The organism is Nocardiopsis sp. iso_25, assembly GCF_056173305.1.
Window position 1 is genome coordinate 3,365,893 of sequence record NZ_CM149667.1, and the last position, 115,343, is coordinate 3,481,235.

Sequence of the window (115,343 nt, forward strand, 5' to 3'; positions counted from 1 at the left end):
AGGTCGCCGCCCGCACCCCGGGGCCGCTGGTGGTGGTGCCCGCGTTCCTGGCCTCGGGCTACCACGTGCGCACCGACATCCCCCACCAGCTCGCCCGCGCCGGACGCGCCGACGCCGTCATCACCCCAGCCCTGGGCGGGCACCCCGCGGTCCTGGACACCGCCGTGCGCCGCCTGGTCGGGGCCGGGTACCGGCCCGGGGACGCCGTCGTGCTGGCCTGCGCCGGAACCTCCGACCCCTTCGCGGGCGCCGAACTGGAACAGGCGGCCCAGCGCATGTCCCAACGCCTGGGCACCCCCGTGGAACCGGGGTTCATCGCCACCGGCCAACCCACCGTGGCCGAACAGGTGGCCCGCCTGCGCGAGCGGGGGCACCGCAGGGTGGCCGTGGCCAGCTGGCTGCTGGCGCCCGGGCTCTTCCACGACCGCTTGGCCGGGGCGGGCGCGGACGTGGTGGCGCGCCCGCTGTGCCCGGATCCGGCCCTGGCCCACGCCGTGGCCGCGCGCTACGAACAGGCCGCCATCGCCCAGCCCGTCTGACCCGGGGGCGTGGCACCGGCGCGGGGGAGCGGCGCCCCCGGCACCAGCTCGGCCCGGCCCGCCCATGCGCTGCCCGGGCATGGCCACAACCGGCCGCGGGGTGCGCCGGGCCACCGGAGGGGGAAGACCACCCGTGGGTTCCCCACCCATCCCGGTCCGCACCGCCCCGAGGACGGCCATGCCCGCAGTACCCGCCCCCCTGCTCGACTTCCACCACCCCGCCAGCGACCGGGCCGTCGGCGCCCTGCTCGGCGCCCCGGCCGCCGCCGCCCTGGTCGGCACCTCACCCACCCTGACCGCGCACACCACCGGCCCCGGCACCGCCCACGCACGCCTGGTCCGCGCCGGGCTCACCGACCTGGCCGGGCCCGACCAGCCGCCCCGGCCCCCCGAGAACCCCGTCGAGCGCGCCTGGGCCGCGGCGCTGCGCACCGCCGCCCGCACCGGCGCCCTGCCCTCCTGCGCCCCCGCCCTGGAGCGCACCACCGCCGACGACCCCCTGGGCGCCTCCTGGCGTGCCCTCACACGCACCCTCCGCCCCGCCGAGGACCCCGCCCGCGGCTCCTTCGCCTGCACCCACCTGGTCGACTCCGTCTGGTCGGCCTACGCCGCCGCCGGGGACCGGGCCGCCCTGTACACCGGCACCCTGGCCACCGCCCTGTGGGGCGCCTCGGCCCTGCCCCTGCACGCCCTGCGCCGCCTGTCCGAGACCACCGACCCCCACACCCTGACCACCACCGCCCTGACCACCGCCCGCGGCCCCCACCCCACCCTGTGGCCCGAGCACCCCGTCCTGGTCGCCGAACCCCGCCGCCTGCCGCCCTTCGCCGTCCCCCACCCCCTGGACCCGGGCGTCCTGCTGGGCAACCTCGACCATCTGCGCGCCCACCCCGACACCGTGGACGCCGCGGTCTCGCTGTGCCGCACCCACCCCAGCGACGCACCCCACCTGCCCCCGGCCGACTGGGTACGGGTGTGGCTGCACGACCGCAGGGGCGCCAACTCCCACCCGCACTTCACCCTGGACGAGGCCGCCGCCGCGGTCGCGGCCCTGCGCGCGGAGGGCAAACGCGTCCTGCTGCACTGCTGGGCGGGCGCCTCGCGCACCCCGGCCGTGGCCACCCGCTACGCCGTCACCGCCCTGGGCGCCCCCGTCCTGCCCACCCTGGCCGCCATGATCCGCACCGTGGGCGGGCACCTGGACAACCCCAGCCTGTCCAGAGCCGTCGCCCGGCTCAGCGGCGTGGACCTGCCCGACCCGGCCGCCACCCTCTTCCCCGAGGGCGTGCCGCCCCGGCGCCCCGAACTGCCCGAGCCCCACATCACCGGGTGACCGACACCACCGTCCCCTGAGGTGACAAGTTCCACAAACCCTTCCTTTCCGGTACCGTTACCCTCGCGTTACCCCTAGGATCTGCGCCCAGAACCCCGCGCACCACCCGGCGGCCCGCTCCAGGCGCCGCGCCCTCCCGCGACCCGGGGCGCCGCACCACCCGCGCACCCTGCCACGGCAACCGCGCGCCCCACTCCGGAGCACCCGCGCCGCCACGCCCTGTTCCCGTTCGAAGGACTATCCGTCGTGGGCACACACCAGCCCCAGAACCCGCCGGCCGAAGAAGAGGCCACCCGCGCCGACGCGCCCGTGGGCCCCCGCGTGGCCGCCAAGCGCTCCCGCCGCAAGCGCACCCTGATCCTGGCCTCGGCCACCGGGGCCGCACTGCTGGTGGGCGGCACCGCCGCCGCGGCCGTCATCGCCACCGGCGCCGACCCGGGCAGCGCCACCAACGCCGCGGGCGTCCCCCAGGCCGACCCGGACCCGCTGGTCGCCGACGACGCCACACCCAACGCCGGGCAGGAGCAACAGCAGCTCGCCGAGGAGGCCGTCGGCTCCGCCACCCAGCGCTCCAGCACCGACGCCTCCGACATCCTCGAAGAGCCCGAGGAGGAGGAGACCGAGGAGGCCGAGGAACCCGCCGCCGACACCGGCTCCGACTCCGAGTCCACCGGCCAGGGCGGCTCCTGCCAGGCCTCCTACTACGGGGCCGACTTCGCCGGACGCACCACCGCCAACGGCGAGACGTTCGATCCCAACGCCATGACCGCCGCGCACAAGACCCTGCCCTTCGGCACCCAGGTCCAGGTCACCAACCCCAGCAGCGGCGAGTCCGTGACCGTGCGCATCAACGACCGCGGCCCCTACGTCGACGGACGCTGCCTGGACCTGTCCACCGCGGCCTTCGACCAGATCATCGGCACCGGAGCCGGTGTGGGCCAGGTCGACTGGCAGGTCGTGGGCTAACACCCCTGCACCCGCACGCGTGCGCGCCGCGGCGGCCCTTGGACGGGCCGCCGCAGCGTCGTCGTTCGCGGCCCGCTTACCAGCGCGAAGACGGACAGCCCCCGCCGCCTTCGGGGGCGCACCGGCCACCGCCCTGCGCGAAGCACACCACACCCCGGCCGAGGCAGCGCCACCGAAGCCCACCGGCCACCGCCCGCTACGACGCACGCTCCCGGCGCGGGCCCGCACGAACCGGCCCCTCGCACCGCATCCGCCGCGCGTGTGAGCCCCCACACGTCACCGCTTCATGGCACAATCCCCAGCACCCACACCAACACCACACAGGGGAGCAGGGGCGTGTTCCGCACCACCACCGGTTGGGTCGTCTCACCCACCGACCTCGTCGACACCCTGGAGTGCGACCACCGCAGCGCCCTGAAGACCGCCCTGGCCGCCCGCGTCGAAGGCGCACCCGCCCCCACCGACATCGACCCGCTCGTGGCCCAGCACGGCCTGGCCCACGAACAGGCCGAACTCGAACGCCTCAGCGCCCTGGTCGAGGTCGCCCGCATGCCCGACCCCCGCCCCGAGGACGCCTCCCTGGCCGCGGCCGCCCAAGCCACCGCCGACGCCATGGCCGCCGGAGTCCCCGTCATCTACCAGGGCAGCTTCCACCACCGCCTCACCGAACCCGACCCCGACGGGCGCACGGTGTCCTTCCACGGCCGCGCCGACTTCCTCATCCGCTCCGACCTGGACCCCGCCACCGGCCGCACCCGCACCCCCGCACCCCCAAACTGGACCTACGAACCCTGGGACACCAAGCTCGCCCGCCGCCCCGGCCCCGGCGCCGTCGTCCAGCTCGCCGCCTACGCCCACGCCGTCAGCGTCGCCACCGGCCACACCCCCCAGCACATGCACCTGCTCACCGGCGACAACCACACCCACACCCTGCCCACCGCCGACTTCACCCCCATCCTGAGCACCGTCACCACCCGACTGCTCACCCTCCTGGCCAGCGAACCCGCCCTGCCCGCCCCCACCTGGGGCCAGCCCCGCCCCGCATGCGAGGGCTGCGGCTACCAGGCCTGGTGCTCCCAAGGGCGCACCGCCGCCCGCCACCTGTCCCTGGTCGCCGGACTGCGCACCGACCAGGCCGCCAAACTCACCGACTCCGGCCTGGACACCATCGACGCCCTCGCCCGGGCCGACGACGACCAGCGCCCCACCACCCTGCCCCGCCGCTCCTTCGACCAACTGCGCGCCCAGGCCGCCCTCCAGGTCCGCCAGGACCGCACCCGCACCCCCGACAACCCCCAGGGCACCGTCACCGCCGAGGTCTTCGCCCCCGACGGCCTGGCCGGCCTGCCCGCCCCCAGCCCCGGCGACGTCTTCTTCGACATGGAGGGCTACCCCTACCACTCCCGCGAGGGCGAACGCGGCCTGGAGTACCTCTTCGGCGCCACCACCGAGGACGCCCACGGCGCCGAGACCTTCCACGCCTTCTGGGCCCACGACCGCGCCCAGGAGAAGAAGGCCCTGGAGGACTTCGTCGACTTCGCCACCGCCCGCGTGGACGCCGACCCCGGCGCCCACGTCTACCACTACGCCTCCTACGAGGTGGACCGCCTCAAACACCTGAGCTCGGAGTTCGCCACCCGCGAGGAGGAGGTCAACCGGCTCCTGCGCGAGAACCGCCTGGTGGACCTGTACACCGTCGTGCGCAAGAGCCTGCGCGTGTCCCAGCGCTCCTACTCCATCAAGTACCTCGAACCCCTCTACCTGCCCGCCGCCCGCTCCGGCGGCGTCACCACCGCCACCTCCAGCATCGACGCCTACGCCGCCTACCTGGCCGCCACCGAGGCCGACGACCACGACCGTGCCGCGCGGGTCCTGGCCGACATCGCCGCCTACAACCGCGACGACTGCCACTCCACCGCGCGCCTGCGCGACTGGCTGGAGGACCACCGCACCCACCAGGGCATCACCGACCGTCCCCTGGTCCAGCTCGAACTCACCGAGGCCGAGGCCGAACGCGCCCGCAAACGCCAGGAGAAGGCCGCCCGCCACGCCGCCCTCACCGAACCCCTCCTGGACCAGGTCCCCGACCAGGCCCAGGACCGCGAACCCGACCACCACACCCGCGCCCGACTGGCCGCCCTGGTCGGCTACTACCAGCGCGAGAACCTGCCCCCCTGGCGCGAGCACTACCGGCGCACCAGCGCCCCCCTGACCGACCTGGAGTCCGACACCGACTGCGCCGTTCCCTGGCAGGTGCGCGCGGGGGAGTGGATCGAACCCACCGGCCGCCAGCGCAAGTCCCGCCGCGAACTCTCCCTGCGCCTGGACACCGCCCACCCCCACCCCTTCACCTCCGGCCAGGACGTGCACCTGCTCTACCCCGGCGCCCCCGGCCAGCCCGCCACCACCACCCAGGCCAAGGTCGCCGAAGCCGACGCCGACACCCTGGCCATCACCGAGACCTGCGACCCCGACTCCACCTACTCCCGGCCCCCCGTCGCCGTCCTGCCCGGCTCCCCGGTCAACCCCGCCCCCAAGGACGGCGCCCTGGAGACGGTGGCCCGCACCGCCCTGGACACCCTGCCCCAGTGGCCCCACCACCCCGGCCTGGACGTGCTGCGCCGCATCCCGCCGCGCCTGAGCACCCCCGGCCCGCTGCCCGACCCCGCCGACCACGACGGCGACCTCATCCACGCCACCATCGCCGCCGTGGACCGCCTGGAGGGCTCCTACCTCGCCGTGCAGGGCCCGCCCGGCGCGGGCAAGACCTACCTGGCCGCCCAGCTCATCACCCACCTGGCCCGCCAGGGCAGGAGCGTGGGCGTGTGCTCCACCGGCCACAAGGCCGTGGAGAACGTCATGACCGCCGCCCTGCGCGCCGCCGAGGCCGCCGGGGTGGAGGTGGCCGCCGCCAAACGCGCCAAGGGACGCGGCAAGGACACCGACCAGGACCTGCCCTGGGAACAGCCCTCCAGCCCCCAGGCCCTGGCCAGCTGGCGCGACAAGCACACCGCCCAGGGCCACCCCGTCCTCATCGGCGGCACCGCCTGGGCCATGTCCAACGCCGCCATGCTCGCCGACCCCCTGGACGTGCTCATCATCGACGAGGCCGGACAGTTCGCCCTGGCCGACACCCTCGCCGTCTCCGCCGCCGCACGCAACCTCGTCCTGCTGGGCGACCCCCAACAGCTGCCCCAGGTCGTCCAGGGCACCCACGGCGAAGGCGCCGACGCCTCCGCCCTGCAACACCTCATGGCCGGCCGCCAGATCATCGACCCCTCACGCGGCTACTTCCTCGACCAGACCCGCCGCATGCACCCGAACGTGTGCGCCACCGTCTCCGCCCTGTCCTACCAGGGCCGCCTGCACGCCCACCCCAGCACCGCCGACCGCGCCCTGGCCACCCTCGCACCGGGCGTGTACACCCTGCCCACCCCCCATCAGGGCCGCACCACCCACAGCCCCGAGGAGGTCCAGGCGGTGGTGGAGGTGGCCACCCACCTGGTCACCGACAAGGTCGTCGGCCCCGACCAGGCGCACCCGCGCCCCCTGACCGGCCACGACATCCTCGTGGTGGCCCCCTACAACCTCCAGGTGCGCGCCCTGCGCCGCGCCCTGGCCCAGGCCGAGCACACCCACCCCGCCCTGGAGGGCGTGCGCGTGGGCACCGTCGACAAGTTCCAGGGCCAGGAGGCCGCCGCCGTCATCTGCTCGATGACCACCTCCAACGCCGCCGAAGCCAGCCGCGGCACCGCCTTCGTCCTGGACCGCAACCGCCTCAACGTGGCCCTGTCGCGCGCCCAGCTGGTCGCGGCGGTGGTCTTCTCACCCGACCTGCTCACCACCGCCCCACGCAGCATCGACGAACTGCGCCTGCTCTCCTCCTTCACCCGCCTGACCGAGGGCGCCCGCCCCTGGCCCGCCCAGCACTGACCGCCCCGCCCTGCGGTTTCGGAGCTGCCCGAGTCAGTGCTAGCTTGGTGAGCGTCGATCCGGATGAGAACCAAGTCCGAATCGGCCTACCGCCCGGCTGGCGGGGAGTGCGGTCGAGCCCCCGCTGTGTGATCCTGGCGAAGCCCACACAGTAGGGGCGGGAGCTGGTGTAAGACCGATGGGCGGTGCTCCGCCCTCCGACAGTTCGGTTCGGCAACCAGCAACGAAGCAGAAAGCTCGACCCGCGAGGGAAGAATCCCCCCGCTTCGGATGGGAGAGAGGTCAAACAGCACCGCACGCGCCCCGGGCCCCACACGCCGGGAGCGGTGCCCTGCGTCTTCTGACGGCAAGAACCACCACCCGCACCCCCGGTGCGGGCGTGCCCCCGCCCGCCCTGGACCGCCACCCGTTCTCGAAAGGCACCACGGCCCCCGTGTCTGACCGTCCCTCCGCCCCCGGCAACGGCCGCAACACCCGCCACCCCACCGGTATCCGCGTCGTCATCGCCCTGTTGGCCCTGATGTGCCTGGTGCTGGGGCCGGCCGGCTACCTCCGGGGACTCAGCGTCCAGGCCCACGCCGGCTCCGCGGCCGAGTGGTTCACCCTGGCCTTCGGCGCCGCCGTGGGCATCCCCCTGCTGGCCGCCGCCGTGGCCACCGTCGCCGGGGACCGCAGAGCCGCCCTGTGGTCGCTGGCCCTGCTGGTCTGGCCGGTAGTCTTCGTCGTGGCCATCCACCTGGCCCAGGCGCTGTGAACCCCGCCCGTCCGGCGGGGCCCGGCCCCCGTCCGAACCGGCGGTAGGCTACCCACGTGTCACCCAAGAAACGCAAGCGCCGCAAGGCCCAGCGCCCCGACACCGCCCCGCACCCGCAGGAGAGCACCGCGGAGCCCGGCCCGCTCCCGCCCGCAGCCAGCGTCAGCCGCACCCCGGTGGTCGTCGCCGAACCGCCCGACCGCAGGATCACCGCCCTATGGGTGGTGCTGACCCTGGTGTGGCTGCTGGGCACCCCGCTGGCCCTGGCCAACCTGCTGTTCGTGTTCATGGACCTGCAGGAATCGGTCATCCACGCCGCCCCCGACACCCCGGTGCCCCCCGAGAGCCTGGACCCGGTGGGCAACGCCCTGGTCTGGGTCCTGATCCTGGCCCTGGCCGTCCCGGCGGCCTCGGCCGTGGCCGCCCTGGTCCTGCGGCGCAGGATCGCCGCGATCGGGTTCACCGCCGCCCTGGCCGTCTCGGCCCTGCCCCTGCTGTGGGTCATGCCCCTGGCCGAACTCTGGGACGCCCTGACCACCCACCTGTTCGGCTGACACCCCGCCCCGCCCGCTCCGCCGCCCCCGGGCACCCGCGCCGCCTCACGCCTTCGCACGGGCCCCTGGGCCATCATGGATGACCGTGAACACACCCCAGCCCACCCCCGACCCCGAACCCGCCCACGAGATCGCCCTGCCCGGAGCCGTACGCGCCCGCCTGGAGCAGGCCACCCCCAGCGTCCTGGTCGACACCCGCGCCCTGGCCCGGGTGCGCGAGCGCTTCGACACCGAACAGGCCCAGACCCTGGGCCGCTACCTGGCCAGCGCCCAGTCGCCCAACACCCTGCGCGCCTACCGCGCCGACTGGACCTCCTTCACCGCCTGGTGCCTGGCCCAGGAACGCCAGTCCCTGCCCGCCGACCCGGTGGACGCGGCCGTGTACCTGGCCGCCTGCGCCCAGGAGCGCACCCCCGACGACACCGGCTGGGCCCTGGCCCCCTCCAGCATCGAACGGCGCGCCGCCGCCATCGCCGCCGTGCACGGCGCCCACGGCCTGGAATCGCCCACCCGCGCCGAGGTCGTGCGCATGACCCTGCGCGGCATCCGCCGCACCCGCCGGGCCCGTCCGCGCCGCAAGGAACCGGTCGTCCTGCCCGTCCTGGAGGCGCTGCTGTCGGTGCGCCCGGGCCCCGAACACCCCCACGGGGTGGCCCGCAGGCGCGACACCCTGCTGCTGCTGACCGGGTTCGGCGGGGCCCTGCGCCGCAGCGAACTGGCCGCGCTGACCTTCGACGACCTGACCCTGCACACCGACCCCGCCACCGGAGCCCCCGCCCTGGTGGTGGCGCTGGGCGCGACCAAGACCGACCAGGAGGGCCGCCACGGCCACAGGGTCGCCCTGCCCCGGGGCAGGCACCGCCAGACCTGCCCGGTGTGCGCCTACGCCGACTGGGCCGCCCTGGTCCGGGCCCACCGCGCGGGCGGTGAGGAGGCGGTGGCCGCCCTGCTGGAGCACCCCCGTCCCGAGGGGGCCCTGGCCCACCTGTGCCAGGGCTGGCCGGGCACGGACCTGGCCGACGGCTCCGAGCGCCCCCTGCTGCCCACCGTGGACCGCCACGGCCACCTCGGGACGCGCCCGATGTCGGGCCGGGCCGTGGGGGAGCTGGTCAAACGCTACGCCCGCCGCGCCGGGCTGGACCCCGACGACTTCGGCGGGCACTCCCTGCGGGCGGGGTTCGCCACCCAGGCCGCCCTGGGCGGGGCCAGCGACCGCGAGATCATGCGCCAGGGCCGCTGGACCAACCCGCGCACGGTCCACGACTACATCCGCACCGCCAACCCCTTGGAGGACAACGCCGTCACCCGGCTGGGCCTGTGACCCCGCACCCTGTGGCCCCTTGGGCATCTCAGCTTGCCAACAAACACACCAGTAGTACTCGAAATCACCAATTAAAGTGCGATCCTTCCCTGATGAGACATTAGGTTGGTTCCGTGAGAAAGGGGACGGGCCCATGGTCGACGAGTTTCGCGCGGCGTTCCAAGAACTGATCGACGCCTCCGTCGCCACCGACCCCCAACACTTCCCCCCAGCCGTCCACAAGGTCTACGTGCTGGCCTCCCAGATCCCCGCCTCCGAACGCGAACTCGCCCTGGAGGCACTGGCCCCCCTGCTCTCGGGAGACCACGCCGCCCCCGGCATCATCGCCGACCTGTCCCTGGTCGCCGGAGCCCTGGTCGAGATGGGCACCGACCCCGGCCCCACCGGCGTCGAGGTCCTGCGCCGCCTGCGCACCATGGGCCGGGGCGCCATCGTCTTCGTCCGCGCCTGGGAACGCACCGGCACCGACGCCCCACCCGACCCCGACGCCGTCACCGCCGACGCCGAGGCCCGCGTGACCGCCGACCTGGGCAACGACGCCCCCGGCGCCACCATGTGCTGGTGGACCATCCGCCGCCACGGCCTGGCCGCCAGGACCATGCTCAGCGAGGCCCCGGTCCGCGCCCACATGCGCCGCGACCCCGCCCTGCACGCCGAACTCCTGGCCATCGCCAACCAGCTCTCCGAACTGCTCACCGAGTTCGGCCAGGTCCGCGACCTGCTGCGCATGGCCGAGACCACCGGCACCCTGGTCCTGGACCGCGCCTCCCAGCGCGCCTTCCGCGTCCGCTTCGAGGGCGTGGGCGACAACGCCCAACTGCACACCCTGCTCGCCGACGCCCTCATCGGCCCCCACCGCCAGGGCCTGCCCGGCGACCCGCCCGACCCGCGCTGGGTCGCCGCCTTCCGCGACAGCGCGCCCGACCCCGCCGCCCAGACCGTGCGCGGCTGGTGGAACCTGGTCGCCCACGACGGCACCTGGGTGTGGAACGAGGGCCTGCCCGCCGAGATCCCCACCCTGGAGGGCGAACACCTGCTGGTCCTGGACGAGCAGCCCTACCCCCGCTCCTGGAACGCCGCCAGGCGCCACCCCCAGGTACGCGGCTGGCTGGAGGTGGAGGCCGAACTTCCCCCCGAGGAGGCGGCGCTGTGGTGGAAGCGCGTCGCCCCGGCGGAACCGGCCATCCCCAGCGCCGACGAGGACCAGCACCCGCCGCTGCCCGAACCGGTCGTGCTCGGCACCGAGGAGGCCGAACCCCTGCGCGTACGCGGCTTCCTGCCCGAGGAACCCCCCGCCCCCGAACCGGCGGCCCCACCGGAGCCGCAGAGCGCACCCCGCCCCGAACCCGTCCGACCCCCGGCCCAAACCGCCCCCGCGCAGCCCTCCGCCCCCGCGCAGCCGCCCCACGCGCCCCGGCCCCCCGCCGAGCACACCGGCGGCAACGGCATCCTGCCGCCCCTGCCGCCCGGGGTGTCCAACAGCTCGGGCTGGGGGCCCGCCTGGCGCTGACGGCCCGCGCCGCACCTCCCACGACCCGACACGACACCGGCGGCCCGGGACCCCGCAAAGGGGCCCCGAGACGCTTTGCCTCAGGCCCGGTGCCGGGGGGTGTGGGGCACCGACTCGGTCGCACTGCGCGTGCGCCGGGGGTCCCGCTCGTCCTCGTACAGGCCCTCGAAGTACTCCTCCTCGCTGGGGCCCTCATCGTCCTCACGGCGCCAGCGCTGCCCCACGAACACCGGGGCCACCAGCACCACCACCAAGGGCACGAACACCCCCAGCGGCAGCAGCACCAGAGCGCCCTCGGTCCCGGGCAGCTGCGGCAACCGCTCCAGCAGGTACATCCGCCACACCGACAGAGCGCTCAGCGAACCCACGGCCAGCGCCGCGCCCAGGGGCAGCATCGGCGTCAGCCGCGGCGGCACCGCCACCATCGCCACCAACAGCCCCGCACCCACCAACCCGGCCACCGCCAGGGGACCCGAGCCCTGCAGGGCGCCCAGACCGACCGCGTGCAAGCCGCGCAGGTGGGTGAACGCCCACCCCGCCAGCAGGACCAGCAACGGACCCAGGATCAGACCGGACAGCAAGCCGATGAAGTGACGCACGGGGGTGCTCCTCTCAGAGGTTGCGCAGCACCCTAGCGACAAAAACCAGAAACAGCATCACTTCACCTCAAGACGGGCACCCGTTCCGGGGGAGGGGACCGTATCCACGGCGACGGGGCCCCGCCCCTACCGGGAGCGGAGCCCCGCCAAGCCCGCCGCGCCACGACGACCACCGACCAAGGGACACCGCACACCGCTCCCCGCAGCGCGGCACACCCCGCGCTACTCGACGCCCGGACGACGGCGCAGCGCCTCCGCGTCGGGCCGGTCCGGCACCGCCAGCACCCGGTCCGTGGGCGGCGTACGCCCCCACCGGCGCCGGAACTCATAGGCCACCAAGGCCACCACCACCGACCCCACCGACGCCAACAGCGCCTGACGCTGGTCGGGAATGACCACCATCGCCACGAAGATCGTCACCAGACCCCCCAACACCACCCACGTCAGGTACGGAAACGCCCACATCCGCAGCGTCAACCGCTGCGGCTCACGCCGACGCACCCGCGCCCCCACCACCAACTGCGAGGCGCAGATGGTCAGGAACAGCACCAGCAGGATCGCGCCGATCGAGGCCACCAGGAACGGGAACACCCGATCGGGCCACAGGTAGTCGGCCACCGCCGCCCCGTACCCCACCACGGTGCCGAGCAGGATCGCCCGCACCGGCACACCCCGCCGGCTGGTCCCGCGCAGCACCCGCGGGGCGTCCCCCTGCCGGGTCAGCGTGAACAGCATCCGCGAGGAGGTGTACATCGCCGCGTTCAACACGCTCAGCACCGCGATGAAGACCACGATCTCCATGATCAGCGCCGCCCCGGGCACACCCACGAGCTCCATCACCGCCACGAACGGGCTGCGCCCCGGATCCACGCTGTTCCACGGCAGCACCATCACCACGACCAGGATCGAGGCCACGTAGAACAGCCCGATCCGCCAGAGCACGTTGGTCACCGCCGAGGCCACACCGCGCTCGGGCTCGGAGCTCTCACCCGCGGCCACGGTGATGATCTCCACCCCGCCGAAGGCGAACAGCACCACCACCGTGGCCGCCAGCACCGCCACCCACCCGTTGGGCGCCACCCCGCCGTGCTCCCACAGGTTGGCCACACTGGAGCCGCCCGCACCGCTCCACAGACCCAGCGCCCACAGGCCGCCGATCAACAGGAACGCCACGATCGTGGCCACCTTGACCAACGAGAAGAACGACTCGGTCTCGGCGAACACGCGCACCGAGACCAGGTTGGCCACCGTCATCGACAACAGCACCAGCAGCGCCAGCGCCCACCCGGGCACACCCGGCACCCACTGGCCCAGGATCGCCGCACCGGCCACCGACTCCGCGGCCACCAGCACCGCGTACATCCACCAGTACACCCACCCGATGGTGAAACCGGCGCGGGGACCGAAGGCCAGCCGGGCGTAGTCGGAGAAGGAACCCCCGGCCGGAACCGCCACCACCATCTCGCCCAGGGCGCGCAGAGTGAAGAACACCAGCGCGCCCGCCAGGACGTAGGAGAGCACCGCCGCCGGGCCCGCCATCTGGATGACCGACCCGGAACCGATGAAGAGCCCGGCGCCCACCGAACCGCCGATCGCGATCAGCGCCATGTGGCGGCGCCGGAGCGAATGGGCCAGTCCGGCACCGGAGGTCTGCGTTTGGTTGGCCGCACTCGGAGGCGGCGTCGCACTGCTTGTCACCTGGCCAACCTTAGGGAGCATCCCATTCCTTGGACAGTCCCGAACCCACCGAAAACAGCGGATGACTCCATCATGTGCAATATGTAACAAACCCCGACCGGCCATCACCCCCGCACGGGCCCGACCCACCACCCGCCCAACGCGCACTGCAGCCCGGCCCCGCACACGACGACACACCCACCCCCAGATGAACACACGGCGACAACACTGCTACTTTCAGCAACCACACCGTGTCCACGCCACACCCGGGGAAACCACATGCCCACCACCATCGACCTCGACCACATCCGCCACCTCTACCGCACCCACCGCGACGACCTGGCCCGCGTCCGCGACCAGATGCGCCACCACCACACCGCCGACCCCCGCCTGCGCCCCTGCACCGACGACATCGAAGCCGAGATCACCTACCTCCTCCTCCGCGAGAACACCCCCGCCCACACCGTCCAGATCGGCACCGACCACGGCTGGTCCACCACCTGGATCCTGTCCGCCCTGCGCGACAACGGCACCGGCCACCTGCACTCCTTCGACACCCGCGACCACGCGCCCCGCCACGTCCCCACCGACCTGACCCACGACCGCTGGACCTTCACCCACGGCGACATCCGCACCAGCACCGCCCACCTGCCCCCGCGCACCGACCACCTGCACATCAACGCCACCCACCAGGGCTGGTTCGCCCGCTGGTACCTGCACCACCTGCTGCCCACCCTGCCCCCGCACACCACCGTCACCGTCCACGACGTCTTCCGGCGCCACTCCACCCCGCCCTTCACCGAAGGCGCCCACGTCATGGCCTGGCTCACCGCCCACACCACCGCCTTCTTCACCGCCTCCGCCGCCCGCGCACCCCACACCCACCGCGCCCTACGCGAACTCAAGGAAGAACTCGGCCTGACCGCGCCCCTGCACCCCGGCCACCACAACCCCGCCATCTACTTCCGCCTGCCAGCACCCACCCCCTGACACACCGAAGGGGGGCGAAGGCACACCAACCCCCGCCCCCCGCAACCGCCGCGGCTTCAGCCCTCCCCGGACTCCAGCGCACGCCGCGCACGCTCACGACCCGACACCACATCAGCCGCGTCCGCGACGATCCGCGAAAAATTCACCGGCTGATCCAAACTCACCATGTGCCCCGCCCGCGGCACGTTCACCAACCGACCATCCGCACACGCGTCGAAGAAACGCTTCTCATGGATCCGGAAGTGGTCCCGCGCCCCGTTGATCAACCACACCGGACCCTCGTACGCCGACAACGCCGCCAACACGTCCATCTCCGAGACCGCGTCGATCACCGCCGTGGCCGCCTCCACCGCCAAACCACCACCCAACACCGCCTCCGCCGCACCATCACGCAACGTCAACCGGTGGAACCGCTCGTTGACCGCCGCACCCTTGTCCGGCAACCGGTCCATCAACACCGCCGGAATCCGGTACACCTGCGCCAACAACTGCGCCGGCTTGGCCGTACACCCGGCCGCCACCAACCCCGCCACCCTCCCCGGAGCCGCGGCCGCCGTCGCGATCGAGACGAACCCGCCCAGGCTCAACCCCACCACCAGCGCCCGACCGCCCACACTGTCGACCGCGTCCAACACGGCGTCCACCGCACGCCCCAGCGAGAACTCCTCACCCCGACGCGACCCGTGCCCCGGAAGGTCGGGAACCACCACCGTGCGCCCCTCGCTCTCCAACAACTCCACCTGCGGGCGCCACATACTCCCCGACACCCGCAACCCGTGCACCAGAACGATCGGCACACCCATGACCGCCTCCTCCTACCGCACCCGGTAGCACACCGTCACCGGAGCATGATCCGACCAACGCCCGGCGTGCTCAGCGGCACGCTCCACCCGCGCCTCCACCGCACGCCCCGCCAACCCCGGCGTGGCCACCTGGAGATCGATCCGCCACCCCGCGTCGTTGTCGAAGGCACGACCACGGTAGGACCACCACGTGTAGGGCCCCTCCTGATCCGGATGCAACGACCGCACCACGTCCACGAACCCCGCCTCACCCAGGACCCGCGACAACCACTCCCGCTCCTCGGGCAGGAACCCCGCGTTCTTGCGGTTGCCCCGCCAGTTCTTCAGATCCACCTCGGCATGGGCGATGTTCCAGTCCCCGCACACCACCAGCTCACGACCGCGCTCCTCCACCTCGGCCCGCCGCTTGACCAGATACGGCAGGAACGCCTCCATGAAGCGCTCCTTCTCCTCCTGGCGCTCGGTGCCCACCTCACCCGAGGGCAGGTACAGGCTCGCCACCGTCACCCCACCCAGGTCCACCTCCACATACCGGCCCGCGTCCTCGAACTCGGCATGGCCGAACCCCACCCGCACCCCGTCGGGCTCACGCCGCGAGTACACCGCGACCCCCGCACGCCCCCGCGCCGCCGCCGGAGCCAACACCACGTGCCACCCCTCAGGCGCCACCACACCCGTCGGCAACTGCTCGGCCTCGGCCCGCGTCTCCTGAAGGCACACCACATCGGCGTCGGTGTCCGCCAACCACCCCACGAACCCCGGATCCTTCTTCGCCGCGGCCCGCAACCCGTTCACGTTCACCGATGACACAGTCAAGTAAGTCGTATCCACAGGCAAAGCCTAGCCACCCCCCGGCTCAGCCGCCCCCGCCCTCGGCCACCAGACGCCGCAGCACCCCGTACGTACGGTTCGACGACGCCGCCTCCCGCTGCGCCCGCGCCGTCACCTCGATGTAGGCCTGCGACGACGCCACCGACGCGTGCCCCAGCAGATGCATGATCTCCGACACCGACGCCCCGTCCTCCGCCAACCGCGTCGCGAAGGTGTGCCGCAACGCGTGCACCAGCGTCCCCCGCGCCACCCGGTCGTGCACACCCGCGTGCTTGTAGCACTGCTGCACCAGGTACTGCAGCCCGCCCCGGCGCAACCCCTCACCCCGGTTGTCCACCAACAACGGATCCGACCCCCGCACCACCCCGAACCGCTCACGCCGCGAGACCAGATAGGCCTCCAACAACGCCTCCAACGGCACCTCGATCGGCAGGACCCGCTCACCCCCGCCCTTGCCCACCACCCGGATACGACGCTCACCCGAACGCCCGCCCACCGACTCCACCCGCAGCGACAACATCTCCGCCGACCGCATCCCCGTCAACAGCGCCAACGCCAGCACCGCCAGATCCCGCTCCGGCCACGGATCACGCGCCTTGCGCGCACCCCGCGCCAACGCCTCCAACAACCGCTCCGGCGTGTCCTCACCCATCAACGGCTTGGGCCCCGAAGGACGCACCCGCGGCCGCGGCACCGCCGACATGGGATTGCCCGCCACCACCCCCTCCGCCACCCAGAACCCGAAGAACCCGTTCCACGTCGACCACGCCCGCACCACACTGGAGGCCGCCCGCTCCCCGGCGAACTCCGCGAACGCCGCCCGCAGCACCCCCGCCTCCAGGTCCTGCCACCCCACCCGCTCAGGCTCCACACCCACCACCTGCGCCACACACCCCAACACCCCGCGCAGATCACGCCGGTAGGCGGCCACCGTGTGCGGGGAGGGCTTGGCCGCCCGACGCGCCACCAGGTACTGCTCCACAGCCTCGGCCACAGGCCCCGTCTGAGCACTCATGCCCCCAGCATCCCCGATTCCGCGGGCGCTTCCACCGCCTCCCTCCACCGTGTTCGAACGCGTTCGACACGGGGCGGCGGGGGAGGGGCCCTGACCATGACGGCACGGCCGCGCCCCGTCGGCAGAGGTCCACGCGTCGCCCTCCGGCCTCACGGGAGGACGCTCCCGCCCGAAGGGGGAGCGGCGTCCGGGGGAGTCCGCGCACGATCCAGGTTCGGTGACTTTTCGTTACTGATATGTCACTCCATGCGTTCCACGGGGTCGTCCACCCCGGGGCAGGGGAGGGGGGACTCCGGGCGACGCCGGACTCGAAGGCTTGGGCGGGGGAGCAGGGGGGGCGAGCGGCGTGGAGCGGTCGCAGGCCGGTGGAGGGGTTCGGCGGGGCGCGGGCCCGGGGTCGAGCGCGCGGGGGAAGGGTCACCGGTGAGTGACTCGGCGGCCGACCAGCCGCCACGAAACTTCGCATATAAGTATAAAACCCTACAAAATCATGCATAACACGGTTTATGCATGAAACATGCAGGAATCGGGAGAGGGGCGCGTTCGCAGGGGACACCCCGCCGCCCACCAGCACCTTCTTCTTGGAGCCGACCTGCCGCACCGGGGCGTCACGCCCCGCCCGGGTGACCAGCACGGCGCAAAAACACCCAGGTCACGGTTGACCGCGGGTGAGGCCTCCGGGGCGCCCACACACCGGCCCCGGCGACGAGGCCGGTCCGGACGGGGCGAACCGGTCAGCGCGTTCGAAGAGATGGAGCGTTCAGCGGACCAGGCCGCAGCCGCGCCGAGGACAGCTGGTCGATCGGTCCTGCGTCAGCCTTCAGGCCCCGGGGCTCGGTCGCCACGCACTCCGGGCAGGCAGACGCTCCGGGGTTCCAGGCATCCGGCCGCGCACGCGACGACCGTGCGGCGGCGTTCTCAGCGCCGGACCCGGGCCGGCGCGCGCCGCCACCCGGCAGCTCGGCCGCCCAACCACGCCGACGTCCACACGTCCCGGGCGTGCACCTCCCACAGGCCCGGGAACCCCTTCCCCGCAGGCCCTCCCATATCGCCGATAATGCACATTATGTAAAGTCGAGGTGGTCGGCCCCTCCTCTGCCCGTCCTCTCATGCCCCGGGGCTGAACGGCGCCTCTCAGCCGGACGAAGGCCTTTCCTTGGCCCGCCCGCCCCGGCCGAGCCCGACGAACCCTGTCCCGCCGCCCCGCACTCCCGGCACCCGCGAGCCCGCGTCCCCCGGGGCCCGCGCGCCGCCGAACCCCGGGGAACCCGCACACGAGCCCTACCCGGGCAGCCGCAACCACCCCGTGCGCACCTGCCACGCACCCCCCGACTCCAACCGCTCCACCACCGCACGCTCCAACCGCGTACGCCGCCCGGCCGCGGCCACGTCCACCACCGGCATCCCGAACACGAACCGGAACACGTCCGACTCCCCCGGCTGCCCGCGCCCCACCAGCGTGAACCGCCGCTGGAACCCCACGATGTTGGAGCCCTCCCCCAACACCTCCTCCCACTGCGGGTCCAGCAACCACGACGTACACGTGGCCACCACCGGGTCGAACCCCAGGTGCGAGCGCGCGAACCCCCGCGCCCGCGCCAGCGCGTCATCCACCGACGCCGGGTCCAGGCCCCCCGAAGGGATGTGCAACCGCAGCGCCAGATCCCCGCGCCCCATACCCGGACCCAACCGCGCCGCCTCCTGCTCGGCGTACCACTCCACACCGCCCTGGTCGGTCAGCACCCCCGGCTCCAGCTGCAACCCGCCCACCCAGTACAGGCGCCCCCGGAACTGCGCCGCCACCCACGACGCCGTCTCCACGCTCAACCGGCCGAACATCCGCCGCGACCGCGCCACCTGCACGCCCACGTCGGCCAGCGTCGCCGCCGTCACCGCCGGGTCCACGCCCAGCTCCGCGTGCGCCTCGAACTGCGCGGGCACCCGCGCCGCGAACGCCCACAGCGACGCCGCGCGCACCCGCGCGTCCTCGGCCTCCACCAGCGACGGCCAGTCCCGCCACTCCCCCAGCGCCAGGTCCGCGTCCGCGCACAGGCGCCGGTACATGCACTCCACCAGGTACCACAGCTCCGGCGGCCACTCCCCCGGCTCAGAGCCCGAACCCGGCCAGAGCGCCGCCACCTCGGCCCGGTCCGCCGCCTCCAGCGCGAACAGGTCCAACACCCGCTCCGCCTCAGCACCCACCGGAACCTCCAGAGCCCTCGCCGGCTCCGGCAGCCGCTCCGCCTCCTCCAGCCACAGGCGCACATCCGCACCCAGACCGAAACGTTCCACCACCGCGACGCTATCCATCCCCACATCATGTCCCAGCGCCCACGCGGCGCGCGAGTGAGGCCAGCCTCACAGGTGGGCATAGTGTTGACGTAACCCGCGAAAACCCCACACCAACCGAAAAAGAGGACCGTCACCGATGCCCGTGCCCGACCCGGAGCACCACGTCCGCGACTGGCTCGCCACTTACGACACACCCACCACATCGGTGGCACATCTCCTCTGCGACCGCCACGACCCCCACGCCACCGCCACCACCGAGATCGGCCCCACCCTGGAGGCCACCACCCTCACCTTCGGCGACCTCGCCCAGCGCTCCCGCGACCTGGCCACCGGTCTGGCCGACCTGGGCGTCACCAGCGGGGACCGCGTCGCCACCCTCATCCCCAAGGGCGTCGACCTGACCGTCACCGCCCTGGCCGTGTGGCGTCTGGGAGCCGTGCTGGTCCCCCTGCTCTCCTCCTTCGCGCCCTCGGCCATCAACGAACGCCTCACCGACTCCGGCGCCCGCCTGGTGGTGTGCGACGCCGAGTACCGCGCCAAGCTCGTCACCGGCGCCGACCGCCCCTGGCACATCGTCACCACCGCCGCCGAGCCCGCCCACGAGGGCGACCACACCCTCACCGGGCTGGCCGCCCGCACCGCCGCGGCGCCGTCCGCGCCCGAGGCCGCCGTGGGCGGGGACGGCCTGCTGGCCGTCGTCTACGTCTCGGGGGTCATCGGCCCGCCCCGGGGTGTGCGGGTGCCCGTGCGCGCCCTGGCCGCCATGCACGCCTACCACCACTACGGCCTGGGCGTGCGCGACGACGACGTCTACTGGAACACCGCCGACCCGGGTTCGGCCTACGGCCTCTACCACGGGCTCGTCTCGCCGCTGCTGGCCGGGCACAACTCCCTGGCGCTGCGGGCCGGGTTCTTCGACCCGGAGCTGACCCTGGACGTGCTGGGCGTGCACGGCGTGACCAACCTGGCGGCCGATCCGACCACCTACCGGACGCTGCGCGCGGCCACCAAGACCCTGCCGCCCGAGGTGATGGTGCAGAGCCTGGCCAGTGCGGGCGAGCCGCTGGCCCCCGACGTCATCGACTGGGTCACCGACGTGTTCGGCGTCCCGGTGCGCGACCACTACGGGCAGACCGAGCTGGGCTGGTGTGTGGGCGTGCCCAACGGCGAGACCGGTCAGGGGTCGGCCGATCTGCCGCCGGGGGCGATCGGTCCCGCCCTGCCGGGCTGGCGGGTGCAGATCCTGGAGGCGATCTCCGACGACCCCGCTCCCCTGGGCGCCTACGGGCGTGTGGCGGTGGACCTGGCGCACAGTCCGCTGGCCTGGTTCGAGGGCTACGTCGGCCAGGAGGGGGCCTCGCAGGTGCGGTTCACCCCCGACCGCGCCTACTACCTGACCGGGGACACCGGTATCCAGGACCGTCAGGGGTCGTTGTTCTTCTCCACCCGTGACGACGGGGCCATCTTGACCTACGGGTACCGGATCGGTCCGAGCGAGGTGGAGTCGGTGCTCAACGCCCACCCCGCGGTGCAGGAGTGCGGGGTGTACTCCATCCCCGACGAGCTGGCGGGGCAGGTGATCGGTGCGCGGGTGGTCCTGGGCGCCGACCGTGAGGCCACTCCGGAGCTGGCCGAGGAGCTCAAGGTGTGGGTGCGCGAGCGGTTCGCCGCGCACGCCGCGCCGCGGGTGGTGGACTTCGTGGAGGAGCTGCCGCGCACGGCCTCGGGCAAGATGCGCCGGGCGCGGCTGCGCTGACGGTGGGCTGCGCCCCTGTGGCCCGGGGTGGTGGGGGCGCGTCGGCGCCGCCCCGTGCGCCGCTCCCCCGGGGCCGGGGCCGGGGCCTCGGGGTCAGGGGACGAGTTCGTCCACGCGGGCGGCCAGGGACATGTCCTTGTCGGTGACGGCTCCCTCGGAGCGGGTGCTCAGCGCCAGGTGCAGGGTGTCGTAGCGGATGTCGATGTCGGGGTGGTGGTCGACCTGTTCGGCGGCCTGGGCGATCTCGTTGACCAAGGCGATGGCGGCCGGGAAGTCGGGCAGGCGCACGGTGCGGCGGATGGCGGGTGCGGCGGGGTCCAGTTCCCAGTCGGTGAGGCGGGTCAGGCCGTCGCGGATCTGTTCCTCGGTGAGTCTCATGGCGGGTCCTCTCCCCCGGTGGCGGTCGCGCGCGCCGGTGCGCGCGCGGGTGGTCGCTGGGGGCTACGTACCCGTGTGCGGGGCGGGGGTCACATGCGGCGGGTGTGTCCCCCGAGGAGGGAGCCTGTGGTGGTCGGTGCGGCGGAGCCGCGCCTTTTTTGTTTTTCTGGTTTAGTGGAAACTGAAGGCCGGGCTGTACGACGTAGATTTTAAAGTACTTAGTAGCTTCGTAGTCCGCGTTACCAAGCTGAGGCCAGACCTTTCACCTGCACCGATCCTGCCCGTATGGGCCGCGGTGTCCCCCTCAGGCTTGCGCAATCCCCCGTTGAGCGGTTCACTCTGGGGAACTCCGGCCCCTCCCCCACACCGGTGGACGCCCCCGCAGGTAGCGTCCACCGCCCTCCCCCAAAAGCGAGCCCATGCCCCACAACAAGCGCCGTTCGCTTCGCGCCCGCATGATCACGCTGGTCCTGTTCCCCAGCACCGTGCTACTGGCCCTGTGGGCCGCCTTCACCGCCCTGCTCGTCGGCGACATCGGAGAACTGCGCACCACCGCCACCTTCACCGAACAGGTCGGCGTCCCCGTCGAGGAGACCATCGGCGCGCTCCAGCGCGAACGCCGCGCCACCATGGACGCGGCCTGGGGCACCGAGCGCACCGCCCTGTACCTGACCTACTCGCGACAGCAGACCGACGAGGCCGTGGACGCCCTGAGCCGGAGCCTGGACGCCTTCGACGTCCAGGACCTGCCCGAACAGGCCCTGGCCTTCCGCGCCGCCGTCAACCGCCTCGACACCCTGCGCGCCCGGGTGGACGCCTCCTCCCCCACCGAGATCGACCTGGAGGAGACCTCCACCGTCTACGACGAGGTCATCGAACAGGGCCTGCGCGTGTGGGACGGCCAGGTCGAGCGCGCCGACCCCGCCCAGGCCCCGCACCTGCGCTCCCTGACCTCGCTGATGCGCACCCGCGAACTCCTCAACCAGCAGGACACCGTCCTGGCCCACGCCGTGGCCACCAACTCCTTCCCCGTCCAGGCCCACGCCCAGTTCGCCGCCGCGGCCGGAGCCCAGCACTACACCTGGGAACGGGTCGTGGTCGAGATGAGCGAGGAGGACAGCCAGGACTACATCGAACTGGAGTCCTACACCGAGCTGCAGCGCATCTACCAGCTCCAGGAGAGCATCATCTCCATGCCCGTACGGGGCGGGGCCACCGTGCCGGTCAACGCCACCGCCTGGCAGGGCGCCGCCGAGGCCGTGGACGCGCGCATGCGCGACGTCGAACAGGGGCAGATCGACCGCGTCATCGCCTTCAGCCGCTCGCAGTCGGCCGAACTGCGCACCAGCGTCCTGCTGGTGAGCGTGCCCGCCCTGGTGGCCGCCCTGGTCTCCTCCGCGGTCGCGGTGGGCGCCACCCAGCGCCTGGGCAGGCGCCTGCAGGACCTGCGCACCGCCACCCTGGAGCACGCCCGGGTACGCCTGCCCGAGGTGACCGCACGGCTGCGCGCGGGCGGCAGCGTGGACGTGGACGCCGAGGTGCCGCGGCTGCGGGTGGAGAGCACCGACGAGGTCGGACAGGTGGCCGAGGCCTTCAACGACGCCCAGCGCGCGGCCGTGGCTGCGGCGGTGGAGGAGGCGCAGGTGCGCGCGGGCGTGCGCAACATGTTCCGCAACATCGCCCGGCGCACGCAGGCGCTGGTGCACCGCCAACTGGGGCTGTTGGACGCGCTGGAGCGCGCCGAGACCGACCCCAAGGTGCTGGAGTCGCTCTTTCGCATCGACCACTTCAGCACCCAGATGCGGCGCAACGCCGAGAACCTGATGCTGCTCAGCGGGGACGCCCCGGTACGGCGGGGGCTGGCTCCGGTGCGCCTGCACGAGGCGGTGCGGGCCGCGGCCAGCGAGATCGAGGACTACGTGCGGGTGCGGGTGCTGGCGGTGCCGGGGGTGGCGCTGCGCGGCGAGGTGGGCGCGGACACCGTGCGGCTGCTGGCGGAGCTGTTGGAGAACGCCACGTCCTTCTCGCCCCCGGGCACGGAGGTGACGGTGCACGGCCGCGACGGCGAGGCCGGCGGGTGCGTGCTGGAGGTGCGCGACCGGGGGCTGGGGATGACGCGGGAACAGGTGGAGGCGGCCAACGCGCTGCTGCGCGACCCGCCGCGCTTCGACCTGGCCCGGATGCGCGAGGACTCCCAACTGGGGTTGTTCGTGGTGGCCACCATCGCCGCGCGCCACGGCCTGGAGGTGACGCTGAGCGCCGGGCCGGACCACGGCACGTGCGCGGTCGTGGCCGTCCCCGCCGACGCGCTGGCAGGCCAGGACACGGCCGCCGAGGGGCCCGATCCGGCCGCTGGCCCGGAGGCCGCGCCCGCGCAGGAGAGCGCGCGCTCGCAGCGGCTGGTCCTGGCGGGCGGCTCCCCGGCCGCACCGGGCGGCGACGGGGAACGGGCCGCGGGCGAGAGCGGCACCGAGCCCTCGCAAGGGGCGGCGGACCAGGAGACGGGCGACACCTACAAGGGTCTGCCCCGGCGGCGGCGCAAAGGCGTGCAGCCCTCCCCCGCGCCCGCCCCGGCCGCGCCCGGGGAACCCGGGGAGTCCGGGAGTCGGGAGGCGGCGGCCGAGAGGTCGCTGACCGAGATCCGGTCGATGATGAGTGCTTTCCAGTCCGGGAGCCTGCGCGGGCGCGCACAGCCCCCGGACGGGGATGGAGACGGCGTGCGCGGTGCGCGCCCCGGTGAGAGCTCGGAAGGGTGATGTCGATGACGGCGGACGCTGCGGCGGGAGGCCGGACGGCCGAAGCGGCGGAGGAGCAGTCCCCGGCCAGGACGCTGGACTGGCTGCTGGGCGACCTGGTGCGGCGGGTGGCGGGGGCGCGGCACGCGCTGTTGCTGTCGGCGGACGGGCTGCTGTTGTCGTGCTCGGCCGACCTGGGGCGTGAGCAGGGTGAGCGGCTGGCCGCGATCGCGTCCGGGTTCGCGAGCCTGGCCCGTGGCGCGCGGGGGCAACTGGGCGCCGCGGAGGTGCGTCAGACGGTGGTGGAGATGGACAACGTGTTCTTCTTCGTGCTGGCCGCCGGTCAGGGCGCGTCGCTGGCGCTGGTGGCCGAGTCCACGTGCGACATGGGCCAGGCGGCGTTCGAGGTGAACCGTCTGGTGCGCCAGGTGGGTCCGCACCTGTCGGCGCTGCCGCGGCGCGGGAGCGTGAGGAGGTGAGGGTGTGGACGCTGAGCCGTCCAGCGGGGAGTCGGGACGGGAGTGGTCGTTCGAGTCGAGTCTGATCCGGCCGTACTCGTTGACGGGTGGGCGCACGCGTCCTTCGCGTACGGACTTTTCGATGACCTCGCAGGTGGTCGCGGTGGCCTCGGCCTCCGGGGCGCGGTTGGACCCGGAGTTGGAGCTGATCCTGTCGCTGTGCGCGCAGCCGGTGTCGGTGGCCGAGGTGGCCTCGCGGTCGGGGTTTCCGCTGGGGGTGACGCGGATCCTGCTGGCGGACCTGTTGGACCAGGGCCGTGTGGTGGTGCGCACCTCCGACTGGGAGCGGCACCGGCCCGACGCCGGGACGCTGCGTTCGGTGCTGGAGCGCATCCGTCAGCTGTGAGGGGCAAGGTGGTGTCGAGGTGGAGTGGATGTGTCGTTGGTCGTGATGGACGCCGAGGGTGCGGGGCCGGTTCCCGACACCCTCAAGATCGTGGTCGCGGGGGGCTTCGGGGCGGGTAAGACCACCCTGGTCTCGGCGGTGAGCGAGGTGGAGTCGCTGCACACCGAGGAGGTCATGACCTCCGAGAGTGTGGGCGTGGACGATCTGGACGGGGTGGAGGCCAAGGCGACCACGACGGTGGCCCTGGACTTCGGCCGGATCACGCTGGACGGGTCGACGGTGGTGTACCTGTTCGGTACGCCGGGTCAGCGGCGGTTCTCGTTCATGTGGGAGGAGTTGACCGAGGGCGCTCTGGGGGCGGTGGTGTTGGCCGACACCCGGCGGTTGGCGGACTCCTTCGACGCGATCGACTTCTTCGAGTCGCGCGGGGTGCCGTTCGTGGTGGCGGTGAACTGCTTCGACGGGCAGCGCACGCACCGGGCGGACGACGTGCGGGTGGCGCTGGACCTGGAGGAGCGGGTGCCTTTGTTGCTGTGCGACGCCCGGGACCGGGAGTCGGTCAAGGAGGTGTTGGTGGAGCTGGTGGCTCTGGTGTTGCGCCTGGAGCTGTCGGGCGCCTGAGAGGGGACGCCCCGAGGGAGGGGCGCGGTGGGGCCCGGGGCGCGTGGTGCGCCCCGGGCCCCACCGTGTGGCCCGGCGGCCCCGGGGGTCGGACCGGTGACGGGCGGCCCGGGTACCCGTCGGGCGAAGGACCGGCGGGGGCCGCTCCCCCGCCCTTGGGCCCCTCCCCCGTCGGCTCCGGCACCAAGGACGTGTTCGTGACCTGCCCGCGCGCCGCGCAGCGGAGGTTGCGTCCGGCGGGGCCTGGCGTGCCCCTCCCCCGCCTGGGCGTGCCGTGGCCGGGCCCGTCTGCGGCGGTCGCGGGGTCAGCGGGTGGCGCCGCGGCGGTCGACGGGCACGATCATCGGGGTGTCGGTCTCGGGGTCGGGGATGATGCGCACGGGCAGGCCGAAGACCTCCTCGACCAGGGTCGCGGTCACCACGGTGGAGGGGTCGCCCTCGGCGACGATGGCGCCCTCCTTCATCACGATCAGGTGGGTGGCGTAGCGGCAGGCGTGGTTGAGGTCGTGCAGGACCGCGACCAGGGTGTAGTCGCGTTCGGCGTGCAGCTGGGCGCACAGGTCGAGCATGTCCATCTGGTGGGCGATGTCGAGGTAGGTGGTGGGCTCGTCCAGCAGCAGCAGGGGGGTCTGCTGGGCCAGGACCATGGCCAGCCACACGCGCTGGCGCTGCCCGCCGGAGAGCTCGTCCACCGACCGCTCGGCCAGTTCGGCCACGCCGGTGGAGGCCATGGCCTCGGCCACGACCGCCTCGTCCTGCTTGGACCACTGGCGCAGGAACCCCTGGTGGGGGAAGCGGCCGCGGGCCACCAGGTCGGCCACGCCGATGCCGTCGGGGGCGATGGAGGTCTGCGGCAGCAGCCCCAGGCGGCGGGCGACCTCCTTGGCGGGGTAGGAGCTGATGGCCTTGCCGTCCAGGTGCACGTGGCCGTGCGCGGGCTTGAGGGTGCGCGACAGGGCCCGCAGCAGGGTGGACTTGCCGCAGGCGTTGGGGCCCACGATCACCGTGAAGGAGTTGTCGGGGATGGTGACGGCCAGGTCCCGGGAGATGACGCGCTGCTCGTAGGCCAGGGTGAGGTCGCGTCCTTGGAGGCGGGAGGCGGAGTGGTCGGCGATGGTCATCGTTCTTCCTCGGTTCGGGTCAGGCACGTCCGCCGCGCCATTCGGTGTAGAGCAACCAGATCAGGTAGCTGCCGCCGATGACGGCGGTGACCACGCCCACGGGCAGCTGGGTGGGGGCCAGGGCGCGCAGCGCGACCAGGTCGGCCACCGCCAGCAGGGCGGCGCCCATGAGCGCGGATCCGGCCAGGGTGGTGCCGCCGGTGCGCATCAGGCGCCGGGCCAGCTGGGGTGCGGCCAGGGCGACGAAGCCGATGGGGCCCGAGACGGCGATGGCGGCGCCGGTCAGGGCGCTGGCGGCGGCCAGGGCGATCAGCTGGGTGGAGCGGGTGGGCACGCCCAGGCCGCGGGCGGTGTCCTCCCCCAGTTCCATGAAGCGCAGGCGCTGGCCCAGGGCGAGCAGGACCGGTCCCAGCAGGGCCAGGCAGATCCACACGGCCGCGACCTCGGCCCAGCCGCGGCCGTTGAGGCTGCCGATCATCCAGATCTGGGCGCTGAGGGCGTCGGTGAGTTCGGCGCGGGTGAGCAGGTAGTCGCGGACGGCGCCGAGCATGGCGGCCATGCCGATGCCGACCAGGACCAGCCGGTAGCCCTGGACGCCGTTCTTGGTGGAGAGCAGGTAGACGGCGGCGGCGGTGAGCATGCCCCCGGCGATGGCGCCCAGGGACACGCCCAGGCGTCCGGCGCCGAAGAGCAGGATGACGGTGACGGCTCCGGTGGCGGCGCCGCCGGTGAAGCCGATGATGTCGGGGCTGCCCAGGGGGTTGCGCGACAGGCTCTGGAAGACGGCTCCGGCGAGCCCCAAGGCGGCGCCCACGCCGATGGCGGTCAGGGCGCGGGGTAGGCGCACCCCTTGGACGAATAACACGTCCAGGCGTTCGCCGTAGCCCCAGATGGCGGCGGGCACGGCGCCCAGGGGGATCTCGTAGTCGCCCACGGCCACCGAGACGGTGAGGGCGGCGGCGCTGAGGGCGGTCAGGACCGCGGCGACGACGAGGGTGCGCGGGCGCACCAGCAGGGACAGGCGTTCGCCGAACAGGCGCAGGGCGAAGGAGCCGCGGGGTCTGGTGCGGGCGCGCTCGCGCGGGCGGTGCGGTGTCAGGGTGCGGCTCAAAGTTGGGCCATTCTCGTGCTGCGGACCAGGGCGATGAACAGGGGGGCGCCGACGAAGGCGGTGATGATGCCGACCTCCAGTTCGGCGCCCGGCACGATGACGCGGCCCAGGGTGTCGGCGGCGGTGAGCAGGACGGCGCCCAGGACCGCGGAGTAGGGCAGCAGCCAGCGCTGGTCGGGTCCGGTGACCAGGCGTGCGGCGTGGGGGATGATGAGGCCGACGAACCAGATGGGGCCCGCGGCGGCGGTGGCGGCGCCGCACAGCAGGATGACGCCCACGGCGGTGGCGGCGCGGATGAGGGGGATGTTGGCGCCCAGGGTGGCGGCCAGGTCGTCGCCCAGGGCGACGGCGTTGAGGGAGGGGCCCAGGCACAGGGTGAGGACGATGCCCGCGATCAGGAAGGGCGCCACCTGCCAGAAGACGTCCAGGTCGCGTCCGACCAGGGAGCCGACCTGCCAGAAGCGGATGCGGTCGAAGACGAACTCGTTGAGGACGAACACGCCGTGGACGAGGCCCTGCAGGACGACGGCGACGGCGGTTCCGGCCAGGGCCAGGCGTACGGGGGTGGCGCTGGAGCGTCCGCGTGAGCCCAGGGCGTAGACGGCGACGGCGGCCAGGGCGGCGCCGAGGAAGGCGGGCCAGACGTAGCCGGTGCCGGTGGCGCCGAAGGCGATGACGGCGATGACCACGGCCGCGGCGGCGCCGGAGTTGACGCCGAGGATGCCGGGTTCGGCCAGGGGGTTGCGGGTCAGGGCCTGCATGAGGGCTCCGGCCAGGCCCAGGGCGGCGCCGACGAAGACGCCGATGACGGTGCGGGGTACGCGCAGACTGCGGATGACGTCGTGGTCGTAGGAGCCGTCGTAGGCGGTCAGTGCGGCCCACACGTCGGCGGCGGGGATGGGTTTGGTGCCGATGGTGACGCTGAGCAGGGCGCACAGGGTGAGCAGGCCCAGGGCGGCGACCAGCCCGAGGGGGCGGATGATGCGCCTGGTGAGGGTGGGGCGCGTGAGGGTGGGGGCGCGCAGGGCCACGGCTTCCCCGTTCGTTGTGGCGTGGGTGGTGGACGCGGCTGCCCTGGTGGGGTGCAGCCCGGGGCGGCACCGGTGCACCGCGCGCCGCCCCGGACAGGTTAGCCTTACCTTCATCCCGTTCGCACGGAAGGGTGCCCGTTATGCCCGAGTTGTCGCGTCCTGTGTGTGCCCTGGCCACACTAACCGCCCTAGCGGCACTGACCCTGTCCGGCTGCGCCGCACCACCCGACCCCCGAGCCGACCAGGACGGGCCCACCCGCACCGTACAGGCCGCCAACGGCAGCGTGGAGATCCCCGCCACACCCCAGCGCGTCGCCGTCCTGTGGCGCCCGACCCTGGCCGCCGCGACCCTGCTGGGACACGACGTGGCCGCCACCATGGGCACCCCCGGCGCACCCGAACAGGGCCTGGCCCCCTTCCTGCCCCCGGGCGCCGACGGCGACGCCCTGACCCTGGCGACCAACTCCCCCGCCGAGGACGATGTCAACGTCGAGGAACTGGCCAACGCCGCCCCGGACCTGATCATCGGCGTCCACACCCAGTCCGGCGCCCAGGCCCAGATGCTGGCGAACCTGGAGGCCATAGCGCCCACGGTGCTGCTGGAGTGGGAGGGCACCGGCTCCTGGCGCGAGCACCTGCACCAGGTCGCCGAGGTCCTGGACACCCCCGAACAGGCCGAGCAGGCCGTGGCCGAGTACGAGACGGCCCTGGAGCAAGCGCGCCAGCAGATCACCGGGGCCGGGGTGGACCCGGCCGCCACCGAGGTCTCGCTCGTGCGGCTGCAGAGCCAGAGCGAGATACGCCTGGAGACGCCCGCTTCCTTCCCCGGACAGATCGTCCAGGACCTGGGCCTGCCCCGCCCCCAAGGCCAGACCCAGGCCCAGGGCGAGACCGACTTCATCGCCCTGGGCTATGAGCACCTGGAGCGCGCCGACGGCGACGCGGTCTTCGTCCTGGCCGGATCGGGCTACCCCGACGCGCCCCGCACCTTCTCCGCGGGGGTGTGGTCCAACCTGCGCGCGGTGCGCGACGAGCGCATCTACCGCATGGACCACGACGTGTGGGGCGCGGCCAACCACCACGCCGCCCACCGCATCATCCAGGACGTGACCCGGGCCCTGACCGGACAGACCGCACCCGCGGTGTGAGAACCCGGGTCACGAAACGGGCGAACCCGCCGGTAACCCGGGGCGGGCCCGCCATCGTGGGGAGCGCACGCCACGCGCTGACCCCCGCCACCGCGGCCACGGCCCGCCCGCCCCGGGGCGGGGCACAGCGCCCACCGGGCCCGCACCGGGCCCCACCCGCCGAAGGGGACTGATGGGGGACCGCACCGCGTCGATCGAGTCGATGCAACAGCTCACCCGGGTCTGGCGCTCCCTGGTGCTGGACCGCGACCCGCGCGCCGACGTGCGCGACCTGCCGGGCCTGGCCGTGCGCTGGGCCGACTGCCGCTTCGCCTTCTGGAACTGCCTGACGCTGACCGGCCCCGACGTGGACGCGGCGGGCCTGGAACGCGACCTGCACCGGGCCGCGCGGGTGATGCGCACCAAGAGGCACCCCGGGTTCCTGTGGCTCTTTGCGGACCTGCTCGACCAGGGCGCGCGCGAGCACCTGCACGAGACCGCCCACCGGGCGGGCCTGGAGCGCGCCTTCGGCGGCGTCGGCATGGCCGCGGACCTGGCCCACCTGCCCGAGCCCTCCCACCCCGACCTGACGTTCGTGCGCGTGAGCACCGACGCACACCTTGGCTCCTACGCCGACCTGAACTCACGCGCCTACGGCTTCGCGCTGGAGGAGGGCCGCGACGGACTGGCGGGGTCCACCCTGTGGAAGGACGGCGTCCACGCCTACCTGGGCATGCGCCGGGGCGAGGCGGTCACGTGCGCCGCGACCGTGCCCGCCCGGGACTGCCTGTTCGTCGTGCTCGTGGCCACCGCACCGCACTGGCAGCGCAGGGGCTACGCCGAGGCCGTCACCCGCAAGGCCCTGTACGAGGGCGCGCGGGCCAGCGGACTCGGGCGCGCCGTACTGCAGGCCACCGAGGCCGGAGCCCCCGTCTACCCGCGTATCGGCTTCACACCCAACTCACCCCTCCACTTCTACCGGCTGCGCGGCTGAACGCGCCGCGCACTCGTCCGCCCGTGGGGCGGCCTCAGGTGAAGATGTCCCAGCCCATGCGCACCAGCAGGGCGATGACCACCACCAGCAGCACGGCGCGCACGAACCCCGAACCGCGCCGCAGGGCCATCCGGGCGCCGATCTGGGCGCCGATGATGGTGCACACCGCCAGCCCCAGGCCCAGCAGCCAGTCGATGTGGCCGCCCAGACCGAAGACGACCAGCGCCCCCAGGTTGGTGCACACGTTGACGATCTTGGCCGAGGCCGAGGCCTCGACGAAGTCCATGCCGACCACGGCGGTGAAGGCGATGATGAGGAAGACACCGGTGCCCGGGCCGATGAGGCCGTCGTAGAAGCTCACGCCCAGGCCCGCCAGGGCCACCACCGCCAGGGCCCGGTTGCGGGTGCGCAGAGCCCGGTCGGAGGCCACACCCATGGCGGGGCGGAAGTAGACCATGAGGGCCACCCCGGCCAGGACCACCATGATGACGGGTTTGAGCACGTCGGCGGTGAGCGCGGCGGCCATGGCCGCGCCCAGACCCGAGCCCAGCAGGGCCAGGCCGGCGGTGGGCACGACCACGCGGCGGTCGATCCCGACCTTGCGGGCGTAGGCCAGGGCGGCGGAGGTCGTGCCGAAGACGGCGCCGAGCTTGTTGGTGCCCAGCAGGGTGGCCAGGGGTGTGGTGGGCGCGGCGACCAGCAGGGCGGGCAGCAGGAGCAGGCCGCCTCCGCCGACGACGGCGTCGACCCAGCCCGCTGCGACGCCGACCAGCAGGAGCAGGCCGAGGATCTCGGGGTCCATCTACCGCGCGCGCCCGAGGGAAGAGGTGATCATGGGTTCTTTTCGTGGCGGGGATGGCTGACCCACGAAGCCTACTCTTCACCCGCCGGGGGTTTCGTCCCAGGGTGTCCCTGGCCCGCGCGCGAGCGGCGGCTCCGCTCCGACGGGCGCAAGGCCCGGGGCGGGTTCACGAGGGAAGGGGTGAACCCGCCGTACACGGTCGCGCCCGCTGGGCCCCGCTCCTCGCACGTGCGCCCAAGGGAGGGACGACGCCGTGGGCGTGCGATGAGGGCACCGGTCAGACCCGCGGGGTCAGCGCTCAGACGGTGATGGTGATGTTGTCGATGATGTCGTCGAGGAAGCCCTCGTCACTGAAGAAGTGCAGGGAACGGGAGAACCCGGTGGCCACGGAGTCCGCCGAGGCCGGGGCGGCGCCGACCAACAGGACGGTGGCCAGGACGACACCGGCGGCGGTACCAGCCAGGAAACGTTGCATCAAGCACACGAAAACCACTCCATGTCACTTTGGGTGTGCATTTCGCTGCTGATGGTATCCATGTTGGTGAGTGTCGCGCTGGCTTTTTCGCGATGAACAGGAGTACACGGCCCACGACGTGCGAAGCGGCGACGCCCAGGGTCAGGGGGCGCCGCCGCAGCCTGAGGAAAAGCCCAGGTCAGAACCGGGACCGGGCGAACCAGTCGCGGGCCTGCTCCAGCACCTGGGGCGCCACCTGGTGCCCGCCGGGGTGCTCCTGGGCCTGGACCCGGGCCCCGCGTTCACGCAGCTGGTCGGCCAGCAGGCGCGCCTGGTCCACGGTGGTGATCGGGTCGGCGGCGCCGGAGCCCAGGAACACCCGCACCCCCGACAGGTCCACCGGATCGGGCCGGCGCCCCTGCAGCGGCGCCCCGGCCGCGAACAGGGCGGCGCCCCGCAGCAGGTGCGGGTGGAGCAGCAGCAGGGCGGCCCCGGTGTTGGCGCCGTTGGAGAACCCGCTGACCACGACGCGCTCCGGGTCCAGGTCGTAGGCGCGCACGGCCTCGGTGACGAAGGCCGCCAGCGCGGCGGTGCGCTCGATGAGGTCCTCGACGTCGAAGACGCCCTCGCGCAGGCGGCGGAACCACCGGTTCATCCCGTTCTCGTCCACCGTGCCGCGCGGTGAGAGCAGGGCCGCGCCCGGGGCCAGGGCCCGCCCCAGCGGCAGGAGGTCGTGCTCGTCGGCGCCGGTGCCGTGGAGCAGCAGCACGGTGGGCGCGTCCGGGGCGGTGGCCGGGGTGAAGACGTGGACGAGGTCGTCGACGCCGCTCACCGGTCGGTCTCCAGGGCGGGCAGGTGCGCGGCGATCTGGGCGCGGTCGGGCTCCAGCCACGGCGGGAGCCTGAGCGAGCGGCCCAGTTCCAGCAGCGGCTCGTCGTAGTCGAACCCGGGGCCGTCGGTGGCGATCTCCAGCAGCACCCCGCCGGGCTCGCGGAAGTAGATGGAGGTGAAGTAGCGGCGGTCGCGGACCTCGGTCACGCCCACGCCGTCGGCCTCCAGGCGCTGACGCCAGGCCTCCTGGACGGGGCCGTCGGGGGCGCGGTAGGCCACGTGGTGGACGGTTCCGGCGGCGACCAGTCCGCGCGGCGCGCGGGGGTCGGCCACCACGTCGACGATGGTGCCCACGCCCCGGCCGGAGGCGTTGGTGTGAAAGCGCGTGCGCTCCCCGCTCTCACCCGCCAGGTGGAAGCCGAGCTGGTCGCCCAGCATCTGGACGGTGCCCTCCACGTCCTGCTCGGTCAGGGTCACCGCGCGGATGCCGCGGATGGCGTGTTCGGGCGGTACCGCTCCCCCGTCCCAGGGGTCGGTGTCGTGGTGGTCGGCGCTGGCGGCCAGTTCGATGACCAGGCCGTCGGGGTCGCGCAGGCTCAGCACGTCCTCCTCACCCCGCTCGGCGGGGCGGGTGGCCTCCACGTCCAGGGAGGCCAGGTGCCGGGCCCACCAGCCCAGGGAGCCCTCGGGCACGGAGAAGGTCGTGGTGGTGGCCTGACCCGCGCCCACGCGCCCGCGGGGCGCGCCGGGCCAGGGGAAGAAGGTCATGATGGTGCCGGGGTTGCCCGCCCGGTCGCCGTAGTAGAGGTGGTAGGTCTGGGGCGAGTCGAAGTTGACCGTGCGCTTGACCATGCGCATGCCCAGGGCGCGCAGGTAGAAGTCGGCGTTGGCCTGCGGATCGCTGGCGATCGCGGTCACGTGGTGGATTCCCGCGGGGCGCACGTCCATGTCCCTCACCCTTCGTCGAGTTCGCCGGGGCGCCTGCCAATGTAGTTTAAATTTAAACTACCACGGTGGTGTGCTCCCTTCCCACACTCCCCCCAACACGACCCCGCGAACCAGCACGCCCCCGGGCGGTCACCACCCCTACCGCAGACGGCGCAGACGCAGACCCGCCGCGGCGGCCGCCGCGCACAACCCCAACGCGAACACCACCGACCCGCCCCAGCCCACACCGTCGTAGACCAGACCGCCCACCCAGCCGAACAGACTCGACCCCAGGTAGTAGGCCAGGGTGTACACCGCCATGGCCTGGGCCCGCCCCCGCACCGCCCGGGTACCCACCCACGCCGAGGCCGTGGCGTGCGCGCAGAAGAAACCGAAGGTCATCACCAACAGGGCCGCCAACAGACCCGGCAGAGCCGTGGCGAACATCCCGCCCAACCCGACCGCCATCGCCGCGGTCGCCGCGGTGAGCACCGCGTACCCGCCCCAGCGCGCGACCGCACCCCCCGCCACCGCCGAACCCACCATCCCGGCGGTGTAGGACAGGAAGAGCAGCGAGGCCGCGGCCTGGGACAACCCGAAGGGCTCGGCCATCAGACGAAAACCCAACAGGTTGTAGACCGTCATGAAAGCGCCCATGAGCAACAGGGCCTGGGTGTACAGGGCGATGAGCCCGGGCGTGGTCACCGCCGCGCGCACACGCCCGCCCATCCCGGCCCCACCCGCCCCCGCCGACGGCGACGCGGCGCGCGAAACGCCCGCCCCCCGGGGCAGGACCAGCGCGAACACGGCCAGCGCGACCAGGGCCAACAGCGTGTTCGCGGCGATCCCCCACTGCCAGCCGCCCAGGTCCGCAGCCAACCCGGCCAGCAGACGCCCGCCCATCCCGCCCAACGGGTTGCCCGCGATGTACAGACCCGTGGCACGCGGGGCGTCAGCCGGATGGATCTCCTCCGACAGGTAGGCCACGGCCGCCGCGGGCACCCCGCCCAAAGCCGCGCCCTGCAGCGCGCGCAGCACCAGCAGCACCCACAGATCGGCGACGAAGGGAATCGCACACCCCACCAGGGTCGCGGCCAGCAGGGAGACACCGATGACGCGCGCGCGACCGAAACGGTCGGCCGCCCCGCTCCAGACCAGGGTGAACCCCGCCAGGCCGCCGGTGGCCAGCGACACCGCGAGCGCGGCCTGGGAGGCCGAGGCGCCGAACCCCTCGGCGATCGCCGGCAGGATCGGCTGGACCGACCACAACTGGGCGAAGGTCGCCACCGCGGCGGCCACCAACGCGACGACCGTGCGCCGGTAGGCGCCGCTACCCGCACGGGGACGCATGTCATGGTCGGACGGTGAGCCGCTGGTCAGGGTCATACCGCCCACGCTAGAAAGACCGCTTTCATACGTCCAATGCATACGTTGGCGTTCATCCATACTGGAACGCATGGAACACCGTGAGCACGGCGAGAACCTCGACGCCGACACCCTGGCCCAGGTACTGGCGCCGCGGCTGCGGATGGTGGCCGCGGTGGCCGCCACCGAGCACATCACCCAGGCCGCCGAAGCACTGGGAACCCCCCAACCCACCCTGAGCCGGGCACTGGCCCGCACACAGCAGGAACTGGGAATGGCCCTGGTCGAACGCACCGGACGCGGGGTCCGGCTGACCCGCGCCGGAAAACTGCTGCTGCCGCACGTGGAACGGGCCCTGGCGGACCTGCGCCAGGGCATGGCGGAACTCACCGGCGCCGAGGAGGGCCGCGTGGCACTGACCTTCCTGCCCACACTGGGTGTGGAGGTGGTCCCGGCGCTGCTGCGCGGCTTCCGCGCCCAGCACCCGGGGGTGCGCTTCTCCCTGACCCAGGAACCGTGGTCGGAGTCGCTGCACAGGCTCACCGCGGGCGGCGCCGACCTGGCGCTGACCTCACCACTGCCCTCGGGACAGGGACTGGCGGCGGCCACCTTGCACACCCAGGTGCTGCGCCTGGTGGTACCCGAGCAGCACGCGCTGGCACGCGGACACCAGAGCCCGCACAGCGGGACGACGGGCCGAACCCGGAACGCGGCGGTGGCGGTGACCGCCGCAGCCCACGAGGAGTTCATCCTGCTCAAACCGGGACGGGGCGTGCGCCACCTGACCGACCGCATCGTGGAACAAGCGGGCTTCACCCCCCGGGTGGCCTTCGAAGCCGACGACATCGCCACCGCGCGCGGCCTGGTCGCGGCCGGGCTGGGGGTCTCGGTGCTCCCCGCCCGCCCCAAGGGAGCGCTGAGCGGAACGGTGGAGCTGGACATCGAGGGCGTGGACGCCCGCCGCCCCATCGCAGTGGTCTGGCCCCGACAGGGATCGGGCGGCGGCTACGAACCCCCCGCGGTGACACTGTTCCGCGACCACGTGCGACGGGTGGGCCCACGCGTGATCCCCGACCTGACCGGTTGAGCGCCACCCGCCCCCGACGAAAACCACTGGTGTGCGGGGCGAGGACCGCGCGACCATCACCCCATGACGCACACACCGCCCTCCCGCCCCCTGGCCCTGGTCACCGGCGTCGGCCGCACCACCGGTATCGGCTCCGCCATCGCCCTCCGCCTGGCCGCCTCGGGCTGGGACGTGGCCTTCACCCACTGGAGCGCCTACGACGCCCGCATGAACTGGGGCGCCGAACCGGGCGCCACCCGCACCATCCTGGACGCCCTGACCGGGCACGGCGCCCGCGCCACGGCGGTCGAGGCCGACCTGGCCGACACCGCCACCGCCGCACACGTATTCGACACCGTCCAGGAGCGGTTGGGCCCGGTGAACGCACTCATCATGTGCCACTGCGAGTCGGTCGACTCCGGACTGCTGGAGACCACCGTGGACAGCTTCGACCGGCACTTCGCGGTCAACGCGCGCGCCACCTGGCAGCTGGCCCGCGAGTTCGGACTGCGCTTCACCGCAGAGCACGGCACCGGAAGGATCATAGCCCTGACCAGCGACGACACCGTCGGCAACCTGCCCTACGGCGCGAGCAAGGCCGCCCTGGACCGCATCGTGCTCTCCTGCGCGCGCGAGCTGGCCCACCTGGGAGTGAGCGCCAACGTCATCAACCCCGGACCCGTCGACACCGGCTGGATGTCACAGCACACCAGGGACGAGTGCCTCCAGCACACCCCGCTGGGGCGCCTGGGCACCCCCCAGGACACCGCGGACCTGGTGGAGTTCCTGTGCTCACCCCGCGGCCGGTGGATCAACGGCCAACTCCTGACCAGCGACGGCGGCATCTCCGCCTGACCCGCCCCCGCGGCGAGGACGGGACCCCGGCCCGGACCAGGACGGAACCCGGACCACGGGCCCCGCCCTCGGCGCCTCACCCTGGGACAGGTCTCCCGCGCCTGTCAACAGCGCGAAACCGCAGCCAACACGCCCGCCAGCCCCGGCACCCACACCCCCCAGCCAGGGATCAGCCCCAAAAACCGAAGCTGTACAACAGACCGTTGGTCGCCGCGATCGCACCCAACGCCAACACCGCACCCGTGACGAACGACGTCCGCAACGACCTGACCAGGTACTCCAACGACACCAGGTTGTTCAACAGGAAGTACCCCAGCATCATCGCGTGCCAGAAGGACTCCCACCGGAACGGCTCGAACGCGTACGGCGCCCCCGTCCACACATCGGTCTCGGTCGTGAACCACGCCCACGCCAACGCCGCCCCGTACCCCAACGGCACCTGGATCAGCGGAATGACCAACAACGGCAACAGCTTGACGAAACCCCACAACCCCGGCTGGTCCGCATGGCGCGCCTGGCTCTGGGCACGACGCGCGGCCTCCTGCTCGGCCCGCACCCGCTCACGGTGGGCCCGCTCGGCCTCCTGACGGCGCCGGTGCTCCAACCGCTGCTCCTCCACCCGCCTGCGCTGCTCCTCCTGCTGGCGCTGCTGCTCCTGCATCCGGCGCTGGCGCTGCTCCTCCTGCTGACGCAACTGCTCCTGCTGCTGGCGGCGCACGTCCGCGCCCGGATCACGCCGCTCGCCGTACAGGTCGGCGTAGGCGTCCTCCTGACTGGGCCGCTCCGACTGCCGGTACCCCGAAGCCTCCTCCCGCCCGTAGGAGGCAGCGCCCTGACCGTACTGCGCGGTCGGCGGAACCTGCTGCCCCGACGGAAAACGCGCCGTGGCCCCGTACCCCTGCTGCTCACCCAGCACCGAGGTCGCACCGCCCTCGTGCCCCGGCACCGGCGGCGTGACCCGGGTGGCCGCCTCATCACCGAACACACCCGCACCAGCCGCCCCGGCCGCAGCTCCCGCCGCACCCCCCACAGCAGCGGCACCACCCTGTCCCAACACCTCCGTGCGCTGGTGCTGACCGGTAACGCGCCCGTCCCCGGCAGCGGCCGCCAACGCCCCGTTGACCTTGGCCACCTGCTCCTGAACCCCGCGCATCACCTCCGCGGGCAACCAGGTCGGCCCCGTGGCCACATCACCCAGATAGTCCAGGATCTCCCCCGGCCCCGGACGGCCCTGCGGGTCCTTGGACAAACACGCCGCCACCAGATGACGCAACGACTCGGGCACACCCGACAGATCCGGCTCACGACTGATGATGCGCATGACCATGGTGGGCATACTGCCCTCACCGAAAGGCCCCGTCCCCGCCGCCGCGTAGGCCAGCACCGCACCGTAGGCGAACAGGTCACTGGCCGGAGTCAGCGCCTCCCCCTGCACCTGCTCCGGACTCATGAACCCCGGCGTACCGATCACCGACTGCGTGGCCGCCGTACCGTCGGTCGCACGGGCGATACCGAAATCGATCACCCGCGGCCCGTCCTCGGCCAACAGCACGTTGCCGGGCTTGAGGTCACGGTGGATCAACCCCACCCGGTGGATGTCGGCCAACGCCTCGGCCAGACCCGCCGCGAGCACCCGCACACTCGCCTCCGGCAGCGGCCCGTGATCGTGCACCGCCGTGTCCAACGGCAACGAGGGAACATACGAGGTGACCAGCCAGGGCACCTCGTCATCGGGACCCGCGTCGATCACCGGCGCGGTGAACGCACCGCTCACCTGACGGGCCGCGTTGACCTCACGGGCGAAACGCTCCCGGAAGGAGGCGTCGGCGGCCATGTGCGGATGGATGCGCTTGACCGCCACCGCACGCCCCCCGGCCGAACGGCCGAAGAACACCTGGCCCATGCCGCCAGAGCCCAAGCGGCCGATCAGCCGGTACCGGCCGATACGTTCCGGGTCACTGGGATCGAGCCTAAGGGACACTACAGCCTCCACACACGACGTTCCGCCACCCCCGGGTGCCAGAGGATGACCGCCGCCTCCCCCGGTGCCCGAGCACCCGCCGGAAAGACGCCTGCCCCCAACCTATCGGCGGGCGCACCCCCCAGACTCCCCCGCAAACACCGGCGTGTGCACCACCGCGGGCCCCCACACCCCCGACACGGCCCCCACCAGGCACCCACCCGCACCCGCCACGCCACCGGGTCCACCCCACCCCGAACCACCCCACACCCACACAACCCCCCACAACCCCAACCACCTGCGACAACCCCACCACCACACCCCACCCGCCAACGCCGCACCCCAACGACGAACCACCCCGCAAAGTTCCCCCCTGACCGCACACGGCCAAGTCACCAACCCGCATGACCAGGCACCCCCCACCCGCCTAGGGTCGAAAAAGCACGCGACCAGGAGGACACACCATGCACATCCCCGACACCCTGCGCATCGACGCCCGCCTACGCCTGGCCAACGCCGCCTCCTGGACCGCCGCACAGACCGCAGACCACCCCAGCAGACTCCTGCACCACCCCTGGCGCCACAACCCCTACCCCACCTACCAACGCCTGCGCGACCAAGGCCACTTCGCCACCAGCAAACTCGGCTTCCGCACCGCCAACACCTACCAAGCCGTCAGCGCCCTCCTACGCGGACGCGAATTCGGCGTCCAACCCCCCGACGGCACCACCCCACCCCAACAGTTCGACATCATGGACCTGTCCTTCCTCATGAAGGACCCACCCGAACACACCCGCCTGCGCCAACTCGCCCGCCCCGCCTTCAGCCCCCGCCGCATGAGCGAGTACGAAACCCAGATCACCCAAACCACCCACGAACTCCTGGACAAAGCCGCCGCCAAAGGCCGCTTCGACCTCATGCGCGACTTCGCCCAACCCCTGCCCATCGCCGTCATCAGCCGCCTCCTCGGCGTCCCCGCCTCCCAAGACACCGAATTCGTCCGCATCGGCCACGCCCTGGGCAGCGCCCTGGACGGCGCCCGCTCGGCGAGTCACGTGCGCCGCATCCACCAGGCCACGGCACAATTGGACCTGCTGTTCACCCGGCTCATGCGACAGCGCCGCGCCGACCCCCGCGACGACGTGGTCTCCACCCTGGTCACCCAGGTCGACGACGGCCACCTCACCGCGACCGAACTCAGCACCATGTGCCGCCTGCTGCTCATCGCCGGATTCGAGACCACCGTGAACCTGATCGGGAACGGGGTGATGGCCCTGCTGCGCCACCGCCACCAGTGGGAACGCCTCATCGCCGACCCCGACCTGGCCCCGGGCGCCGTGGAAGAGATCCTGCGCTTCGACTCACCCGTCCAGATGACCAGCCGCTGGGTCCACACCGACACCACCGTCCAACACCAACCCCTGCGCCGCGGCGGCTACGCCATGTGCCTCATCGGCTCCGCCAACCGCGACCCCGCACGCTTCACCGACCCCGACCGCTTCGACATCACCCGCCCCGACGCCGCCGACCACCTCTCCTTCTCCAGCGGCGTCCACTACTGCCTGGGCGCACCCCTGGCCCGCCTCGAAGGCCGCATCGCCCTACGCGCCCTCGCCGAACGCCTCCCCCACCTACGACCCACCGCCCCACCCACCCGCCGACCCACCACCGTCGTACGCTCCCTGTCCGCCTTCCCCGTCACCACGGGCACCCGATAGAAGGCGAGAGGCGACCAGATGCGCAGCACGGCCCCCTCCCCATGGCGCTCGCTCACCCGCGGACGCGGAGCCCTGCTGACCGCCGCCGCCCTGTGCGCCGTCATCCTCCTGGTCACCGCGGTCCTCACCCTCACCCTGCCCGCACAACCAGAACCCTCCGGCCCCGGCCGACTCCCCCAACTCGCCCACCAGAGCGACATCGACCTCGGCGTCGCCGTGGCCGTCAACCCCCTCGTCCACGACAGCGAGTACCGCTCCGTGGTCACCGAGCACTACACCTCCCTGACCGCCGAGAACACCATGAAATGGGAGTACGTCCAACCCCAACGCCACACCTTCGACTGGAGCGGCCCCGACACCGTCGTCGACTTCGCCGAACGCAACAACCTCACCGTCCACGGCCACACCCTGCTCTGGCACAACCAACAACCCGCCTGGCTCGCACAAGGCACCTGGACCCCCGACGAACTACGCCAGATCATCCGCGAACACATGCAGGCACTCATGGGCCGCTACCAAGGACGCGTCACCTCCTGGGACATCATCAACGAACCCTTCGAGGACAGCGGCCCCCGCCTACGCGACAACCTCTGGCACCAGGTCCTGGGCGAGGACTACATCGCCGAGGCCCTCACCACGGCCCACGAGATCGACCCCCAGGCCCGCCTCTACATCAACGAATTCGGCATCGAGGGCGGCGGCCCCAAGACCGACGCCCTCTACGAACTCGTCACCACCCTGCTCGACCGCGGCGTCCCCCTGCACGGCATCGGCTTCCAGAGCCACTTCATCCACGGCCACGTCCCCGACGACCTCAGCCGACAACTACGCCGCTTCACCGACCTGGGACTGGAAGTCAGCATCAGCGAACTGGACGTACGCATCCCCGAACCCGTCCCCAACGGCGCCCTCCAGGACCAGGCCCGCGAATACGCACAGGTCGTCCAAGCCTGCCTCGACGTACCCCGCTGCGTACGCGTATCCGTCTGGGGAGTCAGCGACCAGCACTCCTGGATCCCCGAATGGTTCCCCGGCTACACCGCCGCACTGCCCTTCGACGACTCCTACACACCCAAACCGGCACTCAACGCCATGGTCCAGACCCTCTCCCGCAGACCCCCGCACACCCCGACGCGATAGGCACCCGCGCCCACACAGCAACGCGCGCCCGGCACGGACGGCACCAGTGACACCACGTCACAGCCGAAAGATGACGTGACCGCACTGCCACACAGCGCAGCGCCCTGGTGGAATCAGAACACGACCTCGACGACCGCGACCGGCACCCACAACCCGGCAGACGGCACCGAGGCCACGAAGTCGCCGACCCGCGACACCACAACGCCACCCATCGCATCGGAGGCCGAGATGACCACCGCCGAGCGCACCCGCACCGACCTTCCCCCCACCCCCCAGCACAACACCACGCCCGGCAACGAGCACACCGGCACCCCCGACAACACCCACCCCGAACAGCCCGTCGACCTCAAACAGGCCCTCATCGACGGCGTCGGCGGCCCCTGGGGCATGCTCTACTCCACCCTGCCCGTGGTCGGCTTCGCCGCCGCCGTACCCTTCGTCTCCCTGCCCACGGCCATCGGAGTCGCCATCGCCGCCGCCCTGGCACTGGGCGCCTTCCGCATGTGGCGCGGCGAAGCCTTCATGAGCGCCATGGGCGGCGTCTTCGGCGTCGCCGTCGCCGGAGGCGTCTCCGCCTGGACCGGATCAGCCAACGACTTCTTCCTCATCGGCATCTGGGCCTCCCTGGCCGGCGCGATCCTCACCCTCCTCACACTGCTCACGCGCCGCCCGATCACCGGACTCATCTGGAACGCCCTGCACGGCAACACCCACCCCTGGCGCGACGACGCCCCCACCCGCTTCGCCCACGACCTGGCCACCCTCGCCATCACCGCCGTCTTCGCCGCCCGCTTCACCGTGCGCCAGTGGCTCTACCTCGCCGACTCCACCACCGGACTCGCCATCGCCGACACCGTCACCGGCTTCCCCCTGACCGCCGCGGCCGCCGTAGCCGTCATCTGGGCCTTCCGCCGCTCCACCAAACGCCTCATCAAGAACACCCCCCACACCTGACAAACCACCCCTCGACCCCGCCGCGGCGCCCCGACCACACCGGTCGGGGCGCCGCCGCACACGACCGCCCGACGACACACCCCACACCACATGCGCCACACCCACCCCACCCGCTACCGTCGAACCCCAACACCGACAACGAACGAGGTGTTCGGTATGCGTTAGACCCGTGGTCCCCCAGGCGCCCTTCGTCACCAGCCATCACAAGACGACGAAGGACACACCACATGCACGACGACACTCCCCCCATCCGCGTCCCCCACACCCTCGCACCCCTACTGGACCGCTTCTTCGGACCCCAGTGGACCCAAGGGCTGCCCGCACTCACCCAACGCCAACTCCGACACTGGAACCTCCAGCCCACCGGAACACCCATGCACGGCATGGTCGCCCTCGTCGTCCCCGTACGACTCCCCCACGGCGACCCCGCCGTGCTCAAGATCCAACCCGTGGACGCCGAGAGCGAAGGCGAACCCGACGCCCTGCGCACCTGGAACGGCGACGGCGCCGTACGCCTCCTCCGACACGACCCCGACACCGGCGCCATGCTCCTCGAACCCCTCGACCCCGCACGCACACTCGACACCGTCCCCATCGACCAGGCCCTCACCACCATCGGCACCCTCCTGGCCCGCCTCACCGCACACCCGGCACCACAGGGCATACGCACCCTGCAGGAGGCCACACACACCATGGCCGCCCGAGCCCAACACCTGGCACCACGCCTGCGCACCTCACACGAACGCCACCGCATCAACACACTCGCCGCCCGCGCCCGCGAAATGGCACCCCACGCCGGAGACCGCCTCCTGCACTGGGACCTGCACTTCCAGAACGTGCTCGCCCCCCTGCCCGGCACCGACCGCGAACCCTGGCTCGCCATCGACCCCAAACCCCTCGCCGGAGACCCCGGCTTCGACCTCTTCCCCGCCCTGCACAACCGCTGGAACGAAGCCCTCGCCACCGGAGACCCACGCAAGGAGACCCGCCGCCGCCTGGACCTGCTCTCCGAGGCAGCCCACATCCCCCGCGACCGCGCACGCGCCTGGACCCTCATCCGCGTCCTCCAGGAATGCGTCTGGGCCCTCGAGGACGGCGAACCCGCCCTGCCCCGCGTACCGGTGACCATCGCCGAAGCCCTGGGCGCATGACCACCGCCGCCCCCGACCGCCCCACACCCCGGGACGGCCGGGGGCGGACCCAAGACCCCACCAGAGCACACCCCGCCGTACGGCGGCACACACCCGCCACACGGCACTGCCCCGCACCCACACCCGCCCCCGACAATGGTGACGCACCACACACCACCAACGGAGGCACCCGTGACCACACCACCCCGCCCCGCACTCGACCCCGAACTCGCCGCCGCCCTCACCCTCCTCGGCGACGAGATCACTCCCTCCATCACCCCCGACATGATCCCCGCCCTACGCCGACGACGAGCCCGCCTCCTGCCCACCGACACCACCCTCCACCCCGCCTACACCGAAACCCCACACCACGCCCCCAGCCACGACCACACCCCCATCCCCCTCATCCACTGGCACCCCACCCACACCACCACCCCCGTCGGCGCCCTCTACTGGATCCACGGGGGCGGCATGATCATGGGCTCCCACCGCGGCACCGAGATCCCCGGCCTCCTCCAAACCGCACACGAACTCGACCTCGCCCTCATCTCGGTCGACTACCGCCTCGCCCCCGAACACCCCCACCCCACCCCCGTCGAGGACTGCTACGCCGGCCTGACCTGGATCACCGACAACGCCACCGACCTCGGCCTGGACCCCACCCGCATCGTCATCGGCGGAGGCAGCGCCGGCGGCGGGCTCGCCGCCGCCACCACCCTCCTCGCCCGCGACCGCGGCGGCCCCGCCCTCCAGGGACAGCTGCTCCTGTGCCCCATGCTCGACGACCGCAACGACACCGCCTCCTCCCACCAGATGGCCGGAACCGGCGTATGGGACCGCACCTCCAACGCCACCGGCTGGACCGCCCTGATCGGCCCCCGCGCCGGCGGCCCCGACGTCTCCCCCTACGCCGCACCAGCCCGCGCCGAGGACCTGTCCGGCCTGCCTCCCGCCTTCCTGGACGTGGGCTCCGCCGAGACCTTCCGCGACGAGGTCGTCGACTACGCCTCCCGCATCTGGCAGGCGGGCGGATCAGCCGAACTGCACGTGTGGCCCGGCGGCTTCCACGGCTTCGACGGCATCGCCCCCCACGCCGCCCTCAGCCGCAGCGCCCACGCCCAACGCCTGCCCTGGCTGCGCCGGATCACCGGAGCCTGAACCCGGGGCACCATGAAGGCATGAGAGAGCTCCTGGGCAGGATCTCCGCACTGGACCCCGAAGCGGGCGCCGCCGTCAAGGTGATCGCCTACTTCGACGAACTCACCGGAGCCGGAATCGAACCCGTCATCCGCGGCGCCGCCGTCCTCACCGGCGTCCCCGCCGGGTTCACCCGCCCCGGACGCGGCCCCGCACTGAGGGCCGACCCCGCCGGACAGGTCAGGCGCACCGCCGCCGGCCCCGACCCCTCCTGGTGCTCGACCCGGGTCGGTGACGGCGTGCTGTGGCTGGAACGCGCCACTGCCACCCCCGGCCCGGTGGAGGCGATGGTCCTCGAACGCGCGGCCGCCGCCCTGCGCACCCGGCTCGAACCCGCCCCGGACGCGGCCAGCGGTCGCACCGCGCTGGCCCGGGCCCTGGTCGACGCCGACCTGTCCGAGGAACAGCGCGTCCTGGCCGCCCGCCGATACGGGCTCGCCCCGGGGACCCGGGCCCGCGCGGTGGCCGACCACGGCGGCGGTGTACGCGTCCTGGCCCCCGACGATCCCCCGGGCGCGCGACAGGCGGGGGTGGGACCGGTAGTGGAGGCGCTGGCCCTGCCCTCCTCCTGGCACGACGCCCGCCGGGCGCTGCGCTTCACCGCCCGGGGCACCGGCGCCGACCCGGGCCCGCGCGTGGTGTTCGCCGAGGAGCTGGGCGGGCTGCTTCTCCTGGCCGACACCGTGCGGCCCGGCGGCGAACCGGTGCCGGACGTCGCGGCACTGGAACGGGTGGCACGCGAGGCGCCGCCGCTGCTGGCGGCCCTGGACGCGGTGGCCTCCTCCCCCAGCCTGCGGGCGGCGGCCCGGGCGCAGGGTCAGCACCATTCCACCCTCCAGGAGAGCGTGGGGCGGGCCGAACGCCTGCTGGGCTGGCCCGTGCACGAGGTGTCGGGCCGGCTGCGCCTCCAGGTGGCGCTGGCCCTGCGCAGGTTGTACTGCAATCTCTGATTGTCGTTCTTGTTTTCTCCCCCTTGGGAGAAAACTGTTAAGGACAAACACCTTTACGACGTAGATTCAAAGAAGTGGATCCACGCAGACGGCGTCTACTCCATGACGGTGATGCCCAGGGCGGCCAGGATGGCGCCCGCCTGCACCGGGCTGATGCTGGCCCCCCGCAGGTACCCGGCCTGCTCCAGGGCGGGCTCCCCCAGATCGGCCCCGCGCAGGTCGGCCCCCGCCAGCTTCACGTTGACCAGGTTGGCGCCCCGCAGCCGCGAGTCCGTCCACACCGTCTCGCGCAGGTCCGCGCTGGCCAGGTCGGCCTCGTCCATGCGCAGCCCCTCCAGGGTCTGCCCGCGCAGCACCAGGCCCTTGCAGCGGGCCAGCATGAGGTTGCAGTGCGCGAAGGTGTAGCCGATCCCCCGCAGCGAGTTCAGCGCGGCCCCGGTCATCCGGCAGCCGGTGAAGGCGGTGTCGGTGAGCAGGGCGCCCTGCCAGCGGGTGTTGGCCAGGTCCACCCGCTCGAACCTGGTCTCGGTGCACTCGGCGTGCGAGAACACCGCCCCCGAGGCGCTGCCGCCGGTGAACACCGCGCCCTCCAGGACGGCCCGCTCCAGGCGGGCCCCGTCCAGGCGGCAGTCGAGGAAGACGGCGTCGACCAGGTCGGCGTCGCGCAGGTCCGCCTCGGTCAGGTCGCAGCGGGTGAACACGCGCGGCGCGTCCAGGGGCCGGGACAGCTGGTCGCGCAGGTCGGCGCCGTTCAGATCGGCGTCGGTGGTCTCGGGGAGAAGGAGGTCGGTACTCATCGCCAGCACCCTAGCGGTGACCGGCGACACGCGTGCTCCGGCGCGCCCGCCCCACGACGCGAGCCGCCCGGCGCGACCGTTCCCCCGCCCCGCGGCCCCTCTCCCCCACCTGCGCCCCCTCCCCCGGCCGGGTCAGTCCCGGAGCTTGAGTGCCAGGAACAGGTCCACCCGGTGCTCCAGGCTGCTCAGGTCCCGCCCGGTCAGCTCCTCCACGCGGCCGATCCGGTACCGCAGCGTGTTGACGTGCACGTGCATCGTGGCGGCGCAGCGCTGCCAGGAACCCGAGTGGGCCAGGAACTGCTCCAGGGTCCGCACCAGCTCCGAGCGGTGGTCGCGGTCGTAGGCCAGCAGCGGGCCCAGCAGCCGCTCGCGGTAGGAGGACTGCACCTCTTCCGGAACCGAGGCCAGCAGCAGTTCGTGGGAGTCGATCTCGGCCCCGGCGATCACCCGGGACCGGCCCCCGCGCAGCTCGGCCAGGCGGCGGGCGTGGCGGGCCTCCACGGCGGCGCCGCGCAGGTCGGGCACGCCCCGCACGGCCGAACTGAGGCCGATGGCCAGCCGGTGGTCGAGCAGGCCGCCCTCCAGGACACGGGCGCGGTGCAGCAGCGCGGCGCGGACCTCCTCGGCACGGGCGCGGACCTCGGTCCCGGCCACCGGGACGACGGCCAGGGCGTCCTCGTCGCCGGTGACGACGGCGCCGGGACGGTCGGCGACCAGTTCGGAGAGCACGCGCCGGGCCAGGTCGGGCACGCGGGGCTCGGGCAGCATGACGGCGCTGACCACGACGTGGCTGCCCCGGCCGCCGGTCGGGTCGGTGCCGCGCAGGAGTTCGGTGACCTCGTCGAAGCGCTGGGCGGCCAGCAGCCGGGGCAGCCCCTCCAGGTGGCGGGCGTCGGTCAGGGCGCGCTCCTCGGCGCGACTGCGGGCGAGCCCGGCGATGGAGACGAGTTCGGCCACCGACTCGTGCTCCTCCTCGGTCCAGGAGGTGTGGTCGCCCTCGCAGACCACCAGCCAGGCGGCCAGGGGATGGGACTCGCGGGCCTGGACGGGCAGGAACGTGAGGGCGCGGTCCTCCCGCCCGGGGGTGCGGACGGTGTGCGGCAGGGTGGGGCCGGCCAGGGCGCGGGCGGCGATCCACTCGCGCTCGTCCTCGGGCAGGGGCCCGCCGGAGGCGGCGATGTGGCGGCCGGTGCAGGACAGGACCCAGGCGGCCCGCCCGGTCTGCGCGGCGGCCTCGGCGAAGGCCCGGGGGAAGTCGGCCCCGGCGGCGACGTCGGCCATGAGGCGGCGGTGGCGGTCGCGGGTCTCGGCGATGGTGGTGAAGCGGTGCCGGGTCAGGGAGCGCAGCACCTCCTCGGTGACCGCGCCGAAGGAGGTCTCCGGGGGCACCTCCACCAGGGGCAGGTCGTGGTCGCGGCAGGCCTCGACCAGGTCGGCGGGGACCTCGCCCAGGGCGGTCCCGGCGCCGACGGCGACCGCCCCGGCCCCCGCGACGGAGGCCACGAAGGTGCGCGAGTCCTCGGGGCGGGTGCGCCACATCATCCCGGTGAGGACGAACTCGCCGCCGCGCAGGTAGCGGGCGGGTTCGAGCAGGTCGGTGGTGTAGGCCCACCGCAGGGTGCGGTGCGCGTGCTCGGCCCCCGACAGGAATCTCAGGTGCAGCCGTGTGACCGCGAGCAGCTCGCTGATCCGCATGAACGTCCCTCTGTCGCTCGTGTGGGCGGCGGGCGCCCCGGGTGGTGAGGCGGTGGATGTTACTCCGGTGACGCCACTTGTAGGAAACGCCCAACGATAACCGTTCGTTCCGCGGACACTTCATGTCATCACTTGCTGGTAGTGGCCGCGCTCCCAGTGGTGTACTTCACAGCATCGGCGAGACCCACCAGGGAAGACGCGACCGACAGACCGCGCCGGGCCGCGAGCGAGCGGCGGCACGACCATGGCGACAAGAGGACCGAGCATGGAGTTCCTGAGCCCCTCCACACTGGAGGAGGCCCTTGAGGCGAAGAGCGCCCAGCCCGAGGCGGTGCCCATCATGGGCGGCACCGACGTGATGGTGGAGCTCAACTTCGACAAGAGGCGCCCGCCCGCCCTGATCGACCTGACCCGGATCCCGGAACTGGCCGAGTTCGGACCGGACGGGGGGCACACCCGCCTGGGCGCGGGCGTGCCCTACACCAAGGTGATCGAGCACCTGTCGGAGCGGGCCCCGGCCCTGGCCAGGGCCTCGCGCTCGGTGGCCTCCCCGCAGATCCGCAACCGCGGCACCGTGGGCGGCAACCTGGGCGGCGCCTCCCCGGCCGGGGAGGCCCACCCGCCCCTGCTGGCCACCGACGCGGTCATCGAACTGGCGTCGGTGCGGGGCAGGCGCCGGGTGCCCGCCCGCGAGTTCTACCTGTCGCTGCGCACCACCGCGCGGCAGGCCGACGAACTGATCACGGCGGTGCTGCTGCCCGAGCCGACCGGCCCGCAGCAGTTCGCCAAGATCGGCACGCGCAACGCGATGGTCATCGCGGTGACCTCCTTCTCCCTGGCCCTGGACACCGGGCGCAGGGCCGTGGGGACGGGTGTGGGCTCGGCCGGCCCCACGCCGCTGCGCGCGGAGGCCGCCGAGAAGTTCCTGGCGGCGGAGTTCGACTGGGAGGACGGCCGCCCGCTCGCGGAGCCGGTCGTGCGCGAGTTCGGCGCGCTGGTGGCCGCGGCCGCCCGCCCCATCGACGACCAGCGGGGCAGCGCCGAGTACCGCAGGCACGCGCTGTCGGTGATGGCGCGCCGCGCACTGAGCTGGTCGGTCACCGACTACCGGAAGGGAGCCACGCGATGCGCGTGAGTTTCAGGGTCAACGGCGAGGACGTCACCGCCGACGACGTGTGGGCGGGCGAGAGCCTGCTGTACGTACTACGCGAGCGGCTGGGGCTGCCGGGCAGCAAGAACGCCTGCGAGCAGGGCGAGTGCGGCTCGTGCACGGTCTACTTCGACGGTGTGACGGCGTGTTCGTGCATGATCGCCGCCGGGCAGGCGCAGGGGCGCGAGGTGCGCACCGTGGAGGGCCTGTCCGAGGGCGAGGGGGCCGAGCGCGAACTGGGCTCGGTGCAGGACGCCTTCGTGGAGGCGGGCGCGGTGCAGTGCGGGTTCTGCACGCCGGGCCTGCTGGTGCAGACCGACGACCTGCTGGAGCGCACGGTGGGCGCGGGGCTGCCCGCGCCGGAGGACGCCGAGATCCGTGAGGCGCTGGCGGGCAACCTGTGCCGGTGCACCGGGTACGAGAAGATCCTCGACGCGGTGCGCCTGGCCGCCTCGCGGCGGGTCGGGAGCGGTTCGTGAACGCGGCGGAGGGCTTCGTCATCGAGGGCGCCCACGTGGTGACCGTGGACGGCGCGGAGTACGCCGACGGCCACGTGGTGGTGCGCGCGGGTCGTATCTCGGCGGTGGGCGCGGGACCGGCCCCCGGGGCCGAGGGGCTTCAGCGCGTGGACGGGCGCGGGTGCCTGGTCACGCCGGGCCTGGTCAACACGCACAACCACCTCTACCAGTGGGCGACGCAGGGGTTGTTCGCCGACGGCACGCTCTTCGAGTGGCTGGTGGGCTCCTACGAGATCTGGGGCCGCTTGGACGCCGACGTGGTGTCGGGGACGACCTCGGCCGGTCTGGCCCACCTGGCGCTGTCGGGGTGCACGACCGCCTCCGACCACCACTACGTCCACCCCTCGGGCCGCGGCGACATCGTGGCCGCCGAGGTGGAGGCCGCCCGCGAGGTGGGCGTGCGCCTGGACCTGGCCCGCGGGTCGATGGACCGGGGGCAGAGCCAGGGCGGGCTGCCGCCGGACGCCGTGGTGGAGTCGCTGGAGCAGGCCCTGGCGGGCACCGCCGAGGCCGTCGACACCTACCACGACACCGCGCCCGACGCGATGACGCGGGTGGCGGTGGCCCCGTGCTCGCCGTTCTCGGTCTCGCGCGCGCTGATGGTGGAGAGCGCGGAGCTGGCCCGGGACCGGGGGGTACGGCTGCACACCCACCTGGCCGAGACGCTCGACGAGGAGCAGCAGTGCCTGGAGGAGTTCGGGTGCACCCCCGTGGAGTACGCCGAGAAGCTCGGCTGGCTGGGCCCGGACGTGTGGTTCGCGCACGCCGTGCACCTGTCGGACGCGGCGATCAAGCGGATGGCGTCCACGGGCACCGGGGTGGCGCACTGCCCCACCTCCAACGCCCGCCTGGGCGCAGGGATCTGCCGGGTCCCCGAACTGCTGGAGGCGGGCGTGCCCGTGGGCCTGGGCGTGGACGGCCCGGCCTCCAGCGAGCTGACGCCGCTGGCAGGTGAGATGCACCAGGCGCTGCTGATGGCCCGCGCCCGCAGGGGCCCCACGGCGCTCAGCGCCCGCCAGGCGCTGGAGATGGCCACCCTGGGCGGCGCCCGGGTGCTGGGCCGCGACGCCGAACTGGGCTCCCTGGCGGTGGGCAAACTGGCCGACATCGCCCTGTGGCGGGTGGACGGGTTCGGCTACGACGTGATCGGGGACCCGGTGGTGGCGGCCGTCTTCGGTCCCACCCCGCCCCTGGAGCGGCTCTGGGTCGGCGGGAACACCGTCGTCGACCGCGGTGAGCTGCGCACCCTGTCCGCCGAGACCGCCGCCGCGCGCGGCCGTGCGGCGCACCGCGCCCTGACACAGGAGGTGAGCCGCTGATGGCGGCGACGACCCGTACCGTGACGGACCTGAGCAGCACGACCAGGGACGGGGTGGGCTCCAGCCCGCGCCGCCCCGACGGAACCCTGAAGGTCACCGGCGAGTTCGCCTACTCCTCGGACATGTGGATGGAGGACATGCTGTGGGGGGCGACCCTGCGCAGCCCCCACCCGCACGCCGAGATCCGCGGCATCGACGTCACCGAGGCGCTGAAGGTGCCCGGGGTGCACGCGGTGCTCACCCACGAGGACGTGCCCGGGAACAAGCGCTACGGGCTGGAGTACCAGGACCAGCCGGTGCTGGCCTTCGGCAAGGTGCGCTACAAGGGCGAGGCGGTGGCGATCGTGGCCGCCGACCACCCCGAGACCGCCCGGCGGGCGATGGAGCGCGTCCGCGTGGACTACGCGGTGCTGGAGCCGATCAGCGACTCCAGGCGGGCCGCGCTGGACCCCGACTGCCCGCCGGTGCACGAGCCGGGCACGGTCCCCGACCACCCCGAGTACAACCCGCGCGGCAACCGGCTGCGCTACCAGCCGGTGCGCACGGGCGCGTTCGCCGCGGTGGCGGGCTCGGTCGGGCGCGAGGGCGAGGTTCTGGAGCGGCTGCGCGCCGAGGCCCACGCGGTGGTGTCCTCCGAGTACGAGGTCGGCATGCAGGACCAGGCCTTCCTGGGCCCGGAGTCGGGCATGGCCGTCCCGGCCGAGGACGGCGGGGTGGATCTGTACGTGGCCACGCAGTGGCTGCACGTGGACCAGCGCCAGATCGCCCCGGCGCTGGGGCTGCCCGAGGACAAGGTGCGCCTGACCCTGGCCGGGGTGGGCGGGGCCTTCGGCGCCCGCGAGGACCTGTCGATGCAGATCCACGCGGCCCTGCTGGCGCTGCGCACGGGCAGGCCGGTCAAGTTCGTGTACAACCGCGAGGAGTCCTTCTACGGGCACGTGCACCGGCACCCGGCCAGGATGCGCTACGAGCACGGGGCGCGCGCGGACGGCACGCTGCTCTACGCCACGGCGGAGATCATCGTGGACGGCGGCGCGTACGCGTCGGCGACCCCCGCGGTGGTGGGCGTGGCCTCCTCCCTGGGCATCGGCCCCTATGAGGTGGAGAACGTGCTGGTGGACGCCTACGGGGTGTACACCAACAACCCGCCGTGCGGCGCGATGCGCGGGTTCGGCGCGGTGCAGGCCTGCTTCGCCTACGAGTCGCAGATGGACCGGCTCGCCGAGGAGCTGGGCATGCACCCGGTGGACCTGCGGATCAGGAACGCCATGTCGCAGGGCTCGCGGATCATCACGGGCCAGGAGATCGACATGCCGCTGCCGATGGCGGAGATGCTGGAGCGCTGCCGCGCCCTGCCGATGCCGCCCGAACGCGACGCGCTGGCCGACCCCGCCGACCAGCGCACCCTGCCGGGCGGGGTGGCGGGCACCACGCGCGGCGAGGGCGTGGTGCGCGGTGTGGGCTACGGCCTGGGGCTGAAGAACCTGTGCTTCTCGGAGGGGTTCGACGACTACTCCACCGCGCGGGTGCGGCTGGAGGTCGTGGGCGGTGAGCCGGTGGTGCTGGTGCACACGGCGGCGGCCGAGGTCGGCCAGGGTCTGGTGACGGTCAAGGGGCAGATCGCCCGGACCGAGCTGGGCGTGGAGAAGGTGGTCATCGCCCCCGCCGACACCCAGGTCGGTTCGGCCGGCTCCTCCTCGGCCTCGCGGCAGTCGTACATGACCGGCGGCGCGGTGATGACCGCGTGCGTGTCGGTGCGCGCCGAGGTGTTCGCGCTGGCCCGCGAGCGCGGGATCGTGCCCGAGGCGCTGCCCGACACCGATTTGTCCCTGGACGGGGGCAAGCTGGTGTCGGCCACGGTCGGGGCGCTGGTGTCCCTGGCGGACCTGCTGGGGGAGTCGGCGCGCGGTGGCACGGTGGTCGAGCACACCCGCGAGTACCACCACCGGCCCACCGAGATGCTCGACCCCAAGCTGGGCCAGGGCTCCTCGCACAACCAGTTCGGGATGTGCGTGCACCGGGCCGTGGTGGACGTGGACGTGGAGCTGGGCTTGGTGAAGGTGGTCGCGCTCGACGCGGTGCAGGACGTGGGCCGGGTGCTGCACCCCCAGCAGCTGGCCGGGCAGATCCAGGGCGGCTCCACGCAGGGTCTGGGCCTGGCGCTGATGGAGGAGGTGCAGGTCAGGGACGGGAAGATCCTCAACCCCTCGTTCACCGACTACCTCATCCCCACCATCCTGGACACGCCGCCGATGCGGATCGACGTGCTGGAGCGCCCCGATCCGCACGCGCCCTACGGGCTGCGCGGCGCCGGTGAGCCGCCGACGCTGTCCTCGACCCCGGCCGTGGTGGCCGCGGTGCGCGCGGCCACCGGCAGGGCCCTGACCCACGCTCCGGTGCGTCCGGAGGACATCGTGGGCATCGACCTGTAGCCGCGACCGGCGCGCGGTCCCCCGCCGCGCCGCCCCCCCATGAACCGCCCGCCCCGGCCTCGTCGGCGCCCCGACACCGGGGCGGGTGCCCAACAGCGGGACAGTGCCGTCCTGCACACACCCTCAGTTGAACACTAATAGTGACAACCCCCCTACACATGGCAATGACCGCCATGCTCATCTCCCTCCAGGAGGGGACATGACCCGACTCAAGGACTCCGGCCCGCATTCGGGGGCCCGGAAGCCCACGGCTCGATCCTGGCTCGACCGCTTCTTCTTCGTCAGCGAGCGCGGATCCACCTTCGGGCGCGAGGTCCGCGGCGGACTGACCACCTTCATGGCGATGGCCTACATCATCGTCCTGAACCCGATCATCCTCAGCGGCGTCTCCGACGTGAACGGCGAAGTCCTGTCCGCGGGCCAGCTGACCACCATGACCGCCCTGTCCGCCGGGCTGGTCACGATCATGATGGGGGTGGTCGGCCGGGCGCCGATCGCCTGCGCCGCGGCCCTGGGGGTGATGGCGGTCGTGGCCTACCAGGCCGCGCCCGTGATGGCCTGGCCCGAGGTGATGGGCCTGGTCGTGTGGCAGGGCGTCGCCATCATCCTCATGGTGGTGACCGGTGTGCGGACCGCGGTGATGAACGCGCTGCCGCACGACCTCAAGATGGCCATCGGCGTGGGCATCGGCCTGTTCGTGGCCCTCATCGGGCTGGACAACGCGGGCTTCGTCAGCGCTGGGGAGGGCGGCGGCCTGCTCCAGATCGGCGCGGCCGGGGCCGGGGGCCACCTCGACGGGTGGCCGATCCTGGTCTTCGTGTGCGGCCTGGTGCTGGCCAGCGTCCTGCTGGTGCGCGGGGTGCCCGGCGCGATCTTCTACGGCATCGTCGGCGCGACGGTCCTGGCGATCGTCGTGCACTACGCGGCGGGCCTGGAGGCCGGGGACTGGGGCCGGGCCAGCCCCGAGCTGCCCGGCAACCCGTTCGCGGTCCCCGACTTCGGCCTGCTGTTCCGGGTGGACATGTTCGGCGCGTGGACCTCGGCCGGTGCGACCACGGCGGGCGTCATCCTGTTCACCCTGGTGCTGGCCGGGTTCTTCGACGCCCTGGGCACCATCCTGGCCATCGGCACCAAGGCCGACATCGCCGATGCGGGCGGGCACATGCCCCGGGTCAACCAGATCCTGGTGACGGACGGCGCGGGCGCCGTGGCCGGAGGGCTGACCAGCTCCTCGGCGACGCTGGTGTTCGTGGAGTCCACGGCTGGGGTGAGCGAGGGGGCCCGGACCGGTCTGGCGAGCGTGGTGACGGGGCTGTTCTTCCTCGCGGCGATCTTCCTGGCCCCGGTGTTCGGTGTGGTCCCGGCGCAGGCCGCGGCGGTGGCGATGGTGCTGGTGGGAGCCATGATGATGATGCACATCAGGGAGATCGACTGGTCGGACATCGCCGTGGCGATCCCGGCCTTCCTGACCATCGCGATGATGCCGTTCACCTTCGACATCGCCAGCGGGATCGGCATCGGGATCATCTCCTACACGCTGGTCAGGTCGGCCCAGGGGCGCGTGCGCGACGTGGGCTGGCTGATGTGGGTGCTCTCGGCCGTGTTCGCGTTCCACTTCTCCATGCACGCGTTGGGGCTTTGAGCCGGATCCCCTCAGGAGGGAGGCCGGGCCGTTGAGAGGGCGGCCCGGCCTCCCCCCTTTTTCGCCGCGGACCGGTCGGGGCCGCGCGTGCCCGGAGCAGCCACGGAGCCGTTCGGGGCGGAAGTGGCGGGTGTAGGGGGCGCGGCACCTCGTTGACAGCGGTCGGCGGCGCCCCTAAGTTGACAATGTCAACTTCGTATCGAGGGAAGCCACCCCATGAACGTTCGAGTCAACGGCGTCTCCTCTCCCGCCCCCGACTCCCCCGACACCACGGCGGCCGAGCACATCCGCGACCGCCTCGGCCTGACCGGCACCAAGATCGCCTGCGGCACCGGGGTCTGCGGCGCCTGCACCGTCCTGGTGGAGGGCGCGCCCACCGCCTCGTGCCTGCTGCCCGCCGACCTTCTGGAGGACCGCGAGGTCACCACCGTGGAGGGCTTGGGCGGCGACCACCCCGTCCAGCGCGCCTTCGCCGCCCACGACGGTATGCAGTGCGGCTACTGCACGCCCGGGTTCGTGGTGGAGGCCTCCGCCTTCGTCGACTCCTGGCGCGCCGAGCACGGCGACGTCCGCCCCGGCCGCGACCGCGTGGCCGACGCCCTGGCCGGGCACCTGTGCCGCTGCGGCGCCTACGAGGGGATCTTCGCCGCCGTGGACGCCGCCTGCGCGGGCGAGTTCGACACCGAGCCCGAGCAGGCGCCGCCGCGCGCGGACGCCCTGGCCAAGGTCACCGGTCGGGCCCGCTTCAGCGCCGACCTGGCCCCCGAGGGCACCTGGGAGGGGGTGATCGTGCGCTCGGCCCACGCCCACGCGCGGGTGCGCGCCGTCGACCCCGGCGGGGCGCGGAGCGCGGCCGCCCGCCGCCCCGGGCCCGGACAGACCGCGGACCCGCACCCGGTCTTCGTCGACCTGCTGGGCGGGGAGCGCACGGTGCGCTACGTGGGACAGCCCGTCGCCGCGGTGGCCGCGCCGACCGCGGCCCTGGCCCGCGCCGCCGCCCGGGCCGTGCGGGTGGACTACGAACCCCTGCCCGCCGTGCTCGGTGTCGAGGAGGCGCGCGCGGAGGACGCCCCGCGGGTCTACCCCACGCGCGCCGAGCGCCAGGCCGCCCCCTCCAGCGCCGAGGGCCCCAGTCTCCCGGGCCGCTGGGACGGCAACACGCGCGGACCCACCACCGTGGGCTGGCGAGGCGCCACCGCGGTGCGGCGCCTGCGCACGGCCGCCGAACGCCGGGATCCGCGCCTGGTGGCCCAGGAGTACACCACCGCCGTGCAGGTGCACAGCCCGCTGGAACCCCACGTGTGCGTGGCCTCCTGGGACCGCGACGGCTCGCTGACCCTGCGCGCGTCCACCCAGGCGGTGTCCAAGATCGCCCAGAAGGCCGCCGAGCGCTGGGAGCTGGCGCCGGAGAGGGTGCACGTGCTCAGCGAGTACGTCGGCGGCGGCTTCGGCGCCAAGGCCGGCCTGTCGGTCGACATGGTCACCGCGACCGAACTGGCCCGGCTGGCCCACGCTCCGGTGCGCGTGTCCTTCGACCGCGCCGAGGAGCTCACCGACGCCGGGCACCGCCCCGGAACCCGCACCCGGGTGGCGCTGCTGGCCGACGACTCCGGGGACCTGGCGGCGCTGACCGTGGACTCCCACGGCGACGGCGGCGTCTCGGTGGGCTCCACCACCGCCGTCTTCGGGCTGTTGATGTACGGGCGCTCGCCGCGCCGGGCCCGCGACTTCGACGTGGTCACCCACCGCCCGCCGGGCCTGCCCATGCGCGCCCCCGGCGGCGCCCCGATGTCCTGGGCCATGGAGCAGGCCGTGGACACGATGGCCCACCGGCTGGGCGAGGACCCCCTGGCCCTGCGCCGCCGCTGGGACGGCAACCCCAAGCGCCGGGCGCTGTACGACCGGGCCGCCGCCCTGGACCTGTGGCGCGGGCGCCCGCGCGGACCGCGCACCGGCCGGTTCCGGCGCGGGGTCGGCGTCGCCGCCTCCAACTGGCTCTACCTCATGGGCCCGAGCGCGAAGGTCGAGCTGTCGGTCCGCGACGGCGCGGTGGTGGTGCGCTCTGCCACCCAGGACATCGGCACCGGTATCCGCACGGTCCTGGGCGAGGTGGTCGCCGAGCGGCTGGGGATGTCCGCCGCCGACGTGCGCGTGGAGATCGGCGACAGTTCCTCGGTGCACGGCACCGGTTCCTTCGGCAGCCGCACCACCACCTCGATGGGCCCCGCCGCGGCCGACGCCGCCGACCGGCTCCGCGCCGAGCTGCGTGAACGCGAGCCGGGGGTTCCCGCCTCGGGGCCGATCCCCGAGCACACCCTCAAGGACGCCCTGGCCGCCGCCGAGGGGGTGCGGGTGGTCGGTGAGCGCGGCCGGGACCGCCGGGGCGCGCTCACCCCGAACATGGACGACCTGGCCGTGGGCCGGGGCATGACCGGCGCCGTGCACGTGATGGAGGTGGAGGTGGACACCCTGCTGGGCCGGGTGCGCCCCACCCGCTGCTGGGCGGGTCTGGCCGTGGGCCGCGTGTACGCCGAGCGGCTGGCCCGCAACCAGGCCGAGGGCGCCGTGGCGCAGGGCGTGGGGTACGCGCTCTTCGAGGAGCGCCGCCACGACCCGGTCACCGGGGTGGTGCTCACCGACAACCTGGAGGACTACCGGCTCCCGGGGCTGGGTGACGTCCCCGAGACCGAGGTGCACTTCCACCAGGAGGGCTTCGAGCACGCCGCGGGCGCGGGGGTCGGCTTGGGCGAGATCTCGCTGGTGGGCGTGGCCGCATCCGTGGCCAACGCCGTGCACGACGCCACCGGCTGGCGCCCCCTGGACCTGCCCATCCGCCCGGACCGACTGCTGGAGGGACTGCGATGACCGCGACCACACGCCCCGCGGGGCTGGAGGAGGCCCTGACCCGGCTGGAGGGCACGGGCGCCCGCCCGCGCGCCGGGGGCACCGACCTGACGGCGTGCCTGGCCTCGGGGGTCCTGGAGCCCGCGCCCGTGGTCGACCTGACCGGGGTGCGCGAGCTGCGCGGCGTGGAGTGGCGCCCCGACGGGTCGGCCCGGGTGGGCGCGCTGACCGGCGTCGCCGAGCTGTCCGCGGACCCCGCGCTGGCCGCGGCCTATCCGGCGCTGGCGGCCACGGCGCGGGCGCTGGCCACGCCGCAGGTGCGCAACGCCGCGACGCTGGGCGGCAACCTGCTCCAGCGCAACCGGTGCTGGTACCTGCGCAACCCGGCCTTCGACTGCTTCCAGACGGGCGGGGACTCCTGCCCGGCGCGCGGGGGCGACCACCTGTACGGGGTGGTCGTGGACCGGGGCCCGTGCGCGGCCCCGCACCCGTCCTCGCTGGCGGTGGCGCTGCTGGCCCACGACGCGTCGGTGCTCGTGGCGGGCGGGGAGCGGACCGAGATGGCGGTGGCCGACCTCTACGACGCCGCCGACCCGACCCGCGACCACGTGCTGGAACCGGGCCGGGTGCTGGTGTCGGTCGGGCTGCCGGTCCCGACCCCGGGTGAACGGTACGCCTACCGCCGTGCCACCGGGCGCTCGCGCGCGGAGTGGCCGCTGGTGGAGGCGGTGGTGCGCCTGGCCCTGACGGACGGGGGCGCGGTGACCTCGGCGGCGGTGGCCGTGGGCGGGGTGGCCCGCACACCGCTGCGGCTGCCGGAGGTGGAGGCCGCCCTGGTGGGCGCGCGTGCGGGCCTGGCACTGGACGGGGGCGTGGCCGAGGCCCTGGAGGGCCTGGCCGACCTGTGCTCGCCGCTGCCCGCTACCGGGTACAAGGTGGAGCTGCTGGGCGCCACCGTGCGCGACGTCCTGGAGCGCGCCCTGGACACCCCGGACGACTGAGGCCCCGGTCGGACCCTGCGGCCCCGTCCCCGCGCGACGCGGGGGCGGGGCCGACGCCGTGTCCGGAACACGCACTTCCCGGATACGGACCCCGCCGAGGAGATTCGTTCTCACCGCGCACTTCGCACACAAGGGGACAACGAGGAAATACGCAATCCCCATTCACACAGAACACACATGGGCGCACACGCCTGACGGCGGCACGACCGCCGAGGGAAATCGTTCTCCCCGACGCCCCGACCTCCCCGGCTTCGCCGAGACCCGGATATCTCCCCTTTTCCCTCACAACCCAGAAGGGAGAAAGGGGACAAATATCTATTTTGGCGCCGCGTTCCACACCAGCACCAACAGAAGTCAACAGCACCCGCAAAACGCTGTGAGCAGCACCGACGCACACTCTCCCGCCTCCCACGACCCTCGCGTGCGCACGTGTTCGCGCCTCCCCCATGGGATTCTTTTCCGACCTTCTTGACACGGAACGGAACGGATGCCAAATTGATGCAGTCGGACCACGGAACACGGACCACAGCCCTCCCGCGGAAACACCACGCCATTCCCCCAGCGCCCGGTCGGCGGGAAAAGAGAACGCCCTCCCATCCCCGCGCCCCCGAAACGGGACCGGCACGGCGATCCCCACGACGATCCGGCAGTCGTCCACCACCGAAGCGCGAATCAGGGGTGACACTTTGACGCATGCGTTGTCCCAGGACGTGTCCGCGGCCGAGCGACGAGAGCGCTTCGCCGAGTCGGGATACCTCGTCCTCCCCGGCCTGCTGCCCGAGAACCTCCTCCACCGGCTCCTTCCCGAGGTGGACCGCTGGGTGGACGAGGGGCTACGCGACCGCTCGATAGCCGCCTGCCTCGACCCGGACGGGGGCGACCCCCGCCCGGCCCTGGAGCTGGAGCTGCCCGCCCACGGCGAACTCCTCGCCCACGGCCCGCTGCTGGAGGTGATCTCGGAGCTGCTGGGGGCGCCCTTCGTCTTCCACCACCTGCACAGCGCCAGGCACGATCCGGACACCGGGGGCAAGCCCTGGCACCACGACAACGAGCCCAACGACCGCGGGGACACGGACCTGGTCATGGTGCACGCCCTGCACTACCCCGTGGGTCTGGACGAGAGCATGGGCAGCCTGGCCGTCCTGCCCGGGTCCCACCGCGAGGAGGCGGACAAGACCGCCCGCGCCCACCTGGGCACCTCGGAGCTGCCGGGCGAGGCCGTCCTGGACCGTCTCCCGCCCGGCTCGACCGTCCTGCTCAACTCGGCGCTGTTCCACGCGCGCAGGCCCGCCCGGCGGACGACCGGCCGCCCCCGCTACTTCGTCGACGCCTCCTACTGCCAGACCGGCGCCCGGTGGCGCCCGGTCAAGCCCTACTGGCGGCACATGCTCACCCGCGCCCGCGAACTCGGCCTGGACCGGGGCGGATGGCCGGAGCTGTTCTCACCGCGGCACTTCACCGACTACACCCCGGTATGAGGCTCCGGAGCCGGTCCCCCGGCCGGACCCGGCGGTGACGGACGCCCCGCCACGGGGCCGCGCGAACCAGACAGCGGAGACGGAGCGGAGACGATGACGCACGTGTTGCGACCCACCCCCACACTGTCCGACATGCTCACGGAGGGGAGTCAGGCGCACCCGCTCCGTACGGCGCTGACCGACGGCGTGCGCTCCCTCAGCTACCGCGACCTCGACGCCGCCGCCGACCGGATCGCCGCCGCTCTGGCCGCACGGGGTCTGGGCCGCGGCGACCGGGTGGCCCTGCTCGGGCCGCGCGACGCACGGCTGTGCGCGCTCCTGCACGGGGTCCTGCGCTCGGGCGCGGCCGCGGTCGTGGTCGACGCGGAGTGGAGCGCCGCCGACGTCGCCGCGCGGCTGGACGAGGTCGGGGTAGCCCACGCGCTCACCGCCGACCCGGACACGCGTGCTCCCGGTGAGCGCGGCACCGAGGTGCTGGACCCCGGGGCCCCGGCCGCCCCCGCACCCCGCCGCGCCCCGGCCCGGACCCGCGACCCGGCCTACCTCTCCTTCACCTCGGGTTCGAGCGGGCGGCCCAAGGCCGTCACGGTCACCCACGCCAACGCGGCGCACTACGCGCTGGCGCTGCGCGACCGCCTCGGCCTCACCCGCGCCGACGCGCCGGTGTTCGCGCACGTGACCACCCTGGCGGCGGACCTGGGCCACACCTCCTGGCTGCTCGCCCTGGCCACCGGGGGCCGGGTGCACGTCGTCCCCGACCGCGCCGCCCGCGACCCGCGGGCCCTGTGGGACTCCCTGCGCGGGGCCCGGGTCTCGGTGCTCAAGACGACCCCGTCCCACATGGCGGCCCTGATGGAGGAGCGTCCCCCCGCTCAGGAGCCGCTGCACACCCTGCTCCTGGGAGGCGAGGCGCTGCCCCGGTCCCTGGCCTCGGACCTGCTGGAGGGCGGTGTCGCGCACCGCGTGGTCAACCACTACGGGCCGACCGAGACGACCATCGGCGCCACCTGCCTCGTCGCCCGCTCACGCGCCGACCTGCCCGGCGACGAGCCGACGGTCCCCATCGGCACCCCGATCGGCGGGACGCGGCTGCGCCTGCTGGACTCCGCCGGACAGCAGGTCCCCGACGGGGCCGAGGGCGAACTCCTCATCGGCGGCCCCGGGGTCACGGCGGGCTACTTCGGCCGCCCCGAGGAGACCGCGCGCCGCTTCGTCCGCCGGGGCGGGGAACGGATGTACCGGACCGGCGACGTGTGCCGCCGCCGCCCGGACGGCGACCTGGTCTTCGTCGGCCGCACCGACCGCGAGGTCAAGGTGCGGGGGTACCGGGTGGACCCGGTGGGGGTCGAGCGGGTCATCGAGGGCTTCCCGGGGGTGGGGCGCTCCGCCGTGCTGACGCGGGAGACGCCCGCGGGCACCGCCCTGGTGGCCGCCGTGCGCCCGGACGGCGCCCGTGAGGAGGCGGAGCTGCTCGACGCGCTGCGCGCCCACCTGCGCGAGCGGCTGCCCGGGTACGCCGTGCCCCAGCCCGTGGTCGCCCTGGACGCGTTCCCCACCGGGCCCAACGGCAAGCTCGACCGCGCGCGCCTGGCCGAGGCCGTGGACGCGGCCCTGGAGGAGCGGGCCCGCCGCGCGGCCCCCGACGGGCCGGGCCCGGACGCGGGGCCACTGGTCCGGGCCATCGCCGAACTGTGGGCGGGCGCGCTCGGACTGGCCTCCGTCGGCCCGGGCGCCGACGTGCTCGAACTCGGCGGGGACTCCCTCCTGGCCATGCGCACGGTGGCGTTCCTGCGCCGGGCGGGGCTGCGCGTGGCCTTCGAGGACTTCTACCGCCACCCCACACCCGAACTCCTGGCCTCGGCCGTCCGCCCCGGCGCGGGGGACCCGGCCGAACGCGCACCGCACCGGGAGCACGCCCGGGCGCTGGCCCCCGCCCAGCGCTGGCTGCTGCGGCAGCCCGTGTCCGACACGCGCCACTGGAACCAGTCCGTCCTGCTGCGCTGCGCGGCGCCCGTGGACGCCCCGGCCCTGTCCGCGGCCGTGCGGGCCGTCCTGGAGCGGCACCCGGCCCTGCGCACCCCCGTGGGCCCGGGCGGCCCCGGGCGGCCCCGGCCCGCGAAGGACCTGCCCGCGGTGTCCTTCTCACGGCTGCCCGGGGAGCCCGGCCGCGCCGCGGGGGTGGTCGGCGGCGTGTGCACCGAACTGCACCGGGGCCTGGACCCGGCCTCCGGGCTCCTGCTGCGCGCGCACCTGTTCACCGGCCACCCCGACGGCGGGGACCGGCTCGCGGTGATCGCCCACCACCTGACCGTGGACGGCCTCTCCTGGCGGATCCTGCTGGACGACCTCGCGCACGCCTACCGGGCGGCGCTCTCCGGGGAGGAGGAGGCCCTTCCCCCCACGGCCGACTTCTACCGGTGGGCGGCCCTGGCCCCGCGCGCGCCCGGGGCCGCCGACCACCCGTCCCCGGGCGGGGCAGCGCCCGATCCGGCACGGCCGACGGCCCTGGTCTGGAGCCTGGACGCGGCGGCCACGGACCGGCTCGCGCACCGCCACGGGCACGGTCAGGACCTGGAGGCGTTCCTGCTGGCGGCCTTCGCCGACGCCGTCCTGGACCGCGGCGGGCGCACCCGGCTGGAGGTGGAGGTGGAGACGCACGGGCGCGACACCAGTGACGCGGGGCACGCCTACATGGACACCGTCGGCTGGTTCACCGCCGCGAAGCGGGTCGGGCTCGACCGCGCCGACGGCGACCCGGCCCGGCGGGCGCGTGCGGTCCGGCACCTCCTGCGCGAGGCGCCCGAGCTGCCGATGGACGCCCCCGGCCCCAGGCCCGGGGCGGGGTTCAACTTCCTGGGGGCGTTCCGGCCGCCCGGGGACCCCTCCCTGGGCTGGACCGTTGCCCCCGAACAGGCCGGGAACGCACGCTGCGCCGGGGGCGACCCGCTCCAGCTCCTCCGGCTCACCGCCCGCGTCGTCGAGGGCAGGCTGGTGGCCGACCTGGTGTACGCCTGGCCCGACCTGGCCCACGAGGACGCGGCGGGCGTCCTCTCCGGCTTCGGCCGCCGCGTCGCGGCAGAGGCCCGGGCCCGGCCCCCGGCGCACACCAGGTCGCCGGTGTCGACCTCGGGGCAGCCGATGCTCCACGGGGCTCCCCGCGACGGCGCGGCCGTGCGGGTGCTCCGCGAGCCCGTGCGGGTCCTGCTCACCGGGGCCACCGGCTACCTGGGCACGCACCTGCTCGGCGCGCTCCTGGAGCGGGGGGCGCAGGTCACCTGCCTGGTGCGCGCCGACGGCGACGCCGACGCCGCCCGGCGGGTCGGCGCCGGGACGGGCGGCGTCGAGGCCGTGGCCGGAGACGTCACCCGGGAGGGCCTGGGCCTGTCCGGGGAGGGGCTCCGCCGTGTCAGAGGGGTCCACGCCGTCGTCCACGCGGCGGCGGACGTGCGCCTGGTGGCCCCGCCGGACGAACTCGAACGCGTCAACGCGGCCGCGGTCCGCACCCTGGTGTCCTGGATCGACGCCGAGGTCCCCGGGGCGCGCCTGCACCACCTGTCGACCCTGGCCGTGTGCGGCGGCGTCGAGGGGCCCGCGCGCCGCTTCAGCGAGGCCGACCTGCACATCGGGCAGAGCTTTCGCACCCCCTACGAGAGGACCAAGTTCGCGGCCGAGGAGATCGTCCGCTCCTGGGCCGCCTCGGGCCGCCAGTGCTACGTCCACCGCAGCGGCCACATCGCCGCGCACAGCCGCACCGGGGCGTTCCAGAGCAACGTCTCGGACAACCGGGTCTACCAGCTCGTGCGCGGCTACGTCCTGGCCGGGGCGGCGCCCAGGCGCCCGTCCACCTCCTTCGTCTTCTCCCACGTGGACACGGTGGCGGCGGGGATCGCGGCGATCGCCACGCACCCGTGCGCCGCGCCCGGCGCCTACCACGTCGAGTCGCCCCACCAGGTCCCCCACGACGAACTCGTGGCGTGGCTCGCCCGGCACGGCTACCCGGTCGCGCTGACCGGTGACGAGGCGTTCGCCGCCGCGCTGGCCCGCGCCGAGCCCGACCACCCGACCGAGATCCGTCTGGCGTCGGCGTGGTCGCAGCTGGAGGAGCGCAACGTCGTCGTGGACAGCTCGCGCACCGTGTCCGTGCTCGACCGCGCCGGTGTACGCTTCGCGGCCCCCACCCCCCGGTGGTGGTCCGCGGCCCTGGGGTGGGCGGCCCGGTCCGGTTTCCTGCCCCCGGTCGCCGTCCACGACGGCGCCACCGCCCGCTGAACGCTTCGCGGCACACCCCGCGAACCCGCCTGACGAAGGGAACGACCCATGTCCGATGACACCGTGACCGACCTGGGATGGAACACCGAGGTCCTGGAGGAGCGGCGCTCGCTCTGGTCGCTGCCGCTGGAGAAGGAGGACACGCGGCTGCTGGCGGAGGCCGCGGCGGCCGACAGCTGGGAGGGCGCCGAGGAGGTGCGCGACAGGCTCCGCGCCTTCGCCGTCGAGAGCGTGCGCTCGGTGGGGTTCGCGCACGTGCGCGGCCTGGTCTCCCCCGACGCGCCCTACGCCGTGAGCGAGGCGGTCATGCGGTTCGTGCTGCGCGAGCTGGGCGAGGTCATCCCGCAGAACGCCAAGGGCGACCTGACCCACGTGCTCCGCGACCAGGACGGCGACGGGGCCACCGAGCTGGGCTTCCACTGCGACACCTGCGACGTGCTCGTCCTGCTCTGCCTACAGCCCGCGGTGGACGGCGGGGGCGACACCAAGCTCGCCAGCGCACGGACGGTGCGCGACACCGTGGCGGGCGAGCGCCCCGGCGTGCTCGCCACGCTGGAGCGGGAGTGGACCTTCGACCGGACCGGCCGCGCCGGGCAGCAGGTCGTCGTCTCCCCGATCCTCTTCGTCCAGGAGGACGGCTCCGTGGGCTGCTACTACCAGCCCCGCACGGTGCGGACCTCGCCCGAACGGGGCGGGCCGCCCCTGAGCGAGGACCAGTGGGAGGCCCTGGGCTTTTTGGACGAGGTCCTCTACCGCCCCGAGATCGCCTTCCGCCTGCGCCTGGAGGCGGGCGAGCTGCTACTCATCCGCAACAACCGGGTCATGCACGGGCGCTCGCCCTACGTGGACGCGCCCGGTCCGCGGGCCCGCCGCGTGCTCAGGGCCTGGATGAGCACGGAGGTGCTGTGACCCCCCGCCCGCGCGGCGGCGGGGTCGCCGTGGTCACCGGCGGCGGGAGCGGGCTGGGCCGGGCGGGCGCCCTGGCCCTGCTCGCGGACGGGTGGTCGGTCGCGGTGGCCGGGCGGCGCGCGGACGCCCTCGACGGGACCCTGGCCCTGGCGGGGGCGGACGCGGACCGGATGGCGGCCTTCCCGACCGACATCAGGGACCCCGGCGGGGTCGCGTCGCTCTTCGCGGCCGTGCGCGAGCGCTTCGGCCGGGTGGACCTGCTGTTCAACAACGCGGGCGCGGCCGTGCCGCGCAGGCCGGTCGAGGACATGCCCCTGGACGACTGGGACAGGGTGGTGGGCACCGTCGCCACCGGCGCCTTCCTGTGCTCGCGCGAGGCCTTCCGGGTGATGCGGGACCAGTCGCCGCGGGGTGGGCGCATCATCAACAACGGCGCCCCCTCGGCCCACGTGCCGCGGCCGTACACCATCGCCTACACCGCGGCCAAGCACGCGCTTCTGGGGATGACGCGCGCACTGGCGCTGGACGGGCGCAGGTACGGGATCGCCTGCGGGCAGATCGACGTGGGCAACGTGGCCCCGGTGGACGGGGGGCCGCAGCCCGCGGCGCTCCAGGCCGACGGGACGAGTGCAGTGGAGCCGGTGATCCCGGTGGAGCGGTTCACCGAGTCGCTGACGCTGATGGCGTCGATGCCCCTGGACGCCAACGTCCAGTTCCTCACCGTCCTGCCGACCGCGATGCCCTTCGTCGGGCGGGGGTGAGGGGCCGGTGTTCGTCAGCTCCCGCTCCTTCGAGGAGTACCGGGCGATGTTCGCGCTCTCGGAACGGGACCTGTCGCTGCGCGTCCTGGACTGCCCCGGCGGGGCGGCGGGGTTCGTGGCCGGGGCGCGCGGGGCGGACGCCGTCGCCGTGGACCCCGAGTACGCCGGTGACAGGGAGGCGCTGGGATCGCTGGCCCTGCGCGAGGCCGAGCACCGGCACTCCCTCGTCGCGCGGGAGGCGGCGGACTTCGCGTGGACGTGGTTCGGCTCCCCCGAGCGGTACACGCGGATGCGGACCCGGGCCGCCCGCGCCTTCGCCGCCGACCTCGCGGCGCGGCCGGAGCGCTACGTCGCGGGCGCCCTGCCCGACCTGCCCTTCGCCGACCGCTCCTTCGACCTGGTGCTCAGCTCGCACCTGCTGTTCTCCTACGGGGCGCGGCTGGACGAGGACTTCCACCGGTGCGCCCTGCTCGAACTGGTGCGCGTGGCCCGGTGGCAGGTGCGCCTGTTCCCCGTGGTGCTGCACACCAGCGGGGAGAGGTACGGCGCGCTCGACCGGCTGCGGGAGTGGCTGGAGGGGCGGGGCGTGCGCACCCGGCTGGAGCGGGTCGGCTACGAGTTCCAGCCCGGGGGCAACGAGATGCTCCTCCTCGACGGCCTCTCCGGCGCCGCGGAGCCGGGGACGGACCGGGGCGGGCGGGGCCGCGCCTTCGGCCTGGACCCGGTGCGCTGGCGTCACCTGGAGGCGGGGACGTAGCCGCCCGGCGGCCCCGCGACGGGGTGGAGCCGCGGCGTCACCACGGCGCCGGGGGTGCCGTGTCCGCTCTCCAACGGCTCGAAGGGGCGCCCGGCCGGGGCTGACCGGAGAGGCACTCGGGCTCCCGGAACAGGACCGGGCCGGGGCCGCCGGGGAACGGCGGCGCCCGGCCCGGACGCGCATCGGCGGGGTCAGCCGCGCAGCAGCGCCTGGTGGGCCAGCTCCCGGCACGCGACCGCGAAGTCCAGTCCCGCGGCGGCGGCCCCCATCGGGAAGGTGGAGGTCTCGGTCAGGCCCGGGGCCACGTTGGTCTCCAGGAAGGTGACGCGGCCGTCGGCCCCCACGATGAGGTCGGTGCGGGACAGGTCCCGCAGCCCCAGGACGCGGTGCGCGGTCAGCGCCACCTCGGTGGCCTGGGCGACCGTGGCGGGGTCCAGGCGCGCCGGGCAGAAGAACTCGGTGCGCCCGGCGGTGTAGCGGGCGGCGTAGTCGTACACCCCGCCGTCGGGCACGATCTCCACCGGCGGCAGCGCCACCGGCCCGTCGCCGGTGTCGAGGACGCCCACGGCCAGCTCGGTGCCCTGCACCTGCTCCTCGACCAGGGCCGAGTCGCTGTAGGCGAAGCAGGACACCAGGGCCGCCGACAGCTCCTGCACCGAGCCGACCGGTGCCGCGCCGAACGCGGAGCCGCCCCGGTCGGGCTTGACGAACAGCGGCAGGCCCAGCCGGTCGGCGAGCCGCTCCATCAGCGCCGGAGCGCCCAGGTCGTGGAAGGCCGACTTGGGCAGGGCGGCGCCGCGCGGCACCCGCACGCCCTCGGCGGCCAGCAGCGCCTTGGCGGCGGGCTTGGAGTAGGCCAGGCGGCAGCCCCCCGGCCGGGCGCCCACGTAGGGCACCCCGACCAGTTCCAGGACCTCCCGGATGGCGCCGTCCTCGCCCGCGGCCCCGTGCAGGACGGGGAAGACCACCTGCGGCGGGTCCTGGACGAGGCGGTCCAGCAGGGTGGAGTCCACGTCGGCGACCTGGACCTCCACGCCGAGCCTGCGCAGCGCCTCGGCGACGCCGCGCCCGGAGTGGACGCTCACCTCGTGTTCGGGGGACAGGCCCCCGGCCAGGACGAGAACCCGGTCAAGGTCTGCCACGGCGCGGACCTCCTTCTGTGCTGCTGTCATGATGGGGTGCCCTCATGGGGTGTCAGGGCAGGTCCGGAGCGGGGGCCTGTGGGCCGTCGGTGCTCGGGGCCAGGGTGGTGCCGAACGTATCACGCAGGTCGATCTCACCCTCGATGGCTCCGACGAGGCGGCGCACGCCCTCACGGATCTGCTCGGGTGTGGGGTAGCAGAAGCTCAGGCGCATGTTGGCCCGGCCGCGTCCGTCGGCGTAGAAGCCGGTGCCGGGCACGTAGGCGACCCGTTCGGTGACGGCCCGGGGGAGCATGGCCTTGGAGTCGATGCCCTCGGGCAGGGTGGCCCAGACGAAGAATCCGCCCTGGGGGCGGGTCCAGGTGCAGCCCGCGGGCATCATCGCGGTCAGCGCGTTGAGCATCGCGTCGCGGCGTTCGCCGTACATGGTGTTGAACGACTTGATCTGCTCGCGCCAGGGGAAGGTGTTGAGGTAGCGGCGCACCACCAGCTGGTTGAAGGTGGAGTGGCTGAGCATCGCCGACTCGGCGGCCAGGACGAGTTTGGCGCGCACCGCGGCGGGTGCGAGCGCCCAGCCGATGCGCAGGCCCGGGGAGAGGGTCTTGGACAGCGATCCCAGGTAGATGACGTTGCCCTCGCTCTGGGAGTAGAGGGTGGGCTCGGGGTCGCCGTCGTAGCGCAGCAGGCCGTAGGGGTTGTCCTCGACGATGAGCACGTCGTGGCGTTCGCAGGTCTGGGTGACCCGCGCGCGCCGCTCGGCCGTCATGGTGATCCCGGCGGGGTTCTGGAAGTTGGGGACGGTGTAGAAGAACTTCACCGGCCGCCCGTCCAGCTCGGCGCGGACGAGCGCCTCCTCCAGCTCCTCGGGGATCACGCCCTGCTCGTCCATGCCGACGTGGCGGATGTCGGCCTGGAAGGCGGCGAAGGTGTTGATCGCGGTGACGTAGGTGGGGGCCTCGGTCAGCACGATGTCGCCCGGGTCGACGAAGACGCGGGTGAGCAGGTCCAGGGCCTGCTGTGAGCCGACCGTGACGATGACGTCGTCGGGGCTGGCGGTGATGCCCTCCAGCGTCATGTAGTCGCAGATCTGCTCGCGCAGTACGGGGTCGCCCTGGGCGGAACCGTACTGGAGGGCCGCCGCGCCCTCCTCGGAGACGACGTCCTTGACCAGTTCGCCGATCTGGTCCAGGGGGAGCGCCGCGACGTTGGGCATGCCCCCGGCGAGGGAGACCACCTCGGGGCGCGAGGCGACGGCGAACAGTGCGCGGACCTCCGATGCGACCATGCCCTGTGCTCGGCGTGCGTAGCGGCCGAAGTGCGGGTCGATACGCGAACCCTGTTGGCTGGGCTGCTGCTCTCGGTGGTCAGCGGACACGGTCCACCTCCGAAGGAAGGTCGTTCTGTGGGGCAGGGCGGGGGGCCGTCCGGGAACTCTCGGCGTTCCCGGGTTCGACGCCCTCGCCGTCCCCGCGGTTCACACCCCGTCCACGGGAGCGGGCACGCTGCCCGGGGTCGTGGGTGGGGCGGTCGGGTGGGCTGGGTCGCGGGTGAACACGACCCGGTAAATGCACCGAGTCTAGCCCAGCGTCGGCGGACGGGCACGGAACGGGCCTGCGCGTGCTGTTCGCCACACCGGTCACACCCGCTCCCCTCGTCCCGTCCCTTCCGGTGGACTACCCGTCCGCGGCGGGGTTCACGGGGAGGGAGGCCAGAACATGGTCCGCTCTTTCCCCTGTCGTCGGTCGGCGCCCGCGGGGCGGGGTCGCGACGCGGAGCAGGTCGCGCGGGCCACGGGGGCGCGGACTACCCGTAGAACCGTCCCGGCGGAGCCCTGTCCTCCCGCCGGGACGGCGGCTCACCTCGGGGAACACGGCGTGGGGGGCGGGTCCCCCTGAACCCGTCCCCCACGCATCGGCACACCCCGGGGAGCCGAGCTCCCGCAGGCGGCGTACCGTCGGCGCGATGGCCCCAGGGGGTTCCCCCGAATCCCCGTGGTCGGCCATCCGAGCCCGGTGGCGCCTCTGCGTTACTCTCCCCCGGAACCCCCCTCAAGGTCCCAAGGCCGTGGACGCGCCACGCGTTCCGTCCGCGGTCCGCCGCCGGGCCCTCTCTTGCCCCGCGGCGGCCACCGACTCTGGGCCGCGCACGCACAGTCCATCGCACGCCGCACGACACGGCAACAGTTGCACTAGGTTGCGGTGCCGTCGCGCAGAGCCATGGGGCAGTCGCCGTCGCGGAGCGCGTCCCGCACAGCGCGCACCCCGGGGGCCACCGACCCGGGCAGCAGGTCCACCGGCGAGGGGGGCCGCACCACCCGCACCCGCACCTCCCCGCTGAACCGGTAGGGGCGGCTCTGGATGATGCCGCCCAGATGGCGGCGCACACGCGAGAGTTCGGCGCGTACCGTCACCACGTGCCCGCCCGCGCCGAACACGTCCTGGGACAGCTGCGCGCCGGTGCGCCCGCCCCGGTGCACGGCCAGCAGCAGCAGCAGCTCCGCGTGGCGCGGGGTGAGCCGGTGCGCCCACTCCCCGCTGGGCCCGGCGACCACCATCCTGGGCGAGGGCCGGGTCAGGTCCAGGGTGACCGTGGAGGGCGCGCTCTCCGACGCCGGACGCGGGCGCAGCAGCCATCCGCCGGGCAGGGGCTCCAGGGCGCACTCCCCCAGGGCGGGCAGCCAGGCGGTGCCGCTCTCGCGCTGTTTGGGCAGCAGCACCCTGCGGACCGGCTCCATGTGGACGGCGGCGGCGGTCCACCCGGCCTCGTCCACCACCAGCGCGCGCTCGCTCATCCCGGCCAGCAGGGGCGCGGCCACCGAGCGCAGCCGCTCCAGGTGGGTGTGGTGGATGCTCTGCAGGTGGGCCTCCGCCAACTGGGCCACCGCGCTGACCAGGGCCAGGGTGGAGGGGTGGACGGTGGAGACCGGGCCGGTGACGTTGACGGCGCCGAGCAGGCGGCCGTCGCGGGGGTCGTGGATGGGGGCGCAGGCGCAGGTGAGGGCGTGCAGGTTGCGCACGAAGTGCTCGGCGGAGTAGACCTGCACGGGCCGTCCCACGACCAGGGCGGTGCCGATGGCGTTGGTGCCGGTGCTGCCCTCGTTCCAGAAGGCGCCCTCGACGAGCCCGACGCGGTCGCCGAGGGAGCGGATGCGGTGGGAGCCGTCGCGCCACAGGACCTGGCCGGAGGCGTCGGTGACCAGCATGATGTGGTCGGCCTCGTCGGCGACCGAGACGAGGGAACGGCGGATCAGCGGCATGACCTCGGCGATCGGGGAGGCGTCCCGGTGCCGCTGGAGCTCGTCCAGGCGTGCCGTGCGGGGCGGCGGAGCGCTGTCGGGGTCGATCCCGAAGCGTCGGCTGCGGGACCAGGAGTCCTCGATGACCGGTCGCAGGGCGGCCGGCGCCGGGCGCCCGGAGAGCGAGGCCTCGTGCACGCGCCGGAGCAGGCGGGCGTGCTCACGGGCGTCGGCCCTGGCCGGCAGGGCCGTGTCCAGCGGCGGAAAAGACATACGGTCCCCTGAGCTCGCGTTCGCAACGGCGTTCATCGATTTTCTCGGTTCGGCTTCGACAGGGTTGAGGGAACGGAAATACACCCATGTTTCGGAGGCCGCTCTCGCTTCCGCTTCCGTTTCATCACCGGATTATGCCCCATCGCGCGCCCCGGGGCGGACGGGGATCCCGTTGGCGCGGGGAGGCCGCAAAGCCCGTGGCGCACGCGCCTGTCCGACGCGGTGCCCGGCTCGTCGACCGCCGAAAGGCCGTGAACGCGTCTTCGAAAAGGGGACCGGGTTCGAACGGAACAGCGGAATTGCCGAAAACGACCGGTAATGCCGCAACGGCACTTTCCCGGACACATGTCCGCGCCCCGCGCGGGCCGCTCGGGGTCGTCTCCGGGCCGGGAGAGGCGGAGCCCGGTCAGTGCCGCCAGCGGGTCAGCGCGAACCACAGCCGCATGCGCTGCTCGGCGTCGGCCAGGTCCACGCCCAGGTCGCGCTCGACGCGCCCGATCCGGTAGCGGACGCTGTTGCGGTGGGCGCCCAGGTCGGCGGCGGCCCGGTCCCAGTTGCCGTGCCGGGTGAGCCAGACCCGCAGGGTGCGGCGCAGCAGGCGCGCGGAGTCGGTGTCCTCGGCCAGCGGTCCCAAGACGCTCCTGGCCAGGCCCTCGCCTCCCCCCGGCGCCAGGAGGGCGTCGAAGGGGTCGGCGGCCTCCTCCAGCAGCGGCCCGCCGACCGCGCGGGCGCGGGCGAGCAGGGCGGCGGCCCGGCGGTCCGCGGCGGCCAGCTCCGCCGGGTCCACCGGCCCGCTCAGCGCAGCGATCCAGCCGTGGTCGAGCAGCCGGTCCAGGTGGGCCCGGTGCGCGGCCTCGCCCCGGTCGGCGAGGACGGCGCGCAGGTCCTCACCGGGGTCCGCGTCCAGCAGCCGGGTTCCCAGTGGCAGCGCGGCGGGAGCGGTGTGGCGGCCCCGCCCGGCGGGCCGGGCGCGCAGGGCCCGGTAGGCGCCGGGAGGCACCGACCCCGCGGGGGCGTCCGTCGGGGCGGTGAGTTCGGCCAGCAGCGGTACGGCCGCGTCGGTGAGCCCGCCGTCCAGGAGCAGGCCGGTGATCAGGCGGCCCGGGGCGGGCGGGGCGCCCCGGGAGGCGCGGGCGAGCAGCTCCAGCAGGGCGGTGGCGGTGCGCAGGACGGCCCGGTCGGTGACGCCCAGCGGTTCGGGACGGCCGACCAGGACCACGCCGTGCTCCCCCGGCGGGGCGCCGACGGTGTGCAGGAAGACCTCGTCCCCCCGCACCCGGGCCTTGGCGCTGCGCGGGCCGCGCGGCCGGGTGAGCCGGTCCGCGAGCCCGTGCAGTTCGGGGTCCAGCTCCGCCGGGGCGCCCGCGGTGCGGCGGGCGCCGCCCGGCACGGCGGGCGACGGGCGGGTCAGGACCGCCCAGCCGCCCAGGGCCTCGGCCAGGACGCGCAGGACCCGGTCCACGGGGGCGTCGGCGGTGACGGCCAGGGCCAGGGCCTGGTGCGCCTCGCCCAGGCGGCGCAGATCGCGCAGGTGCAGCTCCTGGAGCTCGGCGCCCACGGCCTGGCTGACGGCGGCGAAGGGCGTGGGGCGGGGCACCTCCACCAGGGGCAGCCCCCGCGCGCGGCACTGCTCGACCAGCCCGGCGGGGACGGTGTCGTGCACCGGGGTGACGCCGAAGCCGAGGGCGCTGACGCCCGCGCCGACCAGGGAGTCCACGTAGCCGCGCAGACCGGCGGGGGCGGCGGGCAGGTTGACGCCCGCGGTGAGCAGCAGTTCGCCACCGCGCAGGTAGGCGGCCGGGTCGGCCAGCTCGCTGGCCACCGCCCAGCCGATCCCCGGGTCCCCTGCGGCCACGAGAGAGGTCAGTCCCAGGTCGAGGCGGCCCACGACGGTGCTCAACGGGACCGTGTGTCCCTGTGCCCGGCTCTGTCCCGCCACCCCGCGGACCCCCTTCGCGAACCGGCCCGCGTCCCCGCCCGGCGGAGCGGAGAGGAACAGGTGCCCCCCGTGCGGGCGCGCTGACCGCGTGTTCTGGATACCTCGTCCAGTACAACGCACCTTTGTGGATGGTTCGTCCACTGGAGGAGGCCGCGTCGGCTGCTTAACCTGACCGGGGTTCGTGTGATCCGCCCCGACACGGCCGCTTTCGTCCCCCCGCGCCTCCCCGCCCGCGGACCGTACCGAACACCGCACCGACGACGAGAAGGACACCCGTGAACGCACCGCTCGGTCCCACCGACTCCAGCCTCGTACCGCGCTTCGCCGGACCGGCCACCTTCGCCCGGCTGCCCCGCATCGACCAGGTCGGGCACGCCGACATCGCCGTGGTCGGCGTCCCCTTCGACACCGGCGTGTCCTACCGCCCCGGCGCGCGCTTCGGCCCCTCGGCCATCCGCGAGGCCAGCCGCCTGCTGCGCCCCTACAACCCGGGCCTGGACGTGTCCCCGTTCGCCTCCGCGCAGGTGGTCGACGGCGGCGACATCGCGGTCAACCCCTTCTCGATCGGCGACGCGGTGGAGACCCTGGACCAGGGCGCCTCCGAGTTCGTGCGGGCGGGCACCCGCCTGGTCACCCTGGGCGGCGACCACACCATCGCGCTGCCGCTGCTGCGCTCGCTGTACCGCCGGCACGGACCGATCGCCCTGCTGCACTTCGACGCCCACCTGGACACCTGGGACACCTACTTCGGCGAGCCCTACACCCACGGCACCCCGTTCCGCCGCGCCGTGGAGGAGGGGATCCTGGACACCGAGGCCCTGTGCCACGTGGGCACCCGCGGCCCGCTCTACGGCAAGAAGGACCTGGAGGAGGACCGCCGCTTCGGCTTCGGCATCGTCACCTCCGCCGACGTCATGCGCAGGGGCGTGGACGAGGTCGCCGACGCGCTGCGCCAGCGCATCGGCCGCCGCCCGCTGTACGTGTCGGTGGACATCGACGTGCTCGACCCGGCGCACGCGCCCGGCACCGGCACCCCGGAGGCGGGCGGCCTGACCAGCCGCGAACTGCTGGAGATCCTGCGCGGGCTGGCCTCGTGCAACCTGGTGGGCGCCGACGTGGTGGAGGTCGCCCCGGCCTACGACCACGCGCAGATCACCGCGACCGCCGCCTCGCACGTGGCCTACGACCTGGTCAGCGTCCTGGCGCTGAACCACGGGCGCTGATCCCGCGCGCCGCGACGGAGGCGGGCGCCCGTCCGGCGGCGCCGACCCGCTCCGCCCACGGCACCGCCGCGCCGCCCGGGGCGCCGGGGTCAGACCTCGGCGCCCTCGCGGCGGGCGCGCAGGTGGGCCCAGGTCAGGTCGGTGACGTGCCGGGCCATGGTCTCGGGGCTCTCCTCGGGGTGCTCCAGGAACCAGTCGGCGAAGGCGTCGGCGGTGCTGACCGCGATGCGCGCCAGCAGCTGGGCGTCCTTGGGGGCGAGGTCGCCGTAGCCCCGGCGCGTGCACTCGGTGACGAGGTCGGCCACCTCGGCCGTCACACGGTCCCTGAGCCGCACGGCCTCCCCGGCGAAGGGCTCGCCCCGCAGGTCAGCGTGCCGGTACAGCACGGTCCAGCTCGCGCGGTTGCCGGTGACGAAGACGAAGAAGGCGCGCATGCCCCGGTGCAGGGGGTCCTCCCCCGCCGGGGCGTGCGGATCGTGCGCCGCGGCGCGCACGGCCCCGATGAGCCGGTCGGTCTCACGGCGCACGCAGGCGGTGAAGATCCGTTCCTTGGAGCCCAGGTACTGGTACACGGTGGGCTTGGAGGTCCCGGCCGCCTCCGCGATCTCCTCGACGCTCACGGTGTGGTAGCCGCCGCGCGAGAACGCGGTGACGGCGGCGTCGATCATCTGCTCTTCCCTGAGCTGACGCGGGAGTCTGCGCTGTGTGCTCTTCACGTACTCAGACTTTATTGCGGCGGGGGCGTCCGGCCAGGGGCGGTGGTCCCCCGTGCGCGCGCCCGGGCGCGGTCCGCGGCGGGCGCGCGCACCTGACCTGTGGCGTCGACCCGGCGGGTCCGCTTCGCGGTGGTATTTCCCACACCGGTTCAGCGGCGCCCCGGAGCCGGGCCCGCCTCACACGGGGGCGTCGCGCAGCACCAGGGTGCAGCACTTGGCGCCGCCCCCGGCCCGGCGCAGCTCGTCCAGTTCCACGGGGTGGACGGCGTAGCCCAAGGCCCGCAGGCGGTCGGCCAGGGCGGTGGCCTCGGCGGCGATGACGACGTTGCGGCCGTCGCACACGGCGTTGAGGCCGAGCACGGCGGCGTCCTCCTCGGTGGCCAGGAGCGCGTCCGGGAAGAGCGAGCGCAGCACCCGTCGGCTTCCGGCCGAGAAGGCACCGGGGTAGTAGGCGATCTGGTCACCGGAGAGGGTGAACAGCGCGGTGTCCAGGTGGTAGAAGCGCGGGTCGGTCAGCTGGAGGGTGACGACGGGGCGGCCCAGGAAGCGCTCGGCCTCCTGGTGCGCGGCGGCCTCGGTGCGAAACCCCGTGGCGGCCAGGACCACCTCGTCCAGGGTGAGGAAGTCGCCCTCGCCCTCGTTGACGTGCTTGGGCTCGCGGGTCTCGGTGTAGCCCGCCTGGCGGAACCAGTCGAGGTAGGCCGGGCCCTCCGGGGTGCGCTCGGCGCTGGCGAAGCGCGCCCCGTAGACCCTGCCGTCCACGACCAGGGCCCCGTTGGCGGCGAAGACCATGTCGGGCAGGCCGTCGACGGGGGCGATCTCGCTGACGCGGTGCCCCAGGGAGAGGTAGAGGTCGCGCAGCCCCTCCCACTGGCGGATGGCGCGTGCGCGGTCGACGCCCGCCGCCGGGTCCATCCAGGGGTTGATCGCGTACTCGACCGCGAAGTAGGTGGGGCGGCACATGAGGTAGTGCCGCGGAACCGCCGCCGGACCGACCGGTCGAGCCATGGGACCTCCCGTACACCGCGCGGGACACTGGGCGGCCCCGGTGGCGCGTGGGTTCACTGCACCGCGGGTCCGCACGGACGAAAGGGGACATACCCCTCTACGGCGCGAGTGCAACGCGGCGCGGCCCCTCCGGAGGGGCCGCGCCGCGCCGCATCAGGCCGGGGAGCAGGCCGCGCCGTTGAGGGCGAAGCCGGTCGGTCCGCCGGAGTCGCCGGTGTGCACGGCCTGGTAGCCGATGCCCGCACTGGCGCCGGGGGCGATGACGGCGTTGTAGGAGGCGTCGGCGGCGGTGACCGCGCCCTGGCGCGGACCGTAGGAGGCGTTCCAGCCCGAGGTGATGGTCTGGCCCGCGGGCAGGGTGAAGTCCAGGGACCAGCCTTCGACGGGCTCGGTGCCGGTGTTGGTGATGGTCAGCGAGGCGGTCAGACCGGTGTTCCAGGCGTTGGTGGTGACGGCGACGGCGCAGTCCCCGTCAGCGGGCTCGGGTTCCGGGTCGGGGCCGGTGTCCTGGTCGAGTCCGAAGAAGGTGATGGCGTGGGCCGCCATGCCGTTGGCCATGAGGTTGTGGCCCACGCCCCGCATGCTGACGGCCTCCACCGGGGCCCGGTCGCCGGTGGCGCCGTAGCGGGTGCGGGTCCAGCCCGGCTGGGGCTGGTCGGTGGAAGCAGGTGTCCGGCCGAGGCCGTGGACGTCGGTCCACTGTTCGATCTCCTCGGTGAAGTTGGCGTAGCGCAGGACGTCGTCCTCGGTCCCGTGCCACAGCTGCATACGGGGCCGCGGTCCGGTGTAGCCGGGGTAGGAGGCGCGGACCAGGTCGCCCCACTCCTGCGGGGTGCGGTCGATCGTGCCGGTGGAGCAGGCGTTGTTCCAGCCGGAGCCGTCGGCGGTGGCGAAGCAGCCGAAGGGCACTCCGCTGAAGGCCGCTCCCGCCGCGAACACGTCCGGGTAGTTGGCCAGCATCACGTTGGTCATCATGGCCCCGGAGGAGACGCCGGTGACGAACACGCGCTCGGCGTCGGCGTCGTGGACGTCGACGACGTGGGCGACCATCGAGCGGATGCCGACCGGGTCGCTGCCGCCGCCCCGGGTCAGCGCCTCGGGCGAGGACACGTCGAAGCACTGGCTGGCGCGCGTGACGGAGGGGTAGACGACGATGAAGCCGTACCGGTCGGCCAGCGAGGCGAACTCGGTGTCGGCGTGGAAGACGGGTCCGGTTCCGGTGCACCAGTGCTGGGCGACCAGGACCGGGGGGTTCTCGGTGACGCTGTCCGGCACGTACAGGTACATGCGCAGACCGCTGGGGTTGGGGCCGAAGTCCTCGACCTCGGTCAGGGCGGCGGCCGAGGCCGGGGGCGCGGCGAACAGGAGCGCGGCCAGCATGGGCAGGACGGCGGCGGCGAGCGCGCCGACCGCCCTGCTGACGGGGTTCGGGCGGGTGTGGGTCACGTGCGGGGCCTTCCCGACGGCGGGGGGTGGGGGGACTGCGGTGCCCGCTCGCACACCGGTCGCCTCGCGGAGCCGTTCCCGGCGGGTGCGGCTCCGCGTGCGGCGCTTCGGCCGCGGTGGCGGTCCGTTCGGCGGCGGGCGGTCGCCCGACCGGCGGGTTCGGCCGGCGGCGGGGTCACGGGGCGCTCCAGCGGGGTCTCCGTCTGTGTTGGGAGCGCTCCCAACACTGTCCGGCCGCGGAGGGCGTCCGTCAACCCCGGTAAGCCCACCGACAGCGGAGACCGACCGGAGGCGCCCCGGGTGTGATGCGAGGGACCTGTCCTGCGATCTGCTGAGGGCACCGGGCCCCTGCGGCGGCGAGGGGCCCGGTTCGGCGCGGTCCTCAGCGGCGGGCTTCGGAGCCGTTCAGCCCCACGGCCTCCTCCAGTTGGTCCCGGCTCATCTTGGACCGGCCCGGCACGTCCAGCTCCGAGGCCCGCTGGAGCAGTTCGCGCTTGGTGACCCTGCCCTCGCTCCGCCGCTCGACCCGGGTACCGCGCGTGCCGGTCCCCCGGGGCTCGCGGGCCCGCCCGGCCCCCTCCCTCCCGGTGGACGCGCGCGGGCCGCGCGACCGCGTGCCCCGGGTGCGCTGGGCGGGCAGGCTCTGGCGCAGGGCCTCGCCGAGGCCGTCCGCGTCCTCGGGGGGCGCGGCCTGCTCGGGCCGGTGGGTGAACGTCCTGCCCCCGGCCTTGGCGCGCACCAGTTCGGTCAGGCGCTGGCCGTAGCTGTCGGAGTAGTCCTCGGGGTCCCACTCGATCGACAGGGACCCGACCAGCTCGCGGGCCAGTTCGAGTTCGCTCCTGGTCAGCGCGGCGTGGGCCACGGGCGGCATCACGTCGTCGGGTTCGCGGACCTCGTCGGGCCACCACAGGGTGGAGGCCGACAGTACGCCCCGGTTCGGTTCGATCAGGACGGGGTACTCGCGGTCGCGCAGGACGATGGTGGCCACGCCCGTACGGCGGGTCTGCTCCAGGGCCGTGTACAGCAGCTGGTAGGCCTTGGCGTCGACCGCGGCCCGGGGCGCGACGTAGTAGGTGGAGGCGTACCACAGCGCGTCGACGGCGCCCTGGGACAGGAAGCCGGTCAGCTCCATGGTGCGCGAGCCGTGCGGGAGGATCTCCTCCAGCTCCTCCGGCTCCAGGACCACGTACTCGTCCTCAACCCCGGTGCGGGCCCCGCGCACGACGTCCTCGCTGGCGACCTCCTCACTGGTGCGCTCGTTGACGCGGACGTAGCGGATGCGGTCGGCCGTGCCCCGCTCGAACTGGTGCAGCACGGGCCCCCTGCGTTCGCGCGCGCTGTAGAGGCGCACGCCGACGGGCACCCTGCCGAACATGAGGGTTCCCACCCAGACCGGATTGACCATGACCCCTCCCTCTGCCCCCATCATTACCGTTACCAGGCAAAATGTCGGTCGACAACGGCAAAGGACCCCCAAGGCGGGAAGGAGCGGGCCCATCCGGGAGAGCACGGGTCCGTACGCCCCGGGCCTTTGACCGACCGGTCGGTATTGCTACTGTCGCGGCAGTCCGTGATTGGAGCCTCCCATGAGTACGACCGTCAGGGCCGCCGTCTTCTCCGAGCGCGGCGCTCCTCCCCGCATCCGCGACCTGGTCCTGCCCGACCCCGGCCCCGGCCAGGTGCGGGTGCGCCTGGCCGCGGCCGGGGTGTGCCACTCCGACCTCTCCCTGTCCAACGGCACCCTGGCGCAGAAATGGCCCGCCGTGCTGGGCCACGAGGGAGCGGGAACCGTCGACGCCGTCGGCGAGGGCGTCACGGAGGTGGTCCCCGGCCAGCAGGTGATCCTGAACTGGGCCCCCTCCTGCCGCGAGTGCTGGTTCTGCCGCCAGGGCGAGCCGCACCTGTGCGAGCATGCGCTGGACCGCACCGCCCAGCCCTACGCCGAGCTCGCCGACGGCACGCCCGTCTACCCCGGCCTGGGGTGCGGCGCGTTCGCCGAGGCCACCGTGGTGCCCGCCTCCGCCGTCGTACCGCTGCCCGACGGGATCGACCCGGCGGTGGCCGCCGTGCTGGGCTGCGCGGTGCTCACCGGCTGGGGGGCGGTCAACAACTCCGCGGGCGTGCGCGAGGGCCAGTCCGCCGTGGTGCTGGGCCTGGGCGGGGTTGGCCTGTCGGTGCTCCAGGCAGCGCGCCTGGCCGGGGCCGACCCGGTGATCGCGGTGGACGTCTCCCCCGCCAAGGAGGAGCTGGCCCGCTCACTGGGCGCCACCGAGTTCCTGCTCGCCGACGAGACCCTGGTCAGGGCCGTGCGCGCGCTGACGGGCAGGCGCGGCGCCGACCACGCCTTCGAGGTGGTGGGGTCGGCGAAGGCGGTGCGCTCGGCCTGGGACGTGACCCGGCGCGGCGGCACGGTCACGGTGGTGGGCGTGGGCAGGGTGGACGACGAGGTGTCCTTCAACGCGCTGGAGCTGTTCCACCAGGCGCGCACGCTGCGCGGGTGCGTGTACGGCTCCAGCGACCCGGAGCGCGACGTCCCGCTCATCGCCGAGCGGGTGCGGTCGGGGGAGCTGAAGCTGGCGGCCATGGTCACCGACGAGATCCCGCTCGAAGGCGTGCCCGAGGCCTTCGAGCGCATGTCCCGGGGCCGGGGCGGCCGGTCGCTGGTGCGCTTCGGGGTCTGAGCGCGGCGGGCTCCGGCGGCGCCGCGCTGACGCGGTCCGGGAGGGTTTGTCACCTCCTGACAAATCCTGTGGCGCACGGCACACTCTGCCCTTGCCGTGCCGCCGCGGCGGCGGCACAGTCGTCACCAACGCGCACGCCGTGCCCCGGGCACGGCCGACCGGAGGGAAAAGCATGGGTGGTAGCGGAGACGACCGCGCCGACGTCATCGTCGTCGGCGCCGGGCTGGCGGGCCTGACCGCGGCGGCCGAGCTCGCCGACGCGGGCAGGCGCGTGCTCCTGCTGGACCAGGAGCCCGAGCAGTCCCTGGGCGGGCAGGCGTTCTGGTCCTTCGGCGGGCTGTTCCTCGTGGACTCCCCCGAGCAGCGGCGCATGGGCATCAGGGACTCCGCCGAGCTGGCCATGCAGGACTGGACGGGCACCGCGGGGTTCGACCGCCCCGAGGACGCCTGGCCCCGCCGGTGGGCCGAGGCCTACGTGGACTTCGCCGCCGGGGAGAAGCGCTCCTGGCTCCACCAGCAGGGGATACGGTTCTTCCCCCTCGTGGGCTGGGCCGAGCGCGGCGGCTACCTGGCCGACGGCCACGGCAACTCCGTGCCCCGGTTCCACATCACCTGGGGTACCGGCCCGGGCGTGGTCGCGCCGTTCGAACGGCGGGTGCGCGCGGCGGCCGAGCGCGGCCTGGTCTCGCTGCGCTTGCGCCACCGGGTGGACGAGCTGGTGGTCACGGGCGGGACGGTCACCGGCGTGCGCGGCGCGGTCCTGGCCCCCAGCGACGTCAGGCGGGGCGAGGCCAGCGGACGCGAGGCGGTGGGCGACTTCGAGTTCTCCGCCCAGGCGGTGATCGTCACCTCCGGCGGGATCGGCGGCGACCACGACCTGGTGCGCCGCAACTGGCCCGAGCGCCTGGGCACCCCGCCGCGGCACATGCTCTCGGGGGTGCCCGAGCACGTGGACGGGCGCATGCTGGCCATCACCGAGCGGGCGGGCGGACGGATCGTCAACCCCGACCGCATGTGGCACTACACCGAGGGCATCCAGAACTGGGACCCCGTCTGGGCCCGGCACGGCATCCGCATCCTGCCGGGGCCCTCCTCGCTGTGGCTGGACGCGACCGGCAAACGGCTGCCCGCACCCTACTTCCCCGGGTTCGACACCCTGGGAACCCTGGAGCACATCATGCGCAGCGGCCACGAGTACACATGGTTCGTGCTCTCGCAGAGGATCATCGAGAAGGAGTTCGCCCTGTCGGGGTCGGAGCAGAACCCCGACCTGACCGGGAAGGACCTCGGGCTCGTCCTCAAGCGGGTGCTGCCGGGCGCGCCGGGGCCGGTGGAGGCCTTCAAGCGCAACGGCGCGGACTTCGCCGTGGCCGACCGGCTGCCCGAGCTGATCCGGCGGATGAAGGAGATCGCGGGCGACGGCGTGCTCGACGCCGACACCGTCACCCGCGAGGTGGTGGCCCGCGACCGGGAGATGGTCAACACCTTCACCAAGGACCTCCAGGTGACGGCGATCCACGGGGCGCGCAACTACCGGGGCGACCGCCTGGCCAGGGTGGCGTCACCGCACCAGATCCTGGACCCCAAGGCGGGCCCGCTGATCGCGGTGCGCCTGCACGTGCTCACCCGCAAGTCCCTGGGCGGCCTGCACACCGACCTGGACGCCCGTGTGCTGCGCGCGGACGGCACACCGCTGCCGGGGGTTTACGCCGCGGGCGAGGTCGCGGGGTTCGGCGGCGGCGGGGTGCACGGCTACCGGGCGCTGGAGGGCACCTTCCTGGGCGGCTGCCTGTTCTCGGGCCGCACGGCCGGTCGGGCCGCCGCGGCGGCGCTGGGCTAGCGCGCCTCCTCCCGGGCGGGGTCGGCTTCGCCCTCCGCCCGGGTCCCGCGCGTGGCGTCGGTCCGGGCGCCCCTCGGGGGCCCGGACCGACGGCTCCGGCGGCCCCGTCACTTCCCCGGGCCGTCGTCCTCCTGCTCGGGCTCCGGCTGCTCCGGCCCGGGTCTGCGCGGGCGGCCGCGGCGGGGGATGGCCCCCGCCTCCTTGGGCATCCGCCCCGCGTCGTCCAGCGCGCGGCGCAGCAGGAACTCGATCTGGGCGTTGGTGCTGCGCAGCTCCTGCCCGGCCCACCGCGCGAGCGCGTCGTGGACGGCGGGGTCGAGCCGCAGCAGCACCTTCTTGCGCTCGGGCACTGCCACCTCACGCGGTCACTGGTACAGGGTTCCGGCGTTGACGACGGGGCTGGCGGGGCGGTCGGAGCACAGCACCACGAGCAGGTTGCTGACCATGGCGGCCTTGCGCTCCTCGTCCAGTTCCACCACGCCCTCCTCCGACAGGCGGGCGAGCGCGCGGTCGACCATGCCCACCGCGCCCTCGACGATCTCCTGGCGGGCGGCGATCAGCGCGCTGGCCTGCTGGCGCTGGAGCATGGCCTGGGCGACCTCGGAGGCGTAGGCCAGGTGGGTGAAGCGCGTCTCCACGATCCGCACGCCCGCCGCCTCGACCCGCTCGCCGACCTCCCGGGACAACTGCTCGGTGATGAGGTCGGCGCTGCCGCGCAGGGAGCGGCTGGTATCGGTGTCGTAGGAGTCGTAGGGGTAGTTGCCCGCGATGTGGCGCACGGCGGCCTCGGTCTGGATGGAGACGAACTCCACGAAGTCGTCCACCTCGAAGGAGGCGCGGGCGGTGTCCTCCACCTGCCAGACGATGACGGCGGCGATCTCGATGGGGCTGCCGGAGGCGTCGTTGACCTTCATCACGGAGGTCTCGTGGTTGCGGATGCGGGTGGAGACGCCCTTGCGGACGGTGAAGGGGTTGACCCAGCGCAGGCCGTCGGTGCGGACGCTGCCGACGTAGCGGCCGAAGAGCTGGACGACCTTGGCCTCGTTGGGCGCGACCATCTCCAGCCCGATGAAGAACAGGAAGCCGACCACGGCGAGGACCACGCCGACGGCCACCAGGGGCACGGGCAGTCCGACGACGGGCGACAGCGCGACGGCGACGCCGAGGAGGAAGAGCAGGACGCTGACCACCGCCATCACCATGCCGTTGATGCTGGCGGCGGGGTGTTCCCGGTACTGGGGGGCAGGAGCGGGGGCCTGGCCGGTAGCGGTCATCTGAGGTTTCCGTTCTCTGTTGGGTGATGACGCGAGAATAGCATTGTGATATCACTTTTAAAAGACACCCGGCCCGCCAGGGCCCCGAACCGAAGGAGGCGTGGACGCGATGAGCGCCGACACCCCCCGCCTGCGCCCGCCCCGCCACCGGGTGGACGGGCGTGCCGTCCGCTGGTGGACGACCCGATCCCTGACCGTGACGGTCCTCCTCACCGCCGTCCCCGTGGTGCCCGCGATCATCTGGGAGCCGCCGCGCGCCTGGTTCCTGGCCGCCGCCGCGGTGATCGGCGGAATCGGGCTGCTGATCACCGTGGTCATGCCGCGGTGGCGCTACCGCGTCCACCGCTGGGAGGTCACCGACACGGCCGTCTACACCTCCAGCGGCTGGCTCTGGCAGGAGTGGCGCGTGGCCCCGATGTCGCGCATCCAGACCGTGGACACCGCGCGCGGCCCCCTCCAGCGGGCGTTCGGGCTCTCCAGCGTCACCGTGACCACCGCCTCCGCCGCGGGCCCGATCGAGATCACCGGCCTGGACCACGAACTGGCCACGCGCGTGGCCGACCAGCTCACCGACACCACCCAGGCGACCCCGGGGGACGCGACATGAGCGACGGACACCGACCCGGCCCCGAGGAGTTCCCCCCGGCGCCCGGACAAAGCCGAACGCCCGCCCCGCGGGTGGAGGACGTCCCGGCGGGACCGGCCGACACCACGCCCGCCGCCATGCCCGGCGCCGAAGGCCCGGCGGCTTCCGCCGAGGAGCCCGTCCCCGCTGAAGGGCCCACCGACGACTGGGAGCGGCTGCACCCGCTCAGCGTGTGGGCGAGCACAGTCATCCTCGGGGTGGTCCTCGTCCCGTGCGTGATCGTGGTCGCCGTCGCCCTCGCGGTGGCCGGCCAGCCCCTGTGGGCCCTGCTCCCGATCCCCGCCGCGCTGGCCTTCATGGGGTTGCTGGCCTACTTCGACGTGCTGCGTCTGCGCACGACCCGCTACCGCGTCACCGCCGAGCGCATGGAGACGCGTTCGGGGATCGTCTCCAAGTCCTACCGGTCCATCCCGCGTGAGCGGGTGCGCAGCGTCGACGTGGCGGCGCCGCTCTACGCGCGGATCTTCGGGCTGTGCTCGGTCACGGTCGGTACCGGAGAGAAGGTCGGGGCCGGAGACGACCAGCTCCAACTGCTCTACGTGACCGCACGGCAGGGCGAGAGGCTGCGCCGCGACCTGCTGCGCCGGGGCGCCCCCGCACCGGAGGCCGGAGCGGGCACCGAGGAGACCCCCGAAGGCGGTCCTTACGAGGACGGCGAGACCGAACTGGCCCGCCTCGACCGCCGCTGGTTCGCCTACGCCCCCGCGACCACCGCGACCCTGGGCGTGGGCCTGGGCGCCATCGCCGGTCTGCTGGGCCTGAACGCCCAGACCGGCGGCGTGGGGTGGGACTGGCTCTCAGAGCAGGCCGGTCTGCCGAGCGTGGAAGAGATGTCCTCGTTCGTGATGGGGCAGATCCTGATCGTGGTGCCCCTGATGCTGCTGGGTCTGCTGGTGTCCGGTGTGGTGGTCCTGACCGCCGTGGCCGTGGAGACCTGGTGGGACTACCGCCTCACCCGGGAGGCCGACGGGACCGTGCGGCTGCGCCGGGGCCTGCTGACCAGCGTGTCGCTGTCGGTGGAGGGGCGCCGCCTCAACGGGGTCACGCTGCACGAGCCGTACGTGCTGCGGCTGTCGGGTGGAGCGGACGTGCGCGCGGTGGCCACCGGGCTGGCCGCGGCCGACGACCAGAAGACCAGCGCCAGGAGCCGCCTGTCCCCGGCCATGCCGCGGGAGCGGGCCAGGAGGCTGGCCGCCGACCTGATGGGCACGCCGGACTCACCCCTGGACGTGGCGCTGGCCGTGCACCCCAAGGCCGCGCTGCGCCGCCGCTTCACGCGGGCCGCCGTGGTCACCGTGCTGGGCGCGGTGCTCTCCGGGGCGCTGGCCTGGCTGCACACGCTGATCGCCCGGGCCTGGTGGGACGTGGTGCACGAGGTGGAGCGCGAGATCATCCCGGTACCGCTGGCCACGAGCACGGTGGAGGCCGCGCCGAGTTGGGCGTGGGCGGTGCTGGCGGTGGCGATCGCGGCGGCGGCGTTCTGGTACGCGGTGGGCTCCTACCGGGGCCTGGGCCACGGGCTGCACCCGCGCTACCTGGTGGTGCGCAAGGGGATGGCGGTGCGCGACACGGTGACCCTGGAGCGGTCGGCGGTGATCGGCTGGCGCATCAACCGCTCGCCGTTCCAGCGCAGGCTGGGCCTGGCCGACGTGGCCGCCACGACGGCGGCGGGGCAGGGGATGTACGCGGCCAGGGACGTGGGGCTGGGCCAGGGCCTGGCCTGGGCGGACGAGGCCGTCCCCGAGCTGCTGGCGCCCTTCCTGGTGCGCGACGGGCAGGATGACGGGGTCGGACGGGGCGCCGACGGCGGGGCGACCAGCCCCTGAAGCGGGGGACCCGCGCGGACCGCGGTTCCGGCCCCCTCCCCTCGCGGGGCGGGGGCCGGAACCCGGTCACGGGAGTTCGGGCACCGTGTTGCGGATCGGGTCGCCGTCCACCCGCAGGCCGCTGGTGTGCGTGAGCGCCATCTCCAGGAGCGGGTAGATCTCGAACACGCGCCCCATGCCCAGCGCCTCCAGCACCCGCGCGGCGATGGGGGCGGGCTCGGCCAGGACCACGTGCCGCCCCTCGCGGGTGAGGCTCTTGTAGACCGCGACCAGGGCGCTGACGCCGCTCGCGTCGAAGAAGTCGAGCCCGGACATGTCCACTACCAGGCAGTCACAGCGCGAGGCGTGCGCGGCCTGGAGCAGCCGATCGCGCAGGCGGTCGGCGGTGGCGAGGTCAACCTCGCCGTGGACGGGCACCACCGTCACACCCGTACAGGGGAAACGCTCCTGGGCAGAGAACCGGGCATTCCTCACCACGCGGGCCACCTCTCACCGGACGTAACCTTCCCACTACGCAACCGCGTACGAGATCGTAACCTCTACAGAGAGACCGTGGGGGCTTTTCGTGAGAAAAACCCGCGAAATCTCGCCGATGTGGCTGTGGGGACAGTCCCGTGTCACCCCGTCCGGCGGGTGGCGGGACGCACCGCGCGCGACCGCGGTCCGGACCCCTCACTTCTCCTCTCGGACACTCCGGGCGCGCCCCCGCGCGTGGCCTTCCGCGCCCGAGTGCGGTAGAAGCGGTACAGGTGGCACCCCCGCGTGCCCGCGCCCACGGGCCGGGCCCGGGGCCGACCCCAGGGACAGCCCACGAGAAGGGAGGGAGCGGCGGGCCCCGGCCGACGGCCACAGCGCTCCGCCGCGCACCCGATGACCGAAACCGCCGACACCCAGCCCGGCTGGTTCTCCCCCGAGGAGCTGGAGAGCATCCGCGGCCGCATGCCCGTCCTCTACGTCCAGGCGGTTCCCGTACGGGTGGACGAGGTGGGCCAGGTGACCCATGTCGGCCTGCTCATGCGGGCCGCGCCCGACGGCAGCTTCCACCGCTCGGTGGTCTCGGGCCGCGTGCTGTACCACGAGCGGATCCGCGACGCCCTCCTGCGCCACCTGGAGAAGGACCTGGGCCCGGTGGCCCTGCCGCGCGTCCCCGTCTCGCCGCAGCCGTTCACGGTGGCCGAGTACTTCCCCACGCCGGGGGTCACCCCGTTCCACGACGCCCGCCAGCACGCGGTGGCCATGGCCTACATCGTCCCGGTCTCCGGCGACTGCCAGCCCCGCCAGGACGCCCTGGACCTGGTGTGGTTCACCCCGGAGGAGGCGGCCGGCGCGCATCTGCGCGAGGAGATGACGGGCGGCCAGGACGTGCTGCTGCGCCAGGCGCTGGCCCACGTGGGCCACGTCCCCTGACCGGGACCCCCGTGCCCGCCGGGGCGGACCCGGCGGGCACGGCGGGGCGGACCCGGGCACCGGCCCGGCACGGGGCGCCCCGCGATGCGTAGGCTCGTGCCATGTCCGAACCGCTCGTCGCCGACGCCCTCGCCTTGGCCGCCGCCACCGGCCCGCACCGCCGCCGCGTGCTCGGCCTGGTCGGCGCCCCCGCCGCGGGCAAGTCCACGCTCGCCCGCCACCTGGTGGCCGGGGTCGACGCCGCACTGGGCCCGGGCACGGCCGGGTACCTGCCCATGGACGGCTTCCACCTGTCCAACGCCCAGCTCGACCGGCTGGGGCGGCGCGACCGCAAGGGCGCGCCGGACACCTTCGACGCGCACGGGTACGCGGCCCTGGTGCGCCGCCTGCTCGCCGAGACCGACCACCCCGTCTACGTGCCCGACTACGACCGCGTACTGCACGAACCCGTCGCCGCGCGGCACGTCATCGAGCCGCACACACGGCTGCTGGTGACCGAGGGCAACTACCTGGCGGGCGACGAGGAGCCCTGGTCCGGGCTGCGCGGGCTGTTCGCGCAGCTGTGGTACGTGGAGGCCGACGACGACCTGCGCGAGCGCAGGCTGCACCGGCGCCAGCTCGCGGGCGGGGCGACCGAGGAGGCCGCACGGGAGTGGGTGGAGCGCAGCGACCGGCCCAACGGGGAGCTGGTCAAGCGCTTCCGGGACAACTGCACGCGGGTGGTGCGCCCGGGCCCCCTTCCCGGGGACTGAGATCCGCCCGCGCGCCGGGCCGGGCACGGCCCCGCACCGCCGCGCCCGCCCCCGAAGCCGCGTCCGGCCCGCCGGTCGCGGTGCGCGGATCGCCACCGCCGCCTCCTGCGGCCGAACCCGGGCGTGCGGTTCCCGGGGAGGCGGAGGCCCGTGTGCGTGCGGGTTCCGGGCTCCTCGACCCGGGGAAAACCCCAGAAGGACACAGAGGCCACATATGTCCACATGGTGAGACAAATGTTTCATGCAGTGGCGAGCGGAGCTAGCATCCAGCCATCCGCACCCACTGACCTGGAAAGAAGTCCCATGACGGACGTCGCCCCACGCGCACCAGAAGAGGCCGAGCCACCGGCCAATCCCAAGAGGAGGGTCCTCACGGCCAGCCTCGTGGGGACGTCCATCGAGTTCTACGACTTCTACATCTACGCGACGGCCGCGGTCCTGGTCTTCCCCGCGCTGTTCTTCCCCGAGGGCGACATGCTGGCGGCGCGGCTGCAGTCGCTGGCGACCTTCGCCATCGCCTTCGTCGCCCGCCCCATCGGCTCCTGGGTGTTCGGCCACTTCGGCGACCGCGTCGGGCGCAAGGCCACCCTGGTGGCGTCCCTGCTGACCATGGGCATCGCCACCGTCGGCATCGGCGTGCTGCCCACCTACGCGCAGGTGGGCGTCCTGGCCCCGCTGCTGCTGGCGGTGTGCCGCTTCGGCCAGGGCCTGGGACTGGGCGGGGAGTGGGGCGGCGCGGCCCTGCTGGCCACCGAGAACGCCCCTCCCGGCAAGCGCGGCTTCTACGGCTCGTTCCCGCAGCTGGGCGCGCCGATCGGGTTCTTCCTGGCCAACGGCGTGTTCCTGGCCCTGAGCCAGTTCATGAGCGACGAGACCTTCCTGGCCTGGGGCTGGCGCGTGCCGTTCCTGCTCTCGACCCTGCTGATCGTGATCGGCCTGTGGGTCCGCCTGACCCTGCACGAGACCCCGGCCTTCGCCAAGATCGTCGCCTCGGGCGAGCGGGTCAAGTCGCCGATGGCGGAGGTGTTCCGCACCAACTGGCCCGCCGTGGTGCTGGGCACGCTGATCATGCTCGCCACCTACGTGCTGTTCTACCTGATGACCGTGTTCTCCCTGGGCTTCGGCACCGACCCGGTGGCGGGCCTGGGCTACGACCGGTCGCAGTTCCTGGTGTTCCTGCTGGTGGGCGTGGTGTTCTTCGGGGTGTTCACCCCCGTCGCGGGCCTGCTCGCCGACCGGTTCGGCCGCAAGCCGGTCCTGGTCTGGGTCACCGTCGCGATCATCGTCTTCGGCTTCGCCATGGGCCCGCTGATGGGCGGCGGCGGCACGGTCGGCGTGCTGGCCTTCCTCATCGTGGGGCTGAGCCTGATGGGCCTGACCTTCGGCCCGATGGCCTCCGTGCTGCCGGAGCTGTTCCCGACCAAGGTGCGCTACACCGGCGCCTCGGTGGCCTACAACCTGGCGGGCCTGCTGGGCGCCTCGTTCGCCCCCTACATCGCGACGTGGCTGGCGGGCACCCTGGGACTGAACTGGGTCGGCGGCTACCTCGTCCTGGTCGGCGTGATCACCCTGGTGGCTCTGCTGATCAGCCGTGAGACGCGCGACGACTCCCTGGACGACACCCCGGTGCGGGTGACCGGCCGCTAGGCAGTGTTCTCTTGGGCCTCCGCTCCGCTCCATCCCACCCGTCGCCCACCACCACCCTCAACGGACGCCCGCGGCGCGGCCCTTCTTGTGTTCGGGCGCCCGGAGAACGGTTCAGAGAACAGGCCCTGGAGCCTTCCCCCACGGGGACGGGCCGGGCGAGCGCGTGCCGCCCGGCCCGTCCCCGTCCTCACACGATCCGGTGCGGCAGCTCCCGGCCTTCGACGAAGGCCGTCACCGCGGCCGCCCACACCCCCCGACGCCGTTCCTGGCACTCGCGGGTGTTGGCGGCGAACCGGGAGCTGAGCACCAGGTTGTCCAGCGGCGGGTAGGGGTTGCGCTCACCGACCAGGTCCAGCCCCGCGCCGCGCAGGCGCCCCGCGCGCAGCGCCTCCGTCAGCGCCCCGGAATCGACGACCTCGTTGGGCGAGATGCTCACCAGGACCGCCGAGGGCCTCATCAGGGCGAGCTCGGCAGCGCCCAGCAGGCCGCGGGTCGCGGTGTCCAGCGGCAGGGTGAGGAAGACCGCGTCGGACACCGACAGGAGCTCGTCCAGCTCCACCTGGACCGAGCCCTCGGCACGGCGCGGACTGCGGTTGGCGTGGACGGTCTCCATGCCCAGGCCGCGCACCATGCGCGCCACCCCCGCGCCGATGCCGCCCATGCCGACGATCCCCGCGGTGCCGCCCGCGAGTTCCATGCCCTGCTCCCCCGCGCAGAGCAGATCGCCCGACCGGACCCGGGCGTGGACGGGCACGATCCTCTTGGCCACGGCCATCATCAGCGCGACGGCGTGCTCGGCCACCGCGGGACCGGTGTACCCGGCGGTGTTGCACACGGCCACGCCGCGCTCGCGGCAGTACTCCAGGTCCACGTACTCCACGGCCGTGGTGGTGGCCACCACCAGCTCCAGGTCGGGCAGCAAACGCAGGTTGCGCGCGCCCAGGTCGGCGTAGGTGGTGACCAGGATCCGCGTGTCCGGGCGGCGCCGGAACTCCTCGGCCGGGTCCAGCTCGCCGTCGGCGGTCTGGACCCAGTGCGCCTCCAGCGCGTCGGACAGGTGGTCCAGGGTGTCGGTGGGAAGGGGGTGGCGGTCGTTGAGCACGAGACAGCGGACGGGCCGGGTCAAACCGTTCCTCCAGGGGGTGGCGGGGTGCGCGGCCGCGGCCCGGACCCGGGCGCCGCCGCCGACAGGGTGTTCAGGGCCGGGGAGCCGACGCATCGCCCAGGACCTCCCCGACCTCCTTGTAGCGTTTCCAGGCCAGGCCGCGCAGGAACTCCCCGGCCCCCTCGCCGTGGGCCTCCCAGACGTCGGGGGCCCACTCCTGTTCCAGGTTGCGCCAGCCGGTCAGGGGATACAGGTGCTGGAAGGGCGGCGGCGGGGGCATCTCCGCCGCCACGCGCTCGGCCAGGGAGGCCAGGCGCGGGCGGTCCACCTCCCCGACCAGGGCCAGGGCCTCGGCCAGGTCGGTGTTGCCGCCGCCCAGGCCGTACCCGTGGAGGGAGCCGTCCACGAGGTCGAAGCCCGCCTCCAGCGCGATCCGGGAGTTGGCGACGGCGTGGCCGAGGTTGTCGTGGCCGTGGAAGCCCGCCGGGCCGGGCCAGGCGGCCCGCACCCCGGCGAAGAGCTCGGCGGCGTGCTCGGGCAGCAGCGCGCCGCGCGAGTCGGCCAGGTAGAGCCAGTCGGCGACGCCCGCCCGGGCCACGCGCTCGGCCGCCTCGGCCAGTTCCCCGGGTTCGTAGGCGGTGACGCTGATGAGGTTGAGGGAGCAGGTGACGCCGGTGGCGCACACCGCCTCCGCCGCGGCGAGCACGTGGTCCAGCCTCTCCAGGAGGCAGGTCAGGCGGACCACGTCGAGCACCTCGGCGCGGGGCCGCAGCAGGGCGGCGACCTCGTCCGGGCTCCTGCCGTTCACACCGAGCATGGCGACGACGCGGGCCGGCCCGACGTCCTCGCCGACCTGGCGCAGCAGGTCGGGGGTGCACCGGAGCGTGGGTTCGCGCCCGGGGTCGTCGCTGATGTAGCCGACCTCCACGTAGGGCACGCCCACCTCGCCGAGGACCTTGGTGTGCTCGCGCACGGTGGCGTCGGTGAAGCGCCAGTCGTTGAGGTAGCCGCCGTCGCGCAGGGTGACGTCCAGGATCCTGGGTCGCCGGGGTTCGGCGTCGATGTGTCGAGCGGGCACGTCATGCCTCCTGACAGGCGCCGGACATTCACCATAAGTAAGTTGACCGCCACCCAGGGGAATCAAACATTCCGCCCCGCCCGGGAACGGACCGGGCCGCCGCCTCCGGACCCGGAGGTGCCGACCGGCTGTTTGCGCTGGTCGCCCCGGGGGGTAGTCGGGGATCGGGGACCTTCGCCGACGACGCGCGGGCCGCGTCCCCGGGCCCGCGAACCGCGCCGACGGCGGAGGAAGGACACGGGGGCACTCTTCTCGGGGGGAGCTGGCGATGGCTGGATCAGAGGGCGCCGACCGGATGAGGCCGCCGCCGGTGTCGGTCACGGGACCGGTCGCGCCGCCGGAGCAGCGGGGGCCGTCCGACGAGTACGCGGGGACCGACCGCCTCGCCGACGAGCAGGAGCTGCTGGAGGGCGCCGACATCATCGAGGGTGACGACGGGGCCAGCTTCACCGTCCTGGAGCGCCAGACCTGCTTCAACCTGCTGGCCACGCGCGACATCGGTCGCGTGGCCTTCACGATCGCGGGGGACGCGGCGCCCACGGTGCTGCCGGTGAACTACACGATGGTCGACGGCGGCATCGTGTTCCGCTCCACGCTGGCCGGGGCCGTCATGCGCCACGCGCGCGGATACGCCGCCTTCCAGGTGGACAGCCTCGACGAGGAGCGCCGCCAGGGGTGGAGCGTGCTGGCCAGCGGGCGGTGCTCGTGGATCCGCGACGCGGCCGAGCTGGCACGCCTGCCGCAGGGCGGCCTGCCCCGGCCCTGGGCCGAGGGGGCGCGCGACCAGGTCCTGAGGATCACGCCCGGCAGGCTGAGCGGACGGCAGATCCACCGGCGCTGACCCGGCTGCCCCGCCCGGAGGGGTTCGGGGGCCGCCACAGGACACGACGGGCGCCGGGCCGGGCCCGGAACCCGCCGCCGCGCGGCCCGCGCGGCGGTCAGTCGGCGGGTCGGTGCAGCAGGAACGCCCCGGCGTAGACGGGCCGGTCCGCGCGCTGGCCGTCGGTGGCCACGTACTCGTCCAAGACGGCGACGATGCGGCGGTCCAGCTCCGCCACCTCCTCGTCCGACAGGTGCAGCACGAAGCGCGAGTAGATGCGCACCGACTCCGGTCCGGCCTCGCTCAGTTCCTGCTGGAAGGCCTCCACCGGCGCGACGGCGGAACCGGCGTCGGTGTCCAGAAGGGGGCCGTCCAGCCACCAGGTCTCCCCGGTGGCGCGGTAGGGCTTCTCCAGCGCGCCGCTGGCCCCGGTGCGCACCGGCGCGGGCAGCAGCAGGCCCGCGTCCACGAGCTGGCGGACGTGGTACAGGACCGTGCCCGGGGTGACCTCCAGACGGTCGGCCAGCTCCTTGTTGGTGAGCTCCCGGGTCAGGCAGAGCCGCAGGATGCGCACCCGCAGCGGATGGGCCAGGGCCTTGGCCTCCTGGACCGTGGCCGGTCGTCGCGTGCGCGGGCGGCGGGCGGTCCCGCTCTGTTCCGGTTCTCCCATGTCCCGAGGGTAACAACGGTCGATTTCCAGCAATCGATTGAGTTTTATCAATCGATCTGCCATTCTCGATCGCATGACGGACACCAGCCCCCCGCACACCCCTCCCGCTCCGCCGCCGCGCCCGCACCCCGCACCGCTGGGCGCCGCCTTCTGGAACCTGTGGACCTCCTCCGCCCTGTCCAACCTCGCCGACGGCGTGCTGAAGACGGCGCTGCCGCTGGTGGCGCTGCGCTTCACCGACTCCCCCGCCCTCATCGCCGGGGTGACGTTCGCGCTGACCCTCCCGTGGCTGTTCTTCTCGCTCCCGGCGGGCGCACTGGCCGACCGGCTCGACCGGCGCCGCACGATGCTCGGCGCCAACCTCGCCCGGGCGCTGCTGCTCGGCGTCCTGGCACTGTCCCTGGCCCTGGACCTGGGCTCGGTCTGGCTGCTGTACGCGGTGGCGCTGTGCGTCGGGGTCACCGAGACCCTCTACGACACCTCGGCCCAGTCGATCCTGCCCCAGGTGGTCGGCCGCGACCGGCTCCCCCGGGCCAACGGGCGGCTGCACGCCGCCGAGCTGACCGCGAACCAGTTCCTCGGGCCTCCCCTCGGCGGCCTGCTGGCGGCGGTGGGCGCGGCGGCGGCCTTCACCGCCCCGGCGTCGCTGTGGCTGGTCGCGGTGGGCGCGCTGCTGCTGGTGCGCGGCCGGTTCCGGACCGGGCGGGCCGCGCCCGCCACCCTGCGCGCCGACATCACCGAGGGGCTGCGCTTCCTGTGGCGCGACCGGATCCTGCGCTCGTTCGCGGCGATGGTGGGGGCCAGCAACTTCGCCAGCAACGCGGCCTTCACCGTCTTCGTGCTCTTCGCGGTGGGCCCCGACTCGCCCATGGGCCTGTCCGAGCCCGCCTACGGCCTGCTCATGACCGCCGTCGCCGCGGGCAGCGTGATCGGCGCCCTGGGCGCCGGGCGGATCGAGCGGCTGGTGGGACGCACCCGGGCGCTGCGGGCCTGCGTGCTGACCTTCGCCGTGCTCGTGGGCCTGCCCGCGCTGACCGCCGACCCCGTCCTGGTCGCGGCGGGCTTCTTCACGGGCGGGCTGGGGCTCGCGGTGTGGAACGTGGTCACGGTGTCGCTGCGCCAGCGGATCACCCCCGATCCCCTGCTCGGCCGGGTGAACAGCGCCTACCGGCTGCTGGCCTGGGGCACCATGCCGCTCGGCGCCGCCGCGGGCGGCCTCCTCGCGGAGTTCCTCGGCCTGACCTGGGTGTTCGCCTCCATGGGGCTGCTGTGCCTGGGCCTGCTCGCCGGACTGGCCCGGTTGGACGACGCGTCCCTGGCCGCCGCGGAGCAGCGGGCCGACGAGGACCGGCAAGCCCCCGGGGACCGGTGAAAACCGGTGGACTCCCCCTGCCCCGCGGTGGAGCATGAGGGACTATGACCCCACCCGAGGAAGAGGTGCTGGAGGGCGGCAACGTCGCCGACCAGGTGGTGCGCGTGGGCCGGACCGTGCGCAAACCGTGGCGGCGCTCCTCCCCCTCCGTGCTGCTCCTGCTCACCTACCTGCACGCGCACGGCTACGAGGCGTCCCCTCCCGCGGTCGGCAGGGACGAGCGGGGCCGCCAGGTGCTCGGATACGTGCCGGGGACGCTGGCGGACCGGACGGCTGCGATGACGGAGGGGGAACTGCGTCGGCTGGGCGGGACGATCCGCCGCCTCCACGACCTGACCGCCGCGTACCGGCCCCGGGAGGAGCCGGTGTGGGAGGTGCCCATCCCCCACGAGCGCGAGGAGCTCGTCTGCCACAACGACCTGGCGCCGTGGAACCTGGTGCGCGACGGCGACGCCTGGACCTTCATCGACTGGGACTGCGCCGGTCCGGGCACGCGCATGGGCGACCTCGGGTACGCCGCGCACGGGTTCGTGCCGCTGCACGGGAGCGGGGACCCCCGGCGCGACGCGCGGCGGCTGCGCGCCCTGGCGGACGGGTACGGGTGCGACGGGGCCCAGCGCCGTGAGCTGCCCGACGCGGTCCTGGGCCGCGTGCGCGGCATGTACGACCTGCTGACGGAGGGCGCGCGGACGGGCGAGCAGCCGTGGGCGCGCCTGCACGCGGAGGGGCACGCCGACCACTGGGGACCGGCGTCGGAGTACGTCGGGCGCCACCGCGAGCTGTGGCGGGAGGCGCTGCTGCGCTGACGGTGGCCCGCGTGCCGCCTCGCGCCTCATGGACGCGAGCGCGCCCCCGGCGCGCTCCGGGACACGGCGGGCGCACGGGCGCCGCAGGCCCGACGGAGCCGGATCCTAGAAAGCGGTCCACACGAAGGCCGCCGAGATCGGGTGGCCCCGGAACCTCTCCCATGTGGGCTTGGCCGCCACCCAGGTGTCGTCCACGGTGCCCTCCGCCATCTCGGCCAGCCGCCATCCCGCGGCCGAGGCGGCGCGCACGTGGTCGCTGATGAGGTGGACGTGGGTGGCGATGGCGATGTCCTCGCCGGAGGCGTCGGTGTAGTGGGTGGGCATCCCCGAGACCATCGAGAACTGCGGGTGGTAGGCGACCAGCACGCACGTCCCCCCGGGCCGGACGAGCCGCCGGGCCTCGGCGTAGAAGGGCGCCAGGTCCGGCAGGTGCTCGTCGATCAGGGAGGCGATGACCAGGTCGTAGGCGGCGCCGGGCAGGCCCGTGTCGCGCACGTCGCCCCGCGTGAGGCTGTCGTGGGCGCCGCGCCTGTCGGCCAGCGCCAGCATGCCGGAGCTGAGGTCGACGCCGTCCACGCGCCCGGCCCCGCGGCCGCGCAGCCACGCACCGGTGCGGCCGGTACCGCAGCCCAGGTCGGCGGCGCGGGCGACGGCCGACCAGTCGGGGACGGCCAGGCCGTCCAGGAGGGCGAGGTCCATGGCGTCCAGGACGGAGTCCTCGTAGGTGCTGGACCAGCCGTCGTAGCCGGTGGCCACGTCGACGGTGCGGTAGTGGCGGGTGTCGAAGTCCGCGAAGTCGGGCATGGGGGCGAGTATGGCGTGTTCGGCCCGGGGAGGGCGAACCCTTTTCGGGCGGGTCCGAGGCCGGGAAAACCGGTTGCCGCCGCCGCGGGCGTGCTCCTAGGTTGGTCGCCATGTGCTGCTTCCAGGCGATCGTCTGCCGGGCCCACGCCTGGCCGGTGAGCTGCCACACCCACGTCGTCCGGCCCCGGTCCCCGCGCCTGGGCCGGTAGTCCGCCGTCCCGGCCGCCGCGAACCCCGCCCGCGGGGTCCGTCCGGCCCGCCGGGAGCCCCGCCCCTCCCCCTCCGCTTCGCGCGCGTGTCCCCACCGCGTGTCCGGACGGCTCGGGAGGGGTGCGCCGCCCGCCGCCGTCGGCGCGGGCGCGCCCGTGCGCGCCCGCACGGCGGTCGGCCCGGCGACGACCGCGGACGGCACCTCCTCCTTCCCGTGTGACCCTCCGGTCCAGGCACAGTCGCGTCCCTCCTTCCCTCGGACGGGCTGCCCGGACCTCCTTTCGCGTTGTCGCGCGCCGTGTGGCGCGCCCGTCCGTGCCGCCCGTCCTCGTCGGCCACCGCAGGGTGGCTGGAACGGACCTTCCGTGGCACGTACCGAACGCTCACGTCGCACGGGTGCCGGTGACAACCGGCGCCGCTTCTCCCAGAACTTCCTCGCCGACCCGGGCGCCGCCCGCCGCGTGGTGGCGGTGTCCGGGATCGGCCCCGCCGACCTGGTGGTGGAGGTGGGGCCGGGTGAGGGCGCCCTCACCCGCTTCCTGGCCCCGGCCGCCCGCCGGGTCCTGGCCTACGAGATCGACCCGCGCCTGGCCGAACGGCTCTGCGCGCGCTACCGCGACCCCGCGAGCGGGGTGCGGGTGGCGCGGGCCGACTTCACCCGGGTGCGCCCGCCGCGGGGCGAGTTCCACCTGGTGGGCAACATCCCCTACGCGCGCACCGCGGACATCGTGCGCTGGTGCCTGGACGCGCGGGGCCTGGCCTCGGCCACCCTCGTCACCCAGCTGGAGTACGCGCGCAAGCGCACCGGCGGGTTCGGGCGGTGGAGCCGGTTGACGGTGCTGACCTGGCCGGAGTGGTCGTGGTCGCTGGCCGGGCGGATCGACCGGCAGCGGTTCCGGCCGGTGCCCCGGGTGGATTCGGGCATCCTGGTGCTGCGCAGGCGCCGGACGCCGCTGGTGGAGCCGGGACGGATGAGCGGCTACCGGCGCCTGGTCGAGCTGGGGTTCGGGGGAGCGGGCGGATCGCTGGGCGCGTCGCTGCGCCGCGCCCACCCCGCCCGGCGGGTGGACCGGGCGCTGGCCCGGGCCGGGATCGCCGCCGGTACCCCCGTCGGACACGTGGACCCGGGGCAGTGGCTGGAGGTCTTCCGGACACTGGAGGGCTGAGCCCGCGCGTCACGCGACCGCCGCTGCGGCGGGGATGCGGTGTCCACCGGGCCGGTCGGCTGACCCGCCCGGGCGCCCTCAGCCCAGGAAGTCCAGGAGGGCGGCGGTCAGCTCGGCCGGTGCGTCCTCCTGGACGAGGTGCCCGGCCCCGGGCAGGACGCGCAGCCGCGCCCCGGGGATCGCGGCGGCGAGCCGTCGGCCGCGGTCCAGAGGAAGCCAGGTGTCCTCCTCGCCCCACACCACCAGCACCGGCAGGTCGAGATCGGCGTAGGCGTCCTCGACCTCGGCGGTGTAGCGCTCGTCGGCCTGCGCGATCTGCCGGTAGAACGCGGGCTGGCCGTCCGCACCCAGCCAGGGGCGCACGAGCGCGTCCAGGACGTCGGTGCGGGGCTCGCGGTGCGCCGCGGAGGAGACGTAGGCGCGCACCAGAGCCTCGTGCAGGTGCGGGGGCAGCGCGGCGAACACGTCGGCGTTGGCGTTGACGAGGCGGAAGAAGTCGCTGCCCCAGGGGCGGACGCTGACCGCGTCGACCAGGGCGAGGCGGTCGTAGGCCGCCCCGTCCAGGACGGCCGAGCGCAGGGCCACGGCGCCGCCGAAGTCGTGCGCCACCACGGCGGGGCGCTCCAGCCCCCAGTGGTCGAGCAGGGCGGTGAACGCGGCCTGCTGGGCGGCCAGCGACACGTCCTGCCCCTCGTGCTTGGCCGAGGCCCCGTAGCCGGGCATGTCCCACACGTGGACGGTGTACCGGGCGCTCAGGGCGCGGGCGACGTGGCGCCAGACGTGGGAGGAGAAGGGCGTGCCGTGCAGCAGCACGACCGGGTCCCCGTCCCCGAACCGGGCCCAGCGCACGGTTCCGTTGGGCGCCTCGAAGCTCCGGTCGAGGGTCAGGGCGTCGCCGCTCATGTGGTGCCTTTCCGTCACGGGGTCGCGGGCCGTACCGAGGCTAGGGGGCCGCGGTGACGTTCCGGCGCTCCGGGCGGGTCCGCGCGCGGGAGCACGCCGGGCGGGCCCCGCCCGGCGCGGCTCACACCCTCAGGACGGCGAAGCACTCCCCCGGAACGGTGACGGTGGTCCCCGCGGTCCTGGGCTCACCGTTGGCGAGCAGGAGTTCGTGCGGGGCCGCGTCCAGCTCCACCTCGGCGCCGTCGGCGTCCAGGTTGCACACCACCCGCAGGCTCCCCCGGACCAGGACGAGCTGGCGCCCGCCGCCGCCCGTCTCGACCGCGGCGCGGTCCAGGCGCGGGTCGGACAGCTCCGGTTCCACGCGCCGCAGGGCGATGAGCGCCCGGTAGGTGTCCAGGACCAGCCCGTGCGGTTCGCGTCCGGGCTCGGACCAGTCCAGGACGGCGCCGTCGCGGGTGGCCGGGTCCATGGGGTCGGGGATCTCCTCCTCGGCCCACCCCAGCGCGGCGAACTCGCGGCGGCGGCCCTCGCGTACGCCCCTGACCAGGTCGGGGTCGGCGAAGGAGGCGAAGAACGGCCAGGGCGTGGCGGCCCCCCACTCCTCCCCCATGAAGATCATGGGGGTGTAGGGGGAGCACAGCACCAGCGCGGCGCCGCAGGCGAGCAGGCCCGGGGAGAGGTGTTCGCCCATGCGGTCGCCCCGGGCCCGGTTGCCGATCTGGTCGTGGGTGCTCAGGTAGGCCAGGAAGCGGCTGCCGGGGACGCGCGCGGTGTCCACGGGGGCGCCGTGGGTGCGGCCGCGGAAGCTGGAGCGGGTGCCCGCGTGCCAGAACGCGCGGGTGAGCGCGGCGGGCAGCGCCCCGGGGTCGGCGAAGTCGGCGTAGTAGCCGTGCGCCTCCCCGGTGAGGGCGACGTGCAGGGCGTGGTGGAGGTCGTCGGACCACTGGGCGGTCATGCCCAGTCCGCCCGCCTCCCGGGGCAGGACGGTGCGGGGGTCGTTGCGGTCGGACTCGGCGACCAGGGACAGCGGCCGGTTCAGGGCGGCGGCGAGGGCCTGCACCTCCTCGGCGAGTTCGGCCAGCAGCGGGGTGGCGCGGTCGTCGCGCAGGGCGTGCACGGCGTCCAGGCGCAGCCCGTCCAGGTGGTAGTGGCGCAGCCAGTCCAGGGCGTTGTCCAGGACCGTGCGGCGGACCGGGTCGGAGTCGGGGCCGTCCAGGTTGAGGGAGGGTCCCCAGGCGTTCTCGCCGTGGAAGTAGGGGCCGAAGCGGGGCATGTAGGCGCCCGAGGGGCCGAGGTGGTTGTAGACCACGTCGAGCAGGACGGCCAGGCCGCGGCGGTGGCAGGCGTCGACGAGGGTCTTGAGGGCGTCGGGGCCGCCGTAGGGGTCGTGGACGGCCGCCCACAGGACGCCGTCGTAGCCCCAGCCGTGTGTGCCGTCGAAGGCGTTGACCGGCATGAGTTCGACGTGGGTGACGCCGAGGTCGACCAGGTGGTCGAGGCGGTCGGCGACGGCGGCGAGGGTGCCCTCGGGGGTGAAGGTGCCCACGTGGAGTTCGTAGACGACGGCGCCCGCGAGGGGGCGCCCGGTCCAGTCGGCGTCGGTCCAGGCGAAGGCGGCGTGGTCGTGAACGCGGCTGGGGCCGTGGACGCCGTGGGGCTGGTGGAGCGAGCGGGGGTCGGGCAGGGGCTGGGGGTCGTCGTCCAGGAGGTAGGCGTACTCGGTGCCGGGCCCGGCGTCCTCGACGCGGACGCGCCACCAGCCGTCGTCGTCGGGCCGCATGGGGACGTCGCGCTCCGCGGCGCCCTCGCGCTGTGCCGTGCCGTACAGGCGCAGGCGGACGCGTTCGCGGTGGGGCGCCCACACGGCGAAGTCGCCGCGGACGCCGACACCCGGGACGGCGGGGGCGGCGAGGGCGTCGGACGTGGTCGGGGTGGTCTGGGCTCGGTTCACGCAGGGTGGTCTACCCGGATCGCGCGCCCGCCATCCGCGGCTGCCGGTGTTGCCTGGACCTGCCCGTTTCGCTCAGCGGAGCGGGCGGTAGACGTGCAGGCGCACCGACGCCGTGACGGCCACGGGTTCGGGCAGGGCGGCGATGCGGGCGCGCAGGTCCCCGGCGTCGATGTGGCGGGCGCTGGGTCCCATACCGACGACGGTCGCGGCGTCGGCGCGGTCCAGGTCCATGGTGAAGCGCAGGTCCTCGGCCCCGGCGGGGGCGAAGTGCCCGTGCAGCGAGTCGGCGAGGCGTTCGTCCTTGCGCGGGTCCACCTCCAGCAGGCCCAGCGGTCCGCGCAGTTCGGCGAGGTGGTCGGCGGCGGGCACGAGGACCAGCAGCACCCCGTCGGCGCGCAGGACGCGGTGGAACTCGGCGGCGTTGCGCGGCGCGAACACGTTGAGCAGGGCGTCCGCGGAGCCGTCGCGCAGCGGCAGGCCCCGCCAGGCGTCGGCGGTCACGGCGCCGCCGCGCTCGTGCGCCCTGGCCGCCTTGCGGGCGGCGAACTTGGAGGCGTCGGCGGTCAGCCCCACGGCGTCGGGCAGGGCCTCCAGCACCCGGGTCAGGTGGCGCCCGGTTCCGCCGCCGATGTCGGCGACCAGGGGCGCGGGCGCGGTGAGCTCGCGGGCCAGGGCGGCGGCCAGGGCGGCGGAGATCGGGTCGTGGTGTCCCGCCTCCTGGAACCGGAGGCGGTCGGCGACCATCTCCCGGCTGTCTCCGGTCCCGGGCGGCGTGGCGCCGGTGAGCAGGCTCGCGTACCCCTCCCTGGCCACGTTGAAGCTGTGCCCGGCGCCGCAGGAGAGCCCGCGCTCGCCCGGGTCCAGTCCGTTGCCGCAGGCGGGGCAGGCCAGGGCCGCCGCGACGGCCGCGGGCATGCGCAGCCTGGGGCCGGTGGTGTGTGGGGTGTCGGTACGCGCCATGATCGCGGCAAGCCTACCCGCGCTCCGAAGAGGCCGGGGCGCAGCGGCGCGACGCCCCGGTTTCCTCCGCTGCGCCTCCCCTACCGCTCCACGCCGCCGTGCGGTGAGGACCGCCTCCGGACGGCGCCCCTCACTCCCGGGCCAGGACCGCCACCGGGTACCGGTCGAGGACCCCGGCCAGGTGCGCCAGGACGAGCCCGTCGGCGCTGTCGGGCGCCACGGCCCGGCCCGTGAGCCGGTCGGTCCAGGTCCCCGGCCCCGAGGGCAGCGCCACGACCGTGTCCGCCCAGCCCCCCGCGTCGGCCAGCCCGATCGGCAGCCGGGTGGCGACCACCGCCAGGTCGGGCCGGTCGGCTCCGGCCGAGGTCCGCGCGAAGGCCAGGGCGTGGTCCCGGGCCGGGCCGGAGGCGGTGAGCGGCAGGTACCCCGTGGGGCGCAGCTCGCGGCGCGCGCGCAGGCACGCGCGGACCAGGTGGAGCTTGGCCGCGCCGGTGGCGTCCACCGGCGGGCGCCAGCCGTCCTCGATCCGGGTCAGCAGGTCCGCGCGGGCCTGGTGGTCCACAGGCCTGCGGTTGTCGGGGTCCACCAGGGACAGGTCCCACAGCTCGGTGCCCTGGTACAGGTCCGGGACGCCCGGGCCGAGCAGCTGCACGGCCTTCTGGCCCAGGGAGTTGCTCCATCCGGCCTCGCGCACCGACTCCACCACGGAGGCCACCTCCCCGCGCAGGGCCCTGTCGCCCAGCACCCGCGCGGGCCAGGAGCGGACGCGGTCCTCGAAGTCGGGGTCCGGCTCCGTCCAGGAGGTGCCCAGCCGCGCCTCGCGGGCGGCCTTGAGCAGGTAGTCGGCCAGGCGCTCCTCCCCGATGGGCCAGGCGCCGACCAGGGTCTGCCACCCCAGGAGGTTGAGCGCGGGCTCGGGCAGGGCGCACCGCCCGGCCCAGCGGCGCACGGCCTCGGCGAAGGGTTCGGCCACCTCCGACAGGGCGGCCAGGCGGGCGCGCACGTCCTCCGAGCGCTTGGTGTCGTGCGTGGACAGGGTGGTCATGGTGTGCGGCCGGGCGGCCTCGCGGCGGGCCGCGCCGTCGTGGAACTCGCGCGGCGTGACGGCGAAGTCGGCGGGGTCACCGCCCACCTCGTTGAGGGCGACGAACCTGGTGGTGCGGTAGAAGGCCGTGTTCTCGGTGCCCATGGCCACGACCATCCCGCTGGTCTGCTGGATGCGCCGCGCGGCCTCGCCCCGGGGGTCGCGGCGCACCCGCAGGTCGACGGCCTCCAGGTCGTGGGCCAGGTCGGGGCGCCGCTCCACGGCGGTCTCCACCGCCCGGGCCCAGTCGCGCTCGCCCTCGGGCAGGTAGGAGCGGTACACGTCGAAGGCGCACAGCAGCTCGGCCACGGCCTCCTCACGGCGGCGCACCGCTTCGGGCGGGGGCTCCTCCCGCCCGCGTTCGGGCCGGGGCGGCAGCAGGGCGGCGATCCGCCGCACCTCGGTGCGCAGCAGCACGGAGGCGGCGTGGCGGCGGGCCCGCAGGTCGGCCTCGGCGACGTCCACCTCCACCCCGTGGTCGAGGGCGAGGGTGGTCAGATCGGCCTCACCGGAGGGGTCGACGAACACGCCGCAGAGCTCGCGCAGGGCGTCGTACCCGGTGGTCCCGGCGACCGGCCAGGACTGGGGCAGGCTCTCGCCGGGGGCGAGGATCTTCTCCACCACGACCCAGCCGCCGAAGCGCTCGGCGAGGCGGCGCAGGTAACCGCCGGGGTCGGTGAGCCCGTCCACGTGGTCCACCCGCAGACCGTCGAGCTGGCCGAGCTCGGCCCAGCGCAGGATCTCGGCGTGGGTGGCGTCGAAGACGCCGGGTTCCTCCACCCGCACGGCGGCCAGTTCGCTGACGTCGAAGAACCGGCGGTAGGTGAGTTCGCCGTCGCCGCGCCGCCAGGACACCAGCCGGTAGTGCTGGCGCTCGTGCACCGCCTCGACGGAGTCGCCGGGCCCGTGGGTGCCGGGGGCGAGCGGGTAGCGCTTGTCGTGGTAGGCCAGGCAGCCGTCGGCGAGGACGAGGGCGGACAGGGCGGCCCGTCCGCCGTCGCCGTCGTCGCCCAGCACGGGGATGAGCACGGGTCCGGCGTCGAAGTCGATGTCGAAGCAGCGCGCGTACACCGAGTCCCGTCCGTGGGCGAGGACGTCCCACCACCAGCGGTTGGCGTCGGCGCGCACCACGGACATGTGGTTGGGGACGATGTCGGCGACCACGCCCATACCCAGCTCGTGCGCCTTGGCGGCCAGGGCCTCGCGGGCGGCGTCCCCGCCCAGTTCGGGCGAGACCCGGGTGGGGTCGACCACGTCGTAGCCGTGCTGGGAGCCCGGCGCGGCGGCCAGTACGGGGGACAGGTAGACCGCCCCGGTTCCCAGTCGGTCCAGGTAGTCGAGCAGGTCCGCGGCGTCCTCCAGGGTGAACCCGGGGCGCAGCTGGAGGCGGTAGGTTGACGTCGGAGCGGTGGACGTGTCGTGCGTGCTCATCACGCATCTACCCGTGCCCGTACCGTCCGCGTGTCATGCACGCCGGTCCGCGTGAGCGCCATGCCACACGGGGCCGCCTTGGGGGTGGTGGTCCGCCGATGGTTAAATTCTTCGGCGGTGCTCCATCACCAGCGACGACGCTCCCGTTCGGGGACGCGCGGCGGTGAACGCAGACCAGGACCACCGACACCGACGAAGGGGATAGAAGCAGTCGTGCTCCCGTCCAACAAGCGCACCAAGACCGGCGTCCTCCGCCACGGCGGGGCCTCCAGGGGGGTCTCAGCGTCGGCCGCGCTGGCCGGCCTGCTGCTGGCCGTGACCGCCTGCGGCAGCGACCAGGCCGTTCCGGACAGCGCCGCGCCGGAGGTTCCCGAGGGCCTGGAGTGCTTCTCCGGCAGCCTCTCGGGGGCCGGTTCCAGCGCCCAGGAGAACGCGATGACGACCTGGATCGCCGGTTACCAGTCCGCCTGCGACGACGCGCGCGTCTACTACAACTCGATCGGCTCGGGCGGCGGGCGCAGCCAGTTCATCGACGGCGCGGTGGCCTTCGCCGGGACCGACGCGGCGATGGACCCGGACGAGAACGCCGACGCCAGGGAGCGGTGCGGCGGCTCCGACGTGATCAACCTGCCCGCCTACGTGATCCCGATCGCGGTGGTGTTCAACCTGGAGGGCGTGGACTCGCTGAACCTGCGCCCGCAGACGCTGGCCAAGATCTTCAACCAGGAGATCACGCGGTGGAACGACCCCGAGATCGCCGAGGACAACCCGGACGCGGACCTGCCGGACATGGCGATCACCCCGGTCAACCGCTCCGACGACTCCGGCACCACGGAGAACTTCGCCAACTACCTCAGCGCCGCGGCGCCCGACGCCTGGCCGCACGAGCCGAGCGGGCAGTGGCCGCTCACCCCGCGTGAGTCGGCGCAGGGCAACAGCGGTATCGCCGACACGGTCGAGCGGGCCGAGGGGTCCATCGGCTACGTGGAGATGTCGCACGTGCACGGCATGTCCACGGTGGACATCGGCGTCGGCGGCGAGTTCGTGGAGATCTCCCCCGAGGCCGCCGCCCAGGTGGTCGCCGAGTCCCCGCAGCGCGAGGACAACCCCAGCGAGTACGACCTGGCACTGGACCTGAACTACGGCACGACCGAGGCCGGCAGCTACCCGCTGGTCCTGGTCAGCTACGAGGTCGTGTGCCTGGACTACCCCGACGACGGCCAGGCCGAGCGGGCCAAGTCCTTCCTGCGCTACGTGGTGAGCCCGGAGGGGCAGTCGGCCGCCTCCGAGGAGACCGGGTCGGCCCCGGTCAGCGACGCCCTGCGCGAGAAGCTCCTGGAGTCGATCGCCGCCGTCAGCTGAGCGGTTCCGCCCGCGCGGCGGTGACCCCGCGGGTCCGGCCGGTCCCGGGCCGCCCGAGCCGCGGGAACGGACGTCACGGGCACGTCACCGCGGCGGCGTGCCCGTCGCACGCGCGGCGTCGGGTACCTTGAGTACCGGCCGCGTCGCCCTCGGTCATCCCCGGGATGCGGGGGCGCTCGGCGGGGTCCGCCCGCTCTCCGGGTCGATGTCTTCCCCCATCTGCCCGGTCGCGGTCGGGCCCCGGGAGGCGGTCAGCCGCGCTCGCGGCGCAGCCTCCGGCGGGCCCGCGCCCATCCCGAGCGCAGCCAGCCGCCGGACCGCGCGGCGCTGGTGGGCTCCCGCCCCGTCTCGTGCTCCGGTGTGCCGCACTCCCCCGCCGGACGCTCCTCCGTCCCGGCCCCCGGGGAGGGGGCGGCCACCTCCGCCGGTTCGGGTTCGGTGCGCGGGGGCGGCGGCACCGAGCGGTACAGCGACAGGTCGGTCAGCGTCTCCTCCCCCGCGTGGATCCGGTAGCGGCCGTGCAGGGCGGCGACCACGTCGCCCAGGTCCTCGTCCTCCTCGCGTACCCGCAGGGCCCGGGCCAGCGCGCGGGTGCGCCACAGCCGCACCCCGGCGTCGCGGGTGGGCGAGGCGGCCGGGAAGAGTTCGGTGAGCCCCGCGCGGGCGCGCTCGGCGCTGGCCAGCAGGCGCGACAGGGCCACCTGGCCCAGCCCCCAGGAGACCGGGACCTGGAGCAGGAACGGTGAGGGGAACCCGGTGCGGGGCGCGGACGTGGCGAAGGAGATCCGGGGTTCGCGCAGGTAGTTGGCCTGGATCAGTCGCAGGTCCAGGTGGGGTCCGCCGATGTCGCGCCGGGCCCGGCCGTCCACCGCCCGCAGCCGCCGCGCCCCGTGTACGGCGGCGCCGCCCTCCTCGGCGCCGTCCCAGTCGGCGACCAGGGTCAGGGCCAGGTCGGTCTCGGCGCTGTCCAGGAGCCGGTCCACGCAGCCGCGGACCAGGTCGTAGGGCGCGCCGGAGACCTCGACCACGGCGTGCACGAGCGGGATGCGGCGCCGGTGGGCCGGTACCCGCTCGCGGTAGGCGTGCGGGTGCGGCATGAACTCGGCGAGGACCTCGGTGCGGAAGCGTTCGGAGGGCAGCCGGGTGCGCGCGGTGCCCGCGCGGCCCACGTGCCAGCCGGTGGCGGCGGGTTCGGGCAGCAGGACGGCGCCCGCCTGCCAGAGGCGGTAGCCGAACTCGGTGTCCTGGCCCAGGTCGAGGTCGGGGTCCACTCCCCCGGCGGCCTCGTACAGGCTGCGGCGCACGGCCGCCGCAGCGCCGACGTAGGCGTGGAAGCCCAGGTGGTCGGCGTCGCGCAGGCCGTCGCTGCCGGTGAGGACGCGCTCGACCCACGCGTGGTGGCGGCCGGTGTCCAGGGCGGTGTGCAGGGCGTCGGTGCGGGCCAGGGCCAGGACGTCGGTGGGGCTCTGGGGCCCGGTGTCGGCGAAGCGGACCCGGCCGAGCGTGACGGCCTCGGCGTGGACGTGGTGCCAGCGCGCCTGGGCCTCGACGAACTCGCGGCACACCACCATGTCGGAGTCCATCCACAGCAGGACGTCGCCGGTGCTGGAGTGGGCGCCGTAGGCGCGGGCGTATCCGGCGCCCCAGCCGCCGTCGGGGACGGTCAGGACGCGGCAGTGGGCGGGGCGCAGGTCGGGCAGGCGCAGTGCCGGGGAGGAGTGGTCGTCCACGACCACGACCTCCATCAGGTCCTCGGGGTAGGTCTGCGCGGCCAGTGAGGCCAGGGCGAGGTCGAGGCGGCGCTGCCCGCCGCGCGCCGGGATGACGACGCTGACCCGCAGGTCGGGGGTCCAGCGTCCGATGTCGGGCGGTGTCAGCGCACTCCAGTCGTTGCGGAAGACGCGGGTGAGGACGCGTTCCACCCGGCCACGGTGAGACACTCCGTCAACATGAGACCCTACGTGCTTATTCAGTGACACATAGTAACCATACCCTCGCCCGGCTCCATCGCGGAGGCCTTCGCCCATGTGTCAGGAAACGGGTCCGCGGCGAACGGACCGGGCACACGGACGGGGGCGCGCCGCACGGGTTCCGGCAGCGCGCCCCCGGCAGCGGGTGCGCGGTCAGCGGTCCTGGCCGCCCTGCGCCCTGAGCATCCGGACGCCGAGGCAGACCACGCCCACGAGCAGGGCGGCCATCAGGAGCCAGATCAGGAGACCGACCACCACGGACAGGATCCAGAAGAAGGCGATGACGACCGCGACCGCGGCCGCGACCCTGAACACGAGACGTCCCATGGGCGGAAGAATACGCGGAGCGCGCCGCCGGCCGGAACCCGCGTGTACGGCCCGCTTACGGGAAGGGCGCGCTGTTCGGCCCCCTCCGGCGCGGCCTCGTACCCACGGCGCGCCCGGTGCGTCGGCACCGGCCGTGGGTACGAGGCCGTCGCGGGCCGCAGCCCTCGCCTCACACGGGCAACGCTTCCGGTCGGTCCGCCAGGGAGTGTTCCGCGGAGGCTTTCAGATCAGCGAGCGGCCGTCCGGGCCATCTCTCGCGAGACGGTTCGCGCGGGTCAGCCCGGTTGGCTTCTCAAGCGGAACCGGCGCGGCGAGAGGCAGCCAGGTGGTCGCGAGCCGGAAATGAACCGAGGAACACGACCTAGCCGACGCGGACGGCGACGGTGAAGACGCTGTCCCAGTAGGCGGCCAGGGAGACCTCCTCCAGCGGCTTGGACGGGTTGGAGCCGTGGATCATGTTGCCGTTGCCGGAGTAGATCCCCACGTGGCTGGGCGAGGACTCGCTGTAGAAGAACAGCAGGTCCCCGGGCTGGACCTCGTCGCGCGAGATCCGGGTGCCGGCGTTGACCTGGTCGTAGGTCGTGCGGGGCAGGTTGACCCCCGCCTGGGCCCACGCGGCCTGGACCAGGCCCGAGCAGTCGTAGCCGTCGGGGCCGGTGCCGCCCCAGACGTAGGGCTTGCCGATCTGGGCGCGGGCGAAGTCCAGGACCGCCTGGACGTCGCCGGAGGCCGCGACGGCCTCGCCGCCGCCCGTGGAGGCCTCGGAGGCGGTCGGGTCCTGCCCGTCCAGGCTCTCCAGGACCTCGGACTGCTCGTCCAGGGCGGCCTCGCCCTCCTCCTTGGCCGTCTCGGCCTCGGAGAGCGCGGCGGAGGCGTCGGCCTCCGACTCGGCGGCCTGGTCGCGCAGGCCCTCGGCGCGCTCCACCTGGGCGACGTAGTCGTCCAGGACGGCGTCCTGGCCCATGGACAGGAAGTTCAGGTCGGCGATGTTCTGCAGCGACCCGTCCGGGTCGCCGCGGAACAGGACCGTGAAGAGGCTGTGCGTGGACCCGGTGTAGGCGGTCTGGGCGATCCCGGCGACCGTGCCGGACATGGCCTCCAGTTCCTCCTGGGCCTTGGCGAGCTGTTCCTCGACCTCCTCCAGTTCGGCCTCGGCGGCCGCGTGGTCCTCCTCGGCCTGGTTGTAGGCCTCGTTCAGGGTCGAGAGCTCCTCCTGGAGCTGCTCGTAGCGTTCGCGGGCCTCCTCGGCGGTGGGCTCGGCGAAGGCCACGCCCGAGGACAGGACGACGGCGCCCAGGGTGGCGCAGCCGACCGTCGCGACACGGCGCCTGCTGCGCCTTCCGGGCTCGGGGTTGCGAGTCAAGGGACCGACTGCCTTTCTCCCACACCCGCCTACCAGCGCAGGGCATCCCGAGAACGCGCCCGGATGAGGGCGCGTGGGAACGCGGTGAGGGGGATCCCGGCGGGCGGCGCTCAAGGGGGCCGAGGGAGGTGTGCCGGGGTTCTGCGGTGGCCTCTGCTCATGGGAAAGGACTGCTCGTGAGCGAGAGTGCGACGGAAACCGGACACCGTCACCCTTGTGGTGACTAACGGGGGCGTTCCGGCCTGAGGGAACACTAATTCACCAACGGGACCGGTCGCGACCCTTTCGTTACCTCCCCTTGGGCAACCCTCTGACCAGCGGTTCCATAACAAGAGGGCCGAAAAGCCCGCGTGAGCGGGCGTGACGGGGACTAGTTCTCCCCCCTGGAGACACCCCAAAACAGGGTAAAGCCCGTCGAAAAAGTGGTGTGTATCACGTGAACCACCGGAAGGGGGCGGGGACGGGCCCCGCCCCGGCACATGTCACAGGTGTCGCTGCCACCAGTCCAGGACCGCCTCGAAGCGGGCGACGCGGTGGCTGGGCAGGCCCGAGCGCGACAGCTCGTGCCCCTCAGCGGGGAAGAGCAGCATCTCCGCCTCCTGGCCGCGCAGCTTCAACGCCACGAACAGGCGCTGCGCCTGCTCCACCGGACAGCGCCAGTCCTCCTCGGAGTGGATGATCAGGAACGGGACGTCGATCCGGTCGGCGTAGGTGAGCGGACTCTCCTTGGCCCAGGTCTGCGGCGGCCCGTACAGCGGCCCGGGGAAGAACGAGCCGATGTCGGAGGAGCCGTGGAAGCTCTCGATGGCGTTGACCGCGCGCTCGCTGATCGCCGCCCGGAACCGCTCCCCGTGGTGGGCGGCGATCCAGGTGGTCATGAACCCGCCGTGGGACCCGCCCATGACGCCCACCCGCGAGGAGTCCAGCCGCTCGTCCTCCAGCGCCGCGTCCAGGAAGGCCAGCACGTCGGTGGCGGTGGTCGCGCCCACCGAGCCGATGACGGCACGGCCGTGCTCGTGCCCGTAGCCCGAGGAGCCGCGCGGGTTGCACATCACCACGGCGTACCCGGCCGCGGCGTAGACCTGCGTCTCGTCGAAGAGCTGGTGACCGTACTGGGCGAAGGGGCCGCCGTGGATCATCAGCACCACCGGGTGCGGGCCCTCGCCCTCGGGCACGGTGACCCACCCGTGCACGGGGTAGCCGTCGGCGGTGCGGGCCGTCAACTCCCTCATCGGCAGGGGGTCCAGGGCGCCGGCGAACTCCGTGAGCGCCCGCGTGCCCCCGTCACCGACCACGACCAGTTCGCCGCTGCTGCGGCCGTCGGCGACCACCGCGACGGTGACGCCGCCCGCGCTGTCGAAGGACTGGACCTGCACCGGGCCGCCGACGACCGTCTCGGGCTCGCCGCCCCCGAAGGGCACCAGGACCAGGTCCACCGCGCCCCGGTTCTCCGCCAGGCCGAGCAGGCCGCGCCCGGTGACCTTGGGGCCCCCGGCCATCCGCGGGTTCCGGGCGGGGGTCAGCCGGACGGGCGCCGCCGAGGCGTCGGCGGGCACCGACCACAGGGCGCTGGTCTGGCCCACGAAGTCGTCGAGGTCGGGGCCGAGCTCGTCACCGAGGAAGTAGACGGTGGCGCCGTCCCCGGAGAAGTCGCTGCGCGCGGCGTCCAGGTTCCCGGCGGTGACCCGGCGCGGCTCGGCGCCCTCCTCCGGCGCGCACGCCCACAGGTCCTCCACCAGGTCGGTGTCGCGGGTGGCGTGGCGCGCGGCGGCGAAGACCAGTTCGGCGCCGTCGGGTCTCCAGGTCACGGACCGGTGCTCGAAGTCGCCACGGGTCACCCGGACCGGCTCCCCCACCTCTCCCGAGGGGTCCAGGGGCGCGGAGACGAACACGTGCGTGCGCCGGTCGTTGGCGAACCCGAGATCGTCCAGCCGGTACTTGAGCTGCGTGATGCGCCGGGGCGGCTCCTTGCCCGGCTCGCGGTCCACGTAGCGGTCGGCCTCGGGGACGCGCGCGGTGTAGGCGATCCGGGTGGAGCCCGGGCTCCAGCGGGGGGCGCCCGCGCCCAGCGGGTGGGAGGTGATCTTCCAGGGCTCGCCGCCGTCGGCGGGCAGGACGTGGATCTGCGGGCGCTTGTCCTCGTCGGGGCGCAGGAAGGCGATCCACCGCCCGTCGGGGGAGAACACCGGACCGTTGTCCCTGGTGCCCCGGGTGAGCCGGGCGGGCGGCGCGGAGCCGTCGGTGGGCACGGACCACAGGGAGCCCAGGTAGGCGTCCTCCTCCAGGTCCGGCCGGGTCACGGCGAAGACCGCGCGGCGGCCGTCGGGGGACAGGGTGGGCGCGCCGATGCTGTGCAGGTGGGCGATGTCAGCAGGTTTCATACAACGGACGGCCGTCCCGGCGCGGGGAGCGCCGTGACCGCCCCCTCCTTTTCGCTCGGCGGTGGGCCCGTCGTTCGGGACCACCGCGTGCCGGGAACGGTCGGGCCGCGTCACGGGCGCCGCCGTTCGAAGACGGGGTCAGCCCTCCGGTCCGGAGAACACCCCACGGGGACCTTATCCAGGCTCCTCACCGGAAATCCAGGTGCTTTCCGTCCAGCGGAACCCGCGTCCGCGCCGGGCCCGGGCAAGCGGAGGAGGACCGCCCGCGGCACGGCGCAGCGGTCCTCGCCGTGACGCGGGCGCGGGAAGCAGCGGGAGGAGGACGGACACCGGCCGGACCGCGCGGGCCGTGGCCCGGCGTTCGTCCCCGGCCCGGCGCGGCGGTCTCACCCGGTCGGCTCGACGGGCATCCCGCCACGGCCGCGCACGGCGCCGTCGGTCTCCAGCCGGGTGCACACCCAGCGGCCGTCCCCCTGACGCTGGGCGCGGAAGGCGAACACGCGGGATCGGCGGTCGCAGCGGATCACGGCGTTGGCCTCCACACCGTCGGCGTCCACGGGCTGGTGGTAGACCTGCGTCAGCCGCGGCGCCAGCTCGCAGGAGACCGTGCCCCGCAGGCGGCGCAACTCCTCGCGGACCGGGACGGTCACCTGGTCGCGCAGCGCCTCGGGGGTGCGGCGGCCGACCAGGACCTCGGCCACGCGCTGGGCCAGCAGGTGGACGGGGCCGGGGGTGCGGTGGCCAGCCAGGAGCGGGGTCGCGCACCGGCGCACGGGAGCGTGGCGCGGCGGCAGGGGCGTGCGCGCGGGGGTGCGGACCGGCCGGTGGTACTCGGGGGCGCCGTGGGCGCACAGGGGCCGGGGGCAGGGGTGGCGGTGAGGGGTGTACGACATGAACAGGTCCCTTCCGGGAGGATGACGTTCCGCCTTCACCCTGCACAGAGGCGGCACCGCCGTCCCCGTGCCAGCTGGCATTCCAGGTTTCGGGAATGTTCCGCCGCCCCCGGGCCCAGGGCGCGCAGCCCCCCGAAACCGGCATACTGCATGCGTGACTTCCGCCTACCTCGCCTCCCCCGTACCCGTGGCCCTCGCCCACCGCGGCGGGTGGCTCCTCGACGACCAGGGCGTGCGCCGCACCGAACTGGAGAACACGGCCGCGGCCTTCCAGTACGCCGTCGACCTCGGCTACACGTACCTCGAGACGGACGTGCACGCCACCCGCGACGGCGTCCTCATGGCCTTCCACGACCCCACCCTGGACCGCGCCACCGACATGAGCGGCGCGATCGGCGACCTGCCGCACCGCGAGGTGGCCCGCGCCCGGGTGGCCGGACACGAGCCGGTTCCGGTGCTGGAGGACCTGCTGGGGACCTGGCCGGAGGCACGGTTCAACATCGACGTCAAGGCCGACGCCGCCGTCGTACCGCTGTGTGAGGCGCTGCGCCGCACCAACGCCTGGGACCGGGTGTGCGTGGGCTCCTTCGACCAGCGCCGCCTGGACCGGGCCCGGCGGCTGTTCGACCGGCCCGTGGCCACCTCCTGCGGCCCCCTGGACGTGGTCCGGCTGCGGGCGGCCTCCCTGTCACCGCTGCTGCGCTCCCTGGCCGGCCGGGTCCCCGTCTGCGCGCAGATCCCCCTGCGCCACGGCGCCTTCCCCCTGCTCAGCCGGGACCTGATCACCACCGCTCACCGCCTGGGCATGCAGGTGCACGTGTGGACCATCAACGAGCCCGGGACGATGGAGCGCCTGCTCGACGCGGGGGTGGACGGCATCGTCACCGACAACACGAGCGCCCTCCGGGAACTCCTCGTGCGGCGGGGCCAGTGGCCCGGCGACACCCCCTCCGCCTTCACCGACGACCCCGTCGGCGGCTCCAGCGGCGGCTCCAGCGACTCCCCCATCGATCCCCCCACCGACTCCCCCCAGCGGAACGGATAGCCCCATGGCCAGCACACCACCGGAGACGGACGCCACCGGCGCCCCCTCGGCCGACCCCGCGCAGCGCAGGCGCGAACAGCGCGGCTGGTACCTCTACGACTGGGCCAACTCTGTGTTCACCACCTCGGTGGTGACCGTGCTCATCGGCCCGTACCTGAGCAACCTGGCGTGCGTGTCGGCCGGAGCCCCGGACGCCGCGTCCTGTCTGGACCCCGCACTGTCGGTCAGCCCGCTGGGCCTGGACTTCCTCTCGCTGCACCCCAACGCGCTCTACCCGGCGCTGACCACGGTGGCGATCCTGCTCCAGATCCTGTGCCTGCCGATCGTGGGATCGATGGTCGACCACTCGCGGCACAAGAAGCGGTGGCTGCTCTGGCTCGCCGTCAGCGGGTCGGCGTGCACGCTGGGGCTGTACTTCGCCACCGACGGCTACCTGGTGGCCTCGATGCTGTTCGTGCTGGCCAACCTGCTGTACGGGCTTGCGGGCGTGGTCTACAACGCGTTCCTGCCCGAGGTGGCCACGGCCGAGGAACGCGACCGGGTGTCGGTCACCGGCTGGGGCATCGGCTACCTGGGCGGGGCGCTGCTGCTGGCCGTCCACCTGGGTTTGGTGGTCGGCGCCCCGTCACTGGGTCTGGGCACGGACGACGCCGCGCGCATCGCCTTCGCCTCCTGCGGCCTGTGGTGGGCGGGGTTCACCGTCCTGGCGCTGCGGCCGCTGCGCGACCGCTACGGCGCCCTGGCGGCACGCGCCCAGGGCCGCCCGAAGGTGGGACGGTCGCTGCGCCAGTTCGGGCACACGCTCAAGGAC

93 protein-coding genes (2 of these 93 only partly in view) are annotated in these 115,343 nt (G+C 74.0%); 51 read left to right on the top strand and 42 right to left on the bottom strand.

All coding sequences use genetic code 11. From position 1 onward, the window contains the following. The 8 genes from AC0VX6_RS14660 to AC0VX6_RS14695 all read left to right on the top strand — a co-directional run. On the top strand, nt 1-539 hold the 3' portion of the coding sequence (locus tag AC0VX6_RS14660; protein WP_274973261.1) for a sirohydrochlorin chelatase. Its footprint begins 154 nt before the window's first position; 539 of the gene's 693 nt are visible here — the last part of the coding sequence; the start codon falls outside the window, past its left edge; the stop codon is at nt 537-539. Between the two features lie 178 nt (nt 540-717). Beyond that, nucleotides 718-1,872 (top strand): protein phosphatase, encoded by a 1,155-nt coding sequence (locus AC0VX6_RS14665; protein ID WP_475469218.1) that lies wholly within the window; start codon nt 718-720, stop codon nt 1,870-1,872. Nucleotides 1,873-2,118: 246 nt separating this feature from the next. After that, nucleotides 2,119-2,838, top strand: a complete 720-nt coding sequence (locus AC0VX6_RS14670) for a septal ring lytic transglycosylase RlpA family protein (RefSeq protein WP_475469220.1) — start codon at nt 2,119-2,121, stop codon at nt 2,836-2,838. 336 nt (nt 2,839-3,174) lie between these two features. Beyond that, nucleotides 3,175-6,771: a TM0106 family RecB-like putative nuclease gene (locus tag AC0VX6_RS14675; RefSeq protein WP_475469222.1), complete on the top strand. Its 3,597-nt coding sequence runs from the start codon at nt 3,175-3,177 to the stop codon at nt 6,769-6,771. 433 nt (nt 6,772-7,204) lie between these two features. After that, nucleotides 7,205-7,525 carry a hypothetical protein gene (locus AC0VX6_RS14680; protein ID WP_212639747.1) on the top strand — a complete coding sequence of 107 codons (321 nt, stop codon included), beginning with the start codon at nt 7,205-7,207 and terminating at the stop codon, nt 7,523-7,525. Between the two features lie 56 nt (nt 7,526-7,581). Further along, nucleotides 7,582-8,079, top strand: coding sequence for a hypothetical protein (locus AC0VX6_RS14685; RefSeq protein WP_475469224.1), 498 nt, complete (start codon nt 7,582-7,584; stop codon nt 8,077-8,079). A gap of 79 nt (nt 8,080-8,158) precedes the next feature. Then, complete coding sequence (locus AC0VX6_RS14690; RefSeq protein ID WP_475469225.1) at nt 8,159-9,400, top strand: tyrosine-type recombinase/integrase; 1,242 nt, start codon at nt 8,159-8,161, stop codon at nt 9,398-9,400. 133 nt (nt 9,401-9,533) lie between these two features. Beyond that, the gene (locus tag AC0VX6_RS14695; protein ID WP_475483725.1) at nt 9,534-10,910 is read left to right on the top strand and encodes a hypothetical protein; all 1,377 of its coding nucleotides are present in this window, start codon (nt 9,534-9,536) and stop codon (nt 10,908-10,910) included. Between the two features lie 80 nt (nt 10,911-10,990). Here the strand turns inward: AC0VX6_RS14695 and AC0VX6_RS14700 are convergent, their stop codons facing one another. Both AC0VX6_RS14700 and AC0VX6_RS14705 read right to left on the bottom strand, forming a co-directional pair. Then, the gene (locus AC0VX6_RS14700; protein ID WP_274973268.1) at nt 10,991-11,509 is read right to left on the bottom strand and encodes a hypothetical protein; all 519 of its coding nucleotides are present in this window, start codon (nt 11,507-11,509) and stop codon (nt 10,991-10,993) included. Nucleotides 11,510-11,731: 222 nt separating this feature from the next. Next, a complete protein-coding gene (locus tag AC0VX6_RS14705) occupies nt 11,732-13,117 on the bottom strand; it encodes an amino acid permease (protein WP_475469357.1) in 1,386 nt (461 codons plus the stop codon). Nucleotides 13,118-13,465: 348 nt separating this feature from the next. Here AC0VX6_RS14705 and AC0VX6_RS14710 point away from each other — a divergent pair, with 348 nt between their 5' ends. Continuing rightward, entirely contained in the window at nt 13,466-14,176 is a 711-nt protein-coding gene (locus tag AC0VX6_RS14710) for a class I SAM-dependent methyltransferase (protein WP_274973269.1), read from the top strand. A 56-nt stretch (nt 14,177-14,232) separates the two neighbouring features. On the opposite strand, the gene AC0VX6_RS14715 is transcribed toward AC0VX6_RS14710, so the two are convergent. The 4 genes from AC0VX6_RS14715 to AC0VX6_RS14730 form a co-directional block, all read right to left on the bottom strand. Next, the gene (locus AC0VX6_RS14715) at nt 14,233-14,979 is read right to left on the bottom strand and encodes an alpha/beta fold hydrolase (RefSeq protein WP_274973270.1); all 747 of its coding nucleotides are present in this window, start codon (nt 14,977-14,979) and stop codon (nt 14,233-14,235) included. Nucleotides 14,980-14,991: 12 nt separating this feature from the next. Beyond that, on the bottom strand, nt 14,992-15,810 hold the full coding sequence (locus AC0VX6_RS14720) for an exodeoxyribonuclease III (protein ID WP_475464732.1): 819 nt from the start codon (nt 15,808-15,810) through the stop codon (nt 14,992-14,994). 25 nt (nt 15,811-15,835) lie between these two features. Next, entirely contained in the window at nt 15,836-16,825 is a 990-nt protein-coding gene (locus tag AC0VX6_RS14725) for a tyrosine-type recombinase/integrase (protein WP_274973272.1), read from the bottom strand. A 1,281-nt stretch (nt 16,826-18,106) separates the two neighbouring features. Further along, nucleotides 18,107-19,135: an acyltransferase domain-containing protein gene (locus AC0VX6_RS14730; protein ID WP_475464734.1), complete on the bottom strand. Its 1,029-nt coding sequence runs from the start codon at nt 19,133-19,135 to the stop codon at nt 18,107-18,109. A gap of 118 nt (nt 19,136-19,253) precedes the next feature. On the opposite strand from AC0VX6_RS14730, the gene AC0VX6_RS14735 reads away from it, so the two are divergent. Beyond that, nucleotides 19,254-20,873 (top strand): AMP-binding protein, encoded by a 1,620-nt coding sequence (locus AC0VX6_RS14735; RefSeq protein WP_274973274.1) that lies wholly within the window; start codon nt 19,254-19,256, stop codon nt 20,871-20,873. A gap of 93 nt (nt 20,874-20,966) precedes the next feature. Here the strand turns inward: AC0VX6_RS14735 and AC0VX6_RS14740 are convergent, their stop codons facing one another. Beyond that, nucleotides 20,967-21,251, bottom strand: coding sequence for a 4a-hydroxytetrahydrobiopterin dehydratase (locus tag AC0VX6_RS14740; protein WP_475464736.1), 285 nt, complete (start codon nt 21,249-21,251; stop codon nt 20,967-20,969). Between the two features lie 419 nt (nt 21,252-21,670). Between AC0VX6_RS14740 and AC0VX6_RS14745 the strand changes: the two genes are divergently transcribed. From AC0VX6_RS14745 to AC0VX6_RS14760, 4 genes are read left to right on the top strand one after another with little or no spacing between them, the layout of a single operon-like run. Beyond that, a complete protein-coding gene (locus tag AC0VX6_RS14745; RefSeq protein ID WP_475464737.1) occupies nt 21,671-24,007 on the top strand; it encodes a sensor histidine kinase in 2,337 nt (778 codons plus the stop codon). Continuing rightward, nucleotides 24,007-24,465 (top strand): roadblock/LC7 domain-containing protein, encoded by a 459-nt coding sequence (locus AC0VX6_RS14750; protein ID WP_274973276.1) that lies wholly within the window; start codon nt 24,007-24,009, stop codon nt 24,463-24,465. The genes AC0VX6_RS14745 and AC0VX6_RS14750 overlap by 1 nt, the downstream gene beginning before the upstream one ends. A gap of 4 nt (nt 24,466-24,469) precedes the next feature. Continuing rightward, nucleotides 24,470-24,850, top strand: coding sequence for a DUF742 domain-containing protein (locus AC0VX6_RS14755; RefSeq protein ID WP_274973277.1), 381 nt, complete (start codon nt 24,470-24,472; stop codon nt 24,848-24,850). Between the two features lie 45 nt (nt 24,851-24,895). Continuing rightward, entirely contained in the window at nt 24,896-25,471 is a 576-nt protein-coding gene (locus tag AC0VX6_RS14760) for a GTP-binding protein (protein WP_036552209.1), read from the top strand. A 305-nt stretch (nt 25,472-25,776) separates the two neighbouring features. Here the strand turns inward: AC0VX6_RS14760 and AC0VX6_RS14765 are convergent, their stop codons facing one another. From AC0VX6_RS14765 to AC0VX6_RS14775, 3 genes are read right to left on the bottom strand one after another with little or no spacing between them, the layout of a single operon-like run. Further along, nucleotides 25,777-26,592 carry an ABC transporter ATP-binding protein gene (locus AC0VX6_RS14765; protein WP_274973278.1) on the bottom strand — a complete coding sequence of 272 codons (816 nt, stop codon included), beginning with the start codon at nt 26,590-26,592 and terminating at the stop codon, nt 25,777-25,779. 19 nt (nt 26,593-26,611) lie between these two features. Beyond that, the gene (locus tag AC0VX6_RS14770; protein ID WP_475464740.1) at nt 26,612-27,703 is read right to left on the bottom strand and encodes a FecCD family ABC transporter permease; all 1,092 of its coding nucleotides are present in this window, start codon (nt 27,701-27,703) and stop codon (nt 26,612-26,614) included. Next, the gene (locus tag AC0VX6_RS14775) at nt 27,700-28,734 is read right to left on the bottom strand and encodes a FecCD family ABC transporter permease (protein WP_274973280.1); all 1,035 of its coding nucleotides are present in this window, start codon (nt 28,732-28,734) and stop codon (nt 27,700-27,702) included. Before AC0VX6_RS14775 ends, AC0VX6_RS14770 begins: the two co-directional genes overlap by 4 nt. Nucleotides 28,735-28,874: 140 nt before the next feature. Between AC0VX6_RS14775 and AC0VX6_RS14780 the strand changes: the two genes are divergently transcribed. Then, nucleotides 28,875-29,882 carry an ABC transporter substrate-binding protein gene (locus tag AC0VX6_RS14780; protein WP_475464742.1) on the top strand — a complete coding sequence of 336 codons (1,008 nt, stop codon included), beginning with the start codon at nt 28,875-28,877 and terminating at the stop codon, nt 29,880-29,882. 172 nt (nt 29,883-30,054) lie between these two features. Next, nucleotides 30,055-30,855 carry a GNAT family N-acetyltransferase gene (locus AC0VX6_RS14785; protein WP_475464744.1) on the top strand — a complete coding sequence of 267 codons (801 nt, stop codon included), beginning with the start codon at nt 30,055-30,057 and terminating at the stop codon, nt 30,853-30,855. Between the two features lie 34 nt (nt 30,856-30,889). On the opposite strand, the gene AC0VX6_RS14790 is transcribed toward AC0VX6_RS14785, so the two are convergent. From AC0VX6_RS14790 to AC0VX6_RS14810, 5 genes are all read right to left on the bottom strand, one after another. Then, complete coding sequence (locus AC0VX6_RS14790) at nt 30,890-31,657, bottom strand: sulfite exporter TauE/SafE family protein (protein WP_274973283.1); 768 nt, start codon at nt 31,655-31,657, stop codon at nt 30,890-30,892. A gap of 298 nt (nt 31,658-31,955) precedes the next feature. Next, on the bottom strand, nt 31,956-32,132 hold the full coding sequence (locus tag AC0VX6_RS14795) for a hypothetical protein (RefSeq protein ID WP_274973284.1): 177 nt from the start codon (nt 32,130-32,132) through the stop codon (nt 31,956-31,958). 178 nt (nt 32,133-32,310) lie between these two features. Then, nucleotides 32,311-32,943, bottom strand: a complete 633-nt coding sequence (locus AC0VX6_RS14800; protein WP_274973285.1) for an alpha/beta hydrolase — start codon at nt 32,941-32,943, stop codon at nt 32,311-32,313. Next, the gene (locus tag AC0VX6_RS14805) at nt 32,940-33,890 is read right to left on the bottom strand and encodes a ring-cleaving dioxygenase (protein ID WP_274973286.1); all 951 of its coding nucleotides are present in this window, start codon (nt 33,888-33,890) and stop codon (nt 32,940-32,942) included. Before AC0VX6_RS14805 ends, AC0VX6_RS14800 begins: the two co-directional genes overlap by 4 nt. A gap of 138 nt (nt 33,891-34,028) precedes the next feature. Beyond that, nucleotides 34,029-35,255 carry an MFS transporter gene (locus AC0VX6_RS14810; RefSeq protein ID WP_274973287.1) on the bottom strand — a complete coding sequence of 409 codons (1,227 nt, stop codon included), beginning with the start codon at nt 35,253-35,255 and terminating at the stop codon, nt 34,029-34,031. 70 nt (nt 35,256-35,325) lie between these two features. Between AC0VX6_RS14810 and AC0VX6_RS14815 the strand changes: the two genes are divergently transcribed. After that, entirely contained in the window at nt 35,326-36,321 is a 996-nt protein-coding gene (locus tag AC0VX6_RS14815) for a LysR family transcriptional regulator (RefSeq protein ID WP_274973288.1), read from the top strand. A 63-nt stretch (nt 36,322-36,384) separates the two neighbouring features. Then, nucleotides 36,385-37,155, top strand: coding sequence for an SDR family oxidoreductase (locus AC0VX6_RS14820; RefSeq protein ID WP_475464746.1), 771 nt, complete (start codon nt 36,385-36,387; stop codon nt 37,153-37,155). Between the two features lie 169 nt (nt 37,156-37,324). Here AC0VX6_RS14820 and AC0VX6_RS14825 read toward each other — a convergent pair whose 3' ends face one another. Continuing rightward, nucleotides 37,325-39,136, bottom strand: a complete 1,812-nt coding sequence (locus AC0VX6_RS14825) for a serine/threonine protein kinase (RefSeq protein ID WP_475464748.1) — start codon at nt 39,134-39,136, stop codon at nt 37,325-37,327. A 443-nt stretch (nt 39,137-39,579) separates the two neighbouring features. Here AC0VX6_RS14825 and AC0VX6_RS14830 point away from each other — a divergent pair, with 443 nt between their 5' ends. The 6 genes from AC0VX6_RS14830 (at nt 39,580) to AC0VX6_RS14855 (ending at nt 46,204) form a co-directional block, all read left to right on the top strand. After that, a complete protein-coding gene (locus AC0VX6_RS14830; protein WP_274973291.1) occupies nt 39,580-40,833 on the top strand; it encodes a cytochrome P450 in 1,254 nt (417 codons plus the stop codon). Nucleotides 40,834-40,851: 18 nt separating this feature from the next. Continuing rightward, a complete protein-coding gene (locus tag AC0VX6_RS14835; RefSeq protein ID WP_274973292.1) occupies nt 40,852-41,973 on the top strand; it encodes an endo-1,4-beta-xylanase in 1,122 nt (373 codons plus the stop codon). A gap of 75 nt (nt 41,974-42,048) precedes the next feature. Next, a complete protein-coding gene (locus tag AC0VX6_RS14840; RefSeq protein WP_274973293.1) occupies nt 42,049-42,927 on the top strand; it encodes a DUF3159 domain-containing protein in 879 nt (292 codons plus the stop codon). A 227-nt stretch (nt 42,928-43,154) separates the two neighbouring features. Further along, a complete protein-coding gene (locus AC0VX6_RS14845; RefSeq protein WP_475464750.1) occupies nt 43,155-44,078 on the top strand; it encodes an aminoglycoside phosphotransferase family protein in 924 nt (307 codons plus the stop codon). A gap of 171 nt (nt 44,079-44,249) precedes the next feature. Next, nucleotides 44,250-45,215, top strand: a complete 966-nt coding sequence (locus AC0VX6_RS14850; protein WP_274973295.1) for an alpha/beta hydrolase — start codon at nt 44,250-44,252, stop codon at nt 45,213-45,215. 20 nt (nt 45,216-45,235) lie between these two features. After that, nucleotides 45,236-46,204 (top strand): helix-turn-helix domain-containing protein, encoded by a 969-nt coding sequence (locus tag AC0VX6_RS14855; RefSeq protein WP_475464752.1) that lies wholly within the window; start codon nt 45,236-45,238, stop codon nt 46,202-46,204. 95 nt (nt 46,205-46,299) lie between these two features. On the opposite strand, the gene AC0VX6_RS14860 is transcribed toward AC0VX6_RS14855, so the two are convergent. Together AC0VX6_RS14860 and AC0VX6_RS14865 are read right to left on the bottom strand one after the other, a co-directional pair. Further along, a complete protein-coding gene (locus AC0VX6_RS14860; RefSeq protein ID WP_475464753.1) occupies nt 46,300-47,001 on the bottom strand; it encodes a pentapeptide repeat-containing protein in 702 nt (233 codons plus the stop codon). A gap of 132 nt (nt 47,002-47,133) precedes the next feature. After that, on the bottom strand, nt 47,134-48,696 hold the full coding sequence (locus AC0VX6_RS14865; protein ID WP_475464755.1) for a PucR family transcriptional regulator: 1,563 nt from the start codon (nt 48,694-48,696) through the stop codon (nt 47,134-47,136). 265 nt (nt 48,697-48,961) lie between these two features. On the opposite strand from AC0VX6_RS14865, the gene AC0VX6_RS14870 reads away from it, so the two are divergent. From AC0VX6_RS14870 to AC0VX6_RS14925, 12 genes are all read left to right on the top strand, one after another. Then, nucleotides 48,962-49,831, top strand: coding sequence for an FAD binding domain-containing protein (locus AC0VX6_RS14870; protein ID WP_274973299.1), 870 nt, complete (start codon nt 48,962-48,964; stop codon nt 49,829-49,831). Next, nucleotides 49,822-50,325: a (2Fe-2S)-binding protein gene (locus tag AC0VX6_RS14875; RefSeq protein WP_274973300.1), complete on the top strand. Its 504-nt coding sequence runs from the start codon at nt 49,822-49,824 to the stop codon at nt 50,323-50,325. Before AC0VX6_RS14870 ends, AC0VX6_RS14875 begins: the two co-directional genes overlap by 10 nt. Continuing rightward, a complete protein-coding gene (locus AC0VX6_RS14880) occupies nt 50,322-51,683 on the top strand; it encodes an 8-oxoguanine deaminase (RefSeq protein WP_475469359.1) in 1,362 nt (453 codons plus the stop codon). The genes AC0VX6_RS14875 and AC0VX6_RS14880 overlap by 4 nt, the downstream gene beginning before the upstream one ends. Beyond that, complete coding sequence (locus AC0VX6_RS14885) at nt 51,683-54,115, top strand: xanthine dehydrogenase family protein molybdopterin-binding subunit (protein ID WP_274973302.1); 2,433 nt, start codon at nt 51,683-51,685, stop codon at nt 54,113-54,115. The genes AC0VX6_RS14880 and AC0VX6_RS14885 overlap by 1 nt, the downstream gene beginning before the upstream one ends. A 199-nt stretch (nt 54,116-54,314) precedes the next feature. Continuing rightward, the gene (locus AC0VX6_RS14890; RefSeq protein WP_475464756.1) at nt 54,315-55,757 is read left to right on the top strand and encodes an NCS2 family permease; all 1,443 of its coding nucleotides are present in this window, start codon (nt 54,315-54,317) and stop codon (nt 55,755-55,757) included. A 216-nt stretch (nt 55,758-55,973) separates the two neighbouring features. Then, the gene (locus AC0VX6_RS14895) at nt 55,974-58,622 is read left to right on the top strand and encodes a molybdopterin-dependent oxidoreductase (RefSeq protein ID WP_475464757.1); all 2,649 of its coding nucleotides are present in this window, start codon (nt 55,974-55,976) and stop codon (nt 58,620-58,622) included. Next, the gene (locus tag AC0VX6_RS14900) at nt 58,619-59,602 is read left to right on the top strand and encodes an FAD binding domain-containing protein (protein WP_274973305.1); all 984 of its coding nucleotides are present in this window, start codon (nt 58,619-58,621) and stop codon (nt 59,600-59,602) included. The genes AC0VX6_RS14895 and AC0VX6_RS14900 overlap by 4 nt, the downstream gene beginning before the upstream one ends. Before the next feature lie 698 nt (nt 59,603-60,300). Further along, the gene (locus AC0VX6_RS14905; protein ID WP_475469361.1) at nt 60,301-61,080 is read left to right on the top strand and encodes a phytanoyl-CoA dioxygenase family protein; all 780 of its coding nucleotides are present in this window, start codon (nt 60,301-60,303) and stop codon (nt 61,078-61,080) included. Nucleotides 61,081-61,173: 93 nt separating this feature from the next. Further along, the gene (locus AC0VX6_RS14910; protein ID WP_274973306.1) at nt 61,174-65,349 is read left to right on the top strand and encodes an SDR family oxidoreductase; all 4,176 of its coding nucleotides are present in this window, start codon (nt 61,174-61,176) and stop codon (nt 65,347-65,349) included. A 48-nt stretch (nt 65,350-65,397) separates the two neighbouring features. Next, complete coding sequence (locus AC0VX6_RS14915; RefSeq protein WP_475464759.1) at nt 65,398-66,258, top strand: TauD/TfdA family dioxygenase; 861 nt, start codon at nt 65,398-65,400, stop codon at nt 66,256-66,258. Next, nucleotides 66,255-67,019, top strand: a complete 765-nt coding sequence (locus tag AC0VX6_RS14920) for an SDR family oxidoreductase (RefSeq protein WP_274973308.1) — start codon at nt 66,255-66,257, stop codon at nt 67,017-67,019. The genes AC0VX6_RS14915 and AC0VX6_RS14920 overlap by 4 nt, the downstream gene beginning before the upstream one ends. A 7-nt stretch (nt 67,020-67,026) precedes the next feature. Continuing rightward, the gene (locus AC0VX6_RS14925) at nt 67,027-67,776 is read left to right on the top strand and encodes a methyltransferase domain-containing protein (RefSeq protein ID WP_475464761.1); all 750 of its coding nucleotides are present in this window, start codon (nt 67,027-67,029) and stop codon (nt 67,774-67,776) included. A 191-nt stretch (nt 67,777-67,967) separates the two neighbouring features. On the opposite strand, the gene AC0VX6_RS14930 is transcribed toward AC0VX6_RS14925, so the two are convergent. The 4 genes from AC0VX6_RS14930 to AC0VX6_RS14945 form a co-directional block, all read right to left on the bottom strand. Continuing rightward, a complete protein-coding gene (locus AC0VX6_RS14930; protein ID WP_274973310.1) occupies nt 67,968-68,918 on the bottom strand; it encodes a D-alanine--D-alanine ligase family protein in 951 nt (316 codons plus the stop codon). 52 nt (nt 68,919-68,970) lie between these two features. After that, a complete protein-coding gene (locus tag AC0VX6_RS14935; protein ID WP_475469363.1) occupies nt 68,971-70,203 on the bottom strand; it encodes an aminotransferase-like domain-containing protein in 1,233 nt (410 codons plus the stop codon). Nucleotides 70,204-71,106: 903 nt separating this feature from the next. Continuing rightward, nucleotides 71,107-72,426, bottom strand: a complete 1,320-nt coding sequence (locus AC0VX6_RS14940) for a GAF domain-containing protein (RefSeq protein ID WP_274973311.1) — start codon at nt 72,424-72,426, stop codon at nt 71,107-71,109. A 406-nt stretch (nt 72,427-72,832) separates the two neighbouring features. Beyond that, nucleotides 72,833-74,326, bottom strand: coding sequence for a PucR family transcriptional regulator ligand-binding domain-containing protein (locus AC0VX6_RS14945; RefSeq protein ID WP_475464763.1), 1,494 nt, complete (start codon nt 74,324-74,326; stop codon nt 72,833-72,835). 314 nt (nt 74,327-74,640) lie between these two features. Between AC0VX6_RS14945 and speB the strand changes: the two genes are divergently transcribed. After that, entirely contained in the window at nt 74,641-75,588 is a 948-nt protein-coding gene (speB, locus tag AC0VX6_RS14950; protein ID WP_274973313.1) for an agmatinase, read from the top strand. An 89-nt stretch (nt 75,589-75,677) separates the two neighbouring features. Here the strand turns inward: speB and AC0VX6_RS14955 are convergent, their stop codons facing one another. The 4 genes from AC0VX6_RS14955 to ku all read right to left on the bottom strand — a co-directional run bounded on the left by AC0VX6_RS14955 (nt 75,678) and on the right by ku (nt 80,163). Continuing rightward, entirely contained in the window at nt 75,678-76,304 is a 627-nt protein-coding gene (locus AC0VX6_RS14955; protein WP_274973314.1) for a TetR/AcrR family transcriptional regulator, read from the bottom strand. A 177-nt stretch (nt 76,305-76,481) separates the two neighbouring features. Next, the gene (ddaH, locus tag AC0VX6_RS14960; protein ID WP_013153273.1) at nt 76,482-77,312 is read right to left on the bottom strand and encodes a dimethylargininase; all 831 of its coding nucleotides are present in this window, start codon (nt 77,310-77,312) and stop codon (nt 76,482-76,484) included. Nucleotides 77,313-77,465: 153 nt separating this feature from the next. After that, entirely contained in the window at nt 77,466-78,758 is a 1,293-nt protein-coding gene (locus AC0VX6_RS14965; protein WP_475464766.1) for an extracellular catalytic domain type 1 short-chain-length polyhydroxyalkanoate depolymerase, read from the bottom strand. 382 nt (nt 78,759-79,140) lie between these two features. Further along, complete coding sequence (gene ku, locus AC0VX6_RS14970; RefSeq protein WP_475464767.1) at nt 79,141-80,163, bottom strand: non-homologous end joining protein Ku; 1,023 nt, start codon at nt 80,161-80,163, stop codon at nt 79,141-79,143. A 181-nt stretch (nt 80,164-80,344) separates the two neighbouring features. Between ku and AC0VX6_RS14975 the strand changes: the two genes are divergently transcribed. Together AC0VX6_RS14975 and AC0VX6_RS14980 are read left to right on the top strand one after the other, a co-directional pair. Further along, the gene (locus tag AC0VX6_RS14975; protein ID WP_274973317.1) at nt 80,345-81,439 is read left to right on the top strand and encodes an alcohol dehydrogenase catalytic domain-containing protein; all 1,095 of its coding nucleotides are present in this window, start codon (nt 80,345-80,347) and stop codon (nt 81,437-81,439) included. A gap of 172 nt (nt 81,440-81,611) precedes the next feature. Further along, nucleotides 81,612-83,279: an FAD-binding dehydrogenase gene (locus tag AC0VX6_RS14980; protein WP_274973318.1), complete on the top strand. Its 1,668-nt coding sequence runs from the start codon at nt 81,612-81,614 to the stop codon at nt 83,277-83,279. A gap of 107 nt (nt 83,280-83,386) precedes the next feature. Here AC0VX6_RS14980 and AC0VX6_RS14985 read toward each other — a convergent pair whose 3' ends face one another. Next, entirely contained in the window at nt 83,387-83,629 is a 243-nt protein-coding gene (locus AC0VX6_RS14985; protein WP_274973319.1) for a type II toxin-antitoxin system antitoxin, read from the bottom strand. Nucleotides 83,630-83,644: 15 nt separating this feature from the next. Beyond that, entirely contained in the window at nt 83,645-84,553 is a 909-nt protein-coding gene (locus AC0VX6_RS14990; RefSeq protein WP_274973320.1) for an SPFH domain-containing protein, read from the bottom strand. 109 nt (nt 84,554-84,662) lie between these two features. Here AC0VX6_RS14990 and AC0VX6_RS14995 point away from each other — a divergent pair, with 109 nt between their 5' ends. After that, a complete protein-coding gene (locus AC0VX6_RS14995; RefSeq protein ID WP_212639687.1) occupies nt 84,663-85,160 on the top strand; it encodes a PH domain-containing protein in 498 nt (165 codons plus the stop codon). Then, entirely contained in the window at nt 85,157-87,025 is a 1,869-nt protein-coding gene (locus AC0VX6_RS15000) for a PH domain-containing protein (protein WP_274973321.1), read from the top strand. Before AC0VX6_RS14995 ends, AC0VX6_RS15000 begins: the two co-directional genes overlap by 4 nt. Before the next feature lie 66 nt (nt 87,026-87,091). Here the strand turns inward: AC0VX6_RS15000 and AC0VX6_RS15005 are convergent, their stop codons facing one another. Continuing rightward, complete coding sequence (locus AC0VX6_RS15005) at nt 87,092-87,451, bottom strand: STAS domain-containing protein (RefSeq protein ID WP_274973322.1); 360 nt, start codon at nt 87,449-87,451, stop codon at nt 87,092-87,094. Between the two features lie 444 nt (nt 87,452-87,895). On the opposite strand from AC0VX6_RS15005, the gene AC0VX6_RS15010 reads away from it, so the two are divergent. The 3 genes from AC0VX6_RS15010 (at nt 87,896) to AC0VX6_RS15020 (ending at nt 90,831) form a co-directional block, all read left to right on the top strand. Further along, nucleotides 87,896-88,432: an NUDIX hydrolase family protein gene (locus AC0VX6_RS15010; protein WP_274973323.1), complete on the top strand. Its 537-nt coding sequence runs from the start codon at nt 87,896-87,898 to the stop codon at nt 88,430-88,432. Nucleotides 88,433-88,533: 101 nt separating this feature from the next. Beyond that, entirely contained in the window at nt 88,534-89,184 is a 651-nt protein-coding gene (locus AC0VX6_RS15015) for a nucleoside/nucleotide kinase family protein (protein WP_274973324.1), read from the top strand. Nucleotides 89,185-89,487: 303 nt separating this feature from the next. Continuing rightward, nucleotides 89,488-90,831 (top strand): MFS transporter, encoded by a 1,344-nt coding sequence (locus AC0VX6_RS15020; protein ID WP_212639683.1) that lies wholly within the window; start codon nt 89,488-89,490, stop codon nt 90,829-90,831. A gap of 187 nt (nt 90,832-91,018) precedes the next feature. Here the strand turns inward: AC0VX6_RS15020 and AC0VX6_RS15025 are convergent, their stop codons facing one another. Both AC0VX6_RS15025 and AC0VX6_RS15030 read right to left on the bottom strand, forming a co-directional pair. After that, nucleotides 91,019-91,957: a 2-hydroxyacid dehydrogenase gene (locus tag AC0VX6_RS15025; protein WP_274973325.1), complete on the bottom strand. Its 939-nt coding sequence runs from the start codon at nt 91,955-91,957 to the stop codon at nt 91,019-91,021. A 70-nt stretch (nt 91,958-92,027) separates the two neighbouring features. Next, nucleotides 92,028-93,014 (bottom strand): beta/alpha barrel domain-containing protein, encoded by a 987-nt coding sequence (locus AC0VX6_RS15030; RefSeq protein WP_274973326.1) that lies wholly within the window; start codon nt 93,012-93,014, stop codon nt 92,028-92,030. 268 nt (nt 93,015-93,282) lie between these two features. Here AC0VX6_RS15030 and AC0VX6_RS15035 point away from each other — a divergent pair, with 268 nt between their 5' ends. Further along, entirely contained in the window at nt 93,283-93,855 is a 573-nt protein-coding gene (locus tag AC0VX6_RS15035) for a pyridoxamine 5'-phosphate oxidase family protein (RefSeq protein ID WP_475464772.1), read from the top strand. A 97-nt stretch (nt 93,856-93,952) separates the two neighbouring features. Here AC0VX6_RS15035 and AC0VX6_RS15040 read toward each other — a convergent pair whose 3' ends face one another. Beyond that, nucleotides 93,953-94,504 carry an ArsR/SmtB family transcription factor gene (locus tag AC0VX6_RS15040; RefSeq protein ID WP_274973327.1) on the bottom strand — a complete coding sequence of 184 codons (552 nt, stop codon included), beginning with the start codon at nt 94,502-94,504 and terminating at the stop codon, nt 93,953-93,955. A gap of 73 nt (nt 94,505-94,577) precedes the next feature. Here AC0VX6_RS15040 and AC0VX6_RS15045 point away from each other — a divergent pair, with 73 nt between their 5' ends. Both AC0VX6_RS15045 and AC0VX6_RS15050 read left to right on the top strand, forming a co-directional pair. Next, the gene (locus AC0VX6_RS15045) at nt 94,578-95,876 is read left to right on the top strand and encodes an MFS transporter (RefSeq protein WP_475464773.1); all 1,299 of its coding nucleotides are present in this window, start codon (nt 94,578-94,580) and stop codon (nt 95,874-95,876) included. Nucleotides 95,877-95,920: 44 nt separating this feature from the next. Next, the gene (locus tag AC0VX6_RS15050) at nt 95,921-96,682 is read left to right on the top strand and encodes a phosphotransferase (RefSeq protein ID WP_475464774.1); all 762 of its coding nucleotides are present in this window, start codon (nt 95,921-95,923) and stop codon (nt 96,680-96,682) included. Between the two features lie 105 nt (nt 96,683-96,787). Here the strand turns inward: AC0VX6_RS15050 and AC0VX6_RS15055 are convergent, their stop codons facing one another. Beyond that, nucleotides 96,788-97,486: a class I SAM-dependent DNA methyltransferase gene (locus AC0VX6_RS15055; RefSeq protein WP_475464776.1), complete on the bottom strand. Its 699-nt coding sequence runs from the start codon at nt 97,484-97,486 to the stop codon at nt 96,788-96,790. A 575-nt stretch (nt 97,487-98,061) separates the two neighbouring features. Between AC0VX6_RS15055 and erm the strand changes: the two genes are divergently transcribed. After that, entirely contained in the window at nt 98,062-98,862 is an 801-nt protein-coding gene (gene erm, locus AC0VX6_RS15060) for an ErmE/ErmH/ErmO/ErmR family 23S rRNA (adenine(2058)-N(6))-methyltransferase (RefSeq protein ID WP_274973330.1), read from the top strand. 78 nt (nt 98,863-98,940) lie between these two features. On the opposite strand, the gene AC0VX6_RS15065 is transcribed toward erm, so the two are convergent. From AC0VX6_RS15065 to treY, 4 genes are all read right to left on the bottom strand, one after another. Beyond that, entirely contained in the window at nt 98,941-99,765 is an 825-nt protein-coding gene (locus AC0VX6_RS15065) for an alpha/beta fold hydrolase (RefSeq protein WP_475464778.1), read from the bottom strand. Between the two features lie 121 nt (nt 99,766-99,886). Continuing rightward, the gene (treZ, locus tag AC0VX6_RS15070) at nt 99,887-101,716 is read right to left on the bottom strand and encodes a malto-oligosyltrehalose trehalohydrolase (protein ID WP_475464779.1); all 1,830 of its coding nucleotides are present in this window, start codon (nt 101,714-101,716) and stop codon (nt 99,887-99,889) included. A gap of 72 nt (nt 101,717-101,788) precedes the next feature. Next, entirely contained in the window at nt 101,789-102,676 is an 888-nt protein-coding gene (locus AC0VX6_RS15075) for a putative RNA methyltransferase (protein ID WP_274973333.1), read from the bottom strand. A 130-nt stretch (nt 102,677-102,806) separates the two neighbouring features. Beyond that, complete coding sequence (gene treY, locus AC0VX6_RS15080) at nt 102,807-105,191, bottom strand: malto-oligosyltrehalose synthase (protein ID WP_475464781.1); 2,385 nt, start codon at nt 105,189-105,191, stop codon at nt 102,807-102,809. A 213-nt stretch (nt 105,192-105,404) separates the two neighbouring features. On the opposite strand from treY, the gene pstS reads away from it, so the two are divergent. Continuing rightward, nucleotides 105,405-106,553, top strand: a complete 1,149-nt coding sequence (gene pstS, locus AC0VX6_RS15085) for a phosphate ABC transporter substrate-binding protein PstS (RefSeq protein WP_248770635.1) — start codon at nt 105,405-105,407, stop codon at nt 106,551-106,553. Nucleotides 106,554-106,804: 251 nt separating this feature from the next. Here pstS and AC0VX6_RS15090 read toward each other — a convergent pair whose 3' ends face one another. The 5 genes from AC0VX6_RS15090 to AC0VX6_RS15110 form a co-directional block, all read right to left on the bottom strand. Then, entirely contained in the window at nt 106,805-108,475 is a 1,671-nt protein-coding gene (locus tag AC0VX6_RS15090; protein WP_475464783.1) for a glycosyltransferase family 2 protein, read from the bottom strand. A 201-nt stretch (nt 108,476-108,676) separates the two neighbouring features. Further along, complete coding sequence (locus AC0VX6_RS15095) at nt 108,677-108,850, bottom strand: hypothetical protein (protein WP_274973336.1); 174 nt, start codon at nt 108,848-108,850, stop codon at nt 108,677-108,679. Nucleotides 108,851-109,211: 361 nt separating this feature from the next. Further along, nucleotides 109,212-110,213 carry a C40 family peptidase gene (locus AC0VX6_RS15100; protein ID WP_274973337.1) on the bottom strand — a complete coding sequence of 334 codons (1,002 nt, stop codon included), beginning with the start codon at nt 110,211-110,213 and terminating at the stop codon, nt 109,212-109,214. 482 nt (nt 110,214-110,695) lie between these two features. Next, entirely contained in the window at nt 110,696-112,594 is a 1,899-nt protein-coding gene (locus AC0VX6_RS15105) for a S9 family peptidase (RefSeq protein WP_475464785.1), read from the bottom strand. A 386-nt stretch (nt 112,595-112,980) separates the two neighbouring features. Beyond that, nucleotides 112,981-113,487, bottom strand: a complete 507-nt coding sequence (locus AC0VX6_RS15110) for an Rv3235 family protein (protein WP_274973339.1) — start codon at nt 113,485-113,487, stop codon at nt 112,981-112,983. Between the two features lie 154 nt (nt 113,488-113,641). Here AC0VX6_RS15110 and AC0VX6_RS15115 point away from each other — a divergent pair, with 154 nt between their 5' ends. Beyond that, nucleotides 113,642-114,532, top strand: a complete 891-nt coding sequence (locus AC0VX6_RS15115) for a glycerophosphodiester phosphodiesterase family protein (RefSeq protein WP_475464787.1) — start codon at nt 113,642-113,644, stop codon at nt 114,530-114,532. A gap of 4 nt (nt 114,533-114,536) precedes the next feature. Further along, nucleotides 114,537-115,343 carry the 5' portion of an MFS transporter gene (locus AC0VX6_RS15120; protein ID WP_475464788.1) on the top strand. It continues 603 nt past the right edge of the window, so the window shows 807 of its 1,410 coding nt (coding positions 1-807); it begins with the start codon at nt 114,537-114,539; the stop codon falls past the right edge of the window.

Coding starts and splice junctions, on each gene's coding strand:
- AC0VX6_RS14665 (WP_475469218.1), top strand. CDS start 718: ATGCCCGCAGTACCCGCCCCCCTGCTCGACTTCCACCACCCCGCCAGC.
- AC0VX6_RS14690 (WP_475469225.1), top strand. CDS start 8,159: ATGACCGTGAACACACCCCAGCCCACCCCCGACCCCGAACCCGCCCAC.
- AC0VX6_RS14695 (WP_475483725.1), top strand. CDS start 9,534: ATGGTCGACGAGTTTCGCGCGGCGTTCCAAGAACTGATCGACGCCTCC.
- AC0VX6_RS14705 (WP_475469357.1), bottom strand. CDS start 13,117: ATGGCGCTGATCGCGATCGGCGGTTCGGTGGGCGCCGGGCTCTTCATC.
- AC0VX6_RS14710 (WP_274973269.1), top strand. CDS start 13,466: ATGCCCACCACCATCGACCTCGACCACATCCGCCACCTCTACCGCACC.
- AC0VX6_RS14715 (WP_274973270.1), bottom strand. CDS start 14,979: ATGGGTGTGCCGATCGTTCTGGTGCACGGGTTGCGGGTGTCGGGGAGT.
- AC0VX6_RS14725 (WP_274973272.1), bottom strand. CDS start 16,825: ATGAGTGCTCAGACGGGGCCTGTGGCCGAGGCTGTGGAGCAGTACCTG.
- AC0VX6_RS14730 (WP_475464734.1), bottom strand. CDS start 19,135: ATGGATAGCGTCGCGGTGGTGGAACGTTTCGGTCTGGGTGCGGATGTG.
- AC0VX6_RS14735 (WP_274973274.1), top strand. CDS start 19,254: ATGCCCGTGCCCGACCCGGAGCACCACGTCCGCGACTGGCTCGCCACT.
- AC0VX6_RS14740 (WP_475464736.1), bottom strand. CDS start 21,251: ATGAGACTCACCGAGGAACAGATCCGCGACGGCCTGACCCGCCTCACC.
- AC0VX6_RS14745 (WP_475464737.1), top strand. CDS start 21,671: ATGCCCCACAACAAGCGCCGTTCGCTTCGCGCCCGCATGATCACGCTG.
- AC0VX6_RS14750 (WP_274973276.1), top strand. CDS start 24,007: ATGTCGATGACGGCGGACGCTGCGGCGGGAGGCCGGACGGCCGAAGCG.
- AC0VX6_RS14760 (WP_036552209.1), top strand. CDS start 24,896: ATGGACGCCGAGGGTGCGGGGCCGGTTCCCGACACCCTCAAGATCGTG.
- AC0VX6_RS14765 (WP_274973278.1), bottom strand. CDS start 26,592: ATGACCATCGCCGACCACTCCGCCTCCCGCCTCCAAGGACGCGACCTC.
- AC0VX6_RS14780 (WP_475464742.1), top strand. CDS start 28,875: ATGCCCGAGTTGTCGCGTCCTGTGTGTGCCCTGGCCACACTAACCGCC.
- AC0VX6_RS14785 (WP_475464744.1), top strand. CDS start 30,055: ATGGGGGACCGCACCGCGTCGATCGAGTCGATGCAACAGCTCACCCGG.
- AC0VX6_RS14790 (WP_274973283.1), bottom strand. CDS start 31,657: ATGGACCCCGAGATCCTCGGCCTGCTCCTGCTGGTCGGCGTCGCAGCG.
- AC0VX6_RS14795 (WP_274973284.1), bottom strand. CDS start 32,132: ATGCAACGTTTCCTGGCTGGTACCGCCGCCGGTGTCGTCCTGGCCACC.
- AC0VX6_RS14805 (WP_274973286.1), bottom strand. CDS start 33,890: ATGGACGTGCGCCCCGCGGGAATCCACCACGTGACCGCGATCGCCAGC.
- AC0VX6_RS14810 (WP_274973287.1), bottom strand. CDS start 35,255: ATGACCCTGACCAGCGGCTCACCGTCCGACCATGACATGCGTCCCCGT.
- AC0VX6_RS14815 (WP_274973288.1), top strand. CDS start 35,326: ATGGAACACCGTGAGCACGGCGAGAACCTCGACGCCGACACCCTGGCC.
- AC0VX6_RS14820 (WP_475464746.1), top strand. CDS start 36,385: ATGACGCACACACCGCCCTCCCGCCCCCTGGCCCTGGTCACCGGCGTC.
- AC0VX6_RS14830 (WP_274973291.1), top strand. CDS start 39,580: ATGCACATCCCCGACACCCTGCGCATCGACGCCCGCCTACGCCTGGCC.
- AC0VX6_RS14835 (WP_274973292.1), top strand. CDS start 40,852: ATGCGCAGCACGGCCCCCTCCCCATGGCGCTCGCTCACCCGCGGACGC.
- AC0VX6_RS14845 (WP_475464750.1), top strand. CDS start 43,155: ATGCACGACGACACTCCCCCCATCCGCGTCCCCCACACCCTCGCACCC.
- AC0VX6_RS14855 (WP_475464752.1), top strand. CDS start 45,236: ATGAGAGAGCTCCTGGGCAGGATCTCCGCACTGGACCCCGAAGCGGGC.
- AC0VX6_RS14860 (WP_475464753.1), bottom strand. CDS start 47,001: ATGAGTACCGACCTCCTTCTCCCCGAGACCACCGACGCCGATCTGAAC.
- AC0VX6_RS14865 (WP_475464755.1), bottom strand. CDS start 48,696: ATGCGGATCAGCGAGCTGCTCGCGGTCACACGGCTGCACCTGAGATTC.
- AC0VX6_RS14870 (WP_274973299.1), top strand. CDS start 48,962: ATGGAGTTCCTGAGCCCCTCCACACTGGAGGAGGCCCTTGAGGCGAAG.
- AC0VX6_RS14875 (WP_274973300.1), top strand. CDS start 49,822: ATGCGCGTGAGTTTCAGGGTCAACGGCGAGGACGTCACCGCCGACGAC.
- AC0VX6_RS14885 (WP_274973302.1), top strand. CDS start 51,683: ATGGCGGCGACGACCCGTACCGTGACGGACCTGAGCAGCACGACCAGG.
- AC0VX6_RS14890 (WP_475464756.1), top strand. CDS start 54,315: ATGACCCGACTCAAGGACTCCGGCCCGCATTCGGGGGCCCGGAAGCCC.
- AC0VX6_RS14895 (WP_475464757.1), top strand. CDS start 55,974: ATGAACGTTCGAGTCAACGGCGTCTCCTCTCCCGCCCCCGACTCCCCC.
- AC0VX6_RS14900 (WP_274973305.1), top strand. CDS start 58,619: ATGACCGCGACCACACGCCCCGCGGGGCTGGAGGAGGCCCTGACCCGG.
- AC0VX6_RS14910 (WP_274973306.1), top strand. CDS start 61,174: ATGACGCACGTGTTGCGACCCACCCCCACACTGTCCGACATGCTCACG.
- AC0VX6_RS14915 (WP_475464759.1), top strand. CDS start 65,398: ATGTCCGATGACACCGTGACCGACCTGGGATGGAACACCGAGGTCCTG.
- AC0VX6_RS14935 (WP_475469363.1), bottom strand. CDS start 70,203: ATGGTCGCATCGGAGGTCCGCGCACTGTTCGCCGTCGCCTCGCGCCCC.
- AC0VX6_RS14940 (WP_274973311.1), bottom strand. CDS start 72,426: ATGTCTTTTCCGCCGCTGGACACGGCCCTGCCGGCCAGGGCCGACGCC.
- ddaH (WP_013153273.1), bottom strand. CDS start 77,312: ATGGCTCGACCGGTCGGTCCGGCGGCGGTTCCGCGGCACTACCTCATG.
- ku (WP_475464767.1), bottom strand. CDS start 80,163: ATGGTCAATCCGGTCTGGGTGGGAACCCTCATGTTCGGCAGGGTGCCC.
- AC0VX6_RS14975 (WP_274973317.1), top strand. CDS start 80,345: ATGAGTACGACCGTCAGGGCCGCCGTCTTCTCCGAGCGCGGCGCTCCT.
- AC0VX6_RS14980 (WP_274973318.1), top strand. CDS start 81,612: ATGGGTGGTAGCGGAGACGACCGCGCCGACGTCATCGTCGTCGGCGCC.
- AC0VX6_RS14990 (WP_274973320.1), bottom strand. CDS start 84,553: ATGACCGCTACCGGCCAGGCCCCCGCTCCTGCCCCCCAGTACCGGGAA.
- AC0VX6_RS14995 (WP_212639687.1), top strand. CDS start 84,663: ATGAGCGCCGACACCCCCCGCCTGCGCCCGCCCCGCCACCGGGTGGAC.
- AC0VX6_RS15000 (WP_274973321.1), top strand. CDS start 85,157: ATGAGCGACGGACACCGACCCGGCCCCGAGGAGTTCCCCCCGGCGCCC.
- AC0VX6_RS15010 (WP_274973323.1), top strand. CDS start 87,896: ATGACCGAAACCGCCGACACCCAGCCCGGCTGGTTCTCCCCCGAGGAG.
- AC0VX6_RS15015 (WP_274973324.1), top strand. CDS start 88,534: ATGTCCGAACCGCTCGTCGCCGACGCCCTCGCCTTGGCCGCCGCCACC.
- AC0VX6_RS15020 (WP_212639683.1), top strand. CDS start 89,488: ATGACGGACGTCGCCCCACGCGCACCAGAAGAGGCCGAGCCACCGGCC.
- AC0VX6_RS15035 (WP_475464772.1), top strand. CDS start 93,283: ATGGCTGGATCAGAGGGCGCCGACCGGATGAGGCCGCCGCCGGTGTCG.
- AC0VX6_RS15040 (WP_274973327.1), bottom strand. CDS start 94,504: ATGGGAGAACCGGAACAGAGCGGGACCGCCCGCCGCCCGCGCACGCGA.
- AC0VX6_RS15045 (WP_475464773.1), top strand. CDS start 94,578: ATGACGGACACCAGCCCCCCGCACACCCCTCCCGCTCCGCCGCCGCGC.
- AC0VX6_RS15050 (WP_475464774.1), top strand. CDS start 95,921: ATGACCCCACCCGAGGAAGAGGTGCTGGAGGGCGGCAACGTCGCCGAC.
- AC0VX6_RS15055 (WP_475464776.1), bottom strand. CDS start 97,486: ATGCCCGACTTCGCGGACTTCGACACCCGCCACTACCGCACCGTCGAC.
- AC0VX6_RS15065 (WP_475464778.1), bottom strand. CDS start 99,765: ATGAGCGGCGACGCCCTGACCCTCGACCGGAGCTTCGAGGCGCCCAAC.
- AC0VX6_RS15075 (WP_274973333.1), bottom strand. CDS start 102,676: ATGGCGCGTACCGACACCCCACACACCACCGGCCCCAGGCTGCGCATG.
- treY (WP_475464781.1), bottom strand. CDS start 105,191: ATGAGCACGCACGACACGTCCACCGCTCCGACGTCAACCTACCGCCTC.
- AC0VX6_RS15095 (WP_274973336.1), bottom strand. CDS start 108,850: ATGGGACGTCTCGTGTTCAGGGTCGCGGCCGCGGTCGCGGTCGTCATC.
- AC0VX6_RS15105 (WP_475464785.1), bottom strand. CDS start 112,594: ATGAAACCTGCTGACATCGCCCACCTGCACAGCATCGGCGCGCCCACC.
- AC0VX6_RS15110 (WP_274973339.1), bottom strand. CDS start 113,487: ATGTCGTACACCCCTCACCGCCACCCCTGCCCCCGGCCCCTGTGCGCC.